Origin of the sequence: Acinetobacter corruptisaponis (assembly GCF_030053775.1) — a bacterium.
Lineage (GTDB): Bacteria > Pseudomonadota > Gammaproteobacteria > Pseudomonadales > Moraxellaceae > Acinetobacter > Acinetobacter corruptisaponis.
The window spans coordinates 2,478,356-2,593,698 of sequence record NZ_CP125669.1 but is presented as its reverse complement, the minus strand read 5'-3'; the positions used below and the strand labels follow the sequence as shown (position 1 = coordinate 2,593,698).

Below are 115,343 nucleotides of genomic sequence, written 5' to 3'. Positions count from 1 at the left end.
AGACAGAAGCCTTTAAACGGTTGTGTATACCAAGCCACATCTATGCTGATTTGATGTATCTGTTGAAAACTAATCGACATAATCTACCTACGGATTGGGTTTTGTGGGGTATCGAGTGGCTTATCCAGTGGAACATTGAGCAGACGTAAAGACTCCTGCATCATTCGCGCAAACACAGGTGCGGCAACCAGACCGCCGTAATAACGTCCCTGTGGATTTTCCACGACAATGATCATGGCCAAACGTGGATCACTAATCGGTGCAACGCCAGCAAATAAGGCTCGGTACTCATTACTGGAATAGCCTTTACGGTCTGCACGCAACTTGTGTGCCGTTCCTGTTTTACCCCCCACGCGGTAACCAGGAATATTGGCCTGGGTCGCTGTTCCGCCTGGCATGGTAACCTGCTCCAGCATCATCAACACTTGATCGGCAATTTTAGGATCAAGCACCTGTGTACCCTTAGGCGGCTGATCCAGTTTATGCAGGCTTAATGGTACTTCCACCCCATGGTTTGCCAACATGGCATAACCTTGCGCCAACTGCAAAATCGTTGCACTTAAGCCATAACCATAAGCCATCGTCCCCAATTGTGATAGATTCAACTTATCACCTGAGTACAGCAGACCTGCACTTTCCCCTGGAAATTTAACATCTGAACGATGACCAAAACCCACTCGACGGAAGAAAGAGGGTATGGCATCTTTAGGCAAGGACAAGGCTAATTTGGCTGACCCTACGTTCGAAGATTTAACGATAATGCCTGTCAGGGTCAAGGCGCCATAGTTATGGGTATCACGAATCGTATGCGAACCCAAACGCATCGAACCTGGTGAAGTGTTGACAATGGTGTTCGGCGTATATTTGCCACTTTCCAATGCCGCCGCAACCGTAAACGGCTTCATGGTTGAACCCGGCTCAAACATATCAATGGCACCACGGTTACGCATCGCGTCCTTATTGGAAAGCCCATTTTTATCATTCGGGTTATAGGACGGCCAACTGGTCATTGCCAGAATTTCACCTGTTTTCACATCCACCGCAATCGCGGTTGCGGAACGTGCATTGTTTGCCACCCCAGCGGCGGTCAGTTCACGATACATAATGTACTGCAAACGTGAATCAATACTCAGGGTGATATTTTCGCCCGATTCAACTTCCTTAATGACTTCTGAAACTTTTAAACGGTTGCCTTTTTTATCCCGAATAATTTTTTGTTCGCCATCCAGTCCTGCCAGTTGCTTGTTCAACTGCATTTCCAGTCCCTCAATCCCTGTTCCCTCACTATTGGTCAGGCCAATAATCTGGGCATTGGGCTGGGGTTGCGGATAGTAGCGTTTATAACTTTTTTCCGCGTAGACACCCTGAAAGTTACGCTTAACAATTAAATCGGCCTGTTGCGGTGGAATTTCTTTTTGCAGTACCAAATAGCGTGACCGTGGACGATCATTCATCTGCTTCTTCAAACTTTGGCGATCAACACCCACAGCATCCGCCAATTCATCCAGATTCAGGTTTTTATCAGGCAACTGACGTTTTAATTTACGACTGGTCGGGTCTTTTTTGAGCTCAGCCATCGTTTCATCATAAAGCTGCTTGGTTTCCCAATAATCCCTTGGGTCGATGACAATCTTCATAATTGGGGTGCTGATCGCAAGTGGCACGCCATGACGGTCACTGATCACCCCACGCATTGCCTCTAAACGCTCAGTCCGCAGAATATTGGCATTGGCCTTGTTCTGCAAGAAATCCTTATTGACCACCTGTACATAGAAAGCACGCGCCACAATCACCACAAAGCACAGCAGCACCGTTCCCCAAAGCAAGTAAAATCGCCACATATCCAGCGCAAGGGTGGGTCTTTCCGAAATGGACTGCTGTTTTTTTCGTATTGGTTTGCTTCGCTTATCTGCCATACAGCATGCCTTATTTGTCTTGCTTTGAAGTCATAGGTAAAGAAATCACAACCGTTTGTGCCGCAGGCGGTGAAAACATGCGCAGTTGCGTGACCGCACGGGAACCAATCTGTGCCGTGGCACCAAAGGTTTGCTGCTCAATCAGCAAACGGCCCCATTCCGCGTTTAAATCATCCTTTTCACGCATGTAGGCACTTAAGTCACGATAATCATGGCGATACTCAAATACCTGAAACACCACCATCATTGCACTGACAAACACCAGTGCAACAAGTACAGCGTAAACAACAACCTTTTTTAGTCCCTTGTTGCCGCTTGATAAAACATCATCATTATTGTTGTTATTCATTGTTTGCCTTTTTGCTCTAAACGCTCCGCCACGCGCAGCCATGCGCTCCGCGAACGGGGATTTGCCTTGACTTCCGCTTCACTGGCGCGAACACGTGAAACTTTCTTTAAACGTCGGGTATCCACCTGTGCCTGTGGCATGCCCCAGCCTGAATCCTCAGCCAGACTCGATTCTTTTTGAATAAACTGCTTGATTAAACGGTCTTCCAGAGAATGGAAGCTGATCACCGCCAACTGCCCTTTTGCCTTGAGCAATTCTACCGCCTGCGGCAGGAATGTCTCAATGTCATCCAGCTCCTTGTTAATGGCAATACGAATGGCCTGAAAGCTACGGGTTGCGGGATGCTTATGCTTTTCCCATTTTGGATGTGCGGTTTTGACAATTTCAGCAAGTTGCGCGGTGGTGGTGATTTCACCCGCCTGCTTAATCGCTTTGGCGATACGGCGGCTGTAACGCTCCTCACCATATTGATAGATAATATTGGCCAGTTTTTCTTCTTCGATTTCAAGCAGCCATTGTGCTGCGGTTGGACCCTGCGAATTATCCATCCGCATATCCAGTGGCCCGTCCTGCATAAAGCTAAAGCCACGCTCTGCCTGATCAAGCTGCGGCGATGATACGCCCAAATCCGCCATAATGCCATCGACTTCAGTAATGCCAATTCTGACAAGCTCAGCCTGAATATCGGCAAAACTGGCATGGATGATCCTGAAACGGGAATCTTCCTGTTCCAGTTGTGCCGCAACCTCAAGCGCCTGGGGATCTTTGTCAAATGCGTAAACACGCGCATCCTGATCCAGCTTTGAAAGTAACAGTCGGGTATGTCCTCCACGACCAAAGGTGGCATCGACATAAATGCCTGTGTCGCGACCTGCCAATACGCCATCAACGGTTTCATGAAGTAAGACAGAAATATGCGACATAAGAAATAGATCAATAGCTAAAAATGTAACTGCACATTATTACCTTGTTTTATGCCAGTACCAAACGACTTTTTGTAGAGAATTCTTAACTTTCTATAGATAAAACCGTTTTCTTGATCTTTTTGGCAAAGAAAAAAGCAAATACATCGTGTGTATTTGCTTTTCACGTTTATTTACGCTGCTTTTGTTCTGAGTGTTTATTGCTTCTCTGTATAAATCTGGTCGAAGACCGCACCATTTACAAAGTGGGTTTTCTGCGCCTTTGCCCATCCACCGAACACATCATTAATGCTAAACAACTTAATTTTTGGAAATTGTGCTGCATATTTTGCCGCAACCTGAGGATTACGGGGGCGGAAATAATGTTTCGCCGCAAGCTCCTGTCCCAACGGTGAATAAAGGAAGTTTAAATAGCCACGCGCCAACTGGCGGTTTCCATTTTTATCCACGGTCTTATCAACGATTGCAACCGAGGGTTCTGCCAAAATTGAAATGGATGGATAAACAATTTCATATTTATCCTTGCCAAGTCCCTGAGTCGCCAATAAAGCCTCATTTTCCCAAGACAACAGCACATCACCAATGCCACGCTCAGCAAAGGTGGTTAATGAACCACGCGCACCAGAGTCCAGCACCTTGACATTTTGATACAGCTTTTTCACCAGATCACGCGCTTTTGCATCGTTTCCACCTGGCTGCTTCAACGCATAGCCCCAGGCAGATAAATAAATCCAGCGTGGCGCCCCCCCTGTTTTTGGATTTGGGGTAATAATTTCCACACCCTCTTTGGTCAGGTCATTCCAGTCCTTGATGTTTTTAGGATTGCCTTTGCGCACAAGGAATACCACGGTTGAGGTATATGGTGCGGAATTATCCTTGAACTGTTTTTGCCAGTCCTTTCGAATCAGGCCTGCATTGGCAATTTCATCAATGTCATTGGCCAGCGCCAAGGTCACCACATCCGCCTGCAAACCATCAACCACAGATCGCGCCTGTTTGCCAGAGCCGCCATGAGATTGCTTGAAGTCAACCTCCTGACCTGTACGTTGTTTCCAGTATTGCCCGAATGCCTGGTTATATTCCTGATAGAACTCGCGTGTTGGATCATAGGAAACATTCAGGAAAGTTGTTGCCGCCTGTGCCACTCCACCCAGCCCCAATGCCAATACAGCAGTCGCAATTAATTTTTTCATTGACCGATTACTCGTTTTTCGCCCCATTGACGACCACTATATTTCTTTATAATTATTTTACAATCATATGATTATATTAATAATTTTTTTATTATCCAGTTTTAGAGATATAGTAAAACTGCCTACACTTAGCAGAAAAAAAGCTAGAATTAAGAAAGTTTAATAAAATAAAGAATAATGACACTTCTTCACGCTTTCTACATATTTGCCTGCTAAATTTAACTTGCACACAAAGTAGCCACACAGCTATAAATATTGGACATAAAATTAATGGAATTTTATCTTTTTTGCAAAAAATGTGACTTAGTTCTACTTTTTCATTAATATTTATGTTTGAATTGTATCATTAAAGCAATACTATATTCGCTTAGTTAGTCTTGTAGACTCGAAATCATGTAGGGGCGTAGCAATGCGAGCATTAAAATTGAAAAAAACATTATGCTTAAGTTTATTTTTGGTATGTTCAGTCCAGTTCGGGCATGCAGCTGCAATTAAAGAAAGCAGTAACATAAAAACGATTGATAAATCGACTTCATCTTCACTTATTGGCAAGGCGCTGGATCAGCAAAAACGCAACACCAGCATGATTCCATCGACAGATGATGAATTGAAAATGTTGAACACCATCCGCACCACGCCAACACAGAATTTCTTTGCAACGCAGAACCAGCGTTTTTCACGTTTTGTGCAGAGTCTGTTCCAGCAGCAAAATTCCTGATTTTTTAAATATGTAGTCCCCTTGCATGTTTAAATGGGCCTAGTCATGTCGTGACTAGGCTTTTTCGTTATAATAGTGCCAATTTTATTTTAAAAACCCCATTCCGCTATGAAAGTTCGTACCCGTATTGCTCCCTCCCCTACAGGCTTTCCGCATGTAGGTACTGCCTATATTGCCCTGTTCAACCTGTGTTTTGCCAAACAGCATGGTGGTGAGTTCATTCTCCGTATTGAGGATACCGACCAGCTTCGCTCAACACCTGAATCTGAAAAGATGATTCTGGACTCTTTGCGCTGGCTGGGTCTGAACTGGTCGGAAGGTCCTGATGTTGGTGGACCACATGCGCCTTATCGCCAGTCGGAACGGATGGGAATCTATAAGCAGTATGCTCTGGAATTGGTTGAAAAAGGTCATGCTTTCTACTGTTTTGCAACTGCGGAAGAACTTGACCAGATGCGTGCTGAACAGCAGGCGCGTGGTGAAACACCCAAATATGATGGTCGTGGGCTAAAATTATCACAGCAAGAAGTGGAACATCGTCTTGCTGCGGGCGAGCCCCATGTGATCCGCATGAAAGTCCCTGAACAGGGTGTATGTAAGATCAATGACCTGTTGCGTGGTGAAGTGGAGATTCCCTGGGCACAGGTGGACATGCAGGTACTGTTAAAAACTGATGGTTTGCCAACCTACCACCTTGCCAATGTGGTTGACGATCACCTAATGGAAATCACCCATGTATTGCGCGGCGAGGAATGGCTGCCTTCTGCACCAAAGCACCAGTTGCTGTATCAATATTTTGGCTGGGACATGCCAACCCTGTGCCACATGCCTTTATTGCGTAACCCAGACAAATCAAAATTGTCTAAACGCAAAAATCCAACCTCAATCAACTACTATCGTGACATCGGCGTGTTACCAGAAGCCCTGCTCAACTATTTAGGCCGTATGGGCTGGTCTATGCCAGATGAGCGTGAGGTGTTCACCTTAGAGGAAATGGTGGAAAACTTTGATGTACAGCGTGTTTCACTGGGTGGTCCAATCTTTGATGTTGAAAAACTCAACTGGCTGAATGGTCAATGGATCAAGGCACTGACTCCTGGACAATTGCTGGACCGTTTACTGGCATGGAAAAATGACCGTCAAACGCTGGAAGATATTGCCACCGCCATTCAGCCACGTATTAACCTATTGTCTGAAGCGGTAAACTGGGCAGGTTTCTATTTCAACCACATGCCTCAAATCAGCAAGGAACAGTTTGAAAGCAAGAAATTGACTGAAGAACAGGTTCGCCAAAGTCTACAGTTTGCCATTTGGCGTCTGGAAAGCCAGTTCACCTGGAACAATGACACAGTCAGCCAGACACTGATGGACCTGGCAAACCAGATGGAAGTGAAGCTGCGTGACTTCATGCCTGCATTCTTTATTGCGATTGCAGGTTCAACCAGCTCCACGCCTGTCATGCAATCCATGGTGACCATTGGGCCTGACCTGACCTTTGCCCGTCTACGCCATGCGCTTGAGATTGTTGGTTCTCCAAGCAAGAAAGAACTGAAAGTTTGGGAAAAGTTGAATGAAACGCTGAAATTGCCGAAAAATGATGCAAACAGTGAAAATTAATTCAATCTAATCATTGACGTGTGATGGCAATCCCCCTAAGATTGCTGTCACACATACTGGGGTCATAGCTCAGTTGGTAGAGCGCTACAATGGCATTGTAGAGGTCAGCGGTTCGATCCCGCTTGACTCCACCAAGTTTCTTATGTGTATGTTTCATCTGCGCTATGCAGATAAATGACTGCCTCATCTGTCCCTATCGTCTAGAGGCCTAGGACATCGCCCTTTCACGGCGGTAACCGGGGTTCGAATCCCCGTAGGGACGCCATATTCTGTTTATCCAATAATTATACTTTTCTCTCAATCTTTCCATTATTCAGATTGCACATTTCCGAATTTTCCATAAAATAGCCGCTTCTCCATGCTTGGACAAATTGTGCTATGCAATCTTCCAACTCAAATGCGAATTCAGAAACCAAGGCACTGAAACGTGCGATGAGTACCCGCCATTTGGTCATGCTTTCTTTAGGTGGCGCAATTGGTACAGGCCTGTTTCTTGGTTCTGGTGAAGTCATCGCCCAAACAGGTCCAGTTGGTGCCATCATTGCCTATATTTTAGGTGGCCTGATCGCCTATATGGTCATGCTCTGTCTAGGTGAACTGGCGGTACACATGCCTGTGGCGGGTTCCTTTGGTGCATACGCGCAAAAATACATTGGTCCAGGTACGGGATACATGATTTCCTGGGTCTACTGGCTGACATGGACCGCAACCTTGGGGACCGAATTTACAGCTGCGGCCTTGCTGATGCAGGAATGGTTTCCACATATTTCCATGTGGATCTGGACCATTATCTTTGCCATCACCATTTTTGCATTGAACCTCAGCTCAACCCGTATTTTTGCTGAATCTGAATTTTGGCTGGCACTGGTTAAAGTGGTGACTGTGGTTGCCTTTATTATCCTGGGTTTGCTGGCAATTTTCGGCCTGATTCCTTTCCACGGTGCCGAGTCTGCCCCTCTATTCCATAACCTTACTGCGCAGGGCTGGTTTCCTCAGGGACTGGTTCCAATTTTCACCACCATGCTGATTGTAAACTTTGCCTTTTCAGGCACTGAACTGATTGGAGTGGCAGCAGGTGAAACCAAAGACCCTGCAGTGAATGTGCCAAAAGCCATCAACGCCGCAATATGGCGGCTACTGATTTTCTTTGTCGGCACCATCGTGGTGATTAGTGCCTTATTGCCATTTCAGGTTGCAGGCCTAGGTGGTGAGGGCGTAAGCAACAGCCCTTTCGTGACTGTGTTTAACTACATCGGTATCCCTTATGCCGATGACATTATCCGCTTCGTGATTATTACCGCACTGTTGTCTGCCGCCAATTCTGGTCTGTATGCAGCATCACGGATGATGTGGTCATTGTCCGCCCAGCGCCAGCTTCCACAAGTGTTCTCGCGCCTGTCGAGTAGCGGCACACCTGTGATTGCACTGGTGGTCACTATGTTTGGTGCAATTCCAGGACTGTTATCAGAGCATTTTGCCCCTGAAACCATTTTTAAGAATTTACTCGGTATTGCCGCTTTTACTATGGTGATTGTGTGGATGAGCATCTGCTGGAGCCAGTTCAACTTTAGACGTACATGGTACAAGGCTGGTCACTCCGCAAAAGACCTAAAGTTTGCTGCGCCACTTTATCCGATTGTTCCGATTCTGGGTTTTGTCTTCTGCTTTATTACAGGTTTAAGTATGGCGGCAGATCCTGAAATGCAGGCTGGCTTTATCGGATGTTTACTGTTTATCGCAGCCTGTTATCTCAGCCATTACGTTTTCTATCGTGACCGTACATAAAATTGACTCAATAAAAATGCACTTGCACTTCGCCAAAGCTTCAATCGCTTTGGCTTGCTCAAGCTGCATTTTTTATCTCCATAAAAAGGCGATTTGGCTGAAACAACTGACCTTAAAACCATTTTTGCTTATTTATTCCGCACAACGCTTTATTTTTAGACACTTATCAAGTTTTTCTGGATTTTCCTGAGAAAAGTGTTTGACACCCTATGCAATTCAACCTAATATACGCCCACCTCTGAAACGTCCCTATCGTCTAGAGGCCTAGGACATCGCCCTTTCACGGCGGTAACCGGGGTTCGAATCCCCGTAGGGACGCCAATTTATTTAAATAAATTAATCAGATGTATGCCTCAATAAGTCCCTATCGTCTAGAGGCCTAGGACATCGCCCTTTCACGGCGGTAACCGGGGTTCGAATCCCCGTAGGGACGCCAGATTCTAAAAAAGCCACTGCATTGACAGTGGCTTTTTTTATTGGACATATCCAATTTACAGGGCGTATACAATACGCCCCTACCCTAATCTGTTCCGATACCAACCTGTACTTCCAGCCGTCCTGACTGTACCCGTAAGCCACGAATCTCAAACTGGTCCACCAGTTGCTGTACCAGCTCACGGCTTTCCTGCAAAATGTTCAAGCCAGGCAGGATGCTAAAATCAGACAGGCTGAGCAGCTTATCAACCATCCATGAACGATTGTTAATAAAATCAATAAAGCCCGCTTCCTCAAGGTCGATATACCAAATGCGGTGCCCCTCTTTCTGGATGCCTGGTACATCACGGATCAGGTGGTTGATTAAAAAAGGAATGGGCAAGGAATTAATGACTTCAAAGCTGACATTACCCACCCGACGTGCCGCCCAATTGGTTAGCGTGCCACCATGACGGATTTGCAGGTCCAGATGCTCATCAATCTGGCGTAAACGCAGATATTTTTCCTGACCAATGCGACATTCCAGCACATTGAACTCAAGCGAAAGACGATAGAGAAAACGACGGTAATGCCCGTCCAGTTCAATGTGAAAGCGGTCATTGCCACATTCCACCTTAATGTCATCAATTTCCGCCCGATTGATGCGTTTACGCAATTGGCTGTTCAATAACATTTCAGGCAAATACAGGGTAATTGTACCTTTACCCAGAGATGCCCTCGCCATTGCCAGTGCAACCTGACGTGCTGCTTCACTGGTCTCGGAAACCATGTCACGCACGGAATTGCGCATCCCCTCCACTCCCCGTTTGGTCTGGTGGGTCACATGATCCAAGGCATCCAGTGCGGCATCCGCAACACCTGCAATATTACGGGATGTGTCCGTGGCAAATTCAACCGCATCCTGCGCATGTTGCAGGGTCTTGTTGATCAGCCGACGTGACAGTGATGGTTTTTCACCCGATTCATCTGAGTCTGCTGGCATAATATCAAACATTGCCTTTTTATCATCTTGTCGATTCAAGATGTTCTCCCTCTTCCCTTTCTTACTGGCCCATTTCTATGGGCTACACTCTACTTAAACTTATTCAACGTTTTTTTCTAGATTAGCATGCAACGCATGGCAAATTGCGTCTTTTTGTTGCGTAACTTCAAATTATTTAATGCGTCAGACATACAATCCCTAATAAAAAAACGTTACTTTTCATCTTCTTTGATGGATGTGTTTTCAGGTTGCTCGGGTCGTACCCACACCTGTTCCAGACGGATGGTTTTATACTTTTCCAAAGCCTGCTGGAGTAACTCAATCTTTTCTTCCACACCCTCAAAATGGAAATGAACAATCTCCCTCAGCGCCACCCATGCAGCCTGCAGCCTGTCAAAATCATTGCCCTTTTCCAGTTTTTGCTGCATCCAGTTAAACAGGTCCTGAGCCCGCTGCTGCTGTTCAAACTGATAGGCAAACAGCCCGCTTGTCAGCCCAGCCTCAACCGTCTGCTCACGCAACAAACGCAGCATGTGCTGCAATCGTTTACTTTGTTGCTCAAGGTAGACCTTTAAAATATCCTGATGGAACCATTGGGCAAATGCAGTCATTTCTGCAACCACCACATCCCGCTGGTCATATAAGGCCATTCTTTCAGGATGATGTTTATCCAGACGAATATCGCCCAGATAGGCCATTAAGCCCTGCGCTAGAATGGTCTGGATTGATCCCAGATTTAAATTGGTCTCATCCAATGCCTTTGTATTGGTCAGTGTTGTTGTTAATTGCTCAGGTTGGTTCAATAATTTCAACATATCAGGATTGGCCTGAACAGCAAGCCATAAACGCCCAAGTTGTTGTTCAGCATTATCCTGTGTGATTGCCGAATCATTTTCAGGGTTTAAAATACGTTTTAACGCTGCCTGCATGTTATTTGAATGAGCCAGGCTCACAAGAATGGTCTGATCCATTAAAAGCTGTGGCGCGCTGGCAATCACATCCTGACTATAAGGAAGATGCAACTCTCTTCCACCCAGTATCCCACCCAAGGATTTCCCCAGTGAATTTAAACCACGTCCGACATCAGCCAAGATATTGGTTTCAGTTGCCCGTGTCTGCAAGATGTTGACGGGTAACAACAGGCTCACTGCCCGCTGCAACAGCATGGCATGGGTTTTCTGGTCAATCGGTTTGCCATATTGGTTTAACAACTCAACTGCATATTCCACATCACTCAGTTGTGGCTTATATTCAGGCTGGTTCCGCTTAATCAGACAGTCGATATAGCCATAAAAGGCAACTTCATTGTGCTGGGTGGATTGCTGCGCCGCCCATTCATATTGCATGATGGCCTGCGCATATTGCCCTGCACCTGCATAGGACTTTGCCAGTGCCACCGCATACTGGGCACTTGGATATTGCTGCTGAAAATGATGAAGCAAATCCAGTTTAGGCTGCTGGTCCAAACATGGGGCGAGTTGACGCAAATAGATGTTGATTTGCTGCTGGGTCGGTTGTGGCGTAATGAAGTTCAGTCGATACATCAGGCATTGTTCATACCAGGCATGTTTTCTGGCATGGGTTTCATAGACAGGAATAAACTCATCTTCAACCAATTGAATCAGCTGTGTTGAATACAGGATGTCCTCTTCCGTCTCATGCCTGAATTTCCATTGTTTTGGCAAAGACATCTTAAAGAGCCGTAAAAAGAAATTGGCACTGAGATCTGGACTTTCCATACTCACCAGCATCAACTTGTCCTGAGTGGAAAAATGTTCCTTGCCCTTTGCAATCCGAGACAAACGCAATTTTAGAATTTTGGTGGATAACATGCGTTTCCTTTCACAACCGTAAATAGACCCTAGAATAAAACTATCATGACTGATTGTACTTTTGCGAACAGGTTTAGACGAGCTGTATATAGACCTTTGGCTTAACTCCAGCGCTGATTCGATAGCAGTTAAAAGTACAAAACAAGTAAAATTATGTATTTGAATAATTCAGGATTTTAGCTTTTGCATAATTTTCGCTAAAATAGCCAAAACACTATAGGAATCCTCTATGCAATACCGTTGCCCTAAATGTCAAAGCGTGAAAATTATGCCTGTCAGTCAGGGTGCCAACAGCCCTCGTCCCAACGTGCCAAAAAGCCTGGTGCTTCTCGTTCCCGCCATTTTTATTTTACTGGTTTTGGTGCTGATCAGTGTTGGGATGTGGATTTTTGGTCATGGTGCAGGACAAACACTGCAAATCGCAACAGTTGCGGTATTTGGTGTTTGTGTAATTGCAGGTGTTCTGTTCTGGCGTGATCTGCCAGATTTTAAAATCTCCATGCAGGCCTTTATGCAGGCACAAAAGCACTGGAAATGCCGTGACTGCAATCATGAATGGCAGAATTAAACCATATAAAAGAAGTGGGTTTCACATCAGCTTAATGCTGATGTGAATGACCATGTTCCTCATCTTCATCATGTTGATGCGTATGCTGGCAATTCATTTCTGTATCATCCTCAATTTGTAAGGTCACCTCGGCAATACCATGCTCGTGCGATAGCATCTCCGCTGCGGCATGATGCAGCTGGTTCCGATCAGCATTTGGCGCGAACAGATGTACAGTCAGATGAATATTTTTTGAAGTGATCGCCCAGACTTTCAATTGATGGATACTTTCAACGCCATCCAGCGCCAGTAAGTCATTGCGCAGCTTTTCAATATCCACCTCTTCAGGCACCCCCTCCAGCAAAATATTGATACTTTGCTTAAGCAGAATCCATGTTCTTGGCAACACCCAGAAACCAATCGCAACCGCAATAATCGTATCGACCCAATACCAGTTGGTGAAATAGATGATAATTGCACCAATAATGACACCGACCGAACCCAGAGCATCGCTGAGCACCTCTAAATAGGCACCTTTTACATTCAGGCTATCGGCAGCACTCGACATTAAAATCTTCATTGAGATCAGGTTAATCACCAATCCAATTGATGCAACAATCAGCATCCCTAGACTCTGAATTTCAGGCGGCTGGGTAAAACGCTGGTAGGCCTCATAAAGAATATACATCGCCACAAAAAACAGCATAGAGGCATTAAACAATGCCGCCAGAATTTCAAAGCGTTGATAGCCAAAAGTCCGTTTGTTGTCTGCTGGGCGTTTGGCGATTTGAATCGCCGCCAAAGCAATCGCCAAAGCGGCTGCATCGGTAAACATATGTGCAGCATCAGACAGCAAGGCCAGACTTTGTGTAATTAAGCCTGCAATGACTTCAATCACTAAAAATGTGCTGGTGAGTATTAAGGCAATAGTAAGTTTTCTGGCATTGCCCTCAGTCACCACTGCATGACTATGGTCATGCCCATGATGTCCACTCATGTTGGACTCCTTATATACAAAGCTCAAACTGCTTTTTAATTACACTATCTCAAATCATTAATGAATATGATTTATGAAGTGCAAATAATTGTCTTAAAATCTTTCGATCCTATATCTCTAGTACACATTTACTATCGTGGCGGCGGCATGGATGCCGCCCGTTGGACAGGGGTTACAGGGATGTACCCTCTGTCCAACAAAAGATTTTTGTTACTTTTCATCTTTGAAAAGTAAGGCAAAAACTTTATACACACCACATTCAGAATTTCGATGACTTATGAAATATTGCTAGACTGAACAGCAGCTTTCTCATTCATCCAGCGATAAACCACAGGCAAGATCAGCAACGTCAGTAAAGTCGATGAAATAATTCCACCAATCACCACCGTTGCCAATGGACGCTGTACTTCCGCGCCCGTACCCGTGGCAATCGCCATCGGAATAAAGCCCAGTGATGCCACAAATGCCGTCATTAACACGGGACGCAAGCGTAAAATCGCCCCCTGCCAAGTGGCATGATGCAAATCGAATTGCGCTCTCAATTCCTTAATAAAACTAAGCATCACCAGACCATTTAATACAGCCACACCAGACAGCGCAATAAAACCAATGCCTGCCGACATCGACAAGGGAATATCTCGCAACCACAGCGCAACCAGACCACCTGACAAGGCAAATGGCACACCACTAAACACCAACAGGCTTTCCTTAAAGTTATGGAACACCGCCATTAATAAAATAAAGATAGTGATCAAAGCTAAAGGAATGACGATTTGCATTCGCGCTGCCGCAGAAGCCAAGTTTTCAAACTGCCCGCCATATTCCAGCCAATAACCTGCGGGTAGTGGTTGCTGTTTCAGTGTTGCCTGTAACTCCTGCACAAATGAGCCCAGATCACGCCCCTCGACATTTGCAGTGACAATAACTCGTCGCTTGCCATTTTCACGCCCCACCTGACTCATGCCTGAAATGGTTTCTACTTTGGCGACATCCTGCAACTGAATCAAACCGCCATTCGGCAATTGAATCGGCAACTGTGCCAGAGTCTGTGCGGTACGTTGTTCATCAGGCAAACGGATCTCAAAGTCAAAACGACGATCACCCTGTAGAATCTGTCCCACATTCTGCCCGCCAACACTGGCAGCGACCACATCCTGAATGGTTTTGACCGACAGGCCATATTGCGCTGCCAATGCATGATTGATATCCACATTGAGCACAGGCAAACCCGTGGTCTGCTCTACTTTCACTGCGGTTGCACCCGAAATTTTCTGCACCTTTTGCGCAATCGCCTGTGCCTGCGTATTCAGCACATCCATATCATCGCCAAAGACCTTGATCCCGACATCACTGCGTACACCAGAAATCAGCTCATTAAAACGCAGCTCAATCGGTTGTGAAAACTCGCTGTTATTACCTGGAATGGTTTCCAGAAATTCCTGCATACGCGTACGCAGTTCATCTATGCTTTGTTTCGGGTTTTCCCATTGATCGCGTGGTTTTAATAAAATCACCGCATCGGAAATATTCGGTGGCATCACATCGGTGGCAACCTCAGCAGTCCCCGTTCTGGCAAATACAGCCTTTACCTCTGAAAAATTCTTCAAAATCAGCTTTTCGGTATTTTCCTGCATGCGTAAAGACTGTTCCAGACCTGTGCTTGGTGAACGCATTTGTTGTAGGGCAAAATCTCCCTCACTCAATTGTGGCGCAAATTCACTACCAATTTGTGTGGTCAATACACCCGTTAACACCAGAATACTGATGGCTAAAGCCACCACAACCATTTTAAAGTGATATGCCCAATCAAGGATGTGCTGATATTGACGTTTTAGCGTCTGCATCCAGCGAGATTCTTTCTCCTTGACTTCACCTGTAATCAACAGGGCAACTGCTGCTGGCACAAAAGTCACCGACAGAATCATGGCACCGAGTAAGGCCATCACCACGGTCATCGCCATTGGATGGAACATCTTTGCTTCTACACCTGTCAGTGCAAAAATCGGCAAATACACTACCATAATGATGGCTTGACCAAATAGTAAGGGTTTTCGTGCCTGTTTTGCCGCAAGGAACACTTCTCTAAACCGTTCCTGCCGTGTTAATAAGCGTCCTGTATGATGCTGTGCCTCCGCCAGCCGTCGAATACAGTTCTCCACGATCACCACCGCACCATCAACAATGATGCCGAAGTCCAACGCCCCCAGACTCATCAGGTTGGCACTGATATTCTGCTGTGCCATGCCAGTTAAGGTGAACAGCATGGATAGTGGAATCACGCAGGCGGTAATCAAGGCTGCACGGAAGTTGCCCAGAAAAATAAACAGGATCACGATCACCAGAATCGCGCCTTCTACCAAGTTCTTTTGAACTGTTTTGATGGCTTTATTGACCAGACTGGTACGGTCATACACCGTTTCAATTTCCACGCCTTTTGGCAATGTCGATTGAATTTCCTTGACCTTGGCATCAACCGCCTGTGCAACAGTACGGCTATTTTCCCCCATCATCATCATGGCAATGCCCAGTACGGTTTCCTCACCATTATAGGTCGCCGCACCTGTACGCAAGTCATGTCCAATCGCAACCGAAGCCACATCTGCCACACGAATTGGCAGGCCATTTTTCACTGAAACAGTAATGTTCTGGATATCCTCAACACTGCTGAGCATGCCAGGGACACGTACGGTCAGTTGCTGCCCATTTTCTTCTATAAAACCCGCTCCACGGTTTTCATTATTCTCTTGCAGCGCAGCCTGAAATTCTGTTAAGGAAATTTGCAGTTGCTGCAAACGTTTTAGATCAGGCGATACAATATAGGTTTTGTTGTAGCCACCAATACTGTTGATTTCAGCCACACCTTTGACGCGTTGCAATTGCGGACGCACAATCCAGTCCTGAATTTCACGCAAGTCCATTGCGCTATAAGGCGTGCCATCTTGCTTTTTTGCATCAGGCTTGGCCTTGATCACCCACTGGTAAATCTCGCCAAGTCCTGTGGAAATCGGCGACATCACGGGATCAACCGCATCAGGCAATTGCCCATCCGCTTCCTGTAAACGCTGATTAATCAACTGTCTTGCCCAGTAAATATCAGTGCCATCTTTAAAGATAATGGTGACTTGTGACAGACCATAACGAGAAATCGAACGGGTCTGTTCCAGATCAGGAATCCCTGCCATTGCTGTTTCAATCGGATAGGTAATCCGCTGTTCAACCTCCAATGCAGTATAGCCATTGGCTTGGGTATTAATCTGTACCTGCGTATTGGTAATATCGGGAACCGCATCAATCGGCAGCTTTTGATAACTCCAAACACCAACCGCAATCCATGTCATAACAAACAGCATCACCCAAATGGCGTTGCTGATCGCAAACTGAATCAGCCGATCAAACAAACCTTCAGGTTTGGGAAGTTGAGAAATGTTAGTGTCCATGCTCGGCCTCCCCTTTCTCAAGCTCCGATTTCAGCAAGAAACTGCCTGCTGCCACATAAGACTGCCCCTCACTGAGACCCTGAATAATTTCGACCCATTGCCCATCCCCTTGCGCTTTTGAAATGTGACGTTGACCGACCTGAACAGGGACGGCTTTAAAGTCAAAACCTTTGTTCTGGTTGGCTTGCGCAACAAAGACCACATCCTTGCCCTCAACCTGCTGAATGGCTTCCGCATTGACACGGATCACAGATGCTCTAGAGCCTGCCTGTAGTTCCACATTCACCATCAGGTTTGGACGTAACTCAGCCGCATTGGACAACACTTTGGCACGAATCTGTAGACGGCCTGTTTGTGCATCGGCCTCCGTGGTTAGACTTTGGACCTGGGCATTAAAGAGATTACCTGTTTGCAGCGATTTAAAACGAATCTGCTGATTTGGCTGTACATTGATATTCGCCATAGTCGGCAACACAAATTCCAGCCACAACTGATCGAGCTGATCAATAGTAAACAATTGATCCGCAAGCTGAACGTTCTCACCAATCACGATGTCTTTATTACTGATCACACCACTGATTGGTGCGGTTAAGGTATAACGACCATTGGAGCCAGAGCCTGCACCAAAAGCAGTCAAACGCGAACGGGCTGCCTGCACCTGAATTTGTGCCTGACGATAGGCATTGTAGGCACGTTGTTCGTCCTGCTTGGCAGAAATTCCTTGCGACCATAAGCGATGCTCACGCTCATAATCCTGTTTGGCCAAATCCAGATTAGTTTGGGCAATTTGCAGATTGGCCTGTTGATCCACCAAATCAGGAACAAGCAGATTTGCCAAAGCCTGACCACGTTTCACTTGCTGACCCAACTCAACGTAGACCGATTCAACACGGCCTGCAAAGCTTGGAGAAACATGCGCCTGACGGTCGGTATTCACCATCAGTTTTGCAGGGAAAGTTTGAACCTGATTGACCTCACCTAATGCCACCTGTTCCAGCTTGACACCATGTTGCTGTATCTGCTCGGTGGTTAAGCTGAGACTTTCCTCATCATGTTCTTCACCCTCGTCATGCCCATGTTCATCTTTTTCATTTTCCTGATGCGCATGTCCCTGCTCTGCATTTTCAGGCGTTTTATTTTTACCACTCCATAACAATCCACCCGCCAGCAACAGGGTAATGAGCGCAATAACAACAATCCAAAGCCATTGAGAATGTGTTTTCTGTTTGATTGTCATGACTTTATTCTCCTATCTGGTTTGGAAAAGCGTTACGTTGCTGCCACATGCGTTGATTGAGCTGTATCAGGGCATCTTTGGCCGTGATTTGCTCAACAGCCAGGCCCATACGGGCGCTTTGCACTTCAATGCTGAGCTGCCATGCCTGTTTCAGCAGTTGTACCTTGCGTAAGCGCACATCCTGTAGCTGCATGGTCGCTTGCTGCACGTCCGTCACCGCAAACTTGCCTAAACGAAAACCCTGTAAGGTTTTTTTCTGGACCTGAACCGCCAATGGAATCTGCTGCTCATTCAGTTGCTGGAACTGTACCTGTAACCCTTTTAGCTCAGCCAGACGCACATCAATATCCATCTGGTTCTGCTGGCGGTAGAAACGCTGCTGTTGCTGAATCAAGCTTTGTTTGGCCTCGGCAATCTGGATGCCATATTTTTGTGTGCTGAAAATATTGAGTGGAATCTCAACACCCAACCGAATTTGGTTTTCGCTGTTTTGATCTGCTGAACGGGTACGATTTACCCCCAGTGTCATGGTCGGCTGTGGACGTGACTGCGCCTTGAGTTGTTGAATATGTGCCTGTTGGCGTTGGGTTTCCAACTGTAGACCACGTTCAAACACATTCTGGTTTTGCTCAGCTACTGGCTTAATCCGTATCGCCTGTGCCCACAGATCAGTAACACTTGGTTCAATCACAAATGTATTGCGGTTTTCTCCCCACAGGCTAGCCAATTGCTTCTGCGCCACTTGCAGTTGTAAATCCGCTTGTTGGTAAATGCGCTGGTTTTCCAGATGGGCAATTCGAATCCGATCCACATCGACCTGTGCAATACCGCCTGCCTGATAACGCTTCTCCGATACCTCCAGATTTTGCTGACTGACCTGTAGCTGCTCAAGAATGACAGATTTTTCCAGTTGTAATAACGCCACCTGTGACCAGAGATACTGCACGATCAGTTCCAGCTCCGCATCATAGCGCTGCTGATCCAGACCAACCTGAGTAGCAGAAAGCTTCGCTACTTTTTGAGCGGCTTTACGCTGCCCAAACAGGTCCAAGGGCTGGGAAATGCCGATCGCCAATTCCCGCTCCTGATCACCCTGCAAACCCGTTTGTTCAATTGAGATACTGGGATTGGCCCATAGACCACTCTGTTTCAATTGAGCCTCTGCCATTTGTTGCTGGATTGGCCAGCCTGAGTGCTGACTTTGGTAATGTCGAATCTGCTCAAGAATGTGTTCAAAACTGCTATTTCCTTGAACAACTGTCGAGGTTCGATTGACATCGAGTAAGGATTTGGCTGTAACTGATTGATTCAGCACAACCATAGATAAAGCAATACTCAAGATCAACTGTCTCGATACAAATGAGTGAGTACAGCTTTTGAGCGCATGAATACGCTGATTTAAATTTAAAGACATAGAAAGCCCCGCACATAAATAAGGTTGCGGTGGGCTATTTTTCGGCTACCCCACCTATAGCGGGGTCAATACAGGAGGCGGATGGTGTCCAGTTAAATCAGGCGACTGATAGGAATTGAACCAGTGATATTGTGGTTGTAACTGCTGAATTTGGGGAATCGGTTGAAGTAGCTGTTGCTGTGCTTCAGTCACCACCACATGGAAACATGAGGGTAAATGATCATGGTGATCTTGCAGGCTAACTGGCACTGAATTACTAGATGCAGTATGTTCAGTAGTATGCTGATGTGTTGTGGCACAGGAGGTAGCATCAACCACATGATGCCCAAAGTGGTGCAGACCTTTCGACTGGCTAACCGTTTCATGACCACAAAAAGCCGCCGCCACATTCCAGAGACTCTGGAACATGAACAAACTCAGCAAGAGGGTCATCAATACGGCGGAACGGCGCACACTTCATCAACTGTTCAAAATTTGCGTCACTATAGCAACTAAGCACCATGTAATAAAATTACAAAAACAGAATTTATACCAATTATCATCCCATATTGAAACGGTATTATTTTTAACCAATTAAATAGCACAGCCAAAAATAATTTCCTTACAATTTTTATATCAAGCCAATGAAAAACAGGCATATATTAGAAAGATAGAATAATTATTTTTTGGGGTGGGAATCATGAATATTAGACAGTTGCTGCAACATCTCTTGCCTAAATACTTTACTCCTGCCTTGCAGTTGTCAGATGCACATCAGGAAATTGAGCGCGCTGAATTTTTTGAACATCTCGCCCATGAAACCCATCTGCATGAAAATGCCTATGTGGTGTCATCAAATGACCGCAATGCAATCTGGTACTTTCTGCGTGCCGCTTTGCGTGGGGATGCCAATGCCTCGTTTAAGCTTGGGGTCAGTTATCTGCATGGTGATCTGGGTCTGGATAAAAATTATCAGAAAGCAGAAAAATGGCTGGAACGCGCTGCCAGTCAGGGGCATCCTGAAGCAAAAAGATATTTATCTCAGGCCTATAGTGAACTGGCATTTTAAAACCAGATTCAGGCAATAAAAAACCAGCCCGAAAGCTGGTTTCTTTTAGTTTACGGGCAATTAACCTGTAATCTTTTTATATTTGGTGCGTTTCTGGGCCGCATCTTCACCTAAACGTGACTGACGGTAGGCCTCATATTCTGCATAGTTACCTGTGTAGAATTCTGGCTGTTCATTTTCAAATGACAGGATGTGCGTGGCAATACGGTCAAGGAACCAACGGTCATGCGATACCACCATGACTGTACCTGGGAATACAAGAATTGCATCCTCAAGTGCACGTAAAGTTTCGATATCCAAGTCATTTGATGGCTCATCCAGTAAGATCACGTTTGCGCCCATCTGCAAGATCTTGGCAAGTTGTAAACGGTTACGTTCACCACCAGACAATTCACCTACGCGTTTTTGCTGATCTTGGCCTTTAAAGTTAAAGCGACCGATATAAGCACGTGATGCGATTTCGTAATCACCAATTTTTAAGATATCTAAACCGCCAGAAACTTCTTCCCAAACGGTTTTGTTGTTATCCAAAGTATCACGAATCTGACCGACGTAAGCCACTTTAACCGACTCACCTAAAGTCACAGTACCTGTATCAGGCTGCTGTTCGCCAGTCATCATACGGAATAGTGTGGTTTTACCTGCACCATTTGGCCCGACAATCCCGACAATCGCTGTAGGAGGCACAGTAAAGGTCAGGTTTTCGTACAAAAGACGGCCATCGAATGACTTGCTGATGCCTTCCACTTCCACAACCTTGTTGCCCAAACGTGGGCCAGGTGGAATGTAGATCTCAGAAGTTTCATTACGCTGCTGGAATTCTTTAGAGTTAAGCTCTTCAAAACGTTCCATACGCGCCTTGTTTTTCTTTTGCTGACCTTTGGCGTTTGAACGAACCCATTCCAGCTCTTTCTTCAATGCCTTGGCAAAAGATTCTTCCTGTTTCTGTTCCTGCTCTAAACGGGCATTCTTTTGTTCCAACCAAGAAGAGTAGTTACCTTGATAAGGAATCCCCATGCCACGGTCAAGTTCAAGAATCCACTCAGCCACGTTATCCAAGAAATAACGGTCATGCGTAATCGCAACGATGGTGCCAGGGAAATCTTTTAGGAAACGTTCCAACCAGGACACTGATTCTGCATCCAAATGGTTGGTCGGTTCGTCAAGAAGCAACATATCTGGCTTAGAAAGCAATAAACGACACAATGCCACACGACGACGCTCACCACCTGAAAGCAAAGACACGTCAGCATCCCATGCAGGCAGGTTCAAGGCATTTGCTGCAATTTCCAACTGGTTATCTAAATTATGTGCATCCCAAGTCTGGATAATCGCTTCCAGTTTTTCCTGTTCTTTGGCAAGTTTGTCAAAGTCAGCATCAGGATCGGCATATTCAGCAAACACTTGGTCAAGGCGCTCTAAAGCGTCCAGCGCTTCACGTACGCCATCTTCAACGTTGCCACGAACATCCTTGCTTGGATCAAGTGGCGGTTCTTGTTCCAGATAGCCGATCTTGATTCCTGGTTGTGCACGAGCTTCACCTGAGAAATCTTTGTCTACGCCAGCCATAATACGGAGCAAGGTCGATTTACCTGCACCGTTCAAACCAAGCACACCAATTTTTGCGCCTGGGAAAAATGATAAAGAGATGTCTTTCAGGATTTCGCGCTTGGGCGGAACCATTTTCGACACTCGGTTCATCGTATAAATATATTGGGCCACGCAGGACTCCTCAATTGAAAAACCAATACATCGCAAAAAAGCGAATAAAATAATCGGGCGTATTATACGCTGAAAACCCGATCAACTTGAAGTTAAGATAGGATTTGTTTGTCCCGAACAAAGGATTTTCTTTTTCAAGACATTGCAGAGCGGCAAGGACCTTGCCAGGAAAAATACAGGCACTGTTATCATCATTTCATTTATATGAATAAAAATGCTAAAAATCGCATAATTTATGCACCATTTTGGATAGCTTTTGAGCTACACTCGATGATTATTTAACTCACGTAGATGATGTAACCATGACCTATAAAGATGAAACTTTAGCCATTCATGCAGGGTATTCACCAGAAGCCACCACCAAGGCAGTGGCAGTGCCAATCTATCAAACCACCTCGTATGCCTTTGATAACACACAGCATGGTGCAGACCTGTTTGACCTAAAGGTTCAGGGCAATATCTATACCCGTATCATGAACCCAACCACGGCGGTACTGGAGCAGCGGATCACGGCACTAGAGGGTGGTATTGGGGCGCTTGCTTTGGCATCGGGTATGGCCGCGATTACCTACGCCATTCAGACCATTGCTGAAGCAGGCGACAACATTGCCTCGGTTTCAACCCTGTATGGTGGAACATACAATCTGTTTGCCCATACTTTACCAAAACAAGGTATTGAAGTTCGCTTTTTTGATTATCAAAACCCAGAAGCATTGCGTTCCATTATTGATGATAAAACCAAGCTGGTGTTTGTTGAATCCATTGGTAATCCACTTGGCAATATCATCGATCTGGAAGCCATTGCCAAGATTGCACATGAATATGGTGTGCCTGTGATTGTCGATAATACCGTGGCAACGCCTGCACTACTTAAACCATTTGAATTTGGCGCCGATATTGTGATTCATTCCTTGACCAAGTATATCGGCGGTCATGGCAACAGCATTGGCGGCATTATTGTCGACAGCGGCAAGTTCCCTTGGGGTGAGTATCCTGAACGCTTCAAGGCACTGAATACCCCTGATCCGAGCTATCACGGTGTCAACTATGTGGAAGCATTGGGTGCGGCCGCCTATATTGCCCGCGCCCGTGTGGTGCCTTTACGCAATACTGGAGCGGCCATTAGCCCACTCAGCGTATTCCTGATCTTGCAGGGACTGGAAACGCTCAACCTGCGAATGGAGCGCCATACTGAAAATGCCATCAAAATTGCCGAATATTTAAAACAGCATCCAAAAGTGAAATGGGTCAACTATGCAGGTCTGAAAGACCATCCGCAGCATGATTTGGCACAAAAATATGTGAAAGGGAAACCATCTGCCATCCTTTCCTTTGGGGTACAGGATGGCCTTGAGGGTGGTACCCGCTTTATTGATGCATTACAACTGTTTACACGTCTGGTGAATATTGGGGATGCCAAAAGTCTGGCCTGCCACCCAGCAACCACCACCCACCGCCAGCTCAATGCAGAGGAACTAAAATCTGCGGGGGTCAGCGAGGACCTGGTCCGCTTGTCCATTGGCATTGAGCATGTTGACGACCTGATTGCTGACCTAGAACAGGCCCTTGCCCAGGTCTGATTTCAACTAAAACCGTATAGCCCCTTTTTAGGGGCTATTTTTTATGCGGCAACCCAAAAATATAATATCTTTTTCAACTATTACAATATCTTGTTTTAGAGTTTTTACTCTAAAAAAATTATTATTTTTCAACAATTTACACTAGACAAACAAAAAATATCGGTTAATATACATACAAAATAAAGTGCAGTGCTAATCGCAACCTGGATGGCAATGCAAACAACAGCTTGATTAATGTAGGACACGTACATGAACGCAAAACTTAAAAAACTTTTTCAGCAAAAAGTCGACGGTAAAACAATCATTGTCACTGGTGCATCGAGTGGTATTGGTTTAACGGTTTCAAAATATCTTGCTCAAGCTGGCGCTCATGTGTTGTTGCTTGCACGTACCAAAGATAAACTGGATGAAGTCAAGGCGGAAATTGAGGCAGAGGGTGGCAAGGCATCGGTCTTTCCATGTGATCTCAACGATATGGAATCAATTGATGCGGTGTCAAAAGAAATTTTGGCAAGCGTAGATCACATTGATATCTTGATCAACAATGCAGGACGTTCAATTCGCCGTGCTGTACATGAATCTGTTGATCGTTTCCATGATTTCGAACGTACGATGCAACTTAACTACTTTGGTGCAGTGCGTTTAGTCCTTAACTTGTTGCCTCATATGATGCAACGCAAGGATGGCCAGATCATCAACATCAGCTCAATCGGTGTGCTTGCCAATGCAACCCGTTTCTCGGCTTATGTTGCGTCCAAGGCTGCGCTGGATGCGTTTAGCCGCTGTCTGTCTGCTGAAGTGCATTCACACAAGATTGCAATTACTTCAATTTATATGCCTTTAGTGCGTACCCCAATGATCGCACCAACCAAGATGTATAAATATGTTCCAACCTTATCACCTGAGGAAGCAGCAGATTTAATTGCGACTGCCATTGTGAAACGTCCAAAGAAAATTGCAACAAATCTAGGTCGCATTGCTTCAATTACTTATGCAGTTGCACCAGACATTAACAACATCCTGATGTCAATTGGCTTTAACTTATTCCCAAGTTCAACTGCCTCTATTGGTCAACAAGAGAAATTAACGATTGTACAGCGCGCCTATGCCCGCCTGTTCCCAGGTGAACACTGGTAATCTGTCCAGTCCAAACCTCAAGAAGCAGCGTATCAACAACGCTGCTTTTTTATTTGTCCAATTAGCCCCCCGCCCCCTGATTGATCCAGTCAGTTGTTTTGCGAATGGCGGCCTCCAGATGACCTGACTGCATATTCCAGCGTTGCCTAAACTGTTGCAATGCCTTTAGGTCAAGCTGTTCAGTTCTGAGGAAACTGAGCATTTCCCCCGACATCTCCAGCTTTTGGGCCAACCATCGCCATTTTAATATGATTTTTAATAGTCCGATTGGCACATGCTGGGTGGGAGCTGAAACGCCAAGCTGATCGGCAATGATTTGAACCAGTTGATACATTGGAATATGTTGCTCACCTGCAACCAGTAAATCCTGATTGCATAATTCGGCATCTGTGGCGGCATTCAGCATGATCCGACATAAGTCATCGACCCTGACCAGAGGCAGGTAATGCTTGGGTGTCGCAGGAATCGCACTCATTTTTTTACGCTTTAGCAGGTCAACCATCTGGGCAATCGGCTGGTTCATGGGAATCTCACCTGTCAGTTCATCTCCCACCACTGTTGCGGGATGAATGATGGTCCAGTCCACAGCCAGTTTTTGCGCCTGCTGAATCCATGCAAAATGCGCCTCAATCTTGGATGCCTCATAGGCACCTAAACGTTGATAAACAGCCTGCCAATCGGTCTTTTCTGGTTGATCAAGACACACACCAGCCTGATGTAAATGATCTTTTATGGTGAGCATATAACCCGACACATGTACAGCACGTTTTAGTGTGCAGTGCTGCTGGACACAGCGCAGTAAATTCAGTGCTCCCTCAACATTGACCGCACGTGCCTGCTGCATACTGAGATTCCAGGCAAACAGTGCGCTGCTGTTGTACAGGGTGTTTACCGCAGCCAACCTGTTCCAGTCCTGCCCACTGATTCCCAGATTTGGCTGGGTCACATCCCCCTGAATGAATGTCAGTTTATCCAGAGCAAGCTGTTTTTCACTCAGCCAGCTTTCCAGTATAGGCTGCTGCGCTGCCTGATTGCGGACCAGGGCAAAAACCTGATGTCCCTGTTTTAACAACTCTGCAATCAGAAATCGCCCAACAAAGCCTGTTGCTCCCGCAACCAGGGCAAGCTGTTGCTGACCTGGTCTGGTTGGCTTATTTTCCATTTTTACATCCTATTTCTTGAATATAGGCATAGGCTAAAGGATGGAGTACACTCAATGGTCAAGCAGTTTTTTTCATATCTTTAAATAATAACGGTGGCAGCATGTTGATTGGGGAATTGGCAAAACAGGCACAGTTAAGCCGCGACACCATTCGCTTCTACGAAAAAATGCAGTTGATCCAGTCGATCACGCGCAATAATGGCTACAAGGACTATCCTGAGCAAACCCTGCAACAGTTGCAGTTGATTCGTACCGCCAAGAATCTGGGCTTTTCCCTAGGTGAAATCCAGCAGATTCTGGAAATGACCGCACAGAATGAAATTCCAGCCATACAGGTTCAGGGTATCTTTCAGGAAAAGCTGAACATGATTGATGAGAAGATTGCCCAGTTACATCAAATGAGGACCATGCTCAGCCGCTTAACCCAGGGTGAGGCCTGTCCCTTGAGAAAGGATTGTCCGATTCCTGAATTAAACTGATTCATTTTCAAAAAATTAAAATCTTCCATTGACCATAGTGCCCATTCCTCTCTTTTCTGAATGATGAGCTAAAACCGCTTTTATTCTCTCCATATAAAAATACAGTCATAAAAAGCATACAAAATCGCGTCATTTTCATGCTTTTTAGCGGTATATAACATTCTGTAAAGGTTCAGTTACAGAATCTTGCCTGGTTGGGAAAGGAACATATATGACTCAGACATATAGCAGGGAAGAAAGAGCAAGCCGCATTAAGGGTATTATCGGTGCGGCATCAGGGAATTTGGTTGAATGGTTCGACTTCTATATTTATGCCGTTTTTGCTGCGTATTTCACCCATGCACTGACCGCTCCCGATATGGAACCCACCACCAAGGCTATCTATGTATGGGGGGTGTTTGCCGCAAGCTTCTTTATGCGCCCCATTGGTAGCTGGCTGTTTGGGCGGATTGCCGACCGACATGGACGCAAGCAGTCCATGGTGATCTCGATCTGCCTTATGGCACTTAGTTCATTTCTATTTGCAGCATTGCCGACCTATGAGCAGGTGGGCATGTTTGCACCATTCCTGTTGCTGATGGTTCGACTGTTGCAGGGTCTCTCCGTGGGCGGTGAATACGGCGCGGTTGCCACCTATATGAGTGAGCTGGGCCTGAAAGGCCAACGCGGTTTCTTTGCCTCATTCCAGTATGTGACCTTGTCAGGTGGTCAGTTGCTTGCCAGCCTGCTCGGCGTCATCTTGCTTGGCTTCATGACTGAACAGCAGTTGAATGATGGTGGCTGGCGTATTCCCTTTGTGATTGGCGGGATCGCCGCCTTGCTGTCTTTGGCTGCCCGTAGCCGTCTGGAGGAAACCCTGTCACATGAGGATGCTGAACGTGAGGAATCGGGTAGCCTGATTGCCCTGCTGAAAAAGCACTGGAAAACCTTTTTACTGGTGGTGGGCTATACCTCAGCGGGTTCACTCACATTTTATGTGGTCACGGTCTATTCCAAGACCTACCTCACCAACATCGGTATGGACGGCAAAACCGTTGGCTTTATCATGACCACGGCCCTATTCGTGTTTATGATTGCCCAGCCATTCTTCGGGATGCTGTCTGATCGGATTGGTCGTCGTACCTCCATGCTGGCTTTCAGCCTACTCAGCGCTATCTTTATTTATCCAGTGATGGTCACGGGTATGCGCAGCTTTGTCGACTCACCCATCATTATCACTTTATTGCTGATTTTCCTGATGATGTTGCTAAGTTTCTATACCTCCATCAGTGGTCTGGTGAAAGCTGAAATGTTCCCGCCGCATGTCCGTGCCCTGGGTGTCGGTTTTTCCTATGCGGTGGGTAATGCCCTATTTGGTGGTTCCGCTCCCTCTGTGGCGCTACTGTTCAAGGATGCAGGGATTGAAAACACGTTCTTCGTTTACGTGATTATCATGCTCATCATCTGTTTCTTCTGTAGTCTGGCATTACCGAAGAAACCTGAATATCTGGAACATGACCACTAGCAAAAACAAGACTATAAGATAAAAACCACCTTTGTTCAGGCAAAGGTGGTTTTTTTATTTTCAAGGCATTAATCAAGATAGGGATTGAGGTTGACCAACTGTTTAAAGCCACTCTGCACCACCATTGCGGTACGTGATTTGGGACGGTGGATTGCTTCCTGCTGGGTAAATTCAATCATCTGTTGATTAAAGTCTAAACGGGGATAGTGTTGAAATAACTGTTGCCTAAACTGCGGAGCAAACTCAAAACCTCGGCTTCCAATCACATCACAACTGGCAGCCTGTTGCAGCAAGTGTGCTTCCGTTCCCTCATCAAGGGATACATGGGGATTCATGTGCATACTGATCACATCAAATAGCTGGTCAGCCCTTGGAATGGTCCAGCCCCGTTCAATTGACCAGTCTTTTGCGGCGTAGGCACCCTGTCCTGCAAAACAGCGGCAATTCGCATGGTGTTGATAATGCGGTTCGGTCATGCCCAAATCATGCAATAAACAGGACACCGCCAACAACTCATCATCACGCTTTAAGCCCTGCATCCTGGCAAAGCCAATGGCGTAGTACCATGTTCTCAGGCAATGGTTCTGCAAGGCATCCGAACTACAGGACTGCATCTTTTCCAACGCCTGTTTTACCTCTGCACTGTCGGGCAAGCATAGGTCATCCAGTGTCAAACTGCCCTGCACCGTTGCCTTTGGGCAATGTGCCAAGGCATACATTTTTACACTTTGCTTAAGTACAGGCAGCAGGCTATGGCTCAATAAGGCCATACGATCCTTCAATGATAAATCGCCCGAAGTTTGTGCCATCCAGGCCTGTCGACCAATCTGCATATTTACCCTCCAATAAAATTAGAGTAATTACTCTAATTTTTAGTTTTACTGGAAATAAACAGGGATGTCAAAGCAATTGCGATTAATAAAAAACAGGAAATTAGAGCTTTCTTTTCAGCAAATCATCCAGCCAGTCAATAAAGTCCTGAAAATATTTTGGACGATATTGCCGATCTGTCAGCAGAATACTCACAGGCAATTCCAAAGCTGGAATATCGGTAAACAGGCGTTGTAACTGTCCTTGTTCCACATAAGATTTGGCATCAAATTCAGGAATCTGAATGATGCCAATGCCAGCCAAACCTGCCTGAATATAGGCCTCGGTATTTTCAACCAGCAGACGGTAGGGTATTTTGACACGCTGGTCACGAAACTCCAGTTCACTTAACTCACGATAATGTTTTGCCACATGATAATCCACGGCAAAATGCTGCGGTAACTCATCGAGGTTTTTAGGTTCGCCCAATTCTGCCAGATAATGTGGTGATGCCAGCGTCCAGATTGTGGCTGGCTTAATGGGTCTGATCAGTAGATACTCATCCTGAACCTGTCCCACCCGCACCACACAGTCCAGTTGCTGTTCAATCAGGTTGGAAAAATCATCACTGCCATTAATCAACACCTTTACTTTTGGATAACGCTGATAAAAGGTCAATAAATTTGGAATAAGCACCTGTGTTGCCAAGCGTTTCGGCATGCCAATGCTGATTTTTCCCTCCTGACTACGCACATGGGTTTTAAAGCGATTCAGTTCCTTTAACTGAACGACCAAGCGAATCGCTTCTTCATAAAACAAGTTGCCTTCATGCGTAAGCGCCACCTTACGAGTGGTACGGTAAAACAGTAGCACTTCATATTCTTTCTCAAGGGATTGAATCGCATAGGTCACATTGGAACGTGGCAGTCCCAACTGCACCGCTGCCTGTGCAAAAGACTGTTTCTCCGCCACCAGACAGAAGATTTTTAAACGCTCAATCTTGTCCATTTATTATTCAACTTTTCTGCACAATCAGTTCAATACTAACAACTATTTCAAACAAATAAATTCAATTAGCATAATTTTTATGCAAAACAAAGACGAGGATAAACAGATGTCACAGCATGACTTAAAAGGTAAAACGGTATTGATCGCAGGCGGTGCAAAAAACTTAGGCGGTTTAATTTCACGTAAATTTGCTGAGCAAGGTGCGAATTTATTGATTCATTACAACAGTACATCAACCCAAGCCGATGCCGAAGAAACCTTAAAAGCTGTTCAAGATTTAGGTGCAAAAGCCATCTTGGTACAAGCCGATTTATCCGATATTCAAAATATTGAGGCGTTATTTATCAAGGCCAAAGCAGAGTTTGGCGGTGTGGATATTGCCATTAACACCGTGGGGCGTGTGTTAAAAAAACCTTATCTGGACACCACCGAACAAGAGTTTGATGTCATGAATGATATCAATAATAAAATTGCCTATTTCTTTATCCAGTCAGCAGGTCGTCATCTCAATGCCAATGGAAAAATCTGTACCATTGTGACCAGTTTACTTGCGGCCTATACAGGACTTTATTCCACTTATGAGGGCTTGAAAGCGCCCGTGGAACACTATACCCGTGCAGCTTCTAAAGAGTTTGGTAATCGTGGTATCTCGGTGACTGCCGTTGCACCTGGCCCAATGGATACACCATTCTTTTATGGTCAGGAAGCACCCGAAGCGGTTGCTTACCATAAATCAGCTTCAGCTCTAGGTGGCTTAACCAAGATTGAAGATATTGAACCTTTAGTCCGTTTCTTGGTCACCGATGGCTGGTGGATTACGGGACAAACGATTTTTGCCAATGGCGGTTATACCACACGTTAACAGGCTTTAAATGGGGCTTGTGGCAAATTCCATATTGCCCAAGCCTACTAATTTAACCAAAACACCAAGGCATAAAAACACGCCAAACTCAGGATAATGGTCAATAAGGTATGTCTGACCTTATAGGCAATCACAATAGTTAAAATCGTGGCCAGAAAATAAGGATTGAGCAGGGTTGAACGAAATACGCCCTGCTCATCCATAAACACAATCGGGGTGGCAATCGCAGTCAATAAGCATGGTGCTGAATATTGCAAGGACTGTTGAAACCATTTGGGCAAACGCAAGGGAATATTCGGTTCGAGCAAGATATAGCGGTTCATAAATACCACAATTGCCAAAATAATCAGGAGAAACCAACTCATGCCATACGCTCCCGAAAATTCTGCAAGCAGGTTGCGGTCAACATTCCAATCACCCCTGCCAAGATGGCTGCACTTTTAATGCCTAGGCCCAAAAAGACCACGGTTAAAATCACCGAAACCAGTACACCCACCAACGTATTTAGGTTTTTAATAAACGGAATCACGATGGCAATAAAGGTTGCAACAATAGAGAAATCGAGATGATATTGATCTAAATTTGGCAGAGAGGAAGCCAACACAATACCGCCAATACTAAACAATACCCAAGCCAAATAGAAACAACTGCCAGCCCCAAGCAAAAAATAAATATAATATTCACGCTTATGAATACCAACAGCAAACAATTCATCAGTCAGCAAAAAACCAAATAACAAACGCTGTTTTAATGGCAGTTTGGCAATTTCTTCACGAAAATATAGGGCATACAAATAATGCTGTGTGGTAATCAAAAATACTGAAATGATAATGGTGAGTGCAGGTGTACCCGCCATAACCAAACCCAGTGTCATCAACTGTGCTGCACCCGCAAAAACCAGTGCAGACATTCCTATGGCTTGCCCAGTGGTCAGGCCAGCCTGAATCGCCATTGAGCCTGCCAGCAAGCCCCACGGCAATACCGCGAAACATAGCGGCAGTATTTTGATCACTCCTTGTAAAAAAGCATGCTGGGGGGAAGAAAGATTTTCAGCAGAATCTGGGGACATAAGAACAACAAACTTGCGTTGGAAACTGGAGAATTATAATAAAGTTCAACATAAAAAGTGGAAAAATCATCTATTTTGAATGTAAAAAACCTCCCGATGGAGGTTTTTTACATTATCAAAAATTGTAATAGACTTATTTCGTCCCTTTAATTCCCGCCTGCAACAACAAAGCACCCAATCCACCAATTTTTTGCTCTTGTGGTTTCTCGGTTTTTGGCTTGTTGTTTTGCGGACGTTTAAAATCACCGTCTTTACGTGGTGGACGCTGTCCCTGCGGCTTACGCTCTGAACGTTCCGCACGGTCTTGCTGTGGACGCTGCTGTTGCTGTTGGCGTGGTGCTTTTGCAGGTGCAGAACCCTCGGCACGCATACTCAGGTTGACGCGATTACGCTCCACATCCACCTGCATCACACGCACCTGCACGATTTGACCTGGTTTCACCACCTTATGTGGATCAGAAACAAATTCATTCGCCAGTTCAGAAATATGCACCAAGCCATCCTGATGCACACCGACATCTACGAACGCACCGAAGTTCGTCACATTGGTCACGACACCCTCAAGCTGCATGCCTTCGGTAAGCTGGGCAACTTCAGTAATGTCATCACGGAATTTGGCAGTACGGAACTCTGGACGTGGATCCCGCGCAGGCTTTTCAAGTTCAGCTAAAATATCCTGGATTGTCGGTAAACCAAATTTGTCATCAACAAACTCATCGGCTTTGACCTGGCGAATGATTTCAGTGTTGCCGATAATGTCTTTGACCGTAGTTGCTTTGGCCGCAACAATTTTTTCTACCAAGCCATAACTTTCAGGGTGAACCGCAGATGCATCCAATGGCTCAGAACCATTTTGAACACGTAAGAAGCCTGCTGATTGTTCAAAAGTACGCTCACCTAAACGTGGCACTTTTTTCAAGGCTTGACGGTTGTCGAAACGACCATGTTCTTTACGATATTCAACGATTTGCTGGGCAATCGCCTTATTTAAACCCGCAATGTAGGCAAGGATGGCTGGAGAAGCGGTATTGACATCAACACCCACCGCGTTCACACAGTCTTCCACCACGGCATCCAGTGTTTTTGCCAAACCTGTCTGGTTCACATCATGCTGATACTGGCCCACACCAATGGATTTCGGATCAATCTTCACAAGTTCAGCGAGTGGGTCCTGCAAACGGCGTGCAATTGACACTGCACCACGAATTGACACATCAAGCTCTGGAAGTTCCTGTGAAGCCAGTTCACTTGCCGAATAAACAGATGCCCCTGCTTCACTTACGGTAATACGCGTCAGATTTAAATCTGTATTGGCTGCCATCATTTCTGCAACCACTGCCTCTGTTTCACGGCTTGCTGTACCGTTGCCAATCGCAATAAGTTCCACGTGGAACTCTCGACACAAACGGGCAAGTTCCGCAATAGAACCCTCTTTATCTTCTTTAGGGGCAAATGGATAAATTGTACTATGTGCCAATACATCACCTGCATCGCTGACAACAGCAAGCTTCACGCCTGTACGGATACCAGGGTCAACGCCCAGCGTAGTACGGCTGCCTGCTGGTGCAGATAGCAGTAGGTGACGCAGGTTTTCAGCAAAGACATCCATTGCTTCAGCTTCAGCAGCTAAACGTTTGTCTGTTAATAATGAATGTTCAATTTGTGGACGAACCTTGCCCAACCAGAACAATTTTGCCGTTTGCTTTAAATAGTCCTGACGTGTTTGTGGCTGTAACGTTTCAAGATTGTATTCGGTTTCAATACGTGCCAGTGGTGCATCATCTTCACCATCTACCTTTAAGCCCAGTACATTTTCTTGACGGCCACGCAACATTGCCAATAAACGGTGTGATGGCACTTTATTCAGGTTTTCAGAGAACTCAAAATAATCACGGAACTTCTTACCAACTTCTTTTTTATCTTCAGAAGCCACAGCACTTTTCAACACCGCAGTTTTGGCAAAGCTTTGCTTTAATTCAGTGGTCAAGGCAATGTTTTGCGCCCAGTCATCAATCAGAATATGCTGGATTGCATCAAGCTGGCTTTCGACATCTGGATAATCTTCATGACTAAAACCAGCCAATGCCTCAGTTGGATCAATTTGATCTGCAATAATTTTTTCAGCAATTGGTCCTAAACCCGCCTCTTTCGCCTTAAATGATTTGCTGGTTCGTTTTGGACGGTAAGGTGCGTAAATTTCTTCCAGTGCGTTCTTGGTCTCTGCGGCATTGACACGCGCCAATAAATCATCACTTAATTTATCTTGTTCTTGTAAAGACTGGATCACTTTCTCACGGCGTTCGTATAAATCACGTAAGTAAGTCAAACGTGTATCGAGTTGACGTAATTGGGTATCGTCCAAGCCTTGCGTGACCTCTTTACGGTAACGTGCAATAAAGGGAACACTGGCGCCTTCATCAATTAAACGAATAGCAGCTTCTACTTGGTTTGGACGTACGGCAAGTTCATTTGCCAACTGCTGAACTAAGTCAGTCATCGTGATTGATTCCACAAGGGTTAAGTCTAAAAGCACTGATTATAAAGTTCATGGCTATAAAATCCACCATTGTTTTTTTGAATATTTAACCAGTAGTTTTTGCAAATCTGTCAATGTTTCTAAAATAACGGCGTTTTTTAGGCTAAATATTGAAAAATAGGTTGATTGTCATCTTTTTACCTGTATATATTTGGTATCTATCTCTTGATTTTATTGGCAATATTTGTTGCTTTATAACATAGCCAAAACTGTGCAATGAATCGTATACTTCTTCGCATTGCATAAAGACGATGACAATAAACGATAAAAGGAGCACATCATGAGTTTAGTTGTACCTGCCGAATCAACGGAAACCGTACACCATGAAACCGATCGGGTCGAACGCATCCTAGTCGTCGATGATGATGTGCGCTTGCGTACACTGTTACAACGTTTCCTTGAAGACAAGGGCTTTGTGGTAAAAACCGCGCATGACGCCACCCAGATGGACCGTTTGCTACAGCGTGAACTGTTCTCCCTTATCGTGCTCGACTTTATGCTTCCCGTGGAAGATGGCTTAAGTATCTGTCGTCGCCTGCGCCAGTCCAATATTGACACCCCAATCATCATGCTAACCGCACGTGGCAGTGACTCTGACCGTATTGCAGGTCTGGAAGCGGGTGCAGATGACTATCTGCCAAAGCCATTCAACCCGAATGAACTGTTGGCTCGTATCCGTGCGGTACTGCGCCGTCAGGTTCGCGAGGTGCCAGGCGCACCAAGCCAGCAGGTTGAAGTGGTTAGTTTTGGACCGTGGGCGCTGGACCTGTCTACCCGCACCCTCACCCGTGAGGGACAAGTCGTGACCCTGACCACAGGTGAGTTCGCCGTGCTGAAAGCGCTGGTTCAGCATCCGCGTGAGCCGTTGACCCGTGACAAGCTGATGAACCTTGCCCGTGGCCGTGAATGGGGTGCGATGGAGCGCTCGATTGACGTACAGGTTTCCCGTTTACGCCGCTTAATTGAGGACAATCCTGCCCGCGCCCGCTACATCCAGACCGTTTGGGGCGTGGGCTACGTTTTTGTTCCAGATGGTGCTGAGTAAGTGCAGGAAACTCAACCTTGAAGCTTGAACCGATTGATCCACAAGAATTTACCGACTTTGAGACCTACTCTGAAAAGCCACGGACCCAGTGGGAACGTTTTTTAGACAAGATCAAGCCACGGTCTGCCGCAATGCGTACCACCGTACTGGTACTGTTTACGGTGTTCTTTAGCCTATTCATGTCCTTGTGGTTCTTTTGGCGAACCCTCTATCTTCCTGAACTGCAACAGCATGCACGCTATCTGGCCATTGAGCTGGAACTGGTCAATAATCCTGACATTCGCATCCTACATCGCGATACCGAAGTCGATATCGACACATGGCTAAAAAACCGTATCGGGATTGAATATGTAACCGATCCACGGGAGTTTCCAATACTGGAAGATAAATTTCTGGCTGAATTCTTCACCGACCAGATTGAGGAAAAGCTTGCCAAAGAGCTGGGTGTCGAGAAGGTTACCGTTTATTTTAAATTCAAGCCGATTCCACGTATCTGGATTCAAACGCCTGAAATGAATGGCAACTGGGTCAGGGAACCCCTCAAGACCTACACCAACTACAGTGTTGAACTGATTGCATCATGGCTGTTTGGTGTGCCGATCCTGTCCTCCGTTATTATCCTGATTCTGGTGCGGCAGATGAACCGTCCCTTGCGCCGCCTACAGAATGCCGCCAACAACTACAGTAAAACGGGCAAGGCCCCCTATCTGGACACCAACCACGGGCCACTGGAAATCCGTCAGGTCAATCAGGCCTTTAACCATATGGTGTATACACTGGAACAAACTGAGCGTGACCGCCGTGTCATGTTGGCGGGCATCTCCCACGATTTGCGCACTCCGCTAACCCGTATTCGCCTGACGGCGGAAATGCTGCCTGATGAGTTTTTCCGTGAGGGGCTGATTTATGATGTGGATGATATGGATGCCATCCTGAATCAGTTTATTTCTTATATGCGTGATGGTTCGGATGAGGAGCTGACGGATACCAATATCAACAACTTGCTGCAAGAACTGGTGGTGCAGTTCAAGCCGCTTGACATCCGTTTTGAGGCACAGGAACTTCCCGTGATTCCTGCACGCAGCCTGTCACTCAAGCGTCTGATTGCCAACCTGATCAACAATGCCAAGCGTTATGGTGCAGAACCCATCGAACTGTCTGCCAGCCATGTCGACCAGTATATTTTAATTACTGTTGCCGATCATGGAGAAGGCATCCCGCCCGATCAGGTGGAGGAACTGATGCAGCCTTTTGTACGTGGCAATTCCGCACGTACCATTCAGGGAAGTGGTCTGGGCCTTGCCATCGTCAAACGTATTGTGGACATCCATCAGGGACAGATCAACATCCGCAACCGAGAGCAAGGCGGTCTGGAAGTGGTGATTTCCCTGCCTATTCCCACACCTGAAGATGAATCACACAGCAACACCATCGACAAGATCAAGCAAACCCTAAGCGGTCATTTTTAAAATGTCGCACTGATACGTGTTCCCACTTTTATCTTACGACATTCTGAATCGCCAATAGGCAATTTTTTAAACTTGAAGTCACGAAAGTGAACAGCCCGATTTTGCATATCAAAAGGTTCAGAAGAGGTAATTTTCAGGCATTGAAAAGGCAAAATGCTTTTTAAAATTTCTTTATCTTTCTCAGTCAGTTGCTGGGTTGAGAGATAAATATGCCCTGTTGTAATCGGCAAGTGTATTTCTGCTCCCTGCATTTCTGCGGAACCTGTCAGCTTCACGGTATGATGATTAACAACTTTACAGCCATGTAAAGCAAGCATACTCATCAAAACAATTACACTTTGATTTTTTTTCATTCACTTGCTCAATCATGCGGTTCTTAGCTAAATTACCATTAAAATCTATAGATATTAAAGAAGTGGATATACTGAATTTAAGTAAGTTCCAACTAACCCCTCGTCCTATTGTTTTCACCCTATTAGACCTTAGCCTTAGTTCAATTCACTTTTCACGTTTTAGCGCTAAAATCCATATCCAATGAAAATCAAAATTGAGAATGGATGATGTCTCTAGATCGTATTCGCCTTGCCTCACTGCATGACAAAGTGATGAGTGCTGAGCAGGCTGCCAGCTTTATTGAAAATGACATGACGGTGGGTATGAGTGGTTTTACCCGCGCAGGCGAAGCGAAAGCTGTTCCTCAGGCACTTGCTGAACGCGCCAAGAAAAATCCGTTAAAAATCACGTTAATTACAGGTGCAAGTCTAGGCAATGACCTCGATAAACAGCTCACTGAAGCAGGTGTATTGGCACGTCGCATGCCATTCCAGGTGGACAACACCCTGCGCCGCGCCATCAACAACGGCGAAGTAATGTTTGTTGACCAGCACCTGTCCGAAACTGTGGAGCACATGCGTAACCTGCAACTGAAAAAACCAGATATTGCGGTGATTGAGGCTGTGGCGATTACTGAAGATGGTGGCATCATTCCAACCACATCAGTGGGCAACTCGGCCAGCTTTGCGATTTTTGCTGAAAAAGTCATTGTTGAAATCAATACCAACACCAGCACCGCCTTTGAAGGCCTGCATGACATCTACATCCCGACCTACCGCCCAACACGCCAGCCAATTCCATTGACCAAGGTGGATGAGCGCATGGGAAGTACGGTCATCAATATCGACCCTGCCAAAATTGTCGGTATTGTATTCAATGACACCCTGCTGGATTCGCCATCAACCGTCACCCCGCCAGATGACGAGACTCAAGGAATTGCCAATCACCTGATCGCCTTTTTTGAAAAAGAAGTGGCTGAGGGTCGTTTACCGAAAAACCTGGGACCTTTACAGGCAGGTATTGGTTCGATTGCCAATGCGGTGCTGACGGGCTTAAAAGATTCTCCTTTTGAAGATCTGGTGATGTATTCAGAAGTATTGCAGGACTGTACTTTTGAATTGATTGATGCTGGAAAAATGAAATTTGCGTCAGGCTGCTCTATCACCCTGTCACAGAAATATGGCGAAAAGGTGTTTGGCAATATTGAGGCCTATCGTGACAAGCTGGTGTTGCGTACACAGGAAATGTCCAACCACCCAGAGTTGGTTCGCCGTTTAGGTATTATTGGTATCAATACCGCGCTTGAGTTTGATATCTACGGCAATGTGAACTCAACACACGTTTGCGGCACCAAAATGATGAATGGGATCGGTGGTTCGGGTGACTTTGCCCGTAATGCACACCTAGCCATCTTCGTAACCAAGTCGATTGCCAAGGGCGGTGATATTTCCTCTATCGTGCCAATGGTCAGCCATGTTGACCACAACGAGCATGATGTTGATATTTTGGTGACTGAAATTGGTTTAGCGGATTTACGTGGCCTGGCACCTCGTGAACGTGCCAAGGTGATCATTGAGAACTGTGTACATCCACTTTACCGTAACGCACTTCAGGACTATTTTGAGCGCGCCTGTGAACGTGGTGGACATACACCTCACCTGCTTCGTGAAGCGCTGTCCTGGCATGCAAATTTTGAAGAAACAGGCCATATGCTGGTTAGCAATATTGAGGTTGCTAAATCGGCTTAATTTCCTAAGCTACGAGATAAAAAAGCCAGTCTTGTTGAACTGGCTTTTTTATCTGCATTAGTTTAACACTTCCGCAATATGATAACTTGCCTGTGCAATCGGGGTGAGTTGATCGGACATCTGGTAGACTTTGACATCATAATTCCCTGTCTGCCAGCCATTTGTGGGTACAGTACTGATCCAGTTTTGTGATGAATCCTGACTAATATTTCTTGGTGTAAATACCAGAATCTCACCTGTATCCCGATTTAACCAGCGGATAAAAACCTGCTGATCCTCAGGAAACTTCCCTAGCGTATCAAAATGAGCAAAGATATTTTGGAAATGATGGACCTGATGTAAATCCTCTGAAGATTGTGGCATGACTGGCGTAAGTGCCAGCACCAACCGACCTGCCAATACCTGATCATCATTTTGTGAACCAAGTTCTTCCAGGGCACGTTGGGCAAAAACCTTTTTATCCCGAATCATGGAGAAATCCTGTCGGGGAAATGCCTTTTTGAGATAGTCAGAGACTTGCTGTTCGGGTGTATTGGCAAGAATTTGCGAAATTTGCCGTTGTTGCTGCCCAGAAAGTGTATTGAATGGCTGTACTTTACTACTTTCCAACTGCCGTACGGTAAAAGCCGTAAGATCATCAACATCTGTGATTTCAGGAGAATGGTGATCAGATTTTGCTGTAGTCTGTACTGGTTTTGACGGCATTGTTGGCAAATGCCGAAAATCCGCGACCAGATACCCCAAACCAAATCCAACACTTAAACATAACAAATAAAGCCATTTTTCCATAGGTATTCCAAAATTAAAGGTGGATACACCACCTTTAAAACATGACTTACGGCTTAATTATGAAGCACAGCTGACTTTTGTTCCGTTTAAGGTCACTCCACTGCTAAATGATGTGCCATTATCAATAACATACTGTTTGGTAAAGCCTGTACCTGTAAGCATTCTGAGTGATGTGCCCACACATACGCTGGTTTGCTGGACCTGTCCAATCGATGCAACACAACCATTTTGTGTCGCCGTAACCGTATTGGTTCCCGTTGCGCACTGTGCGGTAATGGTCGTACTTGGGCTTGAATTATCTGATGATTCGCAGGCGGAACAGTTATTCTGACTTTCACAGGCATCCGCCGCAGATTGTGATTTACAGGTATAGGTCACATCACCTTTGGTAATTTTTTTAGAATAGGAAGAGTCCGTACTTGCTGAACCACCGCCGCCTCCCCCGCAAGCAGTTAAAAATATGTATAAAAATGCAGCTGTACTTAATTTAATTGTATTGAACATAGAAATACCTTTTATATCATTGTATTTAAAGTTTTTAGATCGTCTGAGTTATTCTACCCAAGTCTTTAAAAGACGCATATTATGGCGCCATTCGCCTATTATTTTTGCAATCAAATTTTTCATGCAATTCTTGAAAGCTTAGCGCATGGTTGGTCAATGAATCAATAAAATTTATCAAACAATAAAAAAAGCCCCAAACTTTCGTTTGGGGCTTTTTGAATATGGTGGGGGACCCTCAACCGAATTGAAGCCTATAAACCTTTAACAGCAATACTTTTAGATTTCACACTTTCATTTATACCAACAAAAATACCAACAAAACGCAAAAGTACCCTATGATTTTGGGATGATATTCAATTTTAGATAAGTATGGGGAGGGTAAAAGTTTTTAGTAGCTCGTTGATAGGACACCGCCCCCTCTCCCATGCATAAAAAAAAATTCCCCATAGGCGAAAAGTTAAAGCAAAAAGTTAAAATAAAGTTAAAGCTGCTGTCTGATAAACGCTTACAACTGCATTCTGCCTCATACACACTATTTAGCTTTAATGGTGCGTGGTACGCAATCAGGTGCGCACAGAAATGACTGTTTTTAGGTGCGCACCAATTCAGCTCCATACCGATCAGATAGTTTTTTAAAACTTGCCATAAGGTAGCGGTTTGTTTTGTTCTCCAGTTGATCATGTCGATCAACCAATTTGTTAAAGGTGGTTTGGTGCATTCCTTTGGGTCTAATTTTGTAATAAGGCTTCATCCAAGCATTATCATACTGCCAGTTGAGCTTATTCCTAATTCGGCACATGACAAGTCTAGTGCCATCCAGTTTATTTTCTTGTTGTGTTGCATAGTTTAGTTTTTGGCATATACGGCATGAAAAGGCGCTGTCTCTCAGGTATAGCTTGGCGACTCGTTTATGGCAATCGGGACAAGTAAACCAATAACGCATACCGCCGTAATGACATGGCGTTGTTTCTATATTGATACTGTAATGATAAGGCTGTTTATTGAATTGATAATGTAAGGTTAATTGTTGATTATGGTAACTATATCCAATTTTTGCCACTTCCTCACCAGTAGAAGTATTGTGCCATCCCCATGTACCTTGTCTGCCATCCTCAAAAACTGCTGATTTCGCCATGCTGCGACTATCTAAAGCTAGGCAATCTTCTACTTTTTCATGTGTTTTTTGCATGTTTTTACCTGTTTTTTTGACCGAAATAGCCTGTTTTGTACCGTTTTAAGCCTTAAATTAAGGAAAATATACCTAAAAACAGTGGTTTTACCTTGACGAAATGCACTTTTTTACTGTTTTTTAAATCATGCTCTAAGCATTACTATATAAGGCTTGGAGTCTATTTTACGCCGTTTTTTGGTAATTATTTCACTAATGATTTAGGTTGGATATGGAGGAATCAAGCAATTTACCTTGACAGAATCAAGACATAAAACTATCTGCAAATAACCATTTAAGCCTTGTCATATATACGTTATGGAGTAGTTTTAAGTGTGTTTTTTAAGGGTTTTCGTCAAGGTAATAAGTTAGTGATTGTTAGTTGTTTTTCTGTTTTTCAGCATTTCATAATGCCCACTACATAAGATTCTCCGTCTATTGGGTGTGCTCTTGTTGACCTTAATAAGATTAGGGTCAATAAAGTCAGAAATGTGGATACACATCGCTTTACGGTTCAGGTTATTTAGAGCCTTGATAAACTTCCAGCGAAAATATAAGAATATACTGCCAACCAAAATGGAAAGAGCACTAACCCCAATTATGATGTGAATGGCATTTGTCATGTTGTTCTCTCGTTTAGCTGTATGTATGTGCCTTTTTAGGTGGGACGTGTGGGACTTTTGGGACGTGTATAGATAAGATATTGATTATATATAAACAACATACGTCCCACTCTATAATAAATACGTCCAAAATATCAGTATGATACTTGGGACACAATGGGACGCATTACACTATGTCCCACACGTCCCATCTATGTCCCAAACATAAAAAACATATAACTTACTTAATGGGACGTTATAATATTTATATATAACAATGCATTAAACTAAAATATATTGGTAACGTCCCACACGTCCCGTCATAAAAACATGATTTCAGGATTCATCATCAAAGCTGTGCATCACATCAGCCTTAAAATGCATCATTCTCGGACGGCTGCCATCGGGTAATTTTCCGCCCATGCGTTTCACCACTCGGTCATCCTCACCCAGTACAAGCCATCCATTTGCTCTAAGGACCTTTTTGGCATTCGCTTCATTGAGTCCTATGCACATTTCCTGCTTAAACATGGTGCTTGATACAAGGTAGATACGCTCATCAGGGTCATAATAGCCAACACGGTTATGAATACGTGGGCGGATGGTTTCACCGTCAGGGTGTCGGATAATGGTCAGGCTTTCAAAACGGCTTGTCCCATGGGCTTCAAAGAATGCCTTGAAATGCTCCAGTATCTTGCTTTCCTCAATGTTTTCACCATTGCCCAGCGTACCTAGCCATGTATTAAAGCATTGTCCCACAGCTTCAAAGCTGCGCCCCTGCTGCCATCCTGTAATCCCTGCCTGTGTTGCCAGTTCACCTGCAACCGCCACCAATGCAAAACGGCGCAATACGCGCACCGCCTGACTGTTTTTGGTGGCATGTTTGACCATGAAGTCATCCAGCATGGTTTGCGCCTGTAGTATCAGGTCGTCTTTATTGGTGGTCAGGTACTCCAGCCATTTAATGCCTGCATGGCCGTAGTGTTTGGCTGCCAGTTCATTGATACGGTTGCCAACGTCACTGGGGCCATTACCATAGTTAATCTGCTCAAATACGCCGTAACCTTTGCCTGCATCACTGGGGATATGGGCAAAGCGGAGGAGTAGCCCTGCATCCATTTCAATGCCACCACGGCGTAAATGGTCCTCGAGGGCAATTTCACCTGTCGAGGTATACATCAGGTTAAAGTGTTTGGTGTCTCGGTTCCTGCCTGATTTACTGCCCCTGGCTTTGCCCTGTGCGCCTGTCAGCATATAGACAATATCCGAAACTGCTTTTGGGACCGCCTGCCGTAATTCATCAAGGTTGAGGAAATTGTCATTGCGGAGTTCGGCATCATTCTCCAGGGCGTTGTCAGTGGTTCGCCATGACTTTGATACGTCTTTGGGTTTTCCCCATATGCCACAGGCTGCCTTTGTGATGGTACTTTTGCCATCCGTGGATGTACCATAGATATGAAAGCCACCGCTTTCTATATCCAGTGGTGTCACCAGTTGCCCTGAGAATGCACAGGCAAAGGATAGAACGGCAAGGGCATGAGGTTCGATCAATCGGCTTAATTCTTGCCATCCCTCAAGCGTTCCCATTGTGCTGTAGGGGTCTTTCATCTCACTATGAAATAGCAACTCCTCACCATCGCCATTGTTGCCATAGGTTCGGTTGGTGGTGACAAAGGCATTGCCATACCATCCAGTCCGATCTACACAGCGAAAGCGTTTCTCTATGGGGTAATCCTGTAGGTAGTTGATGAATACATTCTTTTTATGGGTCTGTCGTGGTGGCATCAGGCCATGGCTGGCAATCAGCTTTAAAGCGTCCTGTGCCTCACCCATAAAGTTCTCATAGGGAATAATCAGGGTATGCAGTGTGCGGTCTTTATCATGGAACTGGATGACGCGTTTCCAGTTGTCATTTTTAAGGCTGCGGGCTTCTCCCAAAATGATTAGGGCATTGGAAATCAGGATTTTGCTCTGTTTGGTTTCGCCATTCTCGTCCTGTTTTTCCTTGATCTGATACAGGCCACTTTCAAGGATATGCAACCATGAGCCATCATCCATTTTAAACGGTTTGGCAATATGCCCCTTTGGAGGGGCTTTGGCTTGTTCAACTGCCACCTTGATCATGCCATCCAGTTCATCCTGTGACATGGCAAGGTTAGGCGGTTCAGGAATAAACGCCATTTTGACATTGAGGTCAGTGTAACGGCGTTGAATATCGTCCTGTTGATGGACTGGGGCAATAAAGCATAGGTCAGGATGTGCCTGCATTAATGCCTTGAGGGTATGGGCATTGATGTGTCCTGTAGGGTGGCTGGTATACACTGGATACGCTGTCTTAAATGCCAGCAATAAATCATCCGTTACTATCAATGGCAATTGTCTTTGTTTACGGCGGTTAAAATAGTGTCCACCATATCCATAAACAATGTCCTGAAAATTGTCTATTGATGGATTGGTGAATATAACCCCTTTTGGCATAAGGTCTGTATCGTATAAATCCCATACGGCTAAACCATACAGGGCATTGTCATCAGCCTCACCGTATTGGGTGGCGTTCTCAATCATTGAACGGCGTATTTCTGAGGGGCATCCGCCTAATTGTTTAATGATTTCATTTTGATATACAATCAGTAAACTTTCTGTTTGATGTTCTAAAGCGTCAATGATTCCTGTTGATACGTCACCATTGCCCACTTCCTCCAGTGGGCTTTGTTGTTTCTGAGGGGTAGAACGGCTTTCGCCGTCCTCAAATAGATCAGGTGTGGTGTCCCATGAGGGTCTCATATTCATTTATTACCCTCCAGTACGTCCATTTCCTCTTTGTAGGCTTTTTCTTGTTGTTGGTGGTAATCATTTCGGGTTAATGCCAAATATTGAAACATATCAATCATTGTTTCCAATTCAGAAAAATTACAGCCATGCACTCCATAACTTTCTTCTAAACGTTTTGATAGTTTTTTAACTTTCGCACGGATAAGTTCTATAGATGTTTCCATCCAGTCCATATCGACGGCTGCCAATGATTGAACGTCATAGATGTCATAAATATCGTAAGTTTTAGGCGTGTTTGATTTAGGCATGGGTATGCGCTCCTATTGATGATGGAGCTTTGCCAATTACGACCAAGTAATTAAGGTGGCAAAGCTGTAAAGGGTTGGTCGACAGGCTCAATAGGTTACCTGCATACTCGAAAGTATCCCTCCACAGCTTCGCCATAACATGCGAACGCATAGAGATAGTACGCATAAAAAAAGCCCTGAGCGGACTATATGCGCCTATTGAATGATAGCCGACCAAAGCTAACCTTGAGATTTTGCTCAAAGCAGAATCAATATAACGGCGTATAGGGCTATATGCAAGTTCTAAAGCTGAAAACGTGACTAAACATGACATCACAGCCTTATCATTTCTTAACAGGCGTTGAACGCACGTTGAATTAGGTTGCTCCACAGATTGATGGAGCAAGTCTAAACCATAAGGTTTTATTGGAGTCTGTATAGGGTTTAAATCTTGATTCATGGTTTAAGACCCCTGTTCCTTTGCCTGTTCTAGCAGCCTAAATACTTCACGTTGTGGCTGTGGCTCATATTCGCCGTGTATGCCATGTATCAGCTTCATTAGGCTTTCAAGGTGTAGCGTGATGTGCTTGTGGTTTGGCTCTGTACGTTCAATATCAATGGCAGTGTACATTGCTGTTTCTGAGTCCTTGCAAGCATCTAGGCGGTGAATGGCATAATGCTCGTTATCAATGACGAGGTCAGTGTATTCGTCCTGATCTGTACACGGGCGGAGTTCAGCTACAACGTAAGCGTTTTCTTGGTCTTTAAGCACTGGGGTAAGTTTAGGGTTTACAGATTTATTCATGGTGTAACCCCCTCAAAAGTAAGCTGTATATTTTCTTTACAGGTCTTGATTTTTAAAGCGTTCAAGTGCTTTTCATGTTTACGGCGGTGCATACCATGACTATGGAACGTACCTTTTTCTTTAGATACTTTTTCCTGCATACACAGGCGGTTCAATTCATCAAAAGCGGTCTGTCTTGCTGAATATGAACCAGTCTTTCTGAGTGTTGGCAATAGCTCTGCAAATACCCAGTTTTGGAAATTGAGTGCTTCGGGTTTATTTGATCTAAAAATGACACGGTAGAGATTAGGTTCATTGATAAAGATCAGTTCTTGTTTGCCACCATTGGTTGAAACACTTATTTTCTGTACACCAATTGGGTCTAATGCGCCATATCGTTTAGGGGTTTCGTTTTTAACGTACCCCCTTTGAATCTGTAGTAGGTCGGAAGAACGTGAAATATTTAAAACCTTACACACATCCGCCAAACAAAATAAAGGTTCGCCGTTGTCATCTAAAACAATACGAACGGAACTGGATTTAAAATCGAAATGGGTTACGGCGTTCATGCTGCCACCTCTTTTAATTCATATCTGGCATGTGTGCCTTTGTTGTTTAGGTTTGGTTCATTATGGGTCACGATGTCAAAACCTTGCTTTCTTAATCGGTCAATTACAGCCGAAAGGCGGTAGCAGTCGCATAGCTCTATGGCTTCGGCTTGGCTTATGGTTTTGCCTTGTTGGAGGTGGTCTAGGATGACAGTTTGATGATTCATGGTTGTGCCTCCAGTCCTTGCGCCTGCATCCATGCCTGCACATCAGATAAACGCCATACTGTGATGCTGCCTAGTTTGATTGGTTGAGGAAATTCACCTTGTTTCACCCATTGCCATATCGTCTTGTCAGATACGCCTAAGATGCCTCTGGATGCTGGACGTGCGGAGATGCGTTTAGTCTGCCCTTTGCACTTGCCTGCTTTATGGAGTTGGATACGTTCCTTGCGTTCAGGGAAATTGGCAAGGTCTTTGATGCGTAGGAAAGCATCAGAGTTTTGTAGATTGGCTATTGTCATAGATTCACCTATCAATTAAATGATTCCCCTGTCAGTTCGTGGCAAGGGTTGATAGATGCATCTAAACAGGTGAGATAATACGGCCCACAAGGGGCTTAAACGCAAAAAGAAAGGACGTAAAATTTACGTCCCTATAAGTACCTACCAATAAAATCATATAGTTAGAATATTATTTATTTTCTAATAATCTTTTTCTTGATTGGTGTAAGTCCCTAAATGGTGTAGCAATCTCTCTAATTCGCCGTGTTGGTGTATCGTCTTGCTCTCCATTATACGGCGTATTATTTTTTATCCATGTATTAGCTTTATTGTTATGGCTATCGGCTTTCGGGTTATTAACATACACGTCTAGCCACAACTTAATAGAATAGACTAAGTCAGGGGCATATCTATCTGTTTGGGTTTCATCAAGAATCAAGGCTAAAAGGTCAGGTTTATCATTCTGAATCGTTGGCGGTGTCTCTAGTTCCTGAATTTTAGATTTTAAATCCTGAATTTCTGTTGTTTGATCTGCTAAAAGATTCCTAAGTCGTACAATTTCACAGTTTAAATTTTCAATGCTTGGTTCTACTTGCTGAATGGATGGCTGTCCACAGCCTATAGTCTCTTGGGTTGATAGGTTGTCGTTTAAGCCATCAACTTGATTTGGGGTAAAGGTATTATTTTTAAAATAAAGTGGAAGTTTTTTAGGCTTATTTGACTCATCGTATGTTGTGTATAAAAAATTATCATCCACAAAAGTATCAAAGCCCGTCTCTTTTGAATCAGGATTATCAGCATTAAGTATATTTAAATAATTTTCATCCCATATAGGGATTAAGTCTGGGTTTAATTCAGGCAAATTTTCATCAAATAAATTTAAGGATTTTATAGGTTCTAAATTTAGGAATGCTTGTCTATACCAGTATGTTTTCTCAAGAAGTGCAACATTATCATTATTTAAAGGAATGCCCCAATCTTCCCATAAGGGATTGTAATTCTTTAATTCGGCCCATGTAGCACAATTATAGCTTTCAGAGATATTAGTCAGGTATTCAAAAGCCCAATTTCTGCCATATGGTCTAAACATGCCATAACTAAAATGTTTTCCACTTGTTTCTTTTATTTTGTAATCAGAGCCTTTTGTATGACACGCTAAATCACTAGGCACACCTTTATTTAATAAATATATAGCTACTTCTTGGATAGTTGAGTTTGTTTTTTCTTTTAAAAAAATGATAGCTTCTTTAAGTGAAATGTATTCATAGCTTTCATCTGTATTAATAAAGTCTAATAACCCCATATATGCCCCCACAGCATTCCCAAAAAGCCACTAGGTCAACATATTGGGTATATGCTTTCGGATGCCTCCTATACCTAGCTTACCCAGTATATTGAATCGCTTAGGTAGTGGCTAGGTGTGGAAAGTATTAGCACGGCGTTATTTGTCGTCTATATGTTATGCGGTCTTATGCTTAGGGAATGGAATGACATCCTGTTTTAGACTATCGAGATAGTCCGCCCATTGCTGCATCATCTTTTTACGCTGCGCTATAAACTTGGTACGGTTGTAGGCTGTACCCAAGTTATCAGGTACTTTGTGGGCCAGTTGATGCTCAATAACACTTACAGGGATGCCCATTTCTTCATTCAGAATGGTTCTGGCCATTGCCCTAAAACCATGTCCTGTGATTTCTTCCTGTGTGTCATAACCTAAACGGCGTATTGCTGCATTGATTGCGCCGTCACTCATAGGGATTTTATTGTTTCGGTAGCCAACAAATATATGTTCATGCTGACCTGTTAAGCATTGCAGTTCTTTTAAAATCTCGATTGCCTGTTTTGACAAAGGTACAATATGGTCCTGCTTGGTTTTGGTAATGAAGTAGCGCCATTCCTGTTTATCAAAGTCTATCTCGCTCCATTTGGCTTTTCTTAATTCGCCAATTCTCACAAAAAACAAAGGTGCTAACTTAAATGCACTTTTTACAACAAGTGTTGTATTGGGAATGCTATCTATTGCCCTTAAAAATTCGCCCACTTTGCTTGGGTCCGTAATCGCTGCAAAGTTCCTTGTTTTTACGGGGAGTAATAAACCGTGTAATGCTTGGCTTGGGTCGTTTTCATTTTTACCTAATGCCATGCCGTACCTAAATATCTGCCCACATTCCTGTAACGCTCGTTTGGCTGTATCAGGTGAGCGCCCCTCGATGCGTTTAATCACGCTCAATAGATCAGGTGATTTAATACTGGCAATATCCATTGCGCCGATAAACGGAAATATGTCCGCCTCTAAACGTGCTTTGGTTTTTACACTGGTGCTTACTGCCCATGTCTCTACTTTTTTCCTATACCACTCCATCGCCACATATTCAAAGCTATGCTCGCCGTTTAACTGGGTTAGGTTGCTCTTTTTGGCTTGGTTTGGGTCTATGCCCTCACTCAAGTTTTTTTTGGCTTCTGATAGCTTAATCCGTGCATCTGCTAACGATAGGTCGGGATAACTCCCCAAAGTGAGTGAACGCTGCTTGTTTTGATATCGGTAGGCATATATCCAAGTCTTACGACCAGTCGGGAAAACATGCAGTTGTAGCCCGTTGGTATCGCTGTATTTATCAGGCGTTTTTTTATTGGGATTGGCTTTAATTCGTCTTAGCTGTGCATCAGTCAACATAAGGCTTTCCCCCTTATTTGTTGGTATAAAATCTAGCGGACTGTTGGTATGAAATTAGGGCATTTGTTGGTATTAAATTGTTGGTATTGCTTTATACCAACAAAAATACCAACAAAGTATAGGTGATTAAGGGGGATGGATGGTAGTGGCTAGGGGTATAAAAAAAGGCTTAAACCTTTATGATTTAAGCCTTTGGTAATGTCTAGTAGTGTCTATTCTTATCAATTTGGTGGCGGGACCCAGGATCGAACTGGGGACACACGGATTTTCAATCCGTTGCTCTACCGACTGAGCTATCGCGCCAATGGCGTGTATTAAGCCGTATCTCAGGCAAATAGTCAATAACTATCCTGAGCTTTTGTTTTAAATGCCGATTTTTCACACAAAAACATCAGGCAAAAAAAATCCCTGATGGGATCAGGGATTGAAATTTCAAATTCATGGTGGCGGGACCCAGGATCGAACTGGGGACACACGGATTTTCAATCCGTTGCTCTACCGACTGAGCTATCGCGCCAAAGTGGGCGTATTAAACAATGTTTGTCAAAATCCGTCAAGTCAATTTGTGGATTTTTCTATTAACTGTTTAATTTTGCTACAATACTGAACAGGAATCTATTTTCAGCTAGATCTTGCCCAGATGCGACAGGCAACGGTGAATCGCGCCACAGCCTGGCTCAAACTGCTTCACGCCCTGCTCCTCTTCAATGCGGCAAACCTCCTCAACCAGACGTTCCGCCACGCCACGTCCACGATTGGCGGGGTGAACCACAATATATTCCAGCACACGGCTTTCACCTTGTCCTGTTGACCAAATTGCACCTATAATTTTGGTGTTAAATTCAGCGGTGTAAACTGTGGTATATTGTTGCAGATCTTGTTCAAGTTGCTGCATTGCATCTTGCCCATCACCAAACTCTGGGCTGGTGTCATAAAGTCGCTCTAGCTGGGTACGAATCCCTAGATTATCTAGAGAACGGTAAGCATGTACGGTAATAGGCATTGATTAACCCTCCTGAGCAAACTATGATGCTGTCACTTTTTCGTCACAGCGAAACTATCGGTTTTTAATTCAATCATTTTTGACGTTTTTTGAGGAACGTGTCCATGACGCAACGTATCAGTGAAGTGGTAAGAAATACCAACGAAACCAAAATTCGAGTTCGTCTCAATCTCGATGGTACTGGTCAAGGCACCCTCAACACTGGAGTTCCATTTTTAGACCATATGATTGATCAAATCAAGCGCCATGGTCTATTTGATATCGACATTCATTGCGATGGTGACCTTGAAATTGACGACCATCACACGGTGGAAGACTGTGGAATCACGCTGGGACAAGCCTTTGCGCAAGCTTTAGGTGATAAAAAGGGCTTGCGTCGTTATGGGCATTTTTATGCGCCACTCGATGAGGCACTGTCTCGTGTTGTGGTTGACCTGTCTGGTCGTCCAGGCCTGTTTATGGATATTCCATTCACCCGTGCCCGTATCGGAAGCTTTGACGTTGATCTATTCTCGGAATTTTTTCAGGGATTTGTCAACCATGCACTGATGACGCTGCATATTGACAACCTGAAAGGCAAAAACAGCCACCACCAGATTGAAAGTGTGTTTAAGGCGCTGGCTCGTGCCCTGCGTATGGCCTGTGAAATTGATCCACGTGCCGAAAATACCATTGCATCTACCAAAGGGAGTCTGTAATGACTCGTATTGCATTACTTGACTATGGTATGGGCAACCTGCACTCCGCGGCGAAAGCGCTAGAGCATGTGGGTGCAACGGTTGATGTCACCAATGATCCAAAGCTGATTGCCAAGGCGGACAAGATTGTTTTTCCAGGTGTTGGCGCAATGCGTGACTGTATGCAGGGTATGCATGAGGCAGGCATTGATGAGGTGGTGCGTCAGGCAGCTTTCAATAAACCTGTCCTTGCGATTTGTGTTGGCATGCAAGCTCTACTGCAAAGTTCGGAAGAAAATGGCGGTGTCGATGCACTTGGTATTTTTGATGGTGTAGTGAAACACTTCCCTGAAATTCCACATTTAAAAGTACCACACATGGGCTGGAATCAGGTTCACCAGCTTGATCCAGATCATCCTATGTGGAATAACATTGAGCAGGACACACGTTTCTATTTTGTGCATAGCTATTATGTGGAGCCAAAAGATTCGGCCATTACGGCGGCAATCTGTGATTATGGCGTGAACTTCTGTACCGCCATTCATAAGGACAACCTGTTCGCGACCCAGTTCCATCCAGAGAAAAGTCATACCGCTGGTTTGCAGTTGTTAAAAAACTTTGTGGAATGGAAGATTTAAGTCCGTTCCATGCAGATCAAGTTTCTTGTTATAACTTGATCTGCAACTCATAAAATATTTTAAGCTTTTATTCTGAAGATTTTTCTTTATTATTCTCATGCATACAATTTCTTAATTTTTACAATCCCATAAAAACACTTAGATAGGCATAACAATGAACTCATTGACTCAAACTGTGGATCATCCACTCAGCCCCAAAGGTCGTTTTGGCCGATTATCCTACGCCGCATGGTCTTTATTAAGTGGTCTTGTTGCGTGTATTGCCATTTTCATTTTGGCATTTGGCGCTGCACTATTAACTGGAGACAATCTTGAGCAAGGACAAGATTTTCCAATCCTTGCAATTGTCCTGTTTATCATCGTTTATATTGCTCTCATATATTTTTCTTTTGTTTTTACCATTCGTCGTTTACATGACCGTAATCAAAACGGATGGTTGTCGTTATTGATCATCGTCCCTTTTGTAAATCTGATTTTCCTGATTTACCTATTCTGTGCCAAGGGTACAGTGGGTGAAAATAATTTTGGTCCAGCACGAATCACTCAGGGTTGGGAAAAAGTCTTGGGTTGGATTTATATTATCCTTATCCCAATTGCCTTTGTTTTAGGGGTGGTCGCTGCAATTGCAATCCCTGCTTATCAGGACTATGTACAAAGAGCCCAACAGACACAGCAACAATATAATCACAATACTGAATAAATCCTGACTCAAAGTTATTCTAAAGCCAAGTTTTCTCACTTGGCTTTTTCATTTGTGCAAAAGCGTTTAAGCTCCACCCATCAGTTAAGTTTCAGTGAAAAGGGAAATGCAAGAACAAACCGTTGCATTAAGCAAAGAACAAATACGAGCGTTACCCGTATTCCAGAATCTACATCCTGAAAATATTCTGGTCATTCGCACGCTTGAACAGTGTCGTGAAATTCAGGATGAACTGAATCAGGTTAAAATCCTTGGTTTTGACACCGAATCCAAACCAACATTCAAGGTGGGCGAAAAATCCACAGGTCCCCACCTCATTCAGTTGGCAAGCCATGACAAGGCCTATCTTTTTCAGGTCAGCACAGAGATTCTAGGCTTTTTAAAACCGATTCTGGAAAATGAGCGGCAACTTAAGGTGGGTTTTGGCCTCAAAAATGATACCAGTGGATTCCGTCGCCAGGGAATTGAGCCAAAATCCCTGATTGAGCTGTCTAAAAGTTTTTCCAGCTTTGGCTATACCTCACAGGTCGGAGTACAAACAGCGGTGGCCCTACTTTTTCAGCGTTATTTTGCCAAGAGTAAAAAAATAAGTACCTCAAACTGGGCGGTCAAATACCTGAGTTCCAAACAAATCGCCTATGCGGCGGCAGATGCCTATGCAGCCCTGCTGATTTTTGACCATCTCTATACCCAGCAGTTACTCACACCTCAACTCCAGCAACAAATCAGTAGAATACTGGATGATTCAGTATCCAGGACTTAGAGATCGTCCAATACTTTGCTAATATGTAGCCAATTTAAACTTTAGATGATGCAAGGAGCGAAAGCATGCTAATCATCCCTGCAATTGACCTGAAAGATGGTAAATGTGTCCGTTTAAAGCAAGGACGCATGGAAGATGACACTGTTTTCTCTGATGATCCTGTAGCAACAGCACAACACTGGGTGGATGAAGGCGCACGTCGTTTACATTTAGTGGATTTGAATGGTGCTTTCGCAGGTACGCCAATTCATAAACCTGTGGTTGAGGCGATTGCCCGCGCACAGCCTGAGCTTCCAATCCAGATCGGTGGCGGTATCCGCTCCCTTGAAACCATCGAGCATTATTTAGAAGCTGGCGTGTCATTTGTGATTATTGGCACCAAAGCGGTGAAAGAGCCTGAGTTTGTGGAAGAGGCTTGCAAACGCTTTGCAGGCCACATCATCGTGGGGATTGATGCCATCAACGGTATGGTCGCAACCGATGGCTGGGCCAATGTGACCGATGTCAAGGCAACTGATCTGGCCAAGCGTTTCGCAGATGCAGGTGTTTCCAGCATCGTGTATACCGACATTGCACGTGATGGCATGATGCAAGGTGTCAACGTTGAGCAAACCGTGAGTTTAGCGGAATACTCAGGCTTACCTGTGATCGCTTCAGGTGGTGTCACCAACCTTGATGATGTCCGCAACCTGAAAGGCCAGAAAGGTATTTTAGGTGCGATTACAGGCCGTGCGATTTATGAGGGTACACTGAACCTTCGTGAGGCTCAGTTATTGCTGGATGAAGATCGCCTCTAAACAAAGCACTGAAAGAAGAGCCGTCAGGCTCTTTTTTTATTTGTGAGTTGAATAAATTGCCTGATCCACGCTGAAACAGATGATTTCTCTTGCATAGACGCTATCAGTTTATACACAATATAAAGTTGATTTTTACTGTTTCTACACCATGCCAACCCATCTCGCCTCCTCTCCCAGAGCTGCCCAGTTTGCGCTTATTTTTATTACCATGATCTGGGGCAGCACATTTCTGGCAGTGCAATATGCCCTGAATTTTAGTAGCCCCATGTTTTTTGTCGGCTGTCGTTTTGCTGTCGCAGCCTTGGCCATCCTACTGATCTCAATCAATTCCATTCGCGGGTTAACCCTAAAGGAAACACTGGCAGGCACCGCAATTGGTGTAGTGATTGCAATTGGTTATGGCACGCAGGCCATTGGTCTACAGACCATCCTCAGCAGTGAATCAGCCTTTCTGACTGCCCTGTACGTTCCACTCGTACCAATCCTGATGTGGGTTATTTTCCAGAAACGCCCCAGTTTAATGACATGGGTGGGTACAGCACTGGCATTTACAGGTCTGGTGCTTTTAACGGGAAATGGTTTCTCCAGTATCCGCCTCAATTACGGACAGGTGCTGACCCTGATCTGTGCCTTTGTGATTGCCCTGGAAATTATCTTGATTGGTTATTTTGCTGGAAAGGTCAATCTCAGGCGGGTTACGGTGGTTCAGCTTGCCGTTGCCTCACTCCTCTCTTTTGCCAGTATGCCGATGGTGGGTGAACACAAGATTCCTGAATTTTCATGGGCACTGCTGCTGATTGCTGTGGCCCTAGGTTTAGCCAGTGCCCTGATTCAGTTCGTGATGAACTGGGCACAGCGTATGGTTGATCCAACCCGTGCCGCAATCATCTATGCTGGTGAACCTGTCTGGGCAGGCTTATTTGGGCGGATTGCGGGTGAGCGACTGCCTTTACTGGCCTTGCTGGGAGGTTTAATGGTGGTTCTAGGGGTATTGGTCAGTGAGTTAAAATGGAACAAGCCTAAACAAAAAGAGCGCTAAAAAGCGCTCTATGCTGCTGATGGCTCTTTCTTTTTCATTAACATACAGGGTTGGTAATATTCCACCGTAGGCATGGGCTCATAAAATGGATGCAGCAACGCTTTCCACTCCTGATAGGCGCTGGACTTCCTAAAACCCTCGGTATGGTTTTCAAGCTGGTCCCAGAAAATCATCAGTATATAACGATCCTGCTGCTGCATATGCTTAATCAGTTGCACGGCATTTAGGCCGTGCATGGGATAGATAATCTCTTTGGCTTGCTGGAAAGCCTGCTCAAATGCCTCACTTTGATCAGGCTTAATATTTAAATGCACATGCTCAATAATCATGCTTTATCCTATTTTATTGGTACATGGGTTTATTATCATTCAGTGCGATTAAACCACGAATAGCCCGATAAACAATCCAGACCCACGCAGCAAAAATCACCAGTACACAAAATACCGTACCAGAGAGCGCAACGCCAGCAAATGCATTGGCATTGTCCCCTGTAAAGAATAGGAAGAAAAATGGAATAAAGGCGATGATGTTCCAGGCCAGATACCACCAGAATGTACGGATCTGCCAGGTAAAGTGGCTTTCAAAGATTGAGCCACGCACATCACCACGCTTGACATAATTAATAATGAGCGCAATGACTGCCAATAAACCACCAGAAAAAATTGCAATAATATAAAGCACATAAAGAACCAGCGTTAGAGTACGGTTCGGGTCTTGATCAACGGAATAATTCATTTTTATTTATCTCCAGACACGCCCTCAATAAAAGACATTGAGCGGCGAAATTAACCAACATATCAACAGTATATGAAAGGCTATGGTACAGAAATAAATCTTACGAAATGGTTGTTTTTGTGTTTTATGTCGCAATTTTTGTTGTGCAAGCCAACCCGCACACCATCCCCCCAAGGAATCCACGATATGCAAGGTCTGTTCTGGAATACGGCGGTTCCCCAACTGGGCCGCCTCTTTGTCCTGTGCATATAGCCAATAGCTCAGGACATTCATCAGGCTGACAAACAGTAGCGTATAGGGTGGCAGCAGCCTGCTAAAACTTGCAATCAGCATAAAGATAATATAAATGATGATACCAATCTGCATGGGTGACCACGCTTTAGACTGTTTTGGTTGAGCTGGTTCAGCCCGATGCTCAATCACCTGTGACGCTTTCAGGTAGGTCACCTGCTGGGCACGATAGCGACCACGCTCATCCAGAATCACTGTATATTCCAGCGCACAGCCGACAATCGGACGTGGCCCTGTACGGGCAAAGTCCTTAATGTGCAGAAACACACGCTCCTTATGCGCATCATTGGGTTGAATAAAGCCATAGCCCCTGTCATCAAACCATTCCACCAAACGTCCTTGATCTCGCATATTCCTATCCTAAACCTAACACTTGTTGTAAACGGTCTTGTAGCATCATACGCATTTCTATCGGGTCTTTTTGCAAAATATCCTCCCCTGTGCGCCCCTGCTCAGCATTCTTCTGTGCGACCTGCAAACGCATACACCAAAAACGGCAGGCCGCCATTGCTAAGAAAATATCTAAACAAGCTAACTCATCTTGTGTCAGTGGGCGCACTTGTTGATAGGCGGTGAGGAATGTCTCTGCTTTTTCCATATCCAAATGTGCCTGCGGATAACTGGTACAGAAATCATTGATGCTAATGGCAATATCAAACAGCCATTCATCTTGGTTGAGCTCATAAAAATCGAGGATACCGTTGAGTTGACTGCCCTCAAACAGGGTGTTATCCCGAAATAAATCTGAGTGAATAAAGCCTGTTGGCCGATCTGGATATTCCTGACTAATCACCTCAAATAGCTGAAATACCTGATCTAAAAGTTGTTGGTCTGCTAGGGGCATCTTGGAGCGTAGTTGGCTGGCAACCTCTGACCAATAGGCATGATTGCGATTAAAATCACGTTGTAATGGAAAATCCTGCAAGGCCAGATGCAGTTTGGCCTGCGCCTGCGCAATCGCCTGCACCTGCTCAATGCTGGCCTGCTCAGGATGCTCACCCATTAAGCGTGGCGCAATCTGGGCAGGTTTGCCTGCAATGCTATGGATAGCCTGACCGTGATGTTTCAACGGCACCGCGACAGGTACGCCTGCCTGCCCCAAACAGTCCAGCACAGGCACCAGTTCCCCCGCCCCCTCGGCATCCAGTTCCTCAAAAACCGTTAAAACATACTGTTTCTGTGTATGATCCACCAAAAAAAAGTTGGTGTTTTGAATACCGCCCTGGATTGGAATCAGGTCAATCACCGCCAAACCATAAGGCTCGGCAAATGCCTGCACTTCCTCTAAACTCAACGGGGTATAAACCGACATGGAAAACCTGCAAAATATCACTCTGATTTTGATAGAATACCCGTTCCCTCCATGAAGGTGTAGCACCAGAGTCGGTCTCCTTTCTCTCTTGGCGATTTTTTGGAAAATTTTATGCTCGCAAAACGTATTATCCCTTGCTTGGATGTTGATAATGGCCGAGTTGTTAAAGGCGTTCAATTCCTTGATATTCGTGACGCAGGTGACCCTGTTGAGGTTGCGCGTCGCTACAACGAACAAGGCGCCGATGAAATTACCTTTTTAGATATTACCGCTACCCATCATGGACGCGATACGACTTACCGTACGGTAGAACGTATGGCTGAAAGCGTGTTCGTGCCTTTAACTGTGGGGGGTGGCGTGCGTAAGGTTGAGGACATCCGTTTACTACTGAACGCAGGTGCCGACAAGGTTAGCATCAACTCGGCTGCGGTGTTTACCCCTGAGTTTGTGCAGGAAGCCTCACAGCGTTTTGGCGCACAATGTATCGTGGTTGCCATTGATGCAAAAAAAACAGGTGAGAATAAGTGGGAAATCTTTACCCACGGCGGTCGTAAACCGACTGGGATTGATGCGATTGAATGGGCTGTCAAAATGGCGGACTTCGGCGCTGGTGAACTGCTGGTAACCAGTATGGATGCCGATGGAACCAAAGCAGGTTATGACATCGCCTTAATGCGTCAAATCAATGATCGTGTCAGCATTCCAACCATTGCTTCAGGCGGTGTCGGAAACCTACAGCATTTAGCGGATGGAATCTTAAAGGGTGGTGCGGATGCGGTTCTGGCTGCCTCGATTTTCCACTTTGGTCAGCACACCATTCCAGAAGCCAAACAATATCTGGCTGAGCAAGGCATTGAAATGCGTTTATAAGCCACATCACAGGCGTAGCTGGGTTTTCGGTTACGCCTTAATTTTTAAAAGAATAAAAATATGTATGACACTTTACTCTGGACTGTTATTTTTACTTTTGCAGGTTGCATGTTTTTTCTGTTTTCAATATTCACCAAAATTTAAAGATAGTGATGGGCGTTACCTGCTCACAGGTTTAAGCCTGCAAAACGAGTAGGCAAAAAAATACCTTGCATAAGCAAGGTATGGAAAAATGCGTTTATTCAACGCTAGAGGGTAAGAAAAAATATAGTCACTTTGATTAAATTCTGAGCATCTTCAATGCTTGAGCTAAGATAGTAGGATAATGCACAAAAATATTGACATTAAAATCAGATTTTATTGACAATTCACGACAAGGAATCATGTTCTGGGGTCGTAAATTGTCAAAATGGCAACGTCTCTTTCGCACTTGCCGATCTGCTGTTAAGCCTCCGATTCTGTTTGTTCTTCCTCAACTACAACAGGCTGCACCAGTTTTGGCTTATGCTCCACCCACTTTGCAGGAAAAACCGATTCGATTGCGTTACCCAAAGCTCTGGAAACAGACTGTGGCAATGGCAGACCAAGTGGATTGGCCTCCTTTAAGTCCGCCGATGACACCACACGGGTTCCCATAATGTAGTCAAACCATGGTCGCGTTACACACCAATTCGCATCTTGATTCGAATTCATATGATGATCGTAATGCCAAGGAATGGTACGCTTCGCCCAATCAGGCTCAAGATGGGCACGGCGATGAACATAATAATAATTCCCCGCACTATAAATCGCTGCAAGCGCCATGCCTTTTGAAAAAGGATAGAACACAACACTTAACACACCTGCGGCTACAGCAAGTGACATTAACTCATTGCGCGTACGCCAGTTGTCCAGACCCTCGACATAACAATCATCAGAAAAGCCCTGCTTGCGCACTTCACGGTGGTGTGCCCAGTGCGATTCCATCTGTTTTGGCGTTGGGCTGAAACGTGGCTTGCCTTTACGGTGAACCCCATGCAGTAGATATTTATGGGCAAACCATTCATAACCGTTTGCAATCACCAAACCTGCAACAAAACCCTTTAACATGCAGTAGTCTCCCAATGTTTCCTTATTTTTATTAAAGATATAAATTTTTGTAGGCGAAGTATTGACGATGCGCTATATTTGTATTGACAAAACACGACAAACTGGGGAACAGACAGGATGTCTCAACTCAAGAATTATACAGGCTCTGTTTATGGCGGATTAGGGCATTTATTAAAGGCTTATTGCGAAACAAAAAATATTGAAATTCCTGAGCAATTACAACAAGTCCAAAATCTTGAACGTTTTGATTACGTCATTTGGCGTGACTTACTTGAAGATCTTAATCGTTTAAATCCCAAGACAGGTTTAGGCTTAGAAATTGCAGAGCACGTACAACCTAAACATTTAGGAATTATTGCTTATCTCGCACTGTCATGTGAAAACTTGGGCGAAGCATTGGCGCGTTATCATGATTTTCATCGCTTAATTTATGATGGTAGCCCTCTCGTCGTTGAATTTAACCCACCCTACGCATCAATCCGCTGGGAAGCTCCAGAACCCAACCCAACCCAATTAACAGATGAAATTGCAATTGCGCTGATGGTGCAATTCCATAAGTTATTTCTGTCAGGTGAAGATCTCAATCTACACGAAGTGCATTTTGTGAATACCGCACCGAAAAACATTATGGTTTATGAGCAGTATTTCCGTTGTAAAGTCCGTTTTGATCAGCCTAAAACTCAGCTACTTCTACCTGTTACCGAAGCCTTTAAGCCACTTCGAACAGGCGATCACACTTTACAGCAATTGTTGCTACAACAAGCTCAAGCTTTATTGGATAAGCTTCCCAATTCCACTCAACTCGATCAACGTCTACAACATGCAATTTTGACTGGATTACAAAAAAATCAATATCAAATCGATTTTATTGCAGAAAAATTAGGATTATCGGTAAGACAATTACAACGCCACTTACAACAGCAAAACACCACCTTTCAAGAACGTGTGCAACAAGTACGTTTTATGCTCGCAACGGAATATTTAAAAGATCCGCATTTGAGCCTACAAGAAATTGCCTTGCTACTTTGCTATTCGGAACAAAGTGCTTTTCAACGTGCATTTAAAATTTGGACTGGTTTAACTCCACAACAGTGGCGAAAGAACAATACCATTTATAGTTCTTAATCAAATTGATAAGGAAACGATGGTTTCTTAAAGCATTTTTTATAGAAATGGATTTTCGATTTCCTGTTCAGGTGGGCGCTGAATTTTATCAGGGAGATTTTCCTGCTCCAGGGCTGTCACCACCTCATTCATAAAGGCCTGCAACTTTCTGGCAGCCTGTAAACCAACCTGATCTTTAGTGATCTGTAGGTTTCCATATAGACTGACACAATCGACCTGATTTTCCAGCGTCAGGTCATAGATTGCCGAAGACTCATTTCCATCCACAAAAGGCTTAAACATCTCGTTCCCTCATTGTTATTCTCTTTTCATCACAGTGAGCCAAACCCTGATAATTTTCAATAGGCCCTACATTATCTCAACAATTGTAAAAAATACTGCACCATCGCATCAACCAACTGCTTGATGAGGGCCTGCTTGGTTTCCTCATCAATCTGTGGCAACTTACTTTCAGCAGTCTGGGACTGTCCTGAAGCAAACTGCTTTTGTTGAGCCTGAATGCTGGCGGTATCGGCTTCTTCCGCACACTGGCTTTCCGCATCCCAACGCATATATTTAATGTCTTGGCTGGCTTTCACCTGAGCTGCGCTCAACGGTAACTGATAGATGTTGCGCTTCTGCTGCTCGGTCAGTTGCGGGAATAAATTAACCCCCAGCTTCTCTTCCAGATAACAGATACTGACGACCCTGACCTGCTGTGAATCATTGTTAGGTGCATAATAGGCACCGCTAATCCCCTGTTTGGGCAGATACACCGCCTTATACACGGCCGTTGGCACAATCACGCCATTCCCAATGGTTTTGAGCCGCTTTCCCTCAAACACGGGACCTGTGACAATATAGGCATCCCTATGCTGTTTGGTCACAATCGCGCGCACGGCCTCCTCCAGCTTACGCCAGACTTCCTGATTATTTTTAGGGGCCTGTGGCACCATATTAGCTAAAGAGAAACTATCATATTGTGCAGCGGTGTTATTCATATCGCCATTTGGCGCCATGTGCCCACGGTCATAGCCTGAACCACGGTAGTCTGTCAGCAATGCACGATGCGCCTGTTGCACCCGTGTTTCCTCATGGAAATTGTCTTCACGCTTGATCTTGATGCTTAAACGTTCAGGTGTCAGATACTCGGCCGACCACAACGGGGTTTTAGAGACCCCCGAATACATCACGTTAAAGTCATTAAAGCACAGCGCATAACTATCTTTTTTTAGACTTTCTTTTGTAAGTAAAGGAGGAACATCTCGATAAAATTGTTCTAAACAAGCCCCATGACTCGATGGCAAAGGAATTAATTTAGAAATTTTTTCATTACCAAATGCAATTGCGAAACTGCCTGTTGCGATCAAAGCAAGAACAATTTTTCCAATATTCTGGCTTAAAAAATTAGCTTGAGTTTTAGCCTTTTTGCTTGGTTTCTTTGCCATAACCACATCAAGATCAACATGAACGCGAAGCTTAACAATTCAGGAGCATGCTGTATATTGCGCTACCGCCTAGAACGACACTTTATGTCGCAAAACTGTTCACTTGATCAGCAGGCAATAAAAAAGGCACTCGAAAGTGCCATTTTTATTTGTATTTTCACTAGATCTCGATCTGGCTACCCAGTTCTACCACACGGTTGGTCGGAATTTGATAGAAGTCACTCACAGGGCTGGTATTACGTTGCATTGAGATAAATAGCTTCTCACGCCATGGCGACATACCATCCCCCACCGTATGCACAATGCGGTCACGTGAGATAAAAAAGCTCATCTGCATCATATCAAACTCAAAGCCAAGTTGCTGATACGCCTGTTCCAGTGCATTTGGAATATTTGGCTGGTCCTTGAAACCGTAGTACATAAAGATGCGATAGAAATGGTCATCCAGTTTTTCAACCTTTAAACGATCCTCTGCCTCCACATAGGGAATGTCCTGGGTATACACTGTCACCATCACATTACGTTCATGCAGCACCTTGTTGTGCTTGATGTTATGCAGCATGGCATGGGGAACAATGTTTGGCGTACCAGTCAGGAAAATCGCCTCACCTGGTACAAAATGGGTTTCCTTACTCATACCAATACTTTTAATGAATAACTCAATCGGCAAGGCATTGGTTTCCATACGGGTATATACAATTTCCCGTCCACGTTTCCAGGTCATCAATATCGTGTACACCACCACGCCAATCAGGATTGGCACCCATCCACCTGAGAGAATTTTTAATGAGGTTGAACCCACAAAAACCAGGTCAATGATTAGGAAAGGCACTGCGAATATCGCCACTTTCCAGAACGGCCAACGCCATACACCATAGGCCAGGGTGGAGATCAGGATAGTACCGCACAGCATGGTCATGGTCACTGCAACACCATAGGCGCTGGCCAGTTCCGCACTGCTTTCAAACAGTAAAATCAAAATCACCACTGAGATATAAAGTACCCAATTAATAAAAGGTAAATAAATCTGTCCTTGCTCTACATCCGAAGTATGGTAAACCGCCAAACGGGGCAAATAACGTAGTTGCATTGCCTGATTCGCCATGGAAAATACGCCTGTAATCACCGCCTGTGAAGCAATGACCGCTGCCGCAGTTGCCAGCCCAATCATTGGGAATAACGCCCATTCGGGCACCAGTAAATAAAATGGGTTTTCAATGGCCTTGATGTCGCGTAACAGCAAAGCACCCTGTCCTGCATAATTCAGCAATAAACAAGGCAACACCACAATAAACCAGGCCAGTTTAATCGGCAAACGCCCAAAATGGCCCATATCGGCATATAGTGCCTCGCCCCCTGTCATGGTCAGGATCACCGCGCCCATGGTAATGAACGCAATCACAGGCTGGTCAACCACAAAATGAATCGCCCAATAGGGATTGACCATCATCAGCACATAAGGGGTCTGGATGATGCTCCATAGCCCAATCAGACCAATGGAAACAAACCACAACAGCGTGATAGGCCCGAAGAACTTGCCCATGGTGGCAGTTCCGTGACGCTGAACCAGAAACAAGGCGGTTAAAATGCCCAGTGCAATCGGCACCAGCCATTGGTCCAAAGCTGGTGTGACCAAACTTAGGCCTTCAATAGCAGACAGGACAGAAATTGCTGGGGTGATAATGCCATCGCCAAAAAACAGTGATGCGCCAATAAAGCCGAGTGCAATCAGAAATATCTTATTTTTATCGGTAAATACCGTTGAGCGTAGATTCAGTGCCAGGAGCGACATGATCCCGCCCTCACCATTGTTGTCCGCACGCATAATCATCGATACATACTTGAAGCTAATGGTGAGGTTCATGCACCAGAAGATCAGGGAGAGGATTCCCAGAATGGTGGATTCATTAATCGCAACATGCCCTGTAACAAAACATTGCCGTATTGCATAAAGCGGACTCGTTCCAATATCTCCAAATACGACCCCTAAGGCTGCCAGCGTCATCGCAGGCAATGCGGCTTTTTTTGCAGTACTTTGCATATATTGTCTTCAATATAGAGCGTTATAGCGCAATATTATCACTAGCCAAAAAGTTTTTCTGCAAATCTATGCTGTAACAACTTGGCAGCTCGCTTTTTTTTGGTTACTATCGCACACCTTGGTGAGGTGTCCGAGTGGCTGAAGGAGCACGCCTGGAAAGTGTGTATACGTTTGCGCGTATCGAGGGTTCGAATCCCTCTCTCACCGCCAAGATTACTTTCTATGATATCTCATAGAGTCCTAAAAGCTTAAATCTAAAGGGTTTAGGCTTTTTTTATTGCCTTATGTTTTCCAATTGACCCTATTGAATCCTGAGATAGTTGGGGGATAATTGGGGGACAAAAATTAGATGTAAATAATCGTCCCCCAATCTGTACGGATATCATTCAAGTAGCAATACTCTGCTATGTGCAATCGCATTATGGGTTATAACGGTAAAATGACAGGTCATGGTTTCCGTGGGCTTGCTTCTACGATCTTACATGAGCAAGGTTATATGCATGATGCTATTGAAATCCAACTTGCACACAGAGTTAGTAATGCTGTATCGCAGGCTTACAACCATGCTCAACATTTAGACTACCGTATTAAGATGATGCAGGACTGGTCTGATTTTATTGATAGCTTAAGGGGGGGAAATCATGTCTTTACCAAGTCTTAAAACTTTTTGAGTTTAGGTTCACATCAAGATTAAATTGTGACCTAAACAAGCTATCGATACCAAATATATCGCATATATTTTATCCTGACGGCTATCGTATATTTATATATATGAGTTAAATCAAGTGAATTATCGTATGATAACTCTTTTAGATAAGCTATCAGTAAAATAGCCCTTGTTTTTTCATGATGGAATGATATGACCAGCTCAGAAAATAACCTCGAAAATGCGCTGATTGAAAAGTTGCTCGAGTTAAAATATACCAATAAAAACATTACTGACATAGACTCATTGAATACTCATTTCCGTGAAAAATTGATGCGCGTCGAGATAATTTCAGAAAAATTTCGAGATAATTAATATATTAATTCATTTCAATACATGAAAATGAATTTCAAATATTTATATTACCCAATCTTCTAAATCGCCAAGTTGACTTATATCTGACTAGCTTCTTGCCACATCGCTTTCAACTGTTCAACATTAAAATTTAGATTTTCATCTATTGCAGTAAACTTGTCTTGAATGTCATTGAACATTTCGAGTGTTTTACTAAATTCATAGAATCTCGCTTGCTCTAAGTAAGCCTTGTACATTGCGTACTTATCTAAATCTTCTAGCTTCAAATTAGGTAATAGCACTGCTATCGCATCATCAAAACCATATTTATTCAGCATGTAATGAAATTGCACTGGAATTAAATCAGGCATTTGACTGGCTAAACGATTTATAACCGCCTGCGCCTTGTCAACAAACTGTGCTGGTACTTTTATTTCGGCATTTTCAACCTTATAAATAATAAGTTGCTGAAACAGAGCTTTCCCAACTGTATCGAGATCAAGCCCATTTAAATCCAAAGTTGTTAAAGTTAAAACAGATGACATCGCTTTTATCCTTTAATTAAAATACCTTGTGTGCCATTCGCATAAACCTGTAAATAGTCTCCCGTTTTACAGTTATGGCCCAACAACTGACAATTGCCACTAATCTTTAGATATGTACCATCAGGGCAATTTGCTGGAACATTCCATTTTGAGATGTGTTGGGCATTCATCGATATTGATACAGCCCATGCAGGGTCTACAGTTGTGTCTTGCAGATCGTAAGCAGCTTCATTGATTTTTGGCATGAGTACGACATACATTTCTGTGGACGATGGCGGGATTTTCACAAGAATGTCATCATAGAACAGTACTGAAAAAGACTTATAATTCAATAAAATCTGCTGAATGTCTTCAATTGACATACCCATTGTCAATAAAGTATCGATAACCTCAGCTTCTGTTGTTACACCTAATCCCTGCATCAGTACATTAAGACCACTACCAAATTGCAGGGTTATTGGGGCTGTGCCATAAACTGCCAGATCGTAGACATCGTTACTTGAATCATTACTACCACTCTCCAATTTATAGCGGGTTTTTGAGAGCAAACCCTCATAGGGTGGGTTGTAGTGATCATCACCAGAGTTGTTGTAAAGTATGCCGAGATTCCGTGGAATTGAGTCCATAGTCCAGTTTTGAATTAAGTGTTTTTCAACAACATTCTGAATTGTATTTGTATTGTCTTTAAATATAAGTGCAAGTGCGTAGTCTGCATAATGGCTATAGTCAACTGTGACACTGCCAGACTGTGGGATAGTTCCAAGTTTAATGGCCGCATATTCTGTAGAAATGTTGTAGGGTGCATTTATATATGCACTTTGAGCTACATCCGCCTTAAATTGATTATTTACTGTGTCAATCAGTGCAGAGCCATTGACTGCTTCAAAATCAGCAAGTGTAATATTTTCACTTACATAGTTTGCAGGGTCTGTTGCATCATAGTCGAGTACAGTAATTCCGCCACCACCTCCACCAGTGCCCAAAGCATTCAATTTACGGACGACTTGACCTGTTGCAAAGTCACGTTGAGAGAAAGTCATATTAATATCCTTTTTTAATGTCCAATTGCAAACCAATCAAAACTTAATGTCCCCACCGATGTGTGCATCTGGAAACCAGTTGCATCAGATGAGTCATACCCGTGTGTTGAACTTCCTTGATTGTCAGTAATCTGAAGATTCAAAAGTTGAGTTGGAAATGGAATCGGGAATGTCACATCCAAACCATTTGATCCTTCCGCCTTTCCCCATTGCAAAATAAAACCATTTGGCAGTTGCGTATAGCCATTGATAGAATAGGAATATGCGCCATTAAAAAATGATTCGCCAACGGTCAAAGTACCTGTAATCGCTCCACCAGATTTATCTAATTTTTGAGTAGCTAGTGCAGCCGCTTCATTTACCCTTTCTTCAATTTCATTGTCAATTTTGTCATTAAGCAAATTATCACTAAAAATTCTTGCAGCTTGTTCATTATTAATTTGCTGTTGCAGTCCTGCATCGGCATCAGCCCGCCAGCCGTCAACTTGCCAAATTAGCTGTTGCAAGTTGTTATCAGCGTTAGTACGCCATTGCTGCTCTTGATCAAGTTTTACCTGAGTAGCAGCCGCCAAAGCATCAATATCAGCATTCGTTGCAAGCAACTGATAGAGCTGATCGCGTGCATTTGAGTTAAGCGCAACCCCGTTCATCTCAAGCAGATTGCACAGTTCTTCCTGAAGATGGTTCATAAAATCAGGTGTGAGATAAGTTGCATCCTGTCCAGACAAGTCGGCATTGTCATGAAAGCCTGTTTTTCCAGCTCCGTTGGCATTCGGACGAGCATTAATACTATCAATTCGCTTCATTAAATTGTCTCCAAATCATAGCGAATGAACGCTGGTAAGTAGTTATAGATAATACAGTCAAGGTCAGCATTAACAGGACTTTGCAGCTTCAGTTTGACTTTGTACCTGAGCTGCTCGGTATTGACTGGTGAAGTGCAAGGTGCGGTGCACTGCATCGGCTTATATGTCACAAGTTCAAAATCAAGACCAAAAACTGTTAAAAGTTGCTCGATATAAGCTCTATTGAGAACGTTTTTAGTGTTTCTGATCCAGTTGACGATTTGCAGACGTTCTTCAACCGTCTGAGCGACGTTGGTCTGGCATTTAAGTGGCAGACCATATTCATTTTCATACTCAGCAAGTAATTCAGGCGGAATAGATTCCAGCACGCTCAAAAGCCGCTTTGCATCAAGATCGGCTTGGGCCAGTGCTTTTGCATGTGCATAAACATCAGCGGCAATCACCGTGTTTTGTGCCGTGTCATAACCACCCGCAGGCAACAACTGGCGCAATACTGAAGCGTAGATTTTGGTGGTTTCTTCTAAAGTCATCATGCTCCACTCACTGCTAAAGTACCTAGGCGCAACCAGTAGGTATGCATCCAGTCTACGGTTGGCACAATGTTTGAGGATGGTGTCAGTGTGACATCCGTGACATTTGGCAATGCGATGATGCGAGCAACCAGAACGGATGCCTGATATGTCTCAGCTGGAGCAAGCTCTGCAAAGTAGTCCCGAATGACTTGCTCAATTTGATTGAGGTTGACACCTACACCAGCAACAATCGCCGAGACTGGTACAAGCTGCTCAGTCGGTGAATAAACTTTGCAATCGGCCCAAAAGCCTGCATATTCATCCAAGGCCGCTTGTGCAGTATCCAGCAATCCTTGACTGGGCAACGTTGGCGGATTGCCAACAGCAGTGATCGCAACGTCTACAGAACCAAGACCACGACGCTTTGGATAGACATAAACATCCTGCACACCTGTAACCGCTTTCATGAAGTTGACCAGATCAGCCGCACGGTCACGCGATAAACCTAGTTGCTTACGCTCCAATAAACGTGCACGCCAGTCTTCCAGTTCCTCTTGATCTGAACCGCCGCCAATGCTCACATCAGTGACAGTACCGTTCAGGCCAGCGGCTGGACTAATCCAGATCAGTGAGCTGCTCGTATTCCAGCTCGCACCGACCTGATCAGCTACAACATTGATGATGACAGGCACATTTGCAGTCAAGACCACATCAGTCACAACACTCCAGTAGTGACTTTTGCCATCCGTGACCTTGCTACCAGCAACAATGGTTATATCGACATTGGAAATTGCTGTACCCGTACCTGAAGCCTGAGTACCACCTAATCTTGGTGAACCAAGTTCTTCAGCATGTATATAAAGGTATGGCTCGTCAGCAGTGGCAATAAATAACTGTTTTTGAATATATGCCTGATGATGGTACAAACCTTCAACGACAGAAGCTGTACCATCTGCGCGAATACTCGCATCTGAGTCCGCTGGAACTGTTAAGCCTGTTTTATTGCGAATTTCCTGAACAATCAGCTCATGGATTTCATAAAACGTTTTGATCGAGTACGCCATATCAACCGCCCACTGTCACAAAATATTGAATGGTTTGCTTCTCACCAGTCAAACGTGTAATTTCAATGCTCAGGTCAATACGGCTTTTAATCGTCTGAGTGGTTGATACAATCAAGGACTGCAAACGTACAGGCACTAAATCAGCCAAGGCATCTTCAGCGTATTGCTTGACAATCTGAAGCATACGCGGCACATCTTTTGAGCGTTTCAACATATAGAAACGGCTTCCTAAATCTGGATCAGCCCAGTAACGCCCACGATGGATATTGAGGCGCAAACAAGCCGACTGAACCACATCATCATTAAAGGCAGCATCAAGACTGTTGAGCACATAGTCTTTGGTTTCTAAATTAATATTTCCCATTGTTTACTCCATTGGTGGAGCAGCTGGTGGACTGCTGCCATGTAGGTGAATGTTGTAAGTAACCCTCATTTGCTGCATTGAGCCTGTTTTGTCAGAAACTTCGCCCTCTGACTCAATATTTTCTGAAACCTTTAATCCGCCAACGATCTCAACGTTTCCAGTCATTTTTATGCCGTCTTGGTGTAGCAGTACCTGATGCCCAAACTGGTCATAAACCTGAACCGCACGCCATGTCTGTTGCATGACTTTGGGCGTATCGTCATCATTCTGAAAAAGCTTTTCAAAACGCTGTATGCGCTTAAATACATCACGCCATTTTGAAATCGCGGAAATGTTGGTATCGAAAGTTGCCAGTCGTGTTGCATCATCAATAAGACCGACTATCCAATCTGGTGACAGGACATTTTCTATTGCACCTTTAACAGTACCCAAGAACTGACGGGCTGCACTGATGCCATCGCGGATTTTATTGACGAAAGAAAAAAACTTGTTTGGATTGAACTGCTGTAGTTTTTTTAGCACTGACTGAAGTGCTGAAACTGGCGAATCAGGAATACTGTATAAAGGAATTGAAACAGGGACAGCTATAGGAATAAATAGCGGACGTTCCTTGTCTTCAGCCTGAATAAACTCAATTGAGATTTTGCATGCATCAACTTCTTCAGCGACATGACCGATCTGATAGCTTTCAGCATAGACTTGCATCACCCCATGAATAGGGTGGATCAGTTCACCCGATCCAGTAGCGACCAGAGCAGCCCACAGGGCATCCATTTCGATTTTATAGTTTTCGCCAGAAAAAACCGCATCAATACTGATCTTGAGTGGGTTGTTACCCATATCCTCAACAGAGGCTTTGTTAGAATATGGCGGCTGTTTGACTGCTAAGGATTTAGAACCAGATTCATTTGTAGATGTGCATTCAAACTGCACACCACGAAAGCTCGCATCCTGTAAATCATCTTTCCAGCCCATAACAAAAACCTCACTTTAGTGAGGTTTATTGTGCGAAAAACTAAACTTTTATATTAGGCGGAAAGGCTTCCATTTATTTTTGACCGTATGAGAGCAAATCAACTCCGTGTCGTTTTTCTTCCTTGGCAGCATGCTGTGAAATCTGGTCAACCAATGAACCACCATTGATATTCACCACAGGTTTATTCTGCTGGGTAACAGTAATCAAGGTACTCAGTTTATTTGACAGGTCTTTGCTGAGTTGGGTTTGTTCTTCGATTTTCTGATTCTGCGCTTCCTGTTGTGCAATCATTTCGTCATATTTTGCTTGTGATTCAAGGGCAGCTTGAGCGTTATCATTACCAAATAACGCAAGGGTCTGAGTTATTTTTTCACCAAGAAAATCATCAAATTTCTGGCCTGTTTCTGTCATCATGTACATATTGCGAATACCTGTACCAATGCCATAGCCAACACCACCAGCAATGGCTACCTGACCAGCGGTTGCCAAGGCTCCACCGCCAGCCATTGCACCTGCACCAGTTGCCACGCCAGCACCACGTCCAAGCAAACCACCCAATCCGCCTTTGCCACCAGTGGCTATAGCTGCAATACCAGCTGCTGCACCTAATGCTGCCACAGCGACACTTGCACCATAAGCAGTGGCAGCAAGATTCTCGTTGCCTTGCGCCCATGAAATGACCTTATCTTTTGCATTACCTAAAGATTCAGAAATAGCATCATATGCTTTGGATTGTGCAAATTGCTTTTCAGCCAAAACCAAATCATTTTTATAAAAATCTTTGGTTTGGTTATATGCAAGATTGTTTTGCATAATTCCTTGTGCATCGCCTATTGATGATTCTATAGTTTTTAATTGCGTTCTATTGGTCAAATGAGCTAGTGCTGATGCACGGGCCTCACGATCTACTAAAAGCTTACTAACCTCACTTGATTCTGCCATTTGTGACATCTGCATAAGCTTTTCACGTCTTTTCTGGTTGGCAAGATCATCATTTCCTTTTATTTGTGAGACTTCCGATTTAAGGCGTATCCAATTTTTATTATCAGTAAATTGCCTATCTAGTAATAAAGCTAAAGCCTCGATCTGGTCTATGCCTTTGGCTTTTGAATCTAATGCATATTGATTCCAATCGAATACAGTTTTTTTCCCATCTTTTTTAATGGGATCACCTTTTTTAATTGGCACGGACTTACCAACAGCATTTGCAAAATCAACAGACTGAAGTTTGTCATATAAATTCTTTAAGTTATTTCCCGCATCATCAGGCGCGGATGCCGTCAACATTGAAATCTGCATTGAAGCTAAAACTTTATTTAGCCCATCTTGTCCACCATAACCAGCTCCAGTTGCAGAGGTTAATATTTTTGGTAAATGTTTTGCCATATCTGGTATTTCAAAAGAACCTGCTTTACCAGCCATAATAATTTTATCGTAAGCCAATTCCATTTGCGTTTCAGGTATTCCATATTGTTTTAATGCTTTTCCTGTTTTTGCCATATCAACCACATCAGCATTAGCAGCAGTGGCAGCTTGATTGCTTAAAAGCAATGGTTTTTTTGCTGTATCCAAATCATATCCACCAGCAACAAATTCTCCTAATGCTGCTGACACATCCTCACGTTTACCACCCCCTTGACGAATAGAATCTTTCACCAACTGTTGAGCTTGCAAATTCAACTTATTGTATTGTTCAGGTGTTAATCTATTACTGCCAGCAGCGGTTAAAGCAATACCAGCCATTTGGCGATCATAATCACGAGGCTGTTGTAAAGCGCTAGAAACAATGGCTCCACCAGCTGCCACACCAGCAGTGATGGCAGCACCTTTTTGCCAGAGTGAGACAGTTTGCTGAGTCTGTTGATGTGTCTGTTTACTTGAAGACTCAACCTGTTTCATCCAGCGGGCAAGCTGCTGTGCAGACTGTTGCTGTTGTTGCATTAGACCAGTCAGACGTTGGACTGTTGCTTGTTGCTGTTTAAATTGCTGTGACTGGATACGGGTCTGGATGGACTGCTGGCGTAACACACCCTCCATCATACGATTTGTTTTAAGCAGGCCATCACTGGCACGGGCAGTCTGTACAGTGGCCTGAGTACCAGCCTTGGCTGTTGTCACAAACTTGGCCTGTGCCGAGCCGATCTGCGTCCACTGTTGGTTGATTTGCTTGGTTGCTGTGATCTGCTGGTCAGCAATCTTTTTCATTTCCTGACCAGCTTGCTGCCCCTTAATCTGAAGCGTCAATGAAACGGTAGAATTACTATTGCTCATTTATTTACTCCAGACTTGGGTTTTGAATGTTTACGCTCGGTTGCAACATAAGTCTTTGTATTTGACGATGGTGCTGCATGAGTATTCTGTAGCCGCTCATGCTCAAGTTTAGATTTCACACGCTGTATTAAATCTGTCTTTTCAGACAAAAATGCCAATGCATAGTGCATCGGCATTTTTTCAGCATCTTTCAAGTCAATGCCTGCCTGATGTAGCAAGGCGACTAGCTGGATGGGTTCTCTAAACTCTCGGCGCTGAGCTTTGCCAGCAACTGATAGTCAAGTTCTTCCAGCTTTTTATAGTTTGCTGATGATGTATCACGTAACATTTCATAAGTGACAGGGTATTTGTTACCTTTACTATCAATCAATTGAACCTTTACAACAAAATCATACAATGCCAAATATTCACCCTCTTTGGCCTTGGATCGTGCAGCAAATAATTCATCTGTACTGACATCGCTTAGCTCAATACTTCTACATTTGACCGCTTCATCCTTTACCAGCACAGTCATGGCTACAGCCAACATACCAACAACACTTAATCTCATTTTTTCACCTAAAAATTAGAAAGATTCTTTTAAATAGTCCATTGCGAACAATGTTAGATCACGCAACGTATCACCGTTTACGTCATAGGAATCACTGGCTGTAATCACATTACAGTCTGTGTAGGTTTCACGAAAACCACCAGTCGGTGATTCAATTGAAATACGGGCATCTTCCAGATTGTCCCAGTCAACAGTATCCTTGCCCTCTGGAATAACAACGGTACAGGTCAGGTCATAAAGCCTGATGCCTTTAGATTTGTATTTCGCTTTAAGTTGACGGTTCATCGTCGGGATACGTTTAGCACCTGTATTCTTGGTTGAACTAAACTTGGTACAGTCATATTCAGCGCCATCCACGCTCATTACAATTGTAGTAACTGCATCGTCAGCCATTTTGAGAGACCTCATAAAAACATGAGGCTATTGTGCAAAAACTATTTTCTTATTATTAGGCGGAAAGACTTCCATAAATATTAAAGCCTGCTATTGCAGGCTTTAAATGTTGATTCTAAAAGTTAATAAACATCAATTGTTCCAGCAATCACATGCATACCGCGCACCCAGTTCGCAGGGATTTTTGCATTGACCCGATAGCGATCCGTCTGATCAGCAGTGACGGTCAGTTGATCCGCATTGTCACGAACATCCTGCAAGATTTCTGCATCATCCAGCTGTGTCAGACGTTTCAAAATAATCGAACGAACGTTGCGACGTTGTGCTGCTGTATTTTTGCGACGACGCTCTTTTGCCAGATCAGCACGAATGACTTTGCGTGTATAGTCAATCACCAGCGCGCCATTGATGTCCAGCATCAGGTCATCATCAATACCAGAATCAGGGTTGATGCGATATGTAGACACAGCGCGAACAATCTCTGGCTTGCCATCTGCACCCGTTTCGATCATGCAGACACCGTGATTCAGTGCGGCTTCAATACGTTCAAATGTGAGCTTGTACTGATCTTCAACAGCAGTGATCCCACCGAGATTGACACCGTCAAATGGTACAGCAGGGTCATTAGAGTCAGCCAAAGCTGCCGCCATAGCAGCGGCCAGTTCTGGTTCTTGACCCATCGCACCATGATAGCAAACGCATACCACCCGATACGATGTTTCAACTGGCGCTTGTGCCGCAAACTCTTCTGCGGCCTCAACATCGGCAAAGGGAATGACCAAAATAGCTGGCTTTTGGTTGATCGCATCACTCACAGAGTTTAAGTGATCAATCCAAGCCGTTGTTGCTGTCAAGTCAACTGGTGGAGCAGACAATGCAATGATTGTATGGCCCAATGGGGCGATTGTTTCTTGAATAGACATTTTTAAAATTCCTCATTATTAGGAGCTAAACAGAAAGTTAAACTTCCGTCTTCGTGTTCAATAAATGTTGGATGAGGTGTGGTGCCAATATCCTTGTACACTGAATATCCGCCCGTACCGCCAATTGGTCTGCAACTTCCAACGTACCCCGTTTCAGGCTCAGGAATAGCTTGATCCCAAGCTTCATAATTTGAGTTCTCACAGACTGCGTTCAATGATGGAAAATAGTCAGTTGATCCAGATTGGTGATATATGGCTGCCTGTATCGTAGGTGCAGTAAAACCATTAGGTTGTTCAGGGTCATTCAATGGGATCAATTTGATACGATGTGCAACCGAATCTATATTTATTACTCCCATCCAGCCATCATCATGGGCTTCAAGAATATTTGAAAAATGATTCCGTATGTAATATGCAACGTTGTCACCATTCGTAGCATATCGTGTACCATCCAACTCAATATCCCATGACCCTCCAAAGCTACCAAAATGAATACTATTAATAGCTCCATCGCAGCTAATCAAGTTACCGCTGGGTACTTTCCCAAGATTTGCACATCCACTACACGGTTTGTCTTGATCGCTGCGGTGATCATACGTGCAGCCTCACTTGGTACTTCGCCACTCCCAAAAATTGACTCGGCTTGTGCTTTGTCATAAATCGAAATGGGCATGGCTGTTGTTTCTGGTTGATCATCATTGGTGATAAATAAAACTTTTTGAACATTGGCTGGCAGGCCCGTGCGCTGTGTGTTGATATTCACGCCCAGATAAGTGCCAGGTGTTTTTAAATTAGGAATAGGCATAGCTTAATTTTCCTGTAATTCAATTAAGTCAGACTCGTCTTTGATGCCATCGTCAGGCATAAAATGATAGTCAACATTAATACGGTGGATATATTCTTCGGTTGTTTCCTCTTCACGGTCACGATCTGAAGCAGTGATTGTGTATTGAGTCGTGAACTCTTGAGAAAGAACACTGATGGATTGAGCACTTGTCTTGTTATTGAAAATGGTTTTAGTTCGGCCAAGCTCTAACGGATCAAGACCAACCACACCAACACTGGATAGGTCATTGCCAATCAGCAATTTATGAACATGCTTGAGCATTAAATAAGTACCAATATCCCTATCAGTACCATGCCGCTGCGTTTCTTCATTTCGCAATGAACGTGCACCAACCAGCACCACAAAAGTGACTGGATACTCAGTCTTGTTGTGACTGGTTTTTTTTGGTGTACCTGAACCCTGAAACGCCACCCAGATTGCAGGAAATGTCTTTACCCAAACCAGCGTTCCATCATCAAACTCACCGCCATAGGTCTTGATTTCCCGAATCCAGTTCCATTTCTGACTTGTCACTTGTTGAGCCATCACATCCTTGATGCCTTGTTCAACAATGGAAAGATCGAGGTCTACCATCCACGACCTCCAAAATCCCGACGCCCCACAACGAGGGTGACATTGTTTGATGAGCTTTCAGTCGGAGCAGACTCACCAGCTGGTGAACCACCAAGACCCGTTTCACTCTTGGAAATGTCTTTCAGTCTTTTTATTGAAATGCCATATCGAATCGCAATAGGATCATTTTCAACAATCACATTGCAAAGATGATAGCGAGCAAGGTGACAACCAATACTGACGAGAAAAGGTGGAATGACCTGTAATGGCAGCGGATAACGCCCTACTAAAAATGAATCAATTTCACTATTTGCTTCCTCAAGGGCAGCATCTAATTTTTCATAATTGATCACATATTGATAAGGCTCTTCATTATCAGTGAGCTGAATAAGTTCACGCTCACCGAATTTCCGAATCATCGCATCTGCCGTTACATAACTCATCGCATTCAGCTCCTATCAGGTTGTACCAGTTGAGCCAACTGCAAGATGGGGCAAGCTGTATCCAGCTTCACCACGAGCTTCCACACCAAACAAATATTCACCACGTTTAAACACATCATCTGACTGAATATCAGTTTTTGACATAAGTTCAGGCTTCTGACGGTTTTGGTAAATAATCGGTTTAATGACTTTCTTGGTTGATAACAAATGCCATTCCGTATCAGTTGCCAAACCTGCATCCACCAATACTTCAGCATTGCCTTTGTAGATATTTTCAGTACCATCTGCAAATTTAGAGGCTGTCATTAATGACGTGGCAATGGATTCAAGTGCAGGTGGAACAACAAGTAAATCAGGCTTAATTTTTAGACTGCGACCATTTTCATCTTTTAAGCTGGTCATCATGGTTTTAGCTGCACCAAAACTTGCTTCCGCATCAGCTAAACTTGCCCATGACAATTTCTCGGTCAACTTATTGGAAAAGGTTGATTTGCCTTTATCACCAACAGGGTGATCCGTTGCATATAAAGTTTTACCGTCAAAGCATTTATTTTTAAAACCTGTGGTTAAAGCTTCAAAAACAATATCTTGGGGAAACTGTTTCGATTCTTCACCCATTGATGCAAAAATAATGGGCAGGCCAAGAATGTCACCGTCATCAATTTCATGCTTATGGACTGCAATCGTGGATTCAAAACTGCGGTTGGTAATGGTGTAACCATAACCTTCCAGACGTTTAATGACTTTTTCACCAATCCATTCACGCAATTTTGGAAATTTACCCAGCCAAGCATAATTTTCTGCTTTGCTCTTGGATGGAACTTCGGTAGCAATCCGTTGCCAAGTCGTTTCTGTTTCAGTGAACGCCTTATTAAATGTGGTCTTAAAACCTGTGTATAAATGTGCCAGCACCTGTTTTGCATTTTCAGCAGTAAATTTCATTATGCGATCTCCACCCAGACATGGGTTGTATATTCAGTGTCAAAACCCATGAAGCGACCAGCCACTGAACGTGTACCAGTGCCATCCGTTTTTGCCACTGTCTGGTTGTCTTCAATGTAAACCTGTGATCCAAGCTCAGCCTGAGTCACTGGATCGGTTGCAGAATTTGCAACAAGGAACTGTTTTTTGCGACGTACCAAACCAACTGCCGCACCATTTGCACCAGTGTTTTCTGCATCGCTTTCCCAAACGCCCACACACACTTGGTCATCACCGCCAACGGCAGCAGATGCCAGCGCGAAACCATTTGCCCCAACCACCGCAAACGTTCCCTGTAACACGATTGCTGAGGCTGCCAAGGCAACAGGAATCAAAATCCCATCACGGTATTCGGTATTAATTGGAGTAGTTGTTGCGGTCATTGTTATGCTCCATATTTTTCAACGTCAGCCGCACTCACACCCAACATTGAAAAGACATCATCTTTCAGTGGATCGGTCTGAGGTGTCTGCTTGTTTAAGTCAACAGTGGTGGTTTGCTTCTGAGTCAAGGCTGCAATTTTTGGCAAGCTTTCAATATGGGTTTTAATAAAATCAGGATTGGTTTTTGCCTGATCCTTTGCCCAGTTAATGGTTGCCTCACCAGTCAAGCGCCCATCACTACAAGCCGCCAGTATGAGATCATCAATCTCTTTGGCCTTGGCCTGAGCTGCTGATGTACTGGCCTGATTTACGGCTTCCTGATAGACAGCCATCGGTACAAACTGAGTAAGATCAGGTGTAGCCTGACTGTTTGCCGCCAGCTTAAGCTGTTCAATTGCAGCAATCGCGTCAAAAAGGTTTTGACTATTGGCAGCGAGTGCCACGCCAGTTTTTTCTTTAATCTGCTGCTGAAGCTTGCCAAGCTCTGCCAAGATTTCTTCCGCAGTTGCGGATAAAGGCAGGTTCAGCATCCAGCGCAATTGTTCTAGTAACTCATCCATTTCGGAATCCTGTGTTAAATTTTGGGCAAAAAACTCCTGTGCCGCAGCAGCAAGACGCGCTTCGGGCAAGGTGTCTAAATTCGGGGTATTGGTTAAGGCGAAGCTATGAAGTCCGAGGACTTCACCAGCCTTGTTGTAGAAGAAAACAGGCGAAGTGTATTTATATTCCTTTGCCGCAATATATCCTTTTGCTTTTTCTGTCCATTCAAAGATAGTGCTACATAATCCAACTCCATCAATATATTGGAATCCAGCAGGCTTCAGCCAACCAGATGCTGGTGCAGGATCACCAGACTCTTGAGCTTTTAAAGTCGCATGTTCATAGTCAACCACTAAGTCAATCGAACGCTGATTTAATGTGGTTGCAATTTGACGACCACGTTCTGGAGTAAGTTCCCAGTGTGGGGCATCGGTTGGACGACCATCAATACCGCGAAAGATTCCTTCAGGAATCAATACAAGGTATGGAGTGGTCGCATCAATGGCGAATGAGCACGCGGCTACTAATAAGGTCTTTTTCATGCTGACAGCATCGCACTGTCAGTTTTTTATTATTAGGCGGAAAAGCTTCCGTTTATTTTTATGGATTAAATATTTTGTGCCAGTAGTGGTCTACATCCAGAAAAACTTCCTGCTCAGCCTCAGTCTGCATATTGCCATCCGTATCCATCGGCATATAAGGTCTGGCAGGAATGTCACCAAAGGGAATGGGTGCACCGCGTGTGGTTTTCCCAGAATCACCTTGCTTGATCCCAAAGTGCATCGCTGCGGCATAAGGCATATTGTTACTGATCACGGCTTCATCTTGGGTATGGCTTGTGACAACTCTAGCCCTAAGATCACCTGAAAGGTGTAACACACCACCATATTTAAGCCCTTTACGTTCATAAATCTTAATCGTTGAAAGTTTACGTCCTGCCCATGCAGGACGGCCACCCATGTCAAAGTTGTCATCCGTCACTGTTGCAAAAGTCCCTGCAATCGCAGCAGCTAGTGGACTTGTGTCAGACAGGCGACTTGCAACCAGTTCTAAACGATCAATAAGAGCTTGGTCGTTGATTTTTATAACGCTCATAATTTATACTATCCTTAAGGCGGTAGTTTCCTAATAGAAAGGTCACGGTTAATTCAGTGTTATGACGTGCAAGTCGTCCGCCGCCTTTATCATCTAATAACCTCATAAAAATTCGCATTTAAACCATCCACGATGGCTTTCTTTTGAACCTTAAAAATACTCACAATCTCCATCACACCATTTTTTGAGCGAATCGAGAGCTTTAAAAACTCATCTGTAAAACTGCTAAAATCCTCAGTCATTACAGGTAAGAGATACAACATGCTCTCATTGCTGACATCCCACAAAACACGGTCAAGCCGTACAATGTCTTGAGGTAAAACCAACCACTCCACCAGTGTTGGGGCATTACCAGCTTCACCATGTCGCTTGGCTTTTTGTCCAACCAGTAAATGATCCGAAATAGTAAGAACTGGACTTTCCACCACAACATTCTTTTTCGTCAGAAATTTAATATCACGCATATCAATAACACCAACAGTGCTGGTCTTATTTTGCTGCTTGCCAAAACTGATTGCATTTTTTACAAAGGCCTCATGTGCCTTGAGTCGTGGCTGGCTGAGTAGCATTTGTTGAACCTGTTCTAAACCTTTCTGAGCACCGAGCAGATCGGCAGCTCGCTTAGTCAGTTCAACATCGAGTAAATAGCTCGCCGCTGGATGACTGTTAAAACCAGCCGCAGGCGAGAAATAAGTGACTTGACCATCAGCTTGCCTGACACGAATACGGGTTTGGGTGGCAACAGCATCCTGACCAGTAAAACTACTTTTTCCAATGATGACCTGATGCTGCTCAATATCTTCAGGCTTGGTTTCAACAACATTTAAATCCAGAGCTTCAGCATCACTGGCACGACGAGCACGGACTTTACACTTGCAGCCAAATTCAGTCGGCGGATAGGCATAAAGCCAAAATGGATCATCATAACGACGGGTTTCACCATTACGTGCTAGATGCACCTTGCGTGGATTGGTAATGGAAATATGCACCCACTCCCAAAGTGGACGAGTATCAATGGTCGCCATCAATGCCTTGTAGCGACCAGCCGCAAGACTCTTATGCACATTGGTGTCAAAAATGGTTTTAAGGCGACGTGGGCTACCAAGCTGAACCGTTTGCTCGATACCAGCAGGGTTTGTGACAGTCTGTTTTCCCCACCAGCCTTTTTGCTGCAAAGTCGGTGTAATCGCTGCTTTCCATTGCTCCAGATTCTGGCCTTGCTCCAGTGCCGTGATTAATGATTTTCGGATGTCCTGTAGTAGGTCAATCCGTGCTACCTTGGCAACAGTAAAGGCGCGGCTATGCGCTTCATCAAGTGTTTCATGCCAGTCCCAACCAATCTTAAAGCCCTTGGACTTCAGGTAGGCAATTGCGTCTTCAGGAGGCGAATTAAATAAGGCATTCAGCTCTGGCCGTTGGGGAATCTTAGTCATTTTCTGCCTCGGCCTGAGTGCTTAAGCGACCAAATACTTCAGCAGCAAAAAATAGCCGAGTCAGCTTTTCCTGTAGTGCTGGCTCATCATCAATCGGATAAAGCTCAGACAGCACAGCCAGAATTTCCTCATCATTCTGACCAGCCTGAATTTTTGCAATTAAATCCTGAGTCCATGCTTCAGCTGTCTGTTGTGCCTGCTTTGCTTGGTCATTGAGCAAAAGCTGTATGGCTTGCTCTTCAACAGGAATCTGGTTGTTGGCTGCAATTAAACCATTTAGCAACTGTGGCAAGTAAGTACTGGCAGCCAAGTTAGGTACGACTGGATTTTGATTCAATGCAGCAAGATACTCCGCAGGTGATGCAAAACGATTTGCTGCAATTTGCGCTTGCTCTTTAACCAAAGCCAGCACAGGCTCTTTATCATCCGCAGGTTCTGGAATGCCAAGTTTTTTATGTCCCCATGAACGAGGAATTTGAAAGCCGATTTCAACCAGCTTTGGCAATGCATCACTAAAGACTTCCATATCTTCAGTATCAGTCGTATCGAAATAAAACGACGGATAACGGTCAGGGACAATCTCTGGATAGTTCAACTGCATGAGATACTTGATCAGACAGTCATTGATGGAACGTGCAAGCTGTTTTGCATCAGACTTCACAAGTTTCTCAAACTGAATCTCATGGGTTTGACTCTGGGCATTTGTTGAAGTCTTGCCATCCGCCTGCGACAGCAACGTGCCACCAACGATGACTTTTGACTCTGTCTGCTCACACCATTTCACCAAGTCAAAGTGGTTCTTGGTATCACCATCTGTGGCGGCTTCAAAATCAATGCTCATACCATGCGGGATGATGCCACCCGCATTGCGTCCGATGCTCATGACTGCACGCAGCAAAGTCATTTTTTCTTTTTCGGTTGCACCACTTGGATATTTACCAATCTTGCTTGGTAGGCCGTATGTCTCTAAAAACTCCATGACATCACGGATGCCATAGTTCTTAAATAGGAACGGCCACGCCAACACACGGTGCAGGCCTGATCTGGCGATATAACCAGACTTGGCCTTATGGCGGTGAATAAACCAGCCGAAATCCCAGAAGTCAGCGCCCTCATGCGATCCATCATTCAGGCGCAGCTCATTCGGCTGGTCATAAGGTGTCATGAAGTTACGGGGGTTTACATACTCAAAACTTTTAGGCAGCCACAAGCTACCCATTTGATGCCATTCAACCTCTTGGCAAGAATAGCCATTACCAACAGCATCCATTGCATCGAACAGGAACATCTCAAAATCTTTGATGTCATCAATCCACTCTGCAACTTCCTCAGCAATTTTTCTTTCTGCCTCAGATGCATTCTTTGGCGGATTGACTCCCCACGCTAGACCATTAATACCTTTTTTACGCTTATCCATCTCTGAAAAGATATGGCCGTCGCGTTCTTCCATATCACAGAACAAATCAGCCTGTGCCTGTAGGTTGCCTTGCTCAGCATTGGTCAGGAGCTGGTGAAGTCTCTGCGGAGTCAGGCCAACAACAGGATGCTCTTGCCACTGATTGGCAAGCCAAGCAACATCGGCCGTCTGGTTCTGCTCAAGTGCAGAACGATCCTGAGTTTTGGATTTAGTTTTTTTCTTAGCCATAGCGCAAATACAGTTTGAGGATTTTGCACCATTATTGTTTTTTGACTTATTTAAAATTAGGCGGAAAGACTTCCATTTATTTTTGATTTTTTACTTCGCAATAAAACCGCGATTTTAGCGACTTAAAATCAAATAGGACTCATTGTTGCTGAAATGACTTTAAATCGCTAAAAACCGTTTTATAAAACAAACTAGGGCTATAAATCAGGTCGATTAATAATTCGTGATGATCAACTCATATTTCAGATCACGCCTAACGCCAACCTGACCAACCGAATAATTAATTTTTGTGGTACTGATATTAAAGTCAGCAAACAGGTCACGGATGTCAGGATGATCATTAATTGACAGCATGATCTTACTTTGACAGGACTTCATCAGCTCCGCCATCTTCACATAATGATCCCAACCGAACTCAACACCGTAGCCAGCCAATTTCCAATAAGGCGGATCGGCATACATAAAGCTATGAGGTCGGTCATACTTCAGCAAGCATTCATCCCAGCTCAGGTTCTCAACTGTGACACCTGAAAGCCTGTAATAGGCTTCGGTCAGTTGATCTTCGATGCGTAAAAAGCTGGGGGCCTTGGCCGTTGTTGCAGTGCCAAAATTCTGACCTGTATTCTTTCCACCAAAGGCGGTGTGCTGCAAATAATAAAACCGTGCTGCACGCTGGATGTCTGTCATCAGATCGGTGCTGGCAGCTTTTAGCCACTCAAACATCTGGCGACTAATGATTGCCCACTTAAACTGCCTTATAAACTCCTCCAAATGATGCTGTACAACCCGATACAGGTTCACCAGTTCACCATTCACATCATTAATCACTTCTACTTTTGACGGCTGCTCACGCATAAAGAACAGCGCTGCACCGCCAGCAAATAACTCTACATAACATTGGTGCTCAGGCATTTTTTGAATCAATTGCGACACCAGACGACGTTTACCACCCATCCAAGGCACGATTGGCTTGGTTTTCATGTTTTCACCTACTGCAAAAGCTTTTCATTTTCTGATAGCCTCGAATGACTGTGTGCACAGTAGCGAGGCTTTGCCTGCGGTAGCGTCAATACCAAAGGGGGCGGTTTAAACTGAACCTTTAAATCGTCACCTCGTTTTGAATTATTAGAAAATTGAAACTTTAAAATTAGGGGGAAGTTATTCCATGTCTTTTGAAAAAGCGAAAACATTTTTAGATAAATATAGAAAAGAGCATCCGTTTGTTTTTTACTTTTTGCTGACTTATTTGGGGGGGATAACTTTATATCTCATAATTTTTTTTATTTGGTTCGCTGATTACAACAGTCCAATGGCATTAAATGAAGTTGGTGATTTTCTTGCTGGGGCTTTTTCACCTATTGCATTTTTGTTCTTATATTTAGGTTATCGACAAAATAGTGAAGCGTTACGTATTCAGGCAGAGGAATTAAGACAAAGTACTGAAGCATTGCAACTACAAGTTGCAGAAATGAAAGAATCTGTTGAACAACAAAAGTTGATGGGGAAAATTCAAGAGACCGAGTTAGAAGAGAGGCACAATGCAGCAATGCCTTTTATTTCATCACAAGGAAATATCGATGTATCTAGTGATTTGTATGGACCATCTGGTCAGCAGTTTAAATTTAAAATTAGATTTGACAATAGAAGTGACAATGAGGCTAAAAATGTATTTTTTTATCTAGGGGATGATAATAATTTACCTCTTTCAATATTATCTAAAAATTCAAATAGAAATTTATCTTCGCCATTAACTGGAGAAGAAATTACCAAATACAAATCTCAACAACCTTTTAATCGAGAGATATATGTGGATTTTGAAAATATTTATGGTAGACGTTTTAAGAGTGTTTTTAAATTACAATGTACATTTTTAAATGGATCACCCCAAGTATTTACAGAAGATTTAGGAATGACTAAATACACCCAGCCTCACTAAACCAATCATCATAATCATCCGCATTCATATCCATCTCTTCACGGGATGGAAGCGGTATAAACTCAATAGCACTAAACATATGCAAACTCGCATACCACAACAGGATAGCTGCAACAGCTCCATCGCCATGACGAAATAGATCAGGGTCTTTCAAGTCCTTTTCACGTGCTTTCTTGACCATGTGGATGCCATCCACTTCTTCTATGGCGGTAAAGTCATTTTTAAGGTTCGCATCACGTGGCAGATCAATCATGCCATCCTCAAATGCACCTAATAATTTTGGTGTCCACAATCCATACCAGTTACGGTTCAGCTTGATTTGATGCACCATGTGTCCACCGTATTTATCAGCCGTATATTCAGCAAGTGTTTCACCAGTACCAGTTGCATCCATCGCAATCCCACCGAAACGCGGCAGACGATCCAGCATATACCAGAGTATTCTTTCTTGCATACGTGCAGGCACATTATGCATTTCGATGGTGAATGGTATGGTTCGACGTAAATCTTGTTCAATACAAAAAGGCATGATGTAGCTAAAATCACGATGACGGGCATAGTCCTGACCAGCACCATGCTGCTTACGTTTATCTAATTTTTGTAGCTCAGGCTCTAAATTGATTTTAATCCATTCATCAATATAAGCTTCGCGATCTTCATTTGATTTAGCCTTAAAGTCATCACCAAGTGTCAACCGTAAAACTGGACGTGCTTCTGACATGGCAAGCTCTACCCAGAGAGCAGGCAGACATTTTGAAGAACCCTCACGTGGAATAACATCCAGTTCTTCACGCATAGCAGCTTTACGATTACCGTAGCCTTTGCGGATGCCTGTATACCATTCCTTTTTACCTTCAGGTGTTGGTTCCTCATCGTTTACCAAGCACACACGTTCATAGAGTCCATTCTCTACTGCTTCATCAAAAGTCACTGTGTGAATTTTGGCAATATCTCCATATTCACCATTCTCAATCGCAAGAATTAACTGGTTGAATGCATTCTTTTTGCCATTATGTGAACTAATGATCCTGATTCGACTCTTCCAGATTCTTAATGCTGCCGCCGCTTCCAGAACACTATCAACATTCGCATGGAAAGCTGCCTCATCAATAACAACATCTCCCTGTAAACCACGCAGGTTTTCAGGACGACTTGATAAGGCTACAATCTGAAATCCGCTTGAAAAACGGATTCGATATGCATTGATATAACGGGTTTTTCCAGTATCATCCTGATCTTCAAAAAGAAATTCTTCAATTGAAGAAATACCTGCACCTTGTGCAGTCGCTATCAGTCTGGCGAACTTGGCGCAATAGCCAATAAATTCAAGTCCTTTTTCCTTTGTATCACCAACATAGTAAATATTACGCCCACCAGCTTTTTTACTGGAGGCTGAGGTGATAGTGCTGTCTAGAGCTGTGGCAAAAGTAATTCCTGTACGTCGACCTTTAGGACATACCATGATTTGTGCATCAAGTTGTAACCATTCAACTTGATGCTTCATCAACACGCCATTTTTTGTTGGATCAAAACTTGAGGGGATATTACGCACGCTATCTGGCAGATCATCCCATTCAATGATTCCAATGGTGTCTTTAAGGAAATGTGGAATCATAATACTTTGATTCCTTATTGTTCATCCCATAGGTTTTGGTCAATTAAAAGCCATTAAAGCGCCAAATTCATTTGTTTATTTTTTCACTTGTTTTTTTCAACAGAATCTGTAAAATTCACGCCACGTTGCCGGCATAGCTCAGTTGGTAGAGCAACTGACTTGTAATCAGTAGGTCCACAGTTCGAATCCGTGTGCTGGCACCATTAAATTCAAGAAAGGCTTAAACTTTTAAGGTTTAAGCCTTTTTTATTACCTAGTTTTTAACTGCACTCACCTGAACATAACGCACCAGACCATCTTGATAGAGTTTTTGGCACAACTTGGCCGTCATTGCTATTTTGAGTTGGGCAAAATCAAAAGGCCTTTTCCTTGCTGAGCATGTCTCAATATACTGGGCAAAACCTTTCAAAACAGGTTCTGAAAAATCCTGAATGACGATATCCTTAAAACCATGTTGTTCCAGTGTTTTGGAAAGTTGTTGCTCATCCATCAAATACTCCCACCTCACATCAGCACCTTTTAACAGATAGCGATATTGCTGCTTGTGTAGATAGGAACAATGTTGCCAATCATCCGACCCCATCAAATAATGAAAGGCAATTCGCCCTTTTGAATTCAAAACAGTAGAAACTGAATCCAGAAATAAATTCAATTCACTGTGATACGCAGCATCAACACATACGGCCACATCAAATAAATTTAAAAAATGCAGCGACCTTAAATTCAAAAAAGAACCACAAATGCTTTCCACCTGTGGCAATTCCTTTTGGATTCGTTGAATGCAATCTTTCTGTAATTCAACTGCACTCAATTGTTCAATATGATAATGATTAAACCAGTGCAATAAACTGGCACCTTGCCCACAACCAAGGTCTAAAACATGATCTGTTGACTTGAGCTTAACAGATGCCGCGATCTGATCAGCCAGGCTTTGACATGCCAGTGGATAGTTATGCTGTTGACCTTGCCAATATCCCAGATTGCTCCAGGCAAGCAATGAATCATCGCCCAGCCGTTTGGCATCAATCGCATATTTATGCCCAATGACTTTTTCGATCAATGCCTGTCTGAAAGTCGCCATGTTTAGTAGCCGAGTTCAGGTGCCACCTTGACTTTGGGTTTAAGCCCAACAAAAGGCAATGGTGCACCCAGGATTTCGGCAATATGCATGGCAGAGGTCACGGCGGACTCTAAAATTGGCAGGCCATCACATGACCATGAACCACAGTAAAATACCTTACGGTTCAACTGTAGGTGACGTTGCTGAATTTTTTTGTTCAATGCCACAGTTTCCGAATCCACCACCGCGCGGGTCAGTTTGACTTTAGAAATAATTTTTTTGGGATCAATCTCAATCACAGGACACCAGGTCTGGAAAACCGCATTTTTACCGACCAGACTTGGTTCAATGGAATTAATCCATACCGTAAATTGCTGGCGTGTAAACTTTCGGTCCATCATATAACTGAGTACCGCCCAATCCTTACGGCGCTGAGGCATGACAATCGGGTCAGTGTGAATCACCAAATCACCCTGTTCAAACCTAAACTGTTTTAACAGGGCAATATCTTCAGCAAATTGTGGTTGCTTGAGGAAACCCTCAATGGCAGGCGTTGGGGTGGCAATCACCACACGGTCAAATGACTGGCTTTCGCCCAGCGTATTTTCAACCCGTACTTTGTCTCCCTGCTCTTCAACTTTATGAACCGCCGAACCACTATAAATACTGATTCCCGCGATTAGGCGATCCACCAATGCAGGTGTGCCCCCTTTCATACGCAACAGCGCCTCACCTTCAGTGAGCTGGCGAATAAATTCCAGCAAAGGTTTGGCAGGCCATTCACCAATCGTTTTGGGATGACAGGTGCAAATTGTATAAAGCACGGGCATTACCGTACCATGCCAGAACACTTCCTCAATATGGTACTGATTCATGAACTCGGCCAGAGTGATGTCCTGATTGTCTGACTTAAAGAACTGGGTGATGGCGGTCTTGAGCTGCAGCATGCCCTTGACCAAACGCCAGCCATACTGCTGGATGCCCTTGCGGTTATTGATAATCGGAAAATTGCCAATACGGCTACGCGAGGTGGTCAACCATGTATCGGTTTTATCTTCAAACAGCCAGCTACAGGCCATAAAGGTTCGTACTGGAAAGGTTTCTATGCCTAAATAGGTTGCCAGACTGAGCGTGTTTTTCCAAAGTTTCGGATTCATCACCCGTAATGGCGCGTCAATCAGGCCTCCATCAAAATCAATACTGTGACTATCCATGCCCCGACCAGAGAGGGCCTCAAAGATAGTCACCTGATGTCCAGCATCCTGTAGGATTCTGGCGGCAGCAAGTCCTGCCATTCCACTGCCAATAATTGCAATATCCAAAATTATGTCCCATCAGTTGATGATTTTTCTTGATTATGACTGATCATCGGCTCAAACGCCGTATTAAAAAATACCAGATTCAGCATTTCAGCCAGAATTTTGTCGACCAATTGTTTGTCAGTTATGCTTACATTTTGACACAAATTGATTTTACACGCTAAATAAATGAAAAATAAAATTTTATTAGATCAAAATCCATAAAAACATACAGATCGTTCTTTATTTATCCATTTTTTGTACTTTAGGGGCTTTGCAAAGTATAAATTTAGCGCTATTCTGATTAAACAATAATGAGAACAGAGTCACATAATAAACTGTACAAGAATAAGTGACCCAATATTAAAAAAATCAATAGAGAACCTTATAGCGAAAGCCCATCACTCGAACGGAGTGATGGGCTTTCTTATATAGATAACTGATTTTGATGAGTTAATTTTCCATAATACCGAAGCGACCACTGTTAAAATCACGCACCGCTTCGACTATTTCAGCCTTGCTGTTCATCACAAATGGTCCATAGCCCTCAATGGGTTCATTCAGCGGCTGGCCTGTCAGAATCAGGAACTTGCTGTCCTGCTGTGCCTGAATGTTAAAGTCAATTCCCTCACGGCTTAGTACCACGATACTTGGCCCCTCAACCGTTTGGGTGTCATTGAACAGTACTTTTCCAGACAGCAGCACAAACAATGTGGTGTGGCCCTCAGTCACGTAAAAGTCATGTGCTTGTTCTGCAACTACAATGCCATCCCAGACATTGACTGGACTGAATGTACTTGCGGCCCCTGCAACATCCTGATACTGCCCTGCGATCACCCGCAAGCTACTGCCTGCATCATCCAGTGCAATACTTTGAATCTGGTCAGCCTCAATGGCCTGATATTTTGCTGGGGTCATTTTCGAATGTGCGGGCAGATTCACCCACAATTGAACCATCTCAAACAAACCACCATGTTCGGCAAATTCAGGGGAATGGAATTCCTGATGCAACACACCTGCACCTGCCGTCATCCACTGCACATCACCTGCCTTAATGGTTCCACCGCCGCCACTGGAGTCTTTATGCGTGACCTCACCCTGATAGGCAATCGTTACTGTTTCAAAGCCACGATGCGGGTGTGAACCAACACCATGTTGTTCAGTTGTTGGGTCAAAACGGTAAGGCGCCGCATAATCCAGCAATAGGAAAGGGCTGATGCTTTGCCCTAGGCGATCATAGGAAAACAGGTTGTAGACTGGGAAGCCATCACCCACCCAATGCATGTGCTTATTTTCATAGATACCAACAATCTTTTTCATCTGTGTACTCCTATTCGTTTAGAAGTTCTGGTCTTGGTATTGATTTTACGCCTTGCAAGATCGGGCTTATAGCTATGGAAATACAACACATGATCCTATGTACAGAACGATGCATGTTTGTAAGAACCAAAGTCAAATATGAATGAGACAATCTCTTAGAAAAGAAGAAGCAGATGAAAATAAAAAAGGCATAAAATTTAATTTTATGCCTTTTCTTGAGAGTTCTACGATGTACTAGAACGGATATACCCATCATAAAAAATTAATCAAATAAATTACAATTACTTATAAAAAAATGTTAAATATTTTGTTAAATTTTTCGATGAAAAATTAACATTTTCGGATAATTGATCTGTAAAGAGGTACGAATATCACTTAAAGTATTTTTTAAACCGTTTGAATTTCTCTAATATTTCTGAACAACTCTAAATGAGGAAAAAAACTTTTTATAAATGGCGTTTAAAGAAAAATTTAAATTCGAAATGAGTATAGGCAAAGACTCTTATAACAACTTTTAGTTTTTTAAGTTTTGATAAAAAACTAAAGAAAAACCCAGTGCAAATATAAACTCACTCAATAGGAATAAGTTCATATTGAAACAACAAAATCTGATGTTGAGATTAGAAAACACATTAAAATATTTCATATGTTCAACCACAAGTGCCTAATATTTATTGGAGTAGCATTAGGATTAGTTGACAATCTCATTAACTTAAATCTTCTATCATGACTGGTGTAAACCAAATCATTTGGTTTAATGACAGGTACTCCTTGTATTTGTAAACAGTCACTATGTGTTTTTCCTTCAGCTTTATTATTTTGAGCTAAATATGTTGTTAAATTTATAGTAGATAGATTTTGATCTCTCACATAGCCAATCATATGAGCATGTTGCATAGCCCATGCGTATTTACCGGTAACAAATCGAGATAAGCCATCATATAAATAATTTCTAACAGGATGAGTTTTGTCTAGGATTTTACATTCACAATAAAGCCCTTGATGTGGCTTACATTGACCTACTAATTTAAATGTTAAATCAGGTTGCTTATCCAAGTATGCGCCAGTATAGTCTTCAACAGATTCATTTCTAGATATACTTTGAAAAATATCCGATGTAAAACCATCAACAATTGTTCCATCACTCAAAATTTCATGAAGAGTATTTTGAATTGATGCGGTTATTTGCTCTTCCGTTGCGGCTAATAATTTTGCTTTCCCTCCCAACAAACCCTCTGCTGATTTAGAAGCTAGTCTTAGAGCATCCTCAACCACTAAAATAATATGAGCTGGCCATGCAGGAAATGGGTAGTTATTTTCTGTTGGTTTTTTACCTAAACTGGCGAACATACTCATTATTGAATACCCTCACAATAATTATATGCTCTATCCAAATCAGTATTTAAAATATCTAAAGCTAGTAATCGAGCTTTTGTTTTTGTCCAATATCGATTTTGTGCTAATTGGCCTATAAGCAATTCGCAACCAGTTTCATCGATATGTATTTTTACTTGTGACACCCAGAATTGATCAGCTAATTCTGACAAAAATTTATGACTTAAATTATTATTTATATCTTTAGGTTCACTAAACCCTATCCGAATAAACTTCCACCCAGATTGATTTCCATTAAGATTATCTTCAATTGAAGACCATAATTTCAAGTTTAATCTCTTTGTAAATGGATTAATCACACGACAAAGTTCATTCTGAAAACATTCCAAAGTTTCATTTTCAGGATTATTCTGTGCAACTTTTTTATTTTCTGCGTATGGTAAAGACATCTTTAGACTATCTTCAATTACTTGCATTTCATTCTTATTAAGGCCATAAATTGATGCCATAAATTGGTCTATTTCATTCCAAGGTTCTTCTCTATTGATTAATTTTTCACTCAAACTTTCTATGAGAGTAAGCTGTTCCTCATTAAAAGAACCAAAGTCTATTAAAGGAAAAGTGAATATTTCTTTTGTAAGTATTGCATCTCTTTCCACACCAAATTTCGCACTAGTCATAAGAAAATAATAAAGAAATAAATTACTATATGAAATTAGCTGCAAATATTTAGCCAGTAATAATGGTGATGAATGCTTAGCAGTTGATACCCCAACATAAGATTCTGAATATATTACTTCCTCTGTCGAGAGCAGTGCGCCTCGTTGATTCCTAAACGGTGGAGGAGATTCAAGAAATAAAACTAATGGGGCTTTAAATAATTGTGGATTTCTGTTCCCATATATTCGATCATGATAAAAATAATGTAGTCTACTGGTATTAATTATATATTGATGTTTATTTTTTTCTTTAGAGTCAAATAAATACTTCCCCTTGAAAAGAGATGCATCCACTTTTTGGCTACCTAACTGAAAACCACTGCCGCAGATAAGTTTCCATTTATCACAAAACTCTTGTAATGTTATCACTTCACTGTTTGTACGAATTTTCTCAATAATTTCATGATCCAACCAAGATCCTCTAAATAAAGTTTTCAATAGATGAGGATTAGCCTGAACTTGAGATTGTTCAACAGGTATAGCCATATGAGGATCCATTCGGAATCCACCTTGCTCATTTAGTGATTTTTCTACATATGGACTCAAATAGTAAAAAGAACTAAATGGTGAAGGTTTTTTATTTTTAGCTATTAAAAAACAAAAAGGTGCATCATTATTTTCCCAGATAGCTTTTTCTTGTCGTAATGCACTGCCATTAAAAATACCAGTAAGCTCAATACAGTCAAATAAAGCTGAACGTAATATAAAACTATTTCCATAGTTAAATAATGTATGTTGGGCATGTAATGCATAAGCAATCATTCCATTTGGCTTACACCATTCAATTGCTCTCCAGATAAAAGGAATATCTGGATCACATCCAACATTGAATTGAGATGCGATTTTAGAATCAATGCCTCTTGAAATCGCTATTCTTTCAATTAATTCATTGAATTTCTCACCAACGCCTCGGCCTCTTTGCTTAGTCCAAGGTGGGTTACCAACCACTATATCAAATCGCTCATTCAGTTCTACTGGTAGTCTTTCAGAAAGACTACCTAAAGTTTCTTGTAGATCTTCCCCAAAAGAGACATTAATAAGCGTTTTAGTATTCAAACAGTCAAACTTAAGCTCAGATAAAGGCGTAGGATTAGGGTCTAGCTCTAAGGCTGTGAGATATAAACTTAGTGCAGCAAATTTGAGTGATTCTGAATTGATATCTAAACCAACCAACTGGTGGTTTAAAATTCCTCTAATTTGATTACGTGTGGGTCTTTCCCCAGTAATTTTCCATTTTTCTAATACTAGACGTTTAAACGCAAGTACTAAAAAAACACCTGCTCCAGCAGAAGGATCTAGTATTTGAGCTGAGCTTTTGTCTTCTATTTCTAACCCATCAAACGCTGAATCTACTAATATTTTAGCGATGTGACTAGGTGTATAGTGGATACTCGTTTTCCTAGCGAATTCATTTTGATAAGCATGAGCAAAGTGCTCATAAACTTGACTTAACATATCCGCAGGAACGTGTTGAAATTGGATTCGCCCCCAATCTAAAGACATTTGTCTATTAATCGTTGCTAAAAGTATATCTTGTAGCTCAAAACAAATATGTTCTGACTCATCTCCAATCTGTGAGAAAAATTCATTATAATCCTCTGAATTATAATAAAAATCACCTAAAGGCAACAAGTTACCATTAAATGTTTTATCCAACCATGCGAAAGTATCAGATATAGAGCTAACGCTATTAAATAAGTTATTTAATTTAGATGTTTTATTAGAAATATTACCAACATCAGAATCTACTATTATTTTTCTGTCAATTAGAAATCGTGTAAATAATGCTCGACCAACTAACGATAAAATTTGATTATCTGTTAGTTTATTTGCAGATATATTTTCTCTTAAATTACGAGCAGTCGTTTGTAAAAGACGAAATAAATAATTTTCAAGCCAGCTCTGTTCAACTTTACGTTGATTATTTTTTTTATCAAGTTTGTCAGTTAAATTACCTATTAAAAAATCATGAAGATTGATACTACTCTCTGATAAATCAATTTTTTTAACTATAGGCTGATCATCATTTTCAGAAAAAATTCCTAAAGGATAAATATCAATAACACCAGCTCTCAAGACACCTAAAAAGCGTGCATCAGCACGAGAGGCTAAGATTTCTTTTAATTGCCTTAACTCATCAATTGTAAATATATTTTCTGATACTAAATATAAGGCAGCTCTACCATTAATTTCAACAACGGCATCTGGCCGCTTATCAATCTCATTCGTAAACAAATCTAAATATGATAAATGCACATACAATGGCTCTTTCTCAGAAAACTGAATGAGCATATTTTCTGATATACCATACTTAGTAGGATCTTGTAGAAGAGAGTGTTTCATAGAATCATCCATTCTCAATCATCTCCTAGCTCAAGATCAATTTGTTTATCTCCTCCGAATTTCCCAACTTTTGCTGAACCACGGGGTTTTTTAGTAGAAATTTCAACTCTATCTAAAATAGAAGAATAATCAATACCTTGTTCATGCATTTCAGATAGAAGTGTTGCAATAATTGCTAGATGCATTGGCACCTCTCCTTTTTTTGCATAGTTACTAAGAGAAGCTGGATTCATTTTTAGCAGTTCAGCAAAAGCTTTCAACGTTAGATTTGCTTTCCGAACAAGCCTATTAAATTCAGTATAGGTCATTGTTTTATAATATCATATCTATATGGTGATTCTACATAAATTTATGTAGAATCACCATATATTAAGAAATATAAAATATGGTCACAGCCTCAGACAAATATTGCCCTAAGAAGAGGATGTATATTCTTTTATTTGCTAAAATATTCCCAAAGATGAATCACATATAACTTAAAGCCTATGAATGCCGTTGAAATTGAAGCAGCCGTCTCCGAACTTGCAGAAAAGCCGTTTGATGCCCAAGAGTTTGCTTATGACTTTTTGAGAGCTTTTGGCAATAAAGAAACTACAATAAAAAAGCTGCGTGCTGGTCAGAGTAATTCTTCAGACATTGAAAACGGGGTTCTACAAAGAAATTATATTCACATAGCTATATGTGATCATGACTCAGTCACTTTGACTTTGAGTGCACTACGAGAAAGTAAGGCAACAGAGAAAGCTAAAGCCAAATTCATTCTGGCTACTGATGGTCTTAACTTACAAGCGGAAGATCTCCTGTCTGGGGAAACTATTAGTTCTGAGTTTTCTAAGTTTGCAGAACATTTTGGGTTTTTCTTACCACTAGCAGGCATCTCAACTATTCGGGAAATTAAAGATAACCCGATTGATGTACGTGCAACGGGACGTTTAAATAAACTCTACATCGAATTATTAAAAGAAAATCCAGATTGGGCGACTGAGGAACGTCGCCAAGACATGAACCATTTCATGGCACGTTTAATTTTCTGTTTCTTCGCAGAAGATACTGAAATTTTTCAACCAAGAGGAATTTTCACTCAGACAATAGAGCAAATGTCCGCACGTGATTCAAGTAACACACATGAAGTCATTGGTACATTATTCCATGCAATGAATGTGGATCATCATCAACGTGATGATATAAAACTTCCTGTTTGGGCGAGAAAATTCCCTTATGTGAATGGTGGTCTATTCTCTGGTAGTACAGAAGTACCAAAATTTTCAAAGATTGCCCGTACTTATTTATTACATGCAGGAAAGTTAAATTGGCAAGAAATCAACCCTGATATTTTTGGCTCAATGATTCAGGCTGTTACCAATGATGATGAGCGTGGTTCATTGGGAATGCACTATACCAGTGTGCCCAACATCTTAAAGGTCTTAAACCCGTTATTTCTTGATGATTTAAATGAGCAATTAGAAGCTTCTAAAGAAAGTTCTTTAAAACTTCTGAATTTGCGTAAGCGAATTGCACGTATTCGTGTATTTGACCCTGCGTGTGGGTCGGGAAATTTTCTTGTTATTGCATATAAGCAACTTCGTAAAATTGAAGCTAAAATTAATGAACTGCGTGGCGAAATAGGTAGAGCTACTGATATTCCTCTAACAAATTTTAGAGGCATTGAGATCAATAGCTTCCCAGCAGAAATCGCTCGATTAGCTCTTGTTATTGCGGAATACCAGTCTAACGTTCAATACTGTGGTCAGATTGAAGCATTACAAACTGTATTGCCACTTTCTAAAGAGAACTGGATTATTTGTGGTAATGCTTTACGTTTGGATTGGTTAAGTATTTGCTCTCCAAAAGGTAGTACAGTCAAAGTTGTTGCTGATGATTTATTTCAAACACCCTTAGAACAGACAGAAATTGATTTTGAAAATGAAGGTGGGGAAACCTATATTTGTGGGAATCCTCCATATAAAGGCGCTAGAGAACAATTAGTATCTCAGAAAGAAGATTTAGTCAGTGTTTTTAAAAACACTACTGATGTTAGAATATTGGACTATGTCTCTGGTTGGATATTTAAGGCTGCTGAGTACATCGATCAAAGTAATGCAGAAGCCGCTTTTGTAACGACTAATTCTATTTGTCAGGGACAGCATGTTCCTAGCTTATGGCCATTAATTTTAACCAAAGTAGAAATCAAGTTTGCTCTCAATAGTTTCAAATGGAGTAATCTAGCAGCACATAATGCAGGAGTAACTGTTTCAATAATAGGTTTAAGTAAGAGTTTAAAAACTAAGAAAATATATTATGAGATTGATGGTAAATTAATAATAAAAAACGTAAAAAACATTAGTCCGTATTTAATGGACACGGAAACCTTCATTGTGCACAAAGCGGCTGAACCACTTGCCGCCTTACCTGTGATGAACTATGGAAACTATCCTGGTGATGGAAATTTTTTAACTCTCAATAGCTTAGAAAAAAATGAGTTAATCAGCAAAAATCCTGAACTAAGTAAAATCATTCGCCCTTTATTTGGTGGTCAGGAATTTTTGAAAGGGAAAATTAGATTTTGTATATGGGTTGATGATTGCAATTTAAGTTTGGCTTTAAGTGATCCGTTTATTAATCAAAGAATAGCAAATGTGAAAGAAAATCGTTTATCCAGTAAGGATAAATCTTTACATAAATTAGCTGAAAGATCCCATCAATTCAGGGACAGAAATACTGCAAAAAATTATTTGATCTTGGTTCCAACTGTATCAACAGAACGAAGAGAATATTTACCTTGCGATTTAAAATCTAAAGAAGCCTTAACAACTAATCAAGCTTTTGCTTTATATGATGCACCAATTTGGACTTTAGCCATATTAAGTTCAAAAGTCCATCTAGCATGGATAGGTGCTGTATGTGGCAAAATGAAAACTGATTATAGATATTCAAATACTCTAGGATGGAATACCTTTCCTCTACCAAAACTTACTGAAAAAAATAAAGTAGACCTAACTCGTTGTGCTGAAAATATTTTATTAGCTCGGGAAGCACATTTCCCTGCAACGATTGCAGACCTTTATGATCCAGAAAAAATGCCCGAAAACTTACGTGCTGCTCATGAGCAAAATGATGAAGTTCTAGAACGTATTTATATTGGTCGTCGCTTTAAGAATGATACGGAACGCCTTGAGAAACTATTTTCAATGTATACCGAAATGACTTCAAAACAAGTAGGAAAGAAATAAGCATGACAACTTCAGAAAATCCAACCAATAAACGGACTGTTCCTGCTGTTTCTATCAAAACTGCTTGCACAGGCACATCCAACAAAGCGAATGAACTAGGCATGCGTCCAATGCAGGAACGTGCCTTTGAAAAACGTGGTGAACAATATCTTTTAATTAAGTCTCCACCTGCTTCTGGTAAATCACGTGCATTAATGTTCATTGCCCTAGACAAGTTAGCCAATCAAAGTATTAAACAAGCTTTAATTGTCGTTCCTGAACGCTCTATTGGTAGTAGCTTCGCAGATGAAGAACTGACTAAGTATGGTTTCTGGGCAGATTGGAAAGTGCAACCACACTGGAACCTATGTAATGCTCCAAATGCCGATGATGAAAAAGTTGCTAAGTCTAAAGTAAAAGCCGTCGGTGAGTTCTTAGCAGGTGACGACAAAGTATTAGTTTGTACGCATGCAACATTTCGTTTTGCAGTAGAAGAACTCGGAGTAGAAGTTTTTGACAATCGGCTTTTAGCAATTGATGAGTTCCACCATGTAAGCAGCAATCCTGATAACAAATTAGGTAATCAATTAGGCCAATTTATTGAACGTGATAAAGCTCATATTGTGGCAATGACAGGTTCATATTTCCGTGGAGATTCGGAGGCAGTACTCTCCCCAACTGATGAAAATAAATTTGAGACTGTTACTTATACTTACTATGAACAATTAAATGGTTATAGCTATTTAAAAGCACTGGATATTGGTTATTTCTTCTATACAGGAAAATATACCGATGCTGTAATGAAAGTATTAGATCCTAACCTAAAAACTATTATCCATATCCCAAACGTCAACTCCAAAGAAAGTACCAAAATTGGTAAGCATCTTGAAGTTGAACATATCATGGATGAGCTAGGCACGTGGAAAGGTGTAGATGATGAGACAGGATTTCATTTAATCGAAATCACGACCGAATTTGGTAATAAACGTACTCTAAAAGTTGCAGACCTTGTAGATGATAGTGATGCAGCTAAGCGTTCCAAAGTATTAACAGCACTCAAAAATCCTACGCAGCGTTTTAATCGTGACCATGTTGATATCATTATTGCCTTAGGTATGGCTAAAGAAGGGTTTGACTGGATTTGGTGTGAACATGCTCTCACTATTGGTTACCGCAGTAGTTTGACGGAAATTGTGCAAATTATTGGTCGTGCTACACGTGATGCCGAAGGTAAATATCGTGCTAAATTTACCAATTTAATTGCTGAACCAGATGCCTCAGAAAAACTTGTGGTTGAGGCAGTCAATGACATGCTAAAAGCGATTGCTGCAAGCCTATTGATGGAACAAGTACTCGCCCCTCGTTTTGAGTTCACGCCCAAAGATCAGGGTGCTTTAGATGGCTTTGATTATGGTGAAGATGGTTACCAGAAAGGTAAAAATAATATAGGTATTAATGACAAAACTGGACAAGTCCATGTTGAAATCAATGGCCTTAAAAAACCTGAATCTGAAGAAGCTAATCGAATCTGTAAGGAAGATTTGAATGAGATCATCACAGCCTTTGTACAGAATAAATCAGCAATCGAACGAGGCTTATTCGACCAAGAAAATATTGTTCCAGAAGAGCTAACACAATTAGCATTAGGTAAAATTGTTCAGGAAAAATACCCAGAGCTAGAAGCTGAAGATCAAGAAGCAGTTCGTCAACATGCAATTGCAGCTTTCAACTTAATTCAACAAGCAAAGAAAGAACTTGAACAAGCACAGGAAACGCTTGGCGGAACTACTCCCCAATTTACAGATACTGATAACAAACCTGAATCAAATTTAGCCTTTATTCAAGGCGTAAAGAGGTTTATAAATGTCAGAGATCTTGATATTGACTTAATTGATCATATCAATCCATTTGAATCAGCTTATGCCGTACTTTCAAAAGCAATGGATGAAGCTACCTTAAGACAAGTCCAAGCACATATCTCAGCTAAGCGTATCAACCTAAGCCCTGAAGAAGCAAAAGAATTGGCAATTCGAGCTGTACAGTTTAAAAAAGAGCGAGGCCGTTTGCCTGATATTAACTCTCAAGATGCTTGGGAAAAAAGGATGGCAGAAGGTGTTGCAGCTTTTGCAAGATTCAAAGCACAAGAAAAAGCAAAATCTGGTATTTGATAGTGGACAATAAGTGATGAAACGTCTTTCAGATGAACAGATTCTAGATGAACTAGAAATCGAACTTGAGTTAGAATCTACTAAGGCTTTAACTCCGTTAGAAGAACGTCTAATTTCTGGGTTTGAGGAAATTAATGTTTTCTATGAAACTCATCACCGAGTTCCATCCCTTAATGATGATGCAGATATCTTTGAAAAATTATGTGCATCTCGTCTTGAAAAAATTAAACAGAACTCTGCAATGAGTTCTGTTGTAGTCCATCTCGATAAATTCGAACTATTAGGTTAAACAAGGTAAATTTTATGGCTGATATTTCTGATGATGATTTGCTATCAGAATTAGGTATAGATTTAGCACCAGTAAAACAGGTGACCTATACAGCCAAAGAAGAGCGCCTAATTTCTGGGTTTGAGGAAATTATTCAATTCTACGAAAAAAATGAAAGAGTTCCATCGAACTCAAACGACGCTGATATTTTTGAACGTCTCTATGCTGTCAGACTTGACCAGCTTAGGAAATTGCCTGAAGCCAGATCTCTTTTAGAGGAATTTGATCAACATAATCTATTAAATAGTTCTACTTCCGAACCATCTAATATGTCTAAATTAGAGGATGATGACCTACTCTCTGAATTAGGAATTGAAGTTGAAAGTGAAGATAATATTCTGACACTACAACATGTTAGACCACAAAAAGAACGCGAAGCAAGTGAGTTAATTGCGACTCGAAAAGTTTGCCTAGACTTTCCTATATTTAACGAAGTTTTTAAACAAGTTGAAAAGGACCTAGAACAAGGTCTCCGTTTAACAAAACCTTTTGGTAAAGATGCAAGTATTCAATTAAATGATTTATTCATTTTAGATGGACAAATTGTATATGTAGCTGAAATAGGAGAATATTTCAAAGCTCCGAATGGACAAAATGACGCTAGAATGAGAGTGATATACTCAAATGGTACAGAAAGTAATTTGCTAATGCGTTCTCTGAAAAAAGCTCTATATGATGATATAGCTGGGAGACGGATATTAGTTACAAAAAATGTAGGACCTCTATTCAATTCAAGTAATTTATCAGAAAAAGATACTGATATTGAAGTCAAAAGCGGCTCAATATATGTGTTACGCAGCCTATCTGATAATGAGTTTATCAAGGCAAATAGACATGTACTACATAAAATTGGAGTAACTACTGGTAAAGTAAATAAGCGAATCACAGAGGCTAGAAAAGACCCAACCTATTTGCTTGCTGATGTTGAACTTATCGCAACTTATTCACTTCCTGAAAATATTGTACCCCAAAGATTAGAAAAGCTTATTCATAAAGTCTTACAATCAGCGCAGCTTGATATTGTCATTGAAGATAGATTTGGAAACCCTGTTAAGCCTCAAGAATGGTTCTTAGTTTCTCTTAATATCATTAATGACATTATTAATCATATTAAAAACGGTTCTATTGAGACTGTTTACTACGATGCAGAAAAAGCTCAGTTAATTTCCACATCTGAATAGCTTTTTTTAAGATTATTTTCTTTATAGAGTAAACTTCATCATATAAAGTAATAATTATATTATGCAAGTTTTCACTACTCATTACCAATAATAATATCCACAACTATTCTCATTTAATATAAATTTGTTTGTAAGTTAAATGGAGATATCTATATTCTTTTCAAGGGGCTAGGGATATAAATTTTTAGAGATATTTTCTAGAACATTTACAAGTTTATTTGGCATCAACCACATTATTTAGCTCATATGCCCATCATCAACACTAAGGAGGTTCACTAATACAATTTCTAATCATCATCAATTATCCTCCAACTTCTACGATTATTAAGAAATGGGAGGATATGTAGCTAGATTAAGATTATGTTGATTGTCATTAGAATCAGATTAGGTATTAATCCATCTTGATCCATAATTTTGCTATTGATAATGATCAGCCGAGAGTAACTGGCGGATTTCACTTGCCATTTGAGGACTACGCCAAGGGAATAGCACTTTTAGGCTATAGCTAGGTTTGAATTGATCTCTTGTCCCTATATTGACTTGGAACTCCCGCTTCATCGGTGTTCGATGCTCACGCTGATTAATATGTGTTCCCATCATCGGGTTACTAATCACTGTAGTTGTGGTTCTGAAGCGATCTTCGACCAAATTGTAATGGCCTACAGAGGTAATATAGTCAAAAGGATATTTGACTAGGCGTTGATCAGGCTGATCAAACAGGATGATGGTCTTATCCTGACTGTTAATCCATACTCCACGATTTTGATAATTAAAGGTTTCACCCTGACGTTTCAGTTGTTCGGTCATCCCATCAAAGAAAGTATTTCCATATTGATAGAGGTAGTAGATGATCACAAACCAGAATAGATCAAAACCAAAGAAGATATATGCGAAAGCGCCAAAAGAAAAAATCTTGGCAACAATTAAAAAGATCACAATCGGTAAGACTACACACTTTAAAAATAGCTTGGATTTCTTTGGGTAGTTTTCGATTGGAATGATTTTTGGTTTGGTTAATTCAGCCATAGTTATTCCCACACATGTTTAATGCAATAACTCACAATCACAAGGGGGACATAAAAATAGGTATTTTTTATAGGCGTGACTTAGCCATCCACCTTATGAATTGTTCTATTTAAAAATGTTGCTTTTAATACAGCTAATTAAGAATTAGCTCTGTATTCCCCATTGTCTGAAATAATGAGGCTGAACATGTGGCGAGGCACAGATGAGAAAAATGAATGAGACATTATAAATTCCTATATGCGAATAAAAGTCTACCAAAATCACTGCTAAATGATGGTGGTAGAACAAAGAGGGGGTTAGCAGACTGGGCATATAGAACCAGCACGCACGAAGCGTCCCCCTCCCGTTCTACCGCAAAGGGGGAACAAGAAGGTTTCGCACATAATCCATACTTAGATAAGTATAAATCTGGTACGCTATACGCCACGGTCTGCTAAAACCGACTGACAATTTAGGTCAGCAAGGGAATGATAGTTTTAAGCAGCCGTCCAGTCAATTACTTTGATTTTTAGCGGAGTCAGAAAATAGTATTCACTGATTAATTAATCTTATTTATACTTAAAATCAATCCGAACTTTTTTTACTCATCGGCTCATTCAATTTAGCAATACTTAGTCCATATTTATGAGCATTGTATTGCCACACTACAAACTGCTCTAACAGCATAGCGTTTTCTTTTTCCAGTCTGGCATTCTTGACTTCCAAAGCCTCAATTCTAGTTTGAGCAATTTTTAAACTAGCAGGTAATTTCTGTGTTGGAGTACTCTTAACCTGTGTAGATTTTGGTTTTTTGCATTGATCATAGGCATTCTTAATTCGTACATATTTCTGTAATGTTTGACGAGTTGGCGCAGGTACAAACTCTAGCTGTAGCTCAATAGCTTTACATAGGAGTTCCCAAGTCAATTTCTGATCTAAAGGCCAATAATCAAGAAGCTCAACAATATTCTCGATGTCTTTATCGGTTAAATGCTGTGCCATATCAAATCCATAAATCCATTTGCAATGCAGGACTGAGCAAACGTGGTTCATCCTCGATCTTTTTACGTTGAGTATTCTCAATAACGGGGATACGTTTACGACCTGCTTTTTGATACGCTAAATCGAGATGTGTAACATCTTCAGAAGGGGGCAGACTCAAAGGTGTTCCATCGGGAATGTTTGGATCATCCAATAGAGTAATCATCTGTTCACAACGTTTAATTGTAAGCTCTCTAGTTTGCAACCAGACCGTTGCACCAGTAACATTTTTACTAACAGCCTCCTTATCCTTTGCCCATAAGATTTTTTCTTTTCTAAGTCGATCTTCAAGTCGTTTTTTCTTTTCTGCATTACCCTTAATACAGACATGCTCTGTACAATTAAGACAGTTTCTATACTTTAAGCAGGGTTCATCAATATAAGAATGTGTACAAAGTCCAAACTCGGTAGTGTGCATAGACAATGTTGTTTTGGTATTTAGCTCTTGTAGAGTTCGAGGTGTAGCGATCTGGAATGTAAATGTACTATCAGTATTTACTGTACCAACCTCATTTTTCTGCATCTCAATTAAGCCATAATTACGATCATCAACCGAAGTATGGTCATATACTCGATTTTGCTTCATATCAGCCCGCCCTGACCATTTAGCGAGTAACATGCTATCCATTCCATTGGTATTTGCTATCGTATTCAATAAATGTCGAAACTGATGTGTAGACATACTATAGTCACCATATCCCCACCGTTGAAAAATAGATTGCACATTAGCTAACTCATCTTTTCCTCGTAACTTCTTTTTGGTTGGTGATAAATCTTCATTTAAAGTATCAATATGGGGCATCCATAATTCTGAGAAAATAGTTGCTTTATCACTATGGAATTGGTTTGCGAAACAACAAAATAATGCTTCAGACCATTTAACCTGAATACCATTACCAGTCTTAAAAGGTACATAAGGAAAACCTTGAGGCAGTCTCTTTCGCAGCATAATATTTAAATCATTCAGGCAGACTTCATAATCACTAATAGGAATATCACGAGTTTTTAAAAACTGTCTTGCACTTTTATTTGCATCAATAGCATCACATATTGACTCATCAAAACCCATTGCCAATAATACTTCACTACGTTTTAAAAATTGATGATCAGGGACATCAGGACAAAGCTCATGTCTCGGAAATTTATCACTTGTCTCAAGCAAATATGCTAAATGTCTAGACTTTTCTGACATCTTAATCAAACGTTCAATAGCCCGTTTTACCGTTGGGATCATGACACTTGGAATGTATTTAATGTCATGCCCATAATTTTTCTGTGCATACCACCTAATACCTAATACTGTCTCAATATTAGAACCATCTGCTGTAAGCCCTAAACTGCTCTTAGAAAGCGTTTGGACTTCTTCCTCGTGGATACAATTATGCTTTAAGAAAAATAGCTCTGATGCTCGTTCTGGCGCAGCTAGAAGCAAACTCACAGCACTGGTAACAAAAATATCTCTATCTGACAATTCTGAATCTTTCCGTGAGAAAATATCAGCTAATGCAAAAATCGCATCCTCATCAGGAAGTTTAGATTCTCTATGTTCCTCTGACTCCTCATCTAGCACAATCGACTTATCAGCAGGTTTTTTAATTGGATTTTTCCATTCTGGTAAAGCAACTATTTTTAATTGGCGAAGAAAATCCAATAGAATCTTTAGTTGTCTACCTACATGGTAAGCAGAACTCGCTTTATAATTTACTTTTGCATTTTCAGCAGCCAAGTCAAAATCTGCAATAACCAATTTAGTTAAATCAACTTCACCATATCGGTCTAAGCATATTTGTTCTATTGCCCGAATTGAAAGAATTGTATCTTGGGTTTTTAACTTGCTCTTAATTCTCTGATACTTAACATACGCTTTGGCAAATTCTAGAATTGAATGATGCAAAAGATTTTCAGGTAATCTATCTTTGGATGAAATACCCGTTTTGACAAAGTTTACTTCACCTTTCCAATAATTCTCATCAAATCTAATATCTTCATTTAATTCTGATAACTGTTTAACAAAATCAATAAACCGCTTTATTTCGGAGTAAGGAGATTGGATTTTGTCAGATGGAAAATATATTAAATTATCCATGATTAAACTCCTTACAAGCATCAATAACTTGCTGAACAGCAATAATTGTTCGATCATTCACGGCAGCGACTTCAAGGCTACACCCCATCGCAATTAGATCATCTCGTTCTTTTATTAATTGCTCTAGAACTAGATGGTGAGGTGCATTTGCCCAAGGCATAAACTTACTACACAGATAACATGCGATTGGTGCATAATCGTTACAGTATTGATGTGTACCACATGAGCCGACATCACAATCCTGTTCTACATAAGAAATTCTATTCGCATCTTTAACTTGTGATTGAGCCTCAATCTCATCCTTTACAACTTTTCCCTGAAAAGCATCTGCATATTTGCGTAAACTTTCATCCATGATAGATGAAATTTGTTGTGCAATTTCAGGAACACTTTCTACATAGCAGTGTGCATTCTGGGTGTCATGATGATCTAACAGCTTTGCAATAACATTCACGCCTGCTTTTTGCCTAGCAGCATTTGTTCCAAGCGTATAGCGAAACCTATAAGCATTAACAAATATTGGCTTACCTGTTTCCCTTGAACGAACACCAAGCTTTCTTACCGCATCTTTTAATTTTTGAGTTAGTTGAACCGTAGGCAAATGAATAATTTCATTCGGTAAAATTTTCGAAATTTCCTTTTCATCGCCCCAATCTAACTCTGTTAATTTTTCAAGATCATAAAATAATGGTAGTTCATCAACTTCCTGTTTTAATAATTCTCGATTAATTGCATTACTCAATGTTTGTTCCAGAACCCGAATATGCTCAAATAAAATTTGAGCGATACTTTCACGAATTCCAACTTCACTAAAAGCAAATCGGAATCCACTAGCACCTCTAACTTTAGCTCTCGGAATGTTAAGTATATGAACTTCATTTTTATCATTAAAATTATACTTATCCGTTACGTATAAGTCTTTTATCTTTAATCCTGCAATTTGGATTGGTCGTCTACCAGTCGCACAAAAAACACGAATTAGAGCAGCCTCATAATAGGAAATCTTATTTTCTGCTAAATATTCATTGGTTCTAGTGATAATTGTTTGAAATTCGAATGGGCTAAATGGGCCTTCATCTGGATCAAGGGAAAGGACTGCTGCTCCTTTTTCATTGCCACTCAATCTCCATGAATCCATTAGATCGTAAACTTCATCATCTACTGAGGAATAACCTAAATCATATAGTTTCTTCAAAAAGACTCGTAGCATAGCTACTTTGTATTCATCTTTTTTTGCCGAATAAAAATTTTTATAATTTAAAAGACCTTTAATTGAAAAATGATTCTCTCCTGTAATATCAAAATATTTACCAATATATTCGCACATGTTTGCTGTATGTGAACTTGAACTATACTTAGCAAAATGAACCAAAGTCATGACCACATCTGATTGGACAGAAAACTCATAATTTCGTATCCGAGAGATATCTATAGTTTTATTGATATCTAATACCCATTTCTGATCATCGATACTAAACTCATAACCTTTGAATGAGGTAAAAGTATTTTGCGACTTATCTAAGCTATCGATTCGAATTGATTTATTCATTTTCATCCTCAAATTTTTCTTGGATACCTAAGCAAATCTCTACAGCACGTTTGTTCTCTGCACGTCTTGAATATCTTCTTGCACTTTGTGAGTTAGGTATCCACCCCATCAGATAAGCACGATCATTTTCAACTTGAGCTTCAGTCGTTTGACCTGTTGCCACTAAAAGTTGAGATTTCTCAGAAAATTTGTCATTCCAAGTATGTCTAAATGCGTGTGCATGTACATTGAATAGCACAGCTTTAGAGATTTCATAAAAGATTTTATCTAAAGCATTGATTGAAAGTGGCTGACCTTTATTTGATAAAATCAAAAAGTCAGTTAGCTCTGCATTTGGTATGGTTGATCTATAATTTAAAATATAAGTTTCTAATTTTTTCTTTAAGTTTTGATTGACTGCAATTGATCGACTTCTAGTTTTAACCAACGGCTGATATAGCCTAGAATCACTTCCATCATGAGGATTACGCTTAATAGTAAGATACGATGTACCACCTTTAGAGAGGGTTATATCTGTAACTTTTAAATTTAATAATTCACCTTTACGGCATCCAAGATATAAAAACAAATAGGTAATCAGCTCATTTCTATAAGTAATGTAATCTGAAGTCCAGATACAATTCTGATTATCCGGATCAACTGCCTTTAAAATTTTATGTAATTGATCACTATCAAAAGATTTGTATTCAGACTGAATATCCGTGGACTTGCGGGGTCTACGAGATTTTAACAACCGTTTTGTACTTGTTATTGCTGATGAATGAAGATATGTCTCAAACCATCCAATATATTCAGCAAAATTAGTTAACCGCCGATATATTAATTGTTTGGATACATAGTCCTGAGTAACAACCAATTTTGCTCTAGCTCGCTCTTTGTTATTACTTTTTGGAAAACTTATGATCTTTGTTTTTGAAGCTGCCCCACTTAATCGACTGCGATTGAAACTGGTTAAATTTACTAAAGCTTCGATTTCATTTAATTTTAAAAAATCTTTACTTTTTATCCTTTGTTCCAAGTCAATTCCTAACTTATCCAACAACTGAAACAGCAACTTAATATCTTCCAGAATAGCTGTAATAGTATTGATTGATAGACCACGATTTCTTAAATGAATGATCGTATATAAATTTGGATAAGTCATAGGAACACCATCACTATTCAAAAGAACAGCGAATCTCTCACCACTACTCATTACAAATCTTTTAACAGACATCATGGTTATATTTAACAAAATATCTAAGTATTAAATATCATAGATCATAAGTAAAAAAATTTACAGAACCATTTCTAGTATCTGTAAATTTCTTTTGTAACTAACTGCTAATAAAGAATAATTTTATAAACTTTACAAAACATGGTCTCTAGTAGGTGTCAAAACGGTAAATCATCATCTAAATCCGCAGGGGCCGCCGCCGCAGGTTGTGGTGCTGCTTTTGGTGTATTAAAACCATTGCCTGCCTGTGGGCTACCTGCATAGTTGCTCTGGTTTCCACCAGAAAAGCCACCGCCTTGACCATAACCATTCTGGTTATTGTTAAAGCCTGTATTCTGGTAACCGCCACCCTGATTGTTATTGTTGTTAAATCGTGGCTGGTTGAAGTCATTGCCACCCGCAAAGCCCTGTTCACCTTGCTGGCGTGAATCAAGCATCTGCATTTGGTCACCACGGATTTCGGTGCTGTAGCGCTCCTGACCATTCTGATCCGTCCACTGGCGTGTACGCAATGAACCCTCAATATAGACTTTTGAACCTTTACGCAGATATTGTTGTGCAATCTCACCCAAACGGTTGTGCAGCACAATGCGGTGCCATTCCGTTTGTTCCTTACGCTCACCTGTATTCTTATCTACCCACGATTCACTTGTTGCAATCGAAAACTGGGTTAATGATCCACCATTTGGAAAGGTTTTTGTTTCCGGATCCCGACCTAAAGTACCGACTAAAATAACTTTATTCACACCACGCATTAGCTGTATTCATCCTATGTATTTCTATGTTTTACTTTATAAGAGTTATGCTTAAATGGCTACCTCTTTGCCCAACAAGTGCGTTAAATCTTGTCGCCCAGCATCATCAATACACTGCTTATCGACCTTAATATAGGCAACCTGCTGTTCGGGCATCACCACCACTTCTTCAATACCACGAATTGCCAATAGTTTTGAAGTCCATTCATCTGTTTGTACCGCCTGAGGCAGGGGCAATACAATCGAGGATAAATATCTTGGCTGCGCCAGCCCAAAACTAATCAGCAGCCATAGTATAGCAATCCCCGCCAGCACACTCCACCCGAGCGCAGTATTCTGTAACATCAAAAGCTGTCCACCCAGCGTACCGCCAAAGAATGCGCCCAGAAACTGGCTGCTGGCGTTTACTCCCATTGCGGTGGCCTTGGACTGGAGGGGGGCAGCCTTGGACAGCCAGGATGGCAGCAAGGCCTCCATCACGTTGAACGCAATAAAGAAAATGCCCAGCCCAGCCAGCAGTACATATTTGGATTCATAACCGAAGATCAGGATCAGCAAACCACCAATAATCCCAGCAATTGCAGACAGGAAAATGCCCCGCATCTTGCGGTATTTTTCCGCAATGATGATGCTTGGAAAGGCAAAAAACAGGCTAATCACCAATAGTGGCAAATAGACCAGACCATGTTTGGCAAGTGGAATCTGCGCATATTCAATCAGTTGTGATGGCACATAGATAAACATGGCCGTTAGCAACAGGTGCAGGGCAAAAACCGATACATGCAAACGGTTCAGGTCTCCCATCTGCATCACCTGTTTCAGCTGATTCAGATAGCCCTGCTGGAAGTTTCGATGATGTCGGGTCACTTTCGGAACCAGCAACAGCATCAGGATTGCCGCCAGCCCCATCAGTGTGGTGACGAAAAACAATCCTGAAATACCCACAATACTGGTCAGCCACGGTCCCAGACTGAATGCCACCACAAAGGACAAACCAATGCTCATCCCCATCGCAGCCATTGCCTTGGTTCGCTGCTCCTCACGGGTGACATCAGCCAGCAACGCCATCACCACCGCCGACACTGCACCCGCGCCCGCAATCGCCCGTCCAATAATCACCCCATAAATCGTGTCAGACAGGCCAGCAATTGCCCCACCCAATGCAAACAGCAACAGGCCCAAAACAACCAGGGGTTTTCGGCTAAAGCGGTCTGCCAACAGGCTGAATGGGATTTGCAGGATTGCCTGGGTTAAGCCATACACCCCAACAGCCAAGCCAATCAGGGCTGGCGTTGCATACTGGTAGGACTGCCCTGCAACCGAAAACACAGGAATAATCATGAACAGGCCCAACATGCGTAAGGCAAAAATGCTACTTAAGGCAAAGGTTGAACGGCGTTCTAAAGCATTCATTGTTGATAAGACACTGTAACTGGCTCAGCGAATTATAAGCCATTCGCCTACAAAGGTTATAAATAGATTATGAAAAACATAATCTTTGGGAGAAAAAATAAGGGAACAATATTTGCTCCCTTATAAAATAGATGACCAAGCTGAAAATGAGCTTAAGAGGCCTGCTGTTCCCGCTTACTGTACTGGATCGAGGCAAGTACCGCCCAAACAATAAAGGCGACCCCGATCAAACCTGTAACCACTTCTGGTACATGCAACCCTGTACCGCTGGCAATCATGATAAATGCCAGTGCACCAATCGCGTAGTGTGCGCCATGTTCAAGGAAGATATAGGCATCCAGCGTACCTTTCTCCACTAGATAGATTGTCATCGAACGGACAAAGATTGCACCAATCGCAAGACCCAGCATGATGATCACCACATCACTGGTGATGGCAAACGCCCCAATCACACCATCAAAGCTAAACGATGCATCCAGCACCTCAAGGTACAGGAATCCACCGAAACCCGCCTTAACCACACCTGAAGCCGCCCCACTTGAATCATGCGTCACCGCATTGCCATTCTCATCAATTTCAGGTTCACCGCCCAGTAAATGGCTCAGCACCTGCACGCCAATATACACCACAATGCCCCAGATACCCGCCATCGTCACCGCCAGACGCGCAGCCTCATCCACATTCGCTGCCATGATCAGCATTGCGATAAGCGCAAGGAAAACCGACATTGCAGGCACACTGGCCAGATGCGCCAACTTGGCCTCCAGCCACCTGAACCAGTGGGTTTCCTTGCCATCATCAAAGAAGAAATTCAGGAACACCATCAACAGGAAAGTCCCGCCAAAGGCAGAAATCTCGGCATGATGCGCCATTAAGCGTTCTGAATAGGTTTTTGGATCATTCAGTGCCAGTTTAGCCACTTCGACCATGCCCATATCGGCAGTCACAGCTACAATCACCACAGGGAAAACCAGACGCATCCCAAATACCGCGATCAGGATACCCACCGTCAAGAAAATCATTTTCCAGAAATGATCCCAACCACGTAATACCGACGCATTCACAACAGCGTTGTCAAACGATAGGGAGACTTCCATCACCGCCAGAATTGCAGTAATGGTGAGCGCCTTGAGCATGGTTGCCACACCTGCTTCGGGACCATGCGTATAGCCCCAGTAGGCGGATAGTGCCAGACACACTACCGTAAAGAAAATTGAGAAACGAAAATGCTTCATGAGCAGCCTTTTATACGAAATCGTCAGGATTTAAAAATGTGCCTATTGTAGGCGAATTTTGAGCTAAAAATTGTGAAGATTGTTGCACTTATTTTTGGGAAATGCATTGGCGAAAACCAGACTCTGCTATAGTTTTGCCATTATTGATGGAATAACACGTTTACAGGTTCAGTTTATGACGTTTTCTCAAGATGTTTGGCAACGTAATCTCAATTTATATCAAAAAATATTGGCACTGCCTTTTAATCAGGAGCTTGCCGCTGGCACACTAGACAGTAAGGCGTTTTGCCATTATGTCATTCAGGATGCACATTACTTACTGGCTTATGGCCGAGCACTGGCTGTTGCCGCAGCAAAGGCCTTTGACGCAGATGACGTGATCCAGTTTTCTGAGGCCGCCAAAATTGCGATTATTGTGGAGCGCAGCCTACATAAGGATTTCATGCAGGCGTTTGGCATTACTAAAACCGAGTTTGAAAGCACGCCTTTAACCCTTGCCTGTCATCATTACACATCGTTCCTGACCGCAACGGCCTGGTCGGAAAGCTACCCTGTGGTTTTAGCCGCGCTGTTGCCGTGTTTCTGGATTTATGCAGAGGTTGGCAACGATATTGTCAGCCAGTCTGTGGAAAATAATCCCTATCAGGCATGGGTGGATACCTATTCAGGTGAGGAATTTCATACCGCGGTACACAACGTGATTGCAACGGTTGATAAAGTGGCCGCACGCTGTGATGCGGATACTTTGGCAAAAATGCATGCAGCCTATAGCATGGGTGCAAAACTGGAATGGCTCTTCTGGGACAGTGCCTATCAGCAAAGAGAGTGGTTAGGGTTGGACCACGCATAAAACAATTGATACAGACATAAAAAAGCCCCTATTCAGGGGCTTAGTCGTATATCGTATTGTCCGATATACTGTATGAGGCTCATCTCAAACTGAGTGCATTAAAGCATAAACAAAGTTGAATAAATACTTTTATTGTTGAGCCTTATCAAAAAAGATTGACAACAATTAAGGTGATCAATGCAGGTACAGCCTGAATATAAATAATTTTTTTACTGGCGGTCAGTCCACCATAAATGCCTGCAACCAACACACAGCCTAAAAAGAAGTTGGCAATTGCAAGAGCAAAGCCTGCGGGTGCCAATAACGACCAGAACAAACCTGCCGCCAGAAAGCCATTATACAGGCCCTGATTTTGTGCCAGAACCTTGGTCAGCTGTGCTTTCTCTAATGTGTTGCCAAAAGCCTTTAAACCGTAGGGTTTATCCCATAAAAACATTTCCAGCACTAAAATATAAACATGCAATATAGCAATCAACGCAATTAAAATTGTTCCCAACATTTTATTTGTTCCTTGTTTTGCACCTTACACAATTGATTTTAATGTAGCACTGATCTATTTCAATTGCTCAATTGGCAATACGATTTGTGTGACTTTCCAGCTCAAGCCTTGTCTTTGCAAAATGACATTAATTGGAGGCTGCTTTTGTGGATGACGGATTTCCACCGTAAAGCGATTGAATGACTGATATTTACCATGATAAGACAGCTTTTCCTTTGCCTGCTCTCCTGCCTGTGTTTGCTGTTGTTCGGACTGTTCAGGCTGGGCTTGAAATGGCAAACTTTCTTTTAGCTTTTTTCCCTGTAAAAGCATGGCAACGCCTTGGGGACTGACCATCACATCCACCATTTTATCAACCATCGAAGAAGCCAGTAAGGCACCGAAAGCGGCAAAGCCACCCTCGGATGCCTGTGCATGTTCTGGAAATTTCTTTACGAGCTCAGTATTCAACTGATCCTTGATTCCCTGTCGAACACTGGGAAAATCAACATAACTTGCCAGTGCGGTGCTGTCCTCATGCTTTAATGCCTGACGGATTTGGTAAATCACCAGATAGGGAGATGCATACACATAAACGAAAACCAGCAGAATAATCACAACAATCGAAACTTGCAGTTTTTTTGACATGATGCCCTCAGTTTTAGGAATTTATTTTTGAATGAATGGTCTGTGAATCTCAGGGATAAGTCTTTGGGTCACATTAGAATTTCATGTTAAAAACATATTTGAAATCATTAATCCGACACAATCTGACGTTTAAAATCGTTTTGTTACAGCTTGAACAATTTTAAATCGCTATTATATACACGTTTTATTCGCACAATTTCGAGATGTATTTATGAGTCAAAGTCATATCCGTATTCGAGGCGCACGTACCCATAACTTAAAGAATGTGTCACTCGATATACCACGTGACAAATTTGTGGTGATTACGGGACTTTCTGGCTCAGGTAAATCATCACTTGCCTTTGATACCCTGTATGCCGAAGGCCAGCGCCGCTATGTTGAGTCACTTTCGGCCTATGCACGCCAGTTCCTTTCGCAAATGGAAAAACCCGAGGTCGATTCAATTGAGGGCTTATCCCCTGCGATTGCGATTGAGCAAAAGTCGACCAGCCACAACCCACGTTCGACAGTGGGAACCATTACCGAAATCTATGACTACCTACGTTTGTTGTATGCACGTGTCGGTACTCCATACTGCCCTGAACATGACCTGCCAATGGTGGCCCAGACCATTTCAGAAATGGTCGATGCCGTCAAGGCACTGCCCGAAAGCACTGCACTGATGCTGCTTGCGCCTGTGGTACGTGAGCGCAAGGGTGAATATACCCAGCTATTTGAACAGTTACAGGGTCAGGGCTTTGTTCGTGCCCGTGTTGATGGTGAAATCATTGATATTGATACCCCGCCTGAACTGGACAAAAAGAAAAAACATACCATTGAAGTGGTGGTGGACCGCTTTAAGGTACGAGATGACCTTGGCAACCGTATTGCAGAGTCTTTTGAAACCGCTCTACGTTTAGGCGGCGATATAGCGATTTTATCATGGATGAATGGTGAACATCCTGAACGGGTTTTCTCTGCAAAGCACTCCTGTCCTGAATGTGACCGTGCGGTGGCTGAACTTGAACCACGTTTGTTCTCATTCAACAATCCATTTGGTGCCTGCCCTGTCTGTGATGGTCTAGGCACACGTAGCCATTTTAGTGCAGAAAAGCTGATTCTAAATGCTGAGCTTTCCATCAGCCAGGGTGCAATTCGAGGTTGGGACAGACAGCGTCCTTATTACTACACCATGTTGCAAAAAGTCGCTGATCACTTTGGCATTAGTCTGGATGAGCAGTGGAATAAGCTGGATAAGGATACGCAGAAAAAATTCCTGCAAGGCACAGGCAAAGAGAAAATCGACCTGAGTTATATTGATGAACGTGGTCGTAAACATAGCCGTGTACAACCGTTTGAAGGAATCCTGCCACATCTGGAACGCCGTTACCGTGAAACTGAGTCAAACTACGTTCGTGATGATCTGGCGCAATATCTTTCCAATGCCGCCTGTGATGCCTGTGGTGGTTCACGTCTGAATGAAATCTCACGTCATGTTCGCGTAAAAGATAAAACCATTGCCCAGATCACCAAGATGTCGATTGGCGATGCAGAAAACTACTATCAGGACCTGAATCTTGAGGGTGCCAAAGGTGAAATCGCTGATAAAATCTTTAAGGAGATTCGTGAGCGTTTACACTTCTTGGTCAGTGTTGGACTTAATTACTTAAGTCTCGCACGTTCGGCTGAAACCCTGTCAGGTGGTGAGGCGCAGCGTATTCGTCTCGCCTCACAGATTGGTGCAGGCTTGATGGGCGTGATGTATGTTTTGGATGAACCATCCATTGGCCTGCACCAGCGTGATAATGATCGCCTGTTACAAACCCTGATTCGCTTACGTGATCTGGGCAATACCGTATTGGTGGTCGAGCATGATGAAGATGCGATCCGAGCCGCTGACCATATTATTGATATTGGTCCAGGTGCGGGGATTCACGGCGGTGCCATCATTGCCGAAGGAACCTATGAGGAACTGGCCAATCACGCTGACTCACTCACAGGTCAATACCTCTCAGGTAAGTTAAAAATTGAAGTGCCAAAACAACGTACCCAATCACCTCGTCCAAATGAAGTGATCAAGCTGTCTGGTGCAAGTGGACATAACCTGCAAAATGTCGATTTGACCATTCCATTAGGTATTATGACCTGTGTAACGGGCGTGTCAGGTTCTGGTAAATCGACC

The 115,343-nt window shown here is 42.8% G+C and carries 109 protein-coding genes, 8 tRNA genes and 1 pseudogene (2 of these 118 running past the window's edge); 35 read left to right on the top strand and 83 right to left on the bottom strand.

The window, feature by feature from the left end; translation table 11 throughout:
• The 5 genes from QLH32_RS12360 to QLH32_RS12340 all read right to left on the bottom strand — a co-directional run.
• Positions 1 to 80: the beginning of a UDP-N-acetylmuramoyl-L-alanyl-D-glutamate--2,6-diaminopimelate ligase gene (locus QLH32_RS12360; protein ID WP_283266459.1), read on the bottom strand. Its footprint begins 1,420 nt before the window's first position; only the first 80 of its 1,500 coding nucleotides appear in the window; it begins with the start codon at positions 78 to 80; its stop codon lies beyond the left edge, outside the window.
• Between the two features lie 3 nt (positions 81 to 83).
• Positions 84 to 1,916 carry a penicillin-binding protein PBP3 gene (gene ftsI, locus QLH32_RS12355; RefSeq protein WP_279958707.1) on the bottom strand — a complete coding sequence of 611 codons (1,833 nt, stop codon included), beginning with the start codon at positions 1,914 to 1,916 and terminating at the stop codon, positions 84 to 86.
• Between the two features lie 10 nt (positions 1,917 to 1,926).
• Entirely contained in the window at positions 1,927 to 2,265 is a 339-nt protein-coding gene (gene ftsL / locus QLH32_RS12350; RefSeq protein WP_283266458.1) for a cell division protein FtsL, read from the bottom strand.
• Positions 2,262 to 3,188: a 16S rRNA (cytosine(1402)-N(4))-methyltransferase RsmH gene (gene rsmH / locus QLH32_RS12345; RefSeq protein ID WP_283266457.1), complete on the bottom strand. Its 927-nt coding sequence runs from the start codon at positions 3,186 to 3,188 to the stop codon at positions 2,262 to 2,264. Before rsmH ends, ftsL begins: the two co-directional genes overlap by 4 nt.
• A 197-nt stretch (positions 3,189 to 3,385) precedes the next feature.
• Complete coding sequence (locus QLH32_RS12340; protein ID WP_267980801.1) at positions 3,386 to 4,381, bottom strand: sulfate ABC transporter substrate-binding protein; 996 nt, start codon at positions 4,379 to 4,381, stop codon at positions 3,386 to 3,388.
• 409 nt (positions 4,382 to 4,790) lie between these two features.
• On the opposite strand from QLH32_RS12340, the gene QLH32_RS12335 reads away from it, so the two are divergent.
• From QLH32_RS12335 to QLH32_RS12305, 7 genes are all read left to right on the top strand, one after another.
• A complete protein-coding gene (locus QLH32_RS12335) occupies positions 4,791 to 5,099 on the top strand; it encodes a DUF4179 domain-containing protein (protein ID WP_267980802.1) in 309 nt (102 codons plus the stop codon).
• A gap of 108 nt (positions 5,100 to 5,207) precedes the next feature.
• Positions 5,208 to 6,716: a glutamate--tRNA ligase gene (gene gltX, locus QLH32_RS12330; RefSeq protein ID WP_283266456.1), complete on the top strand. Its 1,509-nt coding sequence runs from the start codon at positions 5,208 to 5,210 to the stop codon at positions 6,714 to 6,716.
• Positions 6,717 to 6,774: 58 nt separating this feature from the next.
• Positions 6,775 to 6,850: transfer RNA gene (locus QLH32_RS12325), tRNA-Ala, on the top strand.
• Between the two features lie 55 nt (positions 6,851 to 6,905).
• Positions 6,906 to 6,981, top strand: a tRNA-Glu gene (locus QLH32_RS12320).
• A gap of 113 nt (positions 6,982 to 7,094) precedes the next feature.
• Positions 7,095 to 8,501 carry an amino acid permease gene (locus QLH32_RS12315; protein ID WP_283266455.1) on the top strand — a complete coding sequence of 469 codons (1,407 nt, stop codon included), beginning with the start codon at positions 7,095 to 7,097 and terminating at the stop codon, positions 8,499 to 8,501.
• A gap of 245 nt (positions 8,502 to 8,746) precedes the next feature.
• Positions 8,747 to 8,822 (top strand) — tRNA-Glu (locus tag QLH32_RS12310).
• A 39-nt stretch (positions 8,823 to 8,861) separates the two neighbouring features.
• A tRNA-Glu gene (locus QLH32_RS12305) sits at positions 8,862 to 8,937 on the top strand.
• Between the two features lie 84 nt (positions 8,938 to 9,021).
• Here QLH32_RS12305 and QLH32_RS12300 read toward each other — a convergent pair.
• Together QLH32_RS12300 and QLH32_RS12295 are read right to left on the bottom strand one after the other, a co-directional pair.
• Positions 9,022 to 9,957 (bottom strand): hypothetical protein, encoded by a 936-nt coding sequence (locus QLH32_RS12300; RefSeq protein ID WP_411956093.1) that lies wholly within the window; start codon positions 9,955 to 9,957, stop codon positions 9,022 to 9,024.
• Positions 9,958 to 10,130: 173 nt separating this feature from the next.
• Positions 10,131 to 11,750: a hypothetical protein gene (locus tag QLH32_RS12295; RefSeq protein ID WP_283266454.1), complete on the bottom strand. Its 1,620-nt coding sequence runs from the start codon at positions 11,748 to 11,750 to the stop codon at positions 10,131 to 10,133.
• Between the two features lie 229 nt (positions 11,751 to 11,979).
• On the opposite strand from QLH32_RS12295, the gene QLH32_RS12290 reads away from it, so the two are divergent.
• The gene (locus QLH32_RS12290) at positions 11,980 to 12,318 is read left to right on the top strand and encodes a zinc-ribbon domain-containing protein (protein WP_283266453.1); all 339 of its coding nucleotides are present in this window, start codon (positions 11,980 to 11,982) and stop codon (positions 12,316 to 12,318) included.
• Positions 12,319 to 12,349: 31 nt separating this feature from the next.
• On the opposite strand, the gene QLH32_RS12285 is transcribed toward QLH32_RS12290, so the two are convergent.
• The 5 genes from QLH32_RS12285 to QLH32_RS12265 all read right to left on the bottom strand — a co-directional run bounded on the left by QLH32_RS12285 (position 12,350) and on the right by QLH32_RS12265 (position 19,835).
• Positions 12,350 to 13,294, bottom strand: coding sequence for a cation diffusion facilitator family transporter (locus tag QLH32_RS12285; protein WP_283266452.1), 945 nt, complete (start codon positions 13,292 to 13,294; stop codon positions 12,350 to 12,352).
• Between the two features lie 275 nt (positions 13,295 to 13,569).
• Positions 13,570 to 16,731 (bottom strand): efflux RND transporter permease subunit, encoded by a 3,162-nt coding sequence (locus QLH32_RS12280; protein ID WP_283266451.1) that lies wholly within the window; start codon positions 16,729 to 16,731, stop codon positions 13,570 to 13,572.
• Positions 16,721 to 17,968: an efflux RND transporter periplasmic adaptor subunit gene (locus QLH32_RS12275; RefSeq protein ID WP_283266450.1), complete on the bottom strand. Its 1,248-nt coding sequence runs from the start codon at positions 17,966 to 17,968 to the stop codon at positions 16,721 to 16,723. Before QLH32_RS12275 ends, QLH32_RS12280 begins: the two co-directional genes overlap by 11 nt.
• Before the next feature lie 4 nt (positions 17,969 to 17,972).
• Positions 17,973 to 19,382 carry a TolC family protein gene (locus QLH32_RS12270; protein ID WP_283266449.1) on the bottom strand — a complete coding sequence of 470 codons (1,410 nt, stop codon included), beginning with the start codon at positions 19,380 to 19,382 and terminating at the stop codon, positions 17,973 to 17,975.
• Positions 19,383 to 19,436: 54 nt separating this feature from the next.
• A complete protein-coding gene (locus tag QLH32_RS12265) occupies positions 19,437 to 19,835 on the bottom strand; it encodes a cation efflux protein, CzcI-like (protein WP_333663129.1) in 399 nt (132 codons plus the stop codon).
• 226 nt (positions 19,836 to 20,061) lie between these two features.
• Here QLH32_RS12265 and QLH32_RS12260 point away from each other — a divergent pair, with 226 nt between their 5' ends.
• Complete coding sequence (locus QLH32_RS12260; RefSeq protein ID WP_267980811.1) at positions 20,062 to 20,430, top strand: tetratricopeptide repeat protein; 369 nt, start codon at positions 20,062 to 20,064, stop codon at positions 20,428 to 20,430.
• Positions 20,431 to 20,490: 60 nt separating this feature from the next.
• On the opposite strand, the gene ettA is transcribed toward QLH32_RS12260, so the two are convergent.
• Complete coding sequence (gene ettA / locus QLH32_RS12255; protein WP_283266447.1) at positions 20,491 to 22,152, bottom strand: energy-dependent translational throttle protein EttA; 1,662 nt, start codon at positions 22,150 to 22,152, stop codon at positions 20,491 to 20,493.
• A gap of 302 nt (positions 22,153 to 22,454) precedes the next feature.
• Here ettA and QLH32_RS12250 point away from each other — a divergent pair, with 302 nt between their 5' ends.
• Together QLH32_RS12250 and QLH32_RS12245 are read left to right on the top strand one after the other, a co-directional pair.
• Positions 22,455 to 23,732: an O-acetylhomoserine aminocarboxypropyltransferase/cysteine synthase family protein gene (locus QLH32_RS12250; protein WP_283266446.1), complete on the top strand. Its 1,278-nt coding sequence runs from the start codon at positions 22,455 to 22,457 to the stop codon at positions 23,730 to 23,732.
• A gap of 249 nt (positions 23,733 to 23,981) precedes the next feature.
• Entirely contained in the window at positions 23,982 to 24,869 is an 888-nt protein-coding gene (locus QLH32_RS12245) for an SDR family NAD(P)-dependent oxidoreductase (RefSeq protein ID WP_267980814.1), read from the top strand.
• A 61-nt stretch (positions 24,870 to 24,930) separates the two neighbouring features.
• Here QLH32_RS12245 and QLH32_RS12240 read toward each other — a convergent pair whose 3' ends face one another.
• Positions 24,931 to 26,031 (bottom strand): SDR family oxidoreductase, encoded by a 1,101-nt coding sequence (locus QLH32_RS12240; RefSeq protein ID WP_283266445.1) that lies wholly within the window; start codon positions 26,029 to 26,031, stop codon positions 24,931 to 24,933.
• A 101-nt stretch (positions 26,032 to 26,132) separates the two neighbouring features.
• Here QLH32_RS12240 and QLH32_RS12235 point away from each other — a divergent pair, with 101 nt between their 5' ends.
• Together QLH32_RS12235 and QLH32_RS12230 are read left to right on the top strand one after the other, a co-directional pair.
• Positions 26,133 to 26,510, top strand: a complete 378-nt coding sequence (locus QLH32_RS12235; protein WP_283266444.1) for a MerR family DNA-binding protein — start codon at positions 26,133 to 26,135, stop codon at positions 26,508 to 26,510.
• Between the two features lie 211 nt (positions 26,511 to 26,721).
• Positions 26,722 to 28,014: an MFS transporter gene (locus tag QLH32_RS12230; RefSeq protein ID WP_283266443.1), complete on the top strand. Its 1,293-nt coding sequence runs from the start codon at positions 26,722 to 26,724 to the stop codon at positions 28,012 to 28,014.
• Positions 28,015 to 28,082: 68 nt separating this feature from the next.
• Here QLH32_RS12230 and QLH32_RS12225 read toward each other — a convergent pair whose 3' ends face one another.
• Both QLH32_RS12225 and QLH32_RS12220 read right to left on the bottom strand, forming a co-directional pair.
• Complete coding sequence (locus QLH32_RS12225) at positions 28,083 to 28,847, bottom strand: HD domain-containing protein (protein ID WP_283266442.1); 765 nt, start codon at positions 28,845 to 28,847, stop codon at positions 28,083 to 28,085.
• A gap of 100 nt (positions 28,848 to 28,947) precedes the next feature.
• A complete protein-coding gene (locus QLH32_RS12220; protein WP_283266441.1) occupies positions 28,948 to 29,832 on the bottom strand; it encodes a LysR family transcriptional regulator in 885 nt (294 codons plus the stop codon).
• Between the two features lie 106 nt (positions 29,833 to 29,938).
• On the opposite strand from QLH32_RS12220, the gene QLH32_RS12215 reads away from it, so the two are divergent.
• A complete protein-coding gene (locus QLH32_RS12215) occupies positions 29,939 to 30,694 on the top strand; it encodes an SDR family oxidoreductase (protein ID WP_283266440.1) in 756 nt (251 codons plus the stop codon).
• A 47-nt stretch (positions 30,695 to 30,741) separates the two neighbouring features.
• Here the strand turns inward: QLH32_RS12215 and QLH32_RS12210 are convergent, their stop codons facing one another.
• The 3 genes from QLH32_RS12210 to QLH32_RS12200 all read right to left on the bottom strand — a co-directional run bounded on the left by QLH32_RS12210 (position 30,742) and on the right by QLH32_RS12200 (position 34,260).
• Positions 30,742 to 31,059 (bottom strand): AzlD domain-containing protein, encoded by a 318-nt coding sequence (locus QLH32_RS12210; protein ID WP_283266439.1) that lies wholly within the window; start codon positions 31,057 to 31,059, stop codon positions 30,742 to 30,744.
• Positions 31,056 to 31,763: an AzlC family ABC transporter permease gene (locus tag QLH32_RS12205; protein WP_283266438.1), complete on the bottom strand. Its 708-nt coding sequence runs from the start codon at positions 31,761 to 31,763 to the stop codon at positions 31,056 to 31,058. The genes QLH32_RS12210 and QLH32_RS12205 overlap by 4 nt, the downstream gene beginning before the upstream one ends.
• A gap of 133 nt (positions 31,764 to 31,896) precedes the next feature.
• The gene (locus QLH32_RS12200) at positions 31,897 to 34,260 is read right to left on the bottom strand and encodes a Tex family protein (protein WP_283266437.1); all 2,364 of its coding nucleotides are present in this window, start codon (positions 34,258 to 34,260) and stop codon (positions 31,897 to 31,899) included.
• A gap of 319 nt (positions 34,261 to 34,579) precedes the next feature.
• Between QLH32_RS12200 and ompR the strand changes: the two genes are divergently transcribed.
• Both ompR and QLH32_RS12190 read left to right on the top strand, forming a co-directional pair.
• Positions 34,580 to 35,344 (top strand): osmolarity response regulator transcription factor OmpR, encoded by a 765-nt coding sequence (gene ompR / locus QLH32_RS12195; RefSeq protein ID WP_004678831.1) that lies wholly within the window; start codon positions 34,580 to 34,582, stop codon positions 35,342 to 35,344.
• A 17-nt stretch (positions 35,345 to 35,361) separates the two neighbouring features.
• Positions 35,362 to 36,813 carry an ATP-binding protein gene (locus QLH32_RS12190; protein ID WP_283266436.1) on the top strand — a complete coding sequence of 484 codons (1,452 nt, stop codon included), beginning with the start codon at positions 35,362 to 35,364 and terminating at the stop codon, positions 36,811 to 36,813.
• Here QLH32_RS12190 and QLH32_RS12185 read toward each other — a convergent pair.
• Positions 36,810 to 37,166 carry a hypothetical protein gene (locus QLH32_RS12185; protein WP_283266435.1) on the bottom strand — a complete coding sequence of 119 codons (357 nt, stop codon included), beginning with the start codon at positions 37,164 to 37,166 and terminating at the stop codon, positions 36,810 to 36,812. The genes QLH32_RS12190 and QLH32_RS12185 overlap by 4 nt on opposite strands.
• A 207-nt stretch (positions 37,167 to 37,373) precedes the next feature.
• On the opposite strand from QLH32_RS12185, the gene scpC reads away from it, so the two are divergent.
• A complete protein-coding gene (gene scpC / locus QLH32_RS12180) occupies positions 37,374 to 38,894 on the top strand; it encodes a succinyl-CoA:acetate CoA-transferase ScpC (protein WP_283266434.1) in 1,521 nt (506 codons plus the stop codon).
• 57 nt (positions 38,895 to 38,951) lie between these two features.
• On the opposite strand, the gene QLH32_RS12175 is transcribed toward scpC, so the two are convergent.
• The 15 genes from QLH32_RS12175 to QLH32_RS12105 all read right to left on the bottom strand — a co-directional run bounded on the left by QLH32_RS12175 (position 38,952) and on the right by QLH32_RS12105 (position 50,527).
• The gene (locus QLH32_RS12175) at positions 38,952 to 39,683 is read right to left on the bottom strand and encodes a hypothetical protein (protein ID WP_283266433.1); all 732 of its coding nucleotides are present in this window, start codon (positions 39,681 to 39,683) and stop codon (positions 38,952 to 38,954) included.
• A gap of 57 nt (positions 39,684 to 39,740) precedes the next feature.
• Positions 39,741 to 40,187 carry a hypothetical protein gene (locus QLH32_RS12170; RefSeq protein WP_283266432.1) on the bottom strand — a complete coding sequence of 149 codons (447 nt, stop codon included), beginning with the start codon at positions 40,185 to 40,187 and terminating at the stop codon, positions 39,741 to 39,743.
• Between the two features lie 589 nt (positions 40,188 to 40,776).
• Positions 40,777 to 41,376, bottom strand: coding sequence for a hypothetical protein (locus QLH32_RS12165; RefSeq protein WP_283266431.1), 600 nt, complete (start codon positions 41,374 to 41,376; stop codon positions 40,777 to 40,779).
• Positions 41,377 to 42,293: 917 nt separating this feature from the next.
• Positions 42,294 to 44,747, bottom strand: coding sequence for a DUF927 domain-containing protein (locus tag QLH32_RS12160; RefSeq protein WP_283266430.1), 2,454 nt, complete (start codon positions 44,745 to 44,747; stop codon positions 42,294 to 42,296).
• On the bottom strand, positions 44,744 to 45,037 hold the full coding sequence (locus QLH32_RS12155) for a hypothetical protein (RefSeq protein WP_283266429.1): 294 nt from the start codon (positions 45,035 to 45,037) through the stop codon (positions 44,744 to 44,746). The genes QLH32_RS12160 and QLH32_RS12155 overlap by 4 nt, the downstream gene beginning before the upstream one ends.
• Positions 45,030 to 45,350 carry a hypothetical protein gene (locus QLH32_RS12150; protein WP_283269331.1) on the bottom strand — a complete coding sequence of 107 codons (321 nt, stop codon included), beginning with the start codon at positions 45,348 to 45,350 and terminating at the stop codon, positions 45,030 to 45,032. Before QLH32_RS12150 ends, QLH32_RS12155 begins: the two co-directional genes overlap by 8 nt.
• A 129-nt stretch (positions 45,351 to 45,479) precedes the next feature.
• Positions 45,480 to 45,821, bottom strand: a complete 342-nt coding sequence (locus QLH32_RS12145; protein WP_283266428.1) for a hypothetical protein — start codon at positions 45,819 to 45,821, stop codon at positions 45,480 to 45,482.
• The gene (locus tag QLH32_RS12140) at positions 45,818 to 46,369 is read right to left on the bottom strand and encodes a BRO-N domain-containing protein (protein ID WP_283266427.1); all 552 of its coding nucleotides are present in this window, start codon (positions 46,367 to 46,369) and stop codon (positions 45,818 to 45,820) included. The genes QLH32_RS12145 and QLH32_RS12140 overlap by 4 nt, the downstream gene beginning before the upstream one ends.
• Entirely contained in the window at positions 46,366 to 46,575 is a 210-nt protein-coding gene (locus QLH32_RS12135) for a helix-turn-helix domain-containing protein (RefSeq protein WP_283266426.1), read from the bottom strand. Before QLH32_RS12135 ends, QLH32_RS12140 begins: the two co-directional genes overlap by 4 nt.
• Positions 46,572 to 46,871 (bottom strand): helix-turn-helix transcriptional regulator, encoded by a 300-nt coding sequence (locus QLH32_RS12130; RefSeq protein WP_283266425.1) that lies wholly within the window; start codon positions 46,869 to 46,871, stop codon positions 46,572 to 46,574. The genes QLH32_RS12135 and QLH32_RS12130 overlap by 4 nt, the downstream gene beginning before the upstream one ends.
• Before the next feature lie 169 nt (positions 46,872 to 47,040).
• Positions 47,041 to 48,153, bottom strand: a complete 1,113-nt coding sequence (locus QLH32_RS12125; RefSeq protein ID WP_283266424.1) for a hypothetical protein — start codon at positions 48,151 to 48,153, stop codon at positions 47,041 to 47,043.
• Positions 48,154 to 48,309: 156 nt separating this feature from the next.
• Positions 48,310 to 49,524: a tyrosine-type recombinase/integrase gene (locus QLH32_RS12120; protein WP_283266423.1), complete on the bottom strand. Its 1,215-nt coding sequence runs from the start codon at positions 49,522 to 49,524 to the stop codon at positions 48,310 to 48,312.
• Positions 49,525 to 49,751: 227 nt separating this feature from the next.
• Positions 49,752 to 49,827: transfer RNA gene (locus QLH32_RS12115), tRNA-Phe, on the bottom strand.
• A 138-nt stretch (positions 49,828 to 49,965) separates the two neighbouring features.
• A tRNA-Phe gene (locus tag QLH32_RS12110) sits at positions 49,966 to 50,041 on the bottom strand.
• Positions 50,042 to 50,149: 108 nt separating this feature from the next.
• Positions 50,150 to 50,527: a GNAT family N-acetyltransferase gene (locus tag QLH32_RS12105; RefSeq protein WP_004760493.1), complete on the bottom strand. Its 378-nt coding sequence runs from the start codon at positions 50,525 to 50,527 to the stop codon at positions 50,150 to 50,152.
• 104 nt (positions 50,528 to 50,631) lie between these two features.
• Here QLH32_RS12105 and hisB point away from each other — a divergent pair, with 104 nt between their 5' ends.
• The 6 genes from hisB to QLH32_RS12075 all read left to right on the top strand — a co-directional run bounded on the left by hisB (position 50,632) and on the right by QLH32_RS12075 (position 55,141).
• Positions 50,632 to 51,225: an imidazoleglycerol-phosphate dehydratase HisB gene (hisB, locus tag QLH32_RS12100; protein ID WP_267980828.1), complete on the top strand. Its 594-nt coding sequence runs from the start codon at positions 50,632 to 50,634 to the stop codon at positions 51,223 to 51,225.
• Positions 51,225 to 51,842 carry an imidazole glycerol phosphate synthase subunit HisH gene (gene hisH, locus QLH32_RS12095; RefSeq protein WP_283266422.1) on the top strand — a complete coding sequence of 206 codons (618 nt, stop codon included), beginning with the start codon at positions 51,225 to 51,227 and terminating at the stop codon, positions 51,840 to 51,842. Before hisB ends, hisH begins: the two co-directional genes overlap by 1 nt.
• Positions 51,843 to 51,996: 154 nt before the next feature.
• Positions 51,997 to 52,542: a DUF805 domain-containing protein gene (locus QLH32_RS12090; RefSeq protein WP_283266421.1), complete on the top strand. Its 546-nt coding sequence runs from the start codon at positions 51,997 to 51,999 to the stop codon at positions 52,540 to 52,542.
• Positions 52,543 to 52,648: 106 nt separating this feature from the next.
• Positions 52,649 to 53,305: a 3'-5' exonuclease gene (locus tag QLH32_RS12085; protein WP_283266420.1), complete on the top strand. Its 657-nt coding sequence runs from the start codon at positions 52,649 to 52,651 to the stop codon at positions 53,303 to 53,305.
• 65 nt (positions 53,306 to 53,370) lie between these two features.
• Positions 53,371 to 54,102 (top strand): 1-(5-phosphoribosyl)-5-[(5-phosphoribosylamino)methylideneamino]imidazole-4-carboxamide isomerase, encoded by a 732-nt coding sequence (hisA, locus tag QLH32_RS12080; protein ID WP_004760490.1) that lies wholly within the window; start codon positions 53,371 to 53,373, stop codon positions 54,100 to 54,102.
• Positions 54,103 to 54,250: 148 nt separating this feature from the next.
• Positions 54,251 to 55,141, top strand: coding sequence for a DMT family transporter (locus QLH32_RS12075; RefSeq protein ID WP_283266419.1), 891 nt, complete (start codon positions 54,251 to 54,253; stop codon positions 55,139 to 55,141).
• An 8-nt stretch (positions 55,142 to 55,149) separates the two neighbouring features.
• On the opposite strand, the gene QLH32_RS12070 is transcribed toward QLH32_RS12075, so the two are convergent.
• The 4 genes from QLH32_RS12070 to QLH32_RS12055 are packed head-to-tail and all read right to left on the bottom strand — an operon-like array spanning position 55,150 to position 57,479.
• Positions 55,150 to 55,470, bottom strand: a complete 321-nt coding sequence (locus tag QLH32_RS12070; protein WP_279958735.1) for an antibiotic biosynthesis monooxygenase family protein — start codon at positions 55,468 to 55,470, stop codon at positions 55,150 to 55,152.
• A 13-nt stretch (positions 55,471 to 55,483) separates the two neighbouring features.
• Entirely contained in the window at positions 55,484 to 55,876 is a 393-nt protein-coding gene (locus tag QLH32_RS12065) for a DUF4870 family protein (protein WP_004683474.1), read from the bottom strand.
• 24 nt (positions 55,877 to 55,900) lie between these two features.
• Positions 55,901 to 56,518: a DUF1294 domain-containing protein gene (locus tag QLH32_RS12060; protein ID WP_279958736.1), complete on the bottom strand. Its 618-nt coding sequence runs from the start codon at positions 56,516 to 56,518 to the stop codon at positions 55,901 to 55,903.
• A 4-nt stretch (positions 56,519 to 56,522) separates the two neighbouring features.
• Complete coding sequence (locus QLH32_RS12055) at positions 56,523 to 57,479, bottom strand: homoserine kinase (RefSeq protein WP_283266418.1); 957 nt, start codon at positions 57,477 to 57,479, stop codon at positions 56,523 to 56,525.
• Between the two features lie 111 nt (positions 57,480 to 57,590).
• Between QLH32_RS12055 and hisF the strand changes: the two genes are divergently transcribed.
• Positions 57,591 to 58,349 carry an imidazole glycerol phosphate synthase subunit HisF gene (gene hisF, locus QLH32_RS12050; RefSeq protein ID WP_267980836.1) on the top strand — a complete coding sequence of 253 codons (759 nt, stop codon included), beginning with the start codon at positions 57,591 to 57,593 and terminating at the stop codon, positions 58,347 to 58,349.
• A 444-nt stretch (positions 58,350 to 58,793) separates the two neighbouring features.
• Here the strand turns inward: hisF and QLH32_RS12045 are convergent, their stop codons facing one another.
• Positions 58,794 to 59,438 (bottom strand): sterol desaturase family protein, encoded by a 645-nt coding sequence (locus tag QLH32_RS12045; protein ID WP_283266417.1) that lies wholly within the window; start codon positions 59,436 to 59,438, stop codon positions 58,794 to 58,796.
• A gap of 117 nt (positions 59,439 to 59,555) precedes the next feature.
• Here QLH32_RS12045 and QLH32_RS12040 point away from each other — a divergent pair, with 117 nt between their 5' ends.
• A complete protein-coding gene (locus tag QLH32_RS12040) occupies positions 59,556 to 60,563 on the top strand; it encodes an AraC family transcriptional regulator (protein WP_026443915.1) in 1,008 nt (335 codons plus the stop codon).
• Positions 60,564 to 60,602: 39 nt separating this feature from the next.
• On the opposite strand, the gene QLH32_RS12035 is transcribed toward QLH32_RS12040, so the two are convergent.
• The 3 genes from QLH32_RS12035 to QLH32_RS12025 all read right to left on the bottom strand — a co-directional run bounded on the left by QLH32_RS12035 (position 60,603) and on the right by QLH32_RS12025 (position 64,031).
• Positions 60,603 to 60,845: a hypothetical protein gene (locus QLH32_RS12035; RefSeq protein WP_283266416.1), complete on the bottom strand. Its 243-nt coding sequence runs from the start codon at positions 60,843 to 60,845 to the stop codon at positions 60,603 to 60,605.
• Between the two features lie 71 nt (positions 60,846 to 60,916).
• On the bottom strand, positions 60,917 to 61,990 hold the full coding sequence (locus QLH32_RS12030) for a DNA/RNA non-specific endonuclease (RefSeq protein ID WP_283266415.1): 1,074 nt from the start codon (positions 61,988 to 61,990) through the stop codon (positions 60,917 to 60,919).
• Between the two features lie 160 nt (positions 61,991 to 62,150).
• Positions 62,151 to 64,031 carry a potassium transporter Kup gene (locus tag QLH32_RS12025; RefSeq protein WP_262443028.1) on the bottom strand — a complete coding sequence of 627 codons (1,881 nt, stop codon included), beginning with the start codon at positions 64,029 to 64,031 and terminating at the stop codon, positions 62,151 to 62,153.
• Positions 64,032 to 64,151: 120 nt separating this feature from the next.
• Between QLH32_RS12025 and QLH32_RS12020 the strand changes: the two genes are divergently transcribed.
• Both QLH32_RS12020 and QLH32_RS12015 read left to right on the top strand, forming a co-directional pair.
• Positions 64,152 to 64,241, top strand: a tRNA-Ser gene (locus QLH32_RS12020).
• A gap of 179 nt (positions 64,242 to 64,420) precedes the next feature.
• Positions 64,421 to 64,692 (top strand): annotated as a pseudogene (locus QLH32_RS12015) (tyrosine-type recombinase/integrase); the annotation flags it as partial.
• Between the two features lie 437 nt (positions 64,693 to 65,129).
• Here the strand turns inward: QLH32_RS12015 and QLH32_RS12010 are convergent.
• The 23 genes from QLH32_RS12010 to QLH32_RS11900 all read right to left on the bottom strand — a co-directional run bounded on the left by QLH32_RS12010 (position 65,130) and on the right by QLH32_RS11900 (position 83,375).
• Positions 65,130 to 65,576 (bottom strand): hypothetical protein, encoded by a 447-nt coding sequence (locus QLH32_RS12010; RefSeq protein WP_283266414.1) that lies wholly within the window; start codon positions 65,574 to 65,576, stop codon positions 65,130 to 65,132.
• Positions 65,577 to 65,581: 5 nt separating this feature from the next.
• On the bottom strand, positions 65,582 to 66,616 hold the full coding sequence (locus QLH32_RS12005; RefSeq protein ID WP_283266413.1) for a hypothetical protein: 1,035 nt from the start codon (positions 66,614 to 66,616) through the stop codon (positions 65,582 to 65,584).
• Positions 66,617 to 66,630: 14 nt separating this feature from the next.
• On the bottom strand, positions 66,631 to 67,422 hold the full coding sequence (locus QLH32_RS12000; RefSeq protein WP_283266412.1) for a gp53-like domain-containing protein: 792 nt from the start codon (positions 67,420 to 67,422) through the stop codon (positions 66,631 to 66,633).
• Positions 67,422 to 67,952, bottom strand: a complete 531-nt coding sequence (locus QLH32_RS11995) for a hypothetical protein (RefSeq protein ID WP_283269330.1) — start codon at positions 67,950 to 67,952, stop codon at positions 67,422 to 67,424. The genes QLH32_RS12000 and QLH32_RS11995 overlap by 1 nt, the downstream gene beginning before the upstream one ends.
• Positions 67,952 to 68,998, bottom strand: coding sequence for a baseplate J/gp47 family protein (locus tag QLH32_RS11990; protein WP_283266411.1), 1,047 nt, complete (start codon positions 68,996 to 68,998; stop codon positions 67,952 to 67,954). The genes QLH32_RS11995 and QLH32_RS11990 overlap by 1 nt, the downstream gene beginning before the upstream one ends.
• Before the next feature lies 1 nt (position 68,999).
• Positions 69,000 to 69,362 (bottom strand): phage GP46 family protein, encoded by a 363-nt coding sequence (locus QLH32_RS11985; RefSeq protein ID WP_283266410.1) that lies wholly within the window; start codon positions 69,360 to 69,362, stop codon positions 69,000 to 69,002.
• 3 nt (positions 69,363 to 69,365) lie between these two features.
• Complete coding sequence (locus tag QLH32_RS11980) at positions 69,366 to 70,337, bottom strand: DNA circularization N-terminal domain-containing protein (RefSeq protein WP_283266409.1); 972 nt, start codon at positions 70,335 to 70,337, stop codon at positions 69,366 to 69,368.
• 73 nt (positions 70,338 to 70,410) lie between these two features.
• Positions 70,411 to 72,609, bottom strand: coding sequence for a phage tail tape measure protein (locus tag QLH32_RS11975; protein WP_283266408.1), 2,199 nt, complete (start codon positions 72,607 to 72,609; stop codon positions 70,411 to 70,413).
• On the bottom strand, positions 72,606 to 72,827 hold the full coding sequence (locus QLH32_RS11970) for a hypothetical protein (RefSeq protein WP_283266407.1): 222 nt from the start codon (positions 72,825 to 72,827) through the stop codon (positions 72,606 to 72,608). The genes QLH32_RS11975 and QLH32_RS11970 overlap by 4 nt, the downstream gene beginning before the upstream one ends.
• Before the next feature lie 5 nt (positions 72,828 to 72,832).
• Positions 72,833 to 73,159, bottom strand: coding sequence for a hypothetical protein (locus tag QLH32_RS11965; RefSeq protein WP_283266406.1), 327 nt, complete (start codon positions 73,157 to 73,159; stop codon positions 72,833 to 72,835).
• 15 nt (positions 73,160 to 73,174) lie between these two features.
• A complete protein-coding gene (locus QLH32_RS11960; RefSeq protein ID WP_283266405.1) occupies positions 73,175 to 73,552 on the bottom strand; it encodes a hypothetical protein in 378 nt (125 codons plus the stop codon).
• 122 nt (positions 73,553 to 73,674) lie between these two features.
• A complete protein-coding gene (locus QLH32_RS11955) occupies positions 73,675 to 74,475 on the bottom strand; it encodes a phage tail sheath C-terminal domain-containing protein (RefSeq protein ID WP_283266404.1) in 801 nt (266 codons plus the stop codon).
• Positions 74,476 to 74,477: 2 nt separating this feature from the next.
• On the bottom strand, positions 74,478 to 74,834 hold the full coding sequence (locus QLH32_RS11950) for a hypothetical protein (protein ID WP_283266403.1): 357 nt from the start codon (positions 74,832 to 74,834) through the stop codon (positions 74,478 to 74,480).
• A 161-nt stretch (positions 74,835 to 74,995) separates the two neighbouring features.
• Positions 74,996 to 75,280: a hypothetical protein gene (locus tag QLH32_RS11945; protein ID WP_283266402.1), complete on the bottom strand. Its 285-nt coding sequence runs from the start codon at positions 75,278 to 75,280 to the stop codon at positions 74,996 to 74,998.
• Between the two features lie 3 nt (positions 75,281 to 75,283).
• On the bottom strand, positions 75,284 to 75,895 hold the full coding sequence (locus QLH32_RS11940) for a phage protein Gp37 (RefSeq protein ID WP_283266401.1): 612 nt from the start codon (positions 75,893 to 75,895) through the stop codon (positions 75,284 to 75,286).
• Positions 75,889 to 76,317 carry a gp436 family protein gene (locus QLH32_RS11935; RefSeq protein ID WP_283266400.1) on the bottom strand — a complete coding sequence of 143 codons (429 nt, stop codon included), beginning with the start codon at positions 76,315 to 76,317 and terminating at the stop codon, positions 75,889 to 75,891. The genes QLH32_RS11940 and QLH32_RS11935 overlap by 7 nt, the downstream gene beginning before the upstream one ends.
• Before the next feature lie 15 nt (positions 76,318 to 76,332).
• Positions 76,333 to 77,259 (bottom strand): Mu-like prophage major head subunit gpT family protein, encoded by a 927-nt coding sequence (locus tag QLH32_RS11930; protein ID WP_283266399.1) that lies wholly within the window; start codon positions 77,257 to 77,259, stop codon positions 76,333 to 76,335.
• Positions 77,259 to 77,681: a hypothetical protein gene (locus QLH32_RS11925; RefSeq protein WP_283266398.1), complete on the bottom strand. Its 423-nt coding sequence runs from the start codon at positions 77,679 to 77,681 to the stop codon at positions 77,259 to 77,261. Before QLH32_RS11925 ends, QLH32_RS11930 begins: the two co-directional genes overlap by 1 nt.
• 2 nt (positions 77,682 to 77,683) lie before the next feature.
• Positions 77,684 to 78,763 carry a phage protease gene (locus QLH32_RS11920; RefSeq protein ID WP_283266397.1) on the bottom strand — a complete coding sequence of 360 codons (1,080 nt, stop codon included), beginning with the start codon at positions 78,761 to 78,763 and terminating at the stop codon, positions 77,684 to 77,686.
• Positions 78,764 to 78,821: 58 nt separating this feature from the next.
• Entirely contained in the window at positions 78,822 to 79,316 is a 495-nt protein-coding gene (locus QLH32_RS11915) for a phage virion morphogenesis protein (protein ID WP_283266396.1), read from the bottom strand.
• 89 nt (positions 79,317 to 79,405) lie between these two features.
• Complete coding sequence (locus tag QLH32_RS11910) at positions 79,406 to 80,749, bottom strand: phage head morphogenesis protein (protein ID WP_283266395.1); 1,344 nt, start codon at positions 80,747 to 80,749, stop codon at positions 79,406 to 79,408.
• Positions 80,742 to 82,394 carry a DUF935 domain-containing protein gene (locus QLH32_RS11905; protein ID WP_283266394.1) on the bottom strand — a complete coding sequence of 551 codons (1,653 nt, stop codon included), beginning with the start codon at positions 82,392 to 82,394 and terminating at the stop codon, positions 80,742 to 80,744. Before QLH32_RS11905 ends, QLH32_RS11910 begins: the two co-directional genes overlap by 8 nt.
• Positions 82,395 to 82,607: 213 nt before the next feature.
• The gene (locus QLH32_RS11900; RefSeq protein ID WP_283266393.1) at positions 82,608 to 83,375 is read right to left on the bottom strand and encodes a DNA adenine methylase; all 768 of its coding nucleotides are present in this window, start codon (positions 83,373 to 83,375) and stop codon (positions 82,608 to 82,610) included.
• A gap of 184 nt (positions 83,376 to 83,559) precedes the next feature.
• Between QLH32_RS11900 and QLH32_RS11895 the strand changes: the two genes are divergently transcribed.
• On the top strand, positions 83,560 to 84,330 hold the full coding sequence (locus tag QLH32_RS11895) for a coiled-coil domain-containing protein (RefSeq protein WP_283266392.1): 771 nt from the start codon (positions 83,560 to 83,562) through the stop codon (positions 84,328 to 84,330).
• On the opposite strand, the gene QLH32_RS11890 is transcribed toward QLH32_RS11895, so the two are convergent.
• Positions 84,308 to 85,945 (bottom strand): hypothetical protein, encoded by a 1,638-nt coding sequence (locus QLH32_RS11890; RefSeq protein ID WP_283266391.1) that lies wholly within the window; start codon positions 85,943 to 85,945, stop codon positions 84,308 to 84,310. The genes QLH32_RS11895 and QLH32_RS11890 overlap by 23 nt on opposite strands.
• Before the next feature lie 127 nt (positions 85,946 to 86,072).
• Here QLH32_RS11890 and QLH32_RS11885 point away from each other — a divergent pair.
• Positions 86,073 to 86,148 (top strand) — tRNA-Thr (locus tag QLH32_RS11885).
• 50 nt (positions 86,149 to 86,198) lie between these two features.
• Here QLH32_RS11885 and QLH32_RS11880 read toward each other — a convergent pair.
• From QLH32_RS11880 to QLH32_RS11855, 6 genes are all read right to left on the bottom strand, one after another.
• Positions 86,199 to 87,026 carry an SAM-dependent methyltransferase gene (locus QLH32_RS11880; RefSeq protein ID WP_283266390.1) on the bottom strand — a complete coding sequence of 276 codons (828 nt, stop codon included), beginning with the start codon at positions 87,024 to 87,026 and terminating at the stop codon, positions 86,199 to 86,201.
• 2 nt (positions 87,027 to 87,028) lie between these two features.
• Positions 87,029 to 88,327, bottom strand: a complete 1,299-nt coding sequence (locus QLH32_RS11875; protein ID WP_267980847.1) for an FAD-dependent oxidoreductase — start codon at positions 88,325 to 88,327, stop codon at positions 87,029 to 87,031.
• Between the two features lie 429 nt (positions 88,328 to 88,756).
• Positions 88,757 to 89,623: a pirin family protein gene (locus QLH32_RS11870; protein ID WP_283266389.1), complete on the bottom strand. Its 867-nt coding sequence runs from the start codon at positions 89,621 to 89,623 to the stop codon at positions 88,757 to 88,759.
• 642 nt (positions 89,624 to 90,265) lie between these two features.
• A complete protein-coding gene (locus tag QLH32_RS11865; protein ID WP_279958747.1) occupies positions 90,266 to 90,979 on the bottom strand; it encodes a hypothetical protein in 714 nt (237 codons plus the stop codon).
• Positions 90,979 to 94,032, bottom strand: a complete 3,054-nt coding sequence (locus tag QLH32_RS11860) for an HsdM family class I SAM-dependent methyltransferase (protein ID WP_279958748.1) — start codon at positions 94,030 to 94,032, stop codon at positions 90,979 to 90,981. The genes QLH32_RS11865 and QLH32_RS11860 overlap by 1 nt, the downstream gene beginning before the upstream one ends.
• 2 nt (positions 94,033 to 94,034) lie before the next feature.
• Positions 94,035 to 94,328: a hypothetical protein gene (locus tag QLH32_RS11855; protein WP_047430144.1), complete on the bottom strand. Its 294-nt coding sequence runs from the start codon at positions 94,326 to 94,328 to the stop codon at positions 94,035 to 94,037.
• Between the two features lie 177 nt (positions 94,329 to 94,505).
• Between QLH32_RS11855 and QLH32_RS11850 the strand changes: the two genes are divergently transcribed.
• Genes QLH32_RS11850 through QLH32_RS11835 form a run of 4 tightly spaced genes read left to right on the top strand, consistent with a single transcriptional unit; the run spans position 94,506 to position 100,906 of the window.
• The gene (locus QLH32_RS11850) at positions 94,506 to 97,250 is read left to right on the top strand and encodes a class I SAM-dependent DNA methyltransferase (RefSeq protein WP_279958749.1); all 2,745 of its coding nucleotides are present in this window, start codon (positions 94,506 to 94,508) and stop codon (positions 97,248 to 97,250) included.
• 2 nt (positions 97,251 to 97,252) lie between these two features.
• On the top strand, positions 97,253 to 99,397 hold the full coding sequence (locus QLH32_RS11845) for a DEAD/DEAH box helicase (protein WP_279958750.1): 2,145 nt from the start codon (positions 97,253 to 97,255) through the stop codon (positions 99,395 to 99,397).
• 16 nt (positions 99,398 to 99,413) lie between these two features.
• Entirely contained in the window at positions 99,414 to 99,686 is a 273-nt protein-coding gene (locus tag QLH32_RS11840) for a hypothetical protein (protein WP_279958751.1), read from the top strand.
• A gap of 14 nt (positions 99,687 to 99,700) precedes the next feature.
• The gene (locus tag QLH32_RS11835; protein ID WP_279958752.1) at positions 99,701 to 100,906 is read left to right on the top strand and encodes a GIY-YIG nuclease family protein; all 1,206 of its coding nucleotides are present in this window, start codon (positions 99,701 to 99,703) and stop codon (positions 100,904 to 100,906) included.
• A gap of 417 nt (positions 100,907 to 101,323) precedes the next feature.
• On the opposite strand, the gene QLH32_RS11830 is transcribed toward QLH32_RS11835, so the two are convergent.
• The 8 genes from QLH32_RS11830 to QLH32_RS11795 all read right to left on the bottom strand — a co-directional run bounded on the left by QLH32_RS11830 (position 101,324) and on the right by QLH32_RS11795 (position 111,206).
• Positions 101,324 to 101,932 carry a sortase family protein gene (locus QLH32_RS11830; protein ID WP_279958753.1) on the bottom strand — a complete coding sequence of 203 codons (609 nt, stop codon included), beginning with the start codon at positions 101,930 to 101,932 and terminating at the stop codon, positions 101,324 to 101,326.
• Positions 101,933 to 102,496: 564 nt separating this feature from the next.
• Positions 102,497 to 102,913, bottom strand: coding sequence for a hypothetical protein (locus QLH32_RS11825; RefSeq protein ID WP_279958754.1), 417 nt, complete (start codon positions 102,911 to 102,913; stop codon positions 102,497 to 102,499).
• A 1-nt stretch (position 102,914) separates the two neighbouring features.
• Positions 102,915 to 105,038 carry an integrase gene (locus QLH32_RS11820; protein ID WP_279958756.1) on the bottom strand — a complete coding sequence of 708 codons (2,124 nt, stop codon included), beginning with the start codon at positions 105,036 to 105,038 and terminating at the stop codon, positions 102,915 to 102,917.
• Positions 105,031 to 106,587 carry a site-specific integrase gene (locus QLH32_RS11815; protein WP_279958757.1) on the bottom strand — a complete coding sequence of 519 codons (1,557 nt, stop codon included), beginning with the start codon at positions 106,585 to 106,587 and terminating at the stop codon, positions 105,031 to 105,033. The genes QLH32_RS11820 and QLH32_RS11815 overlap by 8 nt, the downstream gene beginning before the upstream one ends.
• Positions 106,580 to 107,806: a tyrosine-type recombinase/integrase gene (locus QLH32_RS11810; RefSeq protein ID WP_279958758.1), complete on the bottom strand. Its 1,227-nt coding sequence runs from the start codon at positions 107,804 to 107,806 to the stop codon at positions 106,580 to 106,582. Before QLH32_RS11810 ends, QLH32_RS11815 begins: the two co-directional genes overlap by 8 nt.
• A 155-nt stretch (positions 107,807 to 107,961) precedes the next feature.
• Complete coding sequence (gene ssb / locus QLH32_RS11805) at positions 107,962 to 108,558, bottom strand: single-stranded DNA-binding protein (protein ID WP_283266388.1); 597 nt, start codon at positions 108,556 to 108,558, stop codon at positions 107,962 to 107,964.
• 51 nt (positions 108,559 to 108,609) lie between these two features.
• Complete coding sequence (locus QLH32_RS11800; protein WP_279958759.1) at positions 108,610 to 109,971, bottom strand: MFS transporter; 1,362 nt, start codon at positions 109,969 to 109,971, stop codon at positions 108,610 to 108,612.
• A 152-nt stretch (positions 109,972 to 110,123) separates the two neighbouring features.
• Entirely contained in the window at positions 110,124 to 111,206 is a 1,083-nt protein-coding gene (locus tag QLH32_RS11795; protein WP_279958760.1) for a DUF475 domain-containing protein, read from the bottom strand.
• 175 nt (positions 111,207 to 111,381) lie between these two features.
• On the opposite strand from QLH32_RS11795, the gene tenA reads away from it, so the two are divergent.
• Complete coding sequence (gene tenA, locus QLH32_RS11790) at positions 111,382 to 112,056, top strand: thiaminase II (RefSeq protein WP_283269329.1); 675 nt, start codon at positions 111,382 to 111,384, stop codon at positions 112,054 to 112,056.
• 145 nt (positions 112,057 to 112,201) lie between these two features.
• On the opposite strand, the gene QLH32_RS11785 is transcribed toward tenA, so the two are convergent.
• A complete protein-coding gene (locus tag QLH32_RS11785; protein WP_283266387.1) occupies positions 112,202 to 112,555 on the bottom strand; it encodes a DUF1304 domain-containing protein in 354 nt (117 codons plus the stop codon).
• A 54-nt stretch (positions 112,556 to 112,609) separates the two neighbouring features.
• Entirely contained in the window at positions 112,610 to 113,182 is a 573-nt protein-coding gene (locus QLH32_RS11780; protein ID WP_283266386.1) for a DUF2939 domain-containing protein, read from the bottom strand.
• Between the two features lie 211 nt (positions 113,183 to 113,393).
• Here QLH32_RS11780 and uvrA point away from each other — a divergent pair, with 211 nt between their 5' ends.
• A protein-coding gene (gene uvrA / locus QLH32_RS11775) for an excinuclease ABC subunit UvrA (protein WP_283266385.1) crosses the window boundary here: on the top strand, positions 113,394 to 115,343 show its 5' portion. 882 nt of this gene lie beyond the right edge of the window; the window shows 1,950 of its 2,832 coding nt (coding positions 1-1,950); the start codon lies at positions 113,394 to 113,396; the stop codon falls past the right edge of the window.

Coding starts and splice junctions, on each gene's coding strand:
- ftsI (WP_279958707.1), bottom strand. CDS start 1,916: ATGGCAGATAAGCGAAGCAAACCAATACGAAAAAAACAGCAGTCCATT.
- ftsL (WP_283266458.1), bottom strand. CDS start 2,265: ATGAATAACAACAATAATGATGATGTTTTATCAAGCGGCAACAAGGGA.
- rsmH (WP_283266457.1), bottom strand. CDS start 3,188: ATGTCGCATATTTCTGTCTTACTTCATGAAACCGTTGATGGCGTATTG.
- QLH32_RS12340 (WP_267980801.1), bottom strand. CDS start 4,381: ATGAAAAAATTAATTGCGACTGCTGTATTGGCATTGGGGCTGGGTGGA.
- QLH32_RS12335 (WP_267980802.1), top strand. CDS start 4,791: ATGCGAGCATTAAAATTGAAAAAAACATTATGCTTAAGTTTATTTTTG.
- gltX (WP_283266456.1), top strand. CDS start 5,208: ATGAAAGTTCGTACCCGTATTGCTCCCTCCCCTACAGGCTTTCCGCAT.
- QLH32_RS12315 (WP_283266455.1), top strand. CDS start 7,095: ATGCAATCTTCCAACTCAAATGCGAATTCAGAAACCAAGGCACTGAAA.
- QLH32_RS12295 (WP_283266454.1), bottom strand. CDS start 11,750: ATGTTATCCACCAAAATTCTAAAATTGCGTTTGTCTCGGATTGCAAAG.
- QLH32_RS12290 (WP_283266453.1), top strand. CDS start 11,980: ATGCAATACCGTTGCCCTAAATGTCAAAGCGTGAAAATTATGCCTGTC.
- QLH32_RS12285 (WP_283266452.1), bottom strand. CDS start 13,294: ATGAGTGGACATCATGGGCATGACCATAGTCATGCAGTGGTGACTGAG.
- QLH32_RS12280 (WP_283266451.1), bottom strand. CDS start 16,731: ATGGACACTAACATTTCTCAACTTCCCAAACCTGAAGGTTTGTTTGAT.
- QLH32_RS12275 (WP_283266450.1), bottom strand. CDS start 17,968: ATGACAATCAAACAGAAAACACATTCTCAATGGCTTTGGATTGTTGTT.
- QLH32_RS12270 (WP_283266449.1), bottom strand. CDS start 19,382: ATGTCTTTAAATTTAAATCAGCGTATTCATGCGCTCAAAAGCTGTACT.
- QLH32_RS12260 (WP_267980811.1), top strand. CDS start 20,062: ATGAATATTAGACAGTTGCTGCAACATCTCTTGCCTAAATACTTTACT.
- QLH32_RS12250 (WP_283266446.1), top strand. CDS start 22,455: ATGACCTATAAAGATGAAACTTTAGCCATTCATGCAGGGTATTCACCA.
- QLH32_RS12245 (WP_267980814.1), top strand. CDS start 23,982: ATGAACGCAAAACTTAAAAAACTTTTTCAGCAAAAAGTCGACGGTAAA.
- QLH32_RS12240 (WP_283266445.1), bottom strand. CDS start 26,031: ATGGAAAATAAGCCAACCAGACCAGGTCAGCAACAGCTTGCCCTGGTT.
- QLH32_RS12235 (WP_283266444.1), top strand. CDS start 26,133: ATGTTGATTGGGGAATTGGCAAAACAGGCACAGTTAAGCCGCGACACC.
- QLH32_RS12230 (WP_283266443.1), top strand. CDS start 26,722: ATGACTCAGACATATAGCAGGGAAGAAAGAGCAAGCCGCATTAAGGGT.
- QLH32_RS12225 (WP_283266442.1), bottom strand. CDS start 28,847: ATGCAGATTGGTCGACAGGCCTGGATGGCACAAACTTCGGGCGATTTA.
- QLH32_RS12220 (WP_283266441.1), bottom strand. CDS start 29,832: ATGGACAAGATTGAGCGTTTAAAAATCTTCTGTCTGGTGGCGGAGAAA.
- QLH32_RS12215 (WP_283266440.1), top strand. CDS start 29,939: ATGTCACAGCATGACTTAAAAGGTAAAACGGTATTGATCGCAGGCGGT.
- QLH32_RS12210 (WP_283266439.1), bottom strand. CDS start 31,059: ATGAGTTGGTTTCTCCTGATTATTTTGGCAATTGTGGTATTTATGAAC.
- QLH32_RS12205 (WP_283266438.1), bottom strand. CDS start 31,763: ATGTCCCCAGATTCTGCTGAAAATCTTTCTTCCCCCCAGCATGCTTTT.
- QLH32_RS12200 (WP_283266437.1), bottom strand. CDS start 34,260: ATGACTGACTTAGTTCAGCAGTTGGCAAATGAACTTGCCGTACGTCCA.
- ompR (WP_004678831.1), top strand. CDS start 34,580: ATGAGTTTAGTTGTACCTGCCGAATCAACGGAAACCGTACACCATGAA.
- QLH32_RS12185 (WP_283266435.1), bottom strand. CDS start 37,166: ATGAAAAAAAATCAAAGTGTAATTGTTTTGATGAGTATGCTTGCTTTA.
- scpC (WP_283266434.1), top strand. CDS start 37,374: ATGTCTCTAGATCGTATTCGCCTTGCCTCACTGCATGACAAAGTGATG.
- QLH32_RS12175 (WP_283266433.1), bottom strand. CDS start 39,683: ATGGAAAAATGGCTTTATTTGTTATGTTTAAGTGTTGGATTTGGTTTG.
- QLH32_RS12170 (WP_283266432.1), bottom strand. CDS start 40,187: ATGTTCAATACAATTAAATTAAGTACAGCTGCATTTTTATACATATTT.
- QLH32_RS12165 (WP_283266431.1), bottom strand. CDS start 41,376: ATGCAAAAAACACATGAAAAAGTAGAAGATTGCCTAGCTTTAGATAGT.
- QLH32_RS12160 (WP_283266430.1), bottom strand. CDS start 44,747: ATGAATATGAGACCCTCATGGGACACCACACCTGATCTATTTGAGGAC.
- QLH32_RS12155 (WP_283266429.1), bottom strand. CDS start 45,037: ATGCCTAAATCAAACACGCCTAAAACTTACGATATTTATGACATCTAT.
- QLH32_RS12150 (WP_283269331.1), bottom strand. CDS start 45,350: ATGTCATGTTTAGTCACGTTTTCAGCTTTAGAACTTGCATATAGCCCT.
- QLH32_RS12145 (WP_283266428.1), bottom strand. CDS start 45,821: ATGAATAAATCTGTAAACCCTAAACTTACCCCAGTGCTTAAAGACCAA.
- QLH32_RS12140 (WP_283266427.1), bottom strand. CDS start 46,369: ATGAACGCCGTAACCCATTTCGATTTTAAATCCAGTTCCGTTCGTATT.
- QLH32_RS12135 (WP_283266426.1), bottom strand. CDS start 46,575: ATGAATCATCAAACTGTCATCCTAGACCACCTCCAACAAGGCAAAACC.
- QLH32_RS12130 (WP_283266425.1), bottom strand. CDS start 46,871: ATGACAATAGCCAATCTACAAAACTCTGATGCTTTCCTACGCATCAAA.
- QLH32_RS12125 (WP_283266424.1), bottom strand. CDS start 48,153: ATGGGGTTATTAGACTTTATTAATACAGATGAAAGCTATGAATACATT.
- QLH32_RS12120 (WP_283266423.1), bottom strand. CDS start 49,524: ATGTTGACTGATGCACAGCTAAGACGAATTAAAGCCAATCCCAATAAA.
- QLH32_RS12105 (WP_004760493.1), bottom strand. CDS start 50,527: ATGCCTATTACCGTACATGCTTACCGTTCTCTAGATAATCTAGGGATT.
- hisB (WP_267980828.1), top strand. CDS start 50,632: ATGACGCAACGTATCAGTGAAGTGGTAAGAAATACCAACGAAACCAAA.
- hisH (WP_283266422.1), top strand. CDS start 51,225: ATGACTCGTATTGCATTACTTGACTATGGTATGGGCAACCTGCACTCC.
- QLH32_RS12090 (WP_283266421.1), top strand. CDS start 51,997: ATGAACTCATTGACTCAAACTGTGGATCATCCACTCAGCCCCAAAGGT.
- QLH32_RS12085 (WP_283266420.1), top strand. CDS start 52,649: ATGCAAGAACAAACCGTTGCATTAAGCAAAGAACAAATACGAGCGTTA.
- hisA (WP_004760490.1), top strand. CDS start 53,371: ATGCTAATCATCCCTGCAATTGACCTGAAAGATGGTAAATGTGTCCGT.
- QLH32_RS12075 (WP_283266419.1), top strand. CDS start 54,251: ATGCCAACCCATCTCGCCTCCTCTCCCAGAGCTGCCCAGTTTGCGCTT.
- QLH32_RS12070 (WP_279958735.1), bottom strand. CDS start 55,470: ATGATTATTGAGCATGTGCATTTAAATATTAAGCCTGATCAAAGTGAG.
- QLH32_RS12065 (WP_004683474.1), bottom strand. CDS start 55,876: ATGAATTATTCCGTTGATCAAGACCCGAACCGTACTCTAACGCTGGTT.
- QLH32_RS12060 (WP_279958736.1), bottom strand. CDS start 56,518: ATGCGAGATCAAGGACGTTTGGTGGAATGGTTTGATGACAGGGGCTAT.
- QLH32_RS12055 (WP_283266418.1), bottom strand. CDS start 57,479: ATGTCGGTTTATACCCCGTTGAGTTTAGAGGAAGTGCAGGCATTTGCC.
- hisF (WP_267980836.1), top strand. CDS start 57,591: ATGCTCGCAAAACGTATTATCCCTTGCTTGGATGTTGATAATGGCCGA.
- QLH32_RS12045 (WP_283266417.1), bottom strand. CDS start 59,438: ATGTTAAAGGGTTTTGTTGCAGGTTTGGTGATTGCAAACGGTTATGAA.
- QLH32_RS12040 (WP_026443915.1), top strand. CDS start 59,556: ATGTCTCAACTCAAGAATTATACAGGCTCTGTTTATGGCGGATTAGGG.
- QLH32_RS12035 (WP_283266416.1), bottom strand. CDS start 60,845: ATGTTTAAGCCTTTTGTGGATGGAAATGAGTCTTCGGCAATCTATGAC.
- QLH32_RS12030 (WP_283266415.1), bottom strand. CDS start 61,990: ATGGCAAAGAAACCAAGCAAAAAGGCTAAAACTCAAGCTAATTTTTTA.
- QLH32_RS12025 (WP_262443028.1), bottom strand. CDS start 64,031: ATGCAAAGTACTGCAAAAAAAGCCGCATTGCCTGCGATGACGCTGGCA.
- QLH32_RS12010 (WP_283266414.1), bottom strand. CDS start 65,576: ATGTCATCTGTTTTAACTTTAACAACTTTGGATTTAAATGGGCTTGAT.
- QLH32_RS12005 (WP_283266413.1), bottom strand. CDS start 66,616: ATGACTTTCTCTCAACGTGACTTTGCAACAGGTCAAGTCGTCCGTAAA.
- QLH32_RS12000 (WP_283266412.1), bottom strand. CDS start 67,422: ATGAAGCGAATTGATAGTATTAATGCTCGTCCGAATGCCAACGGAGCT.
- QLH32_RS11995 (WP_283269330.1), bottom strand. CDS start 67,952: ATGACTTTAGAAGAAACCACCAAAATCTACGCTTCAGTATTGCGCCAG.
- QLH32_RS11990 (WP_283266411.1), bottom strand. CDS start 68,998: ATGGCGTACTCGATCAAAACGTTTTATGAAATCCATGAGCTGATTGTT.
- QLH32_RS11985 (WP_283266410.1), bottom strand. CDS start 69,362: ATGGGAAATATTAATTTAGAAACCAAAGACTATGTGCTCAACAGTCTT.
- QLH32_RS11980 (WP_283266409.1), bottom strand. CDS start 70,337: ATGGGCTGGAAAGATGATTTACAGGATGCGAGCTTTCGTGGTGTGCAG.
- QLH32_RS11975 (WP_283266408.1), bottom strand. CDS start 72,609: ATGAGCAATAGTAATTCTACCGTTTCATTGACGCTTCAGATTAAGGGG.
- QLH32_RS11965 (WP_283266406.1), bottom strand. CDS start 73,159: ATGAGATTAAGTGTTGTTGGTATGTTGGCTGTAGCCATGACTGTGCTG.
- QLH32_RS11960 (WP_283266405.1), bottom strand. CDS start 73,552: ATGGCTGACGATGCAGTTACTACAATTGTAATGAGCGTGGATGGCGCT.
- QLH32_RS11955 (WP_283266404.1), bottom strand. CDS start 74,475: ATGTCTATTCAAGAAACAATCGCCCCATTGGGCCATACAATCATTGCA.
- QLH32_RS11950 (WP_283266403.1), bottom strand. CDS start 74,834: ATGGGAGTAATAAATATAGATTCGGTTGCACATCGTATCAAATTGATC.
- QLH32_RS11945 (WP_283266402.1), bottom strand. CDS start 75,280: ATGCCTATTCCTAATTTAAAAACACCTGGCACTTATCTGGGCGTGAAT.
- QLH32_RS11940 (WP_283266401.1), bottom strand. CDS start 75,895: ATGGTAGACCTCGATCTTTCCATTGTTGAACAAGGCATCAAGGATGTG.
- QLH32_RS11935 (WP_283266400.1), bottom strand. CDS start 76,317: ATGAGTTATGTAACGGCAGATGCGATGATTCGGAAATTCGGTGAGCGT.
- QLH32_RS11930 (WP_283266399.1), bottom strand. CDS start 77,259: ATGAAATTTACTGCTGAAAATGCAAAACAGGTGCTGGCACATTTATAC.
- QLH32_RS11925 (WP_283266398.1), bottom strand. CDS start 77,681: ATGACCGCAACAACTACTCCAATTAATACCGAATACCGTGATGGGATT.
- QLH32_RS11920 (WP_283266397.1), bottom strand. CDS start 78,763: ATGAAAAAGACCTTATTAGTAGCCGCGTGCTCATTCGCCATTGATGCG.
- QLH32_RS11915 (WP_283266396.1), bottom strand. CDS start 79,316: ATGAGCGTTATAAAAATCAACGACCAAGCTCTTATTGATCGTTTAGAA.
- QLH32_RS11910 (WP_283266395.1), bottom strand. CDS start 80,749: ATGACTAAGATTCCCCAACGGCCAGAGCTGAATGCCTTATTTAATTCG.
- QLH32_RS11905 (WP_283266394.1), bottom strand. CDS start 82,394: ATGGCTAAGAAAAAAACTAAATCCAAAACTCAGGATCGTTCTGCACTT.
- QLH32_RS11900 (WP_283266393.1), bottom strand. CDS start 83,375: ATGAAAACCAAGCCAATCGTGCCTTGGATGGGTGGTAAACGTCGTCTG.
- QLH32_RS11895 (WP_283266392.1), top strand. CDS start 83,560: ATGTCTTTTGAAAAAGCGAAAACATTTTTAGATAAATATAGAAAAGAG.
- QLH32_RS11890 (WP_283266391.1), bottom strand. CDS start 85,945: ATGATTCCACATTTCCTTAAAGACACCATTGGAATCATTGAATGGGAT.
- QLH32_RS11880 (WP_283266390.1), bottom strand. CDS start 87,026: ATGGCGACTTTCAGACAGGCATTGATCGAAAAAGTCATTGGGCATAAA.
- QLH32_RS11870 (WP_283266389.1), bottom strand. CDS start 89,623: ATGAAAAAGATTGTTGGTATCTATGAAAATAAGCACATGCATTGGGTG.
- QLH32_RS11865 (WP_279958747.1), bottom strand. CDS start 90,979: ATGAGTATGTTCGCCAGTTTAGGTAAAAAACCAACAGAAAATAACTAC.
- QLH32_RS11860 (WP_279958748.1), bottom strand. CDS start 94,032: ATGGATGATTCTATGAAACACTCTCTTCTACAAGATCCTACTAAGTAT.
- QLH32_RS11855 (WP_047430144.1), bottom strand. CDS start 94,328: ATGACCTATACTGAATTTAATAGGCTTGTTCGGAAAGCAAATCTAACG.
- QLH32_RS11850 (WP_279958749.1), top strand. CDS start 94,506: ATGAATGCCGTTGAAATTGAAGCAGCCGTCTCCGAACTTGCAGAAAAG.
- QLH32_RS11845 (WP_279958750.1), top strand. CDS start 97,253: ATGACAACTTCAGAAAATCCAACCAATAAACGGACTGTTCCTGCTGTT.
- QLH32_RS11840 (WP_279958751.1), top strand. CDS start 99,414: ATGAAACGTCTTTCAGATGAACAGATTCTAGATGAACTAGAAATCGAA.
- QLH32_RS11835 (WP_279958752.1), top strand. CDS start 99,701: ATGGCTGATATTTCTGATGATGATTTGCTATCAGAATTAGGTATAGAT.
- QLH32_RS11830 (WP_279958753.1), bottom strand. CDS start 101,932: ATGGCTGAATTAACCAAACCAAAAATCATTCCAATCGAAAACTACCCA.
- QLH32_RS11825 (WP_279958754.1), bottom strand. CDS start 102,913: ATGGCACAGCATTTAACCGATAAAGACATCGAGAATATTGTTGAGCTT.
- QLH32_RS11820 (WP_279958756.1), bottom strand. CDS start 105,038: ATGGATAATTTAATATATTTTCCATCTGACAAAATCCAATCTCCTTAC.
- QLH32_RS11815 (WP_279958757.1), bottom strand. CDS start 106,587: ATGAATAAATCAATTCGAATCGATAGCTTAGATAAGTCGCAAAATACT.
- QLH32_RS11810 (WP_279958758.1), bottom strand. CDS start 107,806: ATGATGTCTGTTAAAAGATTTGTAATGAGTAGTGGTGAGAGATTCGCT.
- ssb (WP_283266388.1), bottom strand. CDS start 108,558: ATGCGTGGTGTGAATAAAGTTATTTTAGTCGGTACTTTAGGTCGGGAT.
- QLH32_RS11800 (WP_279958759.1), bottom strand. CDS start 109,971: ATGAATGCTTTAGAACGCCGTTCAACCTTTGCCTTAAGTAGCATTTTT.
- QLH32_RS11795 (WP_279958760.1), bottom strand. CDS start 111,206: ATGAAGCATTTTCGTTTCTCAATTTTCTTTACGGTAGTGTGTCTGGCA.
- tenA (WP_283269329.1), top strand. CDS start 111,382: ATGACGTTTTCTCAAGATGTTTGGCAACGTAATCTCAATTTATATCAA.
- QLH32_RS11785 (WP_283266387.1), bottom strand. CDS start 112,555: ATGTTGGGAACAATTTTAATTGCGTTGATTGCTATATTGCATGTTTAT.
- QLH32_RS11780 (WP_283266386.1), bottom strand. CDS start 113,182: ATGTCAAAAAAACTGCAAGTTTCGATTGTTGTGATTATTCTGCTGGTT.